The organism is Halomonas icarae (genome assembly GCF_009901955.1).
Taxonomy (GTDB): Bacteria; Pseudomonadota; Gammaproteobacteria; order Pseudomonadales; family Halomonadaceae; genus Halomonas; species Halomonas icarae.
In genome coordinates, this window is record NZ_WUTS01000001.1 from 2490723 (window position 1) to 2605368 (window position 114646).

At 63.2% G+C, this 114646-nt stretch carries 108 protein-coding genes and 1 tRNA gene (2 of these 109 only partly in view); 42 read left to right on the forward strand and 67 right to left on the reverse strand.

Going from position 1 to position 114646, the window contains the following annotated elements:
- Positions 1 to 210 carry the 3' end of an HlyD family secretion protein gene (locus GRB80_RS11275; protein WP_132042245.1) on the forward strand. The gene continues 825 nt to the left of window position 1, outside the view, so only the last 210 of its 1035 coding nucleotides appear in the window; its start codon lies beyond the left edge, outside the window; it ends in the stop codon at positions 208 to 210.
- Between the two features lie 9 nt (positions 211 to 219).
- A complete protein-coding gene (locus tag GRB80_RS11280; protein ID WP_161423644.1) occupies positions 220 to 1275 on the forward strand; it encodes an FUSC family protein in 1056 nt (351 codons plus the stop codon).
- A gap of 101 nt (positions 1276 to 1376) precedes the next feature.
- On the opposite strand, the gene GRB80_RS11285 is transcribed toward GRB80_RS11280, so the two are convergent.
- From GRB80_RS11285 to GRB80_RS11295, 3 genes are all read right to left on the reverse strand, one after another.
- On the reverse strand, positions 1377 to 2186 hold the full coding sequence (locus tag GRB80_RS11285) for a DODA-type extradiol aromatic ring-opening family dioxygenase (protein WP_161423645.1): 810 nt from the start codon (positions 2184 to 2186) through the stop codon (positions 1377 to 1379).
- Positions 2187 to 2238: 52 nt separating this feature from the next.
- Entirely contained in the window at positions 2239 to 3186 is a 948-nt protein-coding gene (locus tag GRB80_RS11290) for a glutathione S-transferase family protein (protein WP_132042234.1), read from the reverse strand.
- Between the two features lie 78 nt (positions 3187 to 3264).
- Positions 3265 to 3747: a DoxX family protein gene (locus GRB80_RS11295; RefSeq protein ID WP_161423646.1), complete on the reverse strand. Its 483-nt coding sequence runs from the start codon at positions 3745 to 3747 to the stop codon at positions 3265 to 3267.
- 166 nt (positions 3748 to 3913) lie between these two features.
- On the opposite strand from GRB80_RS11295, the gene GRB80_RS11300 reads away from it, so the two are divergent.
- On the forward strand, positions 3914 to 4837 hold the full coding sequence (locus tag GRB80_RS11300) for a LysR family transcriptional regulator (protein WP_132042236.1): 924 nt from the start codon (positions 3914 to 3916) through the stop codon (positions 4835 to 4837).
- 296 nt (positions 4838 to 5133) lie between these two features.
- On the opposite strand, the gene GRB80_RS11305 is transcribed toward GRB80_RS11300, so the two are convergent.
- Positions 5134 to 5210 (reverse strand) — tRNA-Arg (locus GRB80_RS11305).
- 251 nt (positions 5211 to 5461) lie between these two features.
- On the opposite strand from GRB80_RS11305, the gene GRB80_RS11310 reads away from it, so the two are divergent.
- The gene (locus GRB80_RS11310; RefSeq protein ID WP_309663557.1) at positions 5462 to 6325 is read left to right on the forward strand and encodes a c-type cytochrome; all 864 of its coding nucleotides are present in this window, start codon (positions 5462 to 5464) and stop codon (positions 6323 to 6325) included.
- Between the two features lie 99 nt (positions 6326 to 6424).
- Here the strand turns inward: GRB80_RS11310 and rep are convergent, their stop codons facing one another.
- The 4 genes from rep to pyrE form a co-directional block, all read right to left on the reverse strand.
- Complete coding sequence (gene rep / locus GRB80_RS11315; protein ID WP_161423647.1) at positions 6425 to 8488, reverse strand: DNA helicase Rep; 2064 nt, start codon at positions 8486 to 8488, stop codon at positions 6425 to 6427.
- The gene (trmL, locus tag GRB80_RS11320; RefSeq protein WP_161423648.1) at positions 8485 to 8976 is read right to left on the reverse strand and encodes a tRNA (uridine(34)/cytosine(34)/5-carboxymethylaminomethyluridine(34)-2'-O)-methyltransferase TrmL; all 492 of its coding nucleotides are present in this window, start codon (positions 8974 to 8976) and stop codon (positions 8485 to 8487) included. The genes rep and trmL overlap by 4 nt, the downstream gene beginning before the upstream one ends.
- 78 nt (positions 8977 to 9054) lie before the next feature.
- On the reverse strand, positions 9055 to 9609 hold the full coding sequence (locus GRB80_RS11325; protein WP_161423649.1) for a YfaZ family outer membrane protein: 555 nt from the start codon (positions 9607 to 9609) through the stop codon (positions 9055 to 9057).
- 57 nt (positions 9610 to 9666) lie between these two features.
- A complete protein-coding gene (gene pyrE / locus GRB80_RS11330) occupies positions 9667 to 10338 on the reverse strand; it encodes an orotate phosphoribosyltransferase (RefSeq protein ID WP_309663559.1) in 672 nt (223 codons plus the stop codon).
- A gap of 91 nt (positions 10339 to 10429) precedes the next feature.
- Between pyrE and GRB80_RS11335 the strand changes: the two genes are divergently transcribed.
- A complete protein-coding gene (locus tag GRB80_RS11335; protein WP_132044717.1) occupies positions 10430 to 11197 on the forward strand; it encodes an exodeoxyribonuclease III in 768 nt (255 codons plus the stop codon).
- A gap of 91 nt (positions 11198 to 11288) precedes the next feature.
- Here the strand turns inward: GRB80_RS11335 and rph are convergent, their stop codons facing one another.
- On the reverse strand, positions 11289 to 12026 hold the full coding sequence (gene rph, locus GRB80_RS11340) for a ribonuclease PH (protein WP_161423651.1): 738 nt from the start codon (positions 12024 to 12026) through the stop codon (positions 11289 to 11291).
- Between the two features lie 167 nt (positions 12027 to 12193).
- Between rph and GRB80_RS11345 the strand changes: the two genes are divergently transcribed.
- From GRB80_RS11345 to thpR, 7 genes are all read left to right on the forward strand, one after another.
- Positions 12194 to 13057 (forward strand): YicC/YloC family endoribonuclease, encoded by an 864-nt coding sequence (locus GRB80_RS11345; RefSeq protein WP_161423652.1) that lies wholly within the window; start codon positions 12194 to 12196, stop codon positions 13055 to 13057.
- 118 nt (positions 13058 to 13175) lie between these two features.
- Complete coding sequence (locus GRB80_RS11350; RefSeq protein WP_161423653.1) at positions 13176 to 14366, forward strand: MFS transporter; 1191 nt, start codon at positions 13176 to 13178, stop codon at positions 14364 to 14366.
- A gap of 97 nt (positions 14367 to 14463) precedes the next feature.
- Positions 14464 to 15078, forward strand: coding sequence for a guanylate kinase (gene gmk, locus GRB80_RS11355; RefSeq protein WP_161423654.1), 615 nt, complete (start codon positions 14464 to 14466; stop codon positions 15076 to 15078).
- A 317-nt stretch (positions 15079 to 15395) separates the two neighbouring features.
- Positions 15396 to 15653, forward strand: coding sequence for a DNA-directed RNA polymerase subunit omega (rpoZ, locus tag GRB80_RS11360; RefSeq protein ID WP_132044707.1), 258 nt, complete (start codon positions 15396 to 15398; stop codon positions 15651 to 15653).
- 66 nt (positions 15654 to 15719) lie between these two features.
- Positions 15720 to 17858 (forward strand): RelA/SpoT family protein, encoded by a 2139-nt coding sequence (locus GRB80_RS11365; protein WP_132044705.1) that lies wholly within the window; start codon positions 15720 to 15722, stop codon positions 17856 to 17858.
- An 85-nt stretch (positions 17859 to 17943) separates the two neighbouring features.
- Complete coding sequence (locus tag GRB80_RS11370) at positions 17944 to 18333, forward strand: RidA family protein (protein WP_161423655.1); 390 nt, start codon at positions 17944 to 17946, stop codon at positions 18331 to 18333.
- Between the two features lie 21 nt (positions 18334 to 18354).
- The gene (thpR, locus tag GRB80_RS11375) at positions 18355 to 18873 is read left to right on the forward strand and encodes an RNA 2',3'-cyclic phosphodiesterase (protein WP_161423656.1); all 519 of its coding nucleotides are present in this window, start codon (positions 18355 to 18357) and stop codon (positions 18871 to 18873) included.
- 21 nt (positions 18874 to 18894) lie between these two features.
- Here the strand turns inward: thpR and GRB80_RS11380 are convergent, their stop codons facing one another.
- On the reverse strand, positions 18895 to 19767 hold the full coding sequence (locus tag GRB80_RS11380; RefSeq protein WP_132044699.1) for an SDR family oxidoreductase: 873 nt from the start codon (positions 19765 to 19767) through the stop codon (positions 18895 to 18897).
- A gap of 67 nt (positions 19768 to 19834) precedes the next feature.
- On the opposite strand from GRB80_RS11380, the gene GRB80_RS11385 reads away from it, so the two are divergent.
- Both GRB80_RS11385 and recG read left to right on the forward strand, forming a co-directional pair.
- Positions 19835 to 20755 carry a hydrogen peroxide-inducible genes activator gene (locus GRB80_RS11385; RefSeq protein ID WP_132044697.1) on the forward strand — a complete coding sequence of 307 codons (921 nt, stop codon included), beginning with the start codon at positions 19835 to 19837 and terminating at the stop codon, positions 20753 to 20755.
- Positions 20752 to 22845 carry an ATP-dependent DNA helicase RecG gene (recG, locus tag GRB80_RS11390; RefSeq protein ID WP_161423657.1) on the forward strand — a complete coding sequence of 698 codons (2094 nt, stop codon included), beginning with the start codon at positions 20752 to 20754 and terminating at the stop codon, positions 22843 to 22845. The genes GRB80_RS11385 and recG overlap by 4 nt, the downstream gene beginning before the upstream one ends.
- A 99-nt stretch (positions 22846 to 22944) precedes the next feature.
- Here the strand turns inward: recG and yccS are convergent, their stop codons facing one another.
- The 4 genes from yccS to GRB80_RS11410 form a co-directional block, all read right to left on the reverse strand.
- On the reverse strand, positions 22945 to 25065 hold the full coding sequence (gene yccS, locus GRB80_RS11395) for a YccS family putative transporter (protein WP_161423658.1): 2121 nt from the start codon (positions 25063 to 25065) through the stop codon (positions 22945 to 22947).
- 11 nt (positions 25066 to 25076) lie between these two features.
- Positions 25077 to 25433 carry a hypothetical protein gene (locus GRB80_RS11400; protein ID WP_161423659.1) on the reverse strand — a complete coding sequence of 119 codons (357 nt, stop codon included), beginning with the start codon at positions 25431 to 25433 and terminating at the stop codon, positions 25077 to 25079.
- A gap of 131 nt (positions 25434 to 25564) precedes the next feature.
- On the reverse strand, positions 25565 to 25840 hold the full coding sequence (locus GRB80_RS11405; RefSeq protein WP_132044689.1) for an HU family DNA-binding protein: 276 nt from the start codon (positions 25838 to 25840) through the stop codon (positions 25565 to 25567).
- Between the two features lie 158 nt (positions 25841 to 25998).
- On the reverse strand, positions 25999 to 27159 hold the full coding sequence (locus tag GRB80_RS11410; protein WP_161423660.1) for an FAD-dependent oxidoreductase: 1161 nt from the start codon (positions 27157 to 27159) through the stop codon (positions 25999 to 26001).
- Positions 27160 to 27235: 76 nt separating this feature from the next.
- Between GRB80_RS11410 and GRB80_RS11415 the strand changes: the two genes are divergently transcribed.
- The 4 genes from GRB80_RS11415 (at position 27236) to phoR (ending at position 30794) form a co-directional block, all read left to right on the forward strand.
- Positions 27236 to 27784, forward strand: coding sequence for a chorismate--pyruvate lyase family protein (locus GRB80_RS11415; protein WP_309663561.1), 549 nt, complete (start codon positions 27236 to 27238; stop codon positions 27782 to 27784).
- Positions 27785 to 27816: 32 nt separating this feature from the next.
- On the forward strand, positions 27817 to 28707 hold the full coding sequence (gene ubiA / locus GRB80_RS11420; RefSeq protein WP_161423661.1) for a 4-hydroxybenzoate octaprenyltransferase: 891 nt from the start codon (positions 27817 to 27819) through the stop codon (positions 28705 to 28707).
- 91 nt (positions 28708 to 28798) lie between these two features.
- Positions 28799 to 29488 carry a phosphate regulon transcriptional regulator PhoB gene (gene phoB, locus GRB80_RS11425; protein ID WP_161423662.1) on the forward strand — a complete coding sequence of 230 codons (690 nt, stop codon included), beginning with the start codon at positions 28799 to 28801 and terminating at the stop codon, positions 29486 to 29488.
- 1 nt (position 29489) lies between these two features.
- Positions 29490 to 30794, forward strand: coding sequence for a phosphate regulon sensor histidine kinase PhoR (gene phoR / locus GRB80_RS11430; RefSeq protein ID WP_161423663.1), 1305 nt, complete (start codon positions 29490 to 29492; stop codon positions 30792 to 30794).
- Between the two features lie 7 nt (positions 30795 to 30801).
- Here the strand turns inward: phoR and cysZ are convergent, their stop codons facing one another.
- From cysZ to GRB80_RS11460, 6 genes are all read right to left on the reverse strand, one after another.
- Positions 30802 to 31539: a sulfate transporter CysZ gene (gene cysZ, locus GRB80_RS11435; RefSeq protein ID WP_161423664.1), complete on the reverse strand. Its 738-nt coding sequence runs from the start codon at positions 31537 to 31539 to the stop codon at positions 30802 to 30804.
- Between the two features lie 66 nt (positions 31540 to 31605).
- A complete protein-coding gene (gene phoU / locus GRB80_RS11440) occupies positions 31606 to 32334 on the reverse strand; it encodes a phosphate signaling complex protein PhoU (protein ID WP_161423665.1) in 729 nt (242 codons plus the stop codon).
- A 25-nt stretch (positions 32335 to 32359) separates the two neighbouring features.
- On the reverse strand, positions 32360 to 33160 hold the full coding sequence (gene pstB / locus GRB80_RS11445) for a phosphate ABC transporter ATP-binding protein PstB (protein WP_202597214.1): 801 nt from the start codon (positions 33158 to 33160) through the stop codon (positions 32360 to 32362).
- A 38-nt stretch (positions 33161 to 33198) separates the two neighbouring features.
- The gene (gene pstA, locus GRB80_RS11450) at positions 33199 to 34734 is read right to left on the reverse strand and encodes a phosphate ABC transporter permease PstA (RefSeq protein WP_161423666.1); all 1536 of its coding nucleotides are present in this window, start codon (positions 34732 to 34734) and stop codon (positions 33199 to 33201) included.
- Entirely contained in the window at positions 34731 to 35945 is a 1215-nt protein-coding gene (locus GRB80_RS11455) for an ABC transporter permease subunit (RefSeq protein WP_161423667.1), read from the reverse strand. The genes pstA and GRB80_RS11455 overlap by 4 nt, the downstream gene beginning before the upstream one ends.
- Positions 35946 to 36020: 75 nt before the next feature.
- Positions 36021 to 36980, reverse strand: a complete 960-nt coding sequence (locus tag GRB80_RS11460; protein WP_237561979.1) for a PstS family phosphate ABC transporter substrate-binding protein — start codon at positions 36978 to 36980, stop codon at positions 36021 to 36023.
- A gap of 218 nt (positions 36981 to 37198) precedes the next feature.
- Here GRB80_RS11460 and GRB80_RS11465 point away from each other — a divergent pair, with 218 nt between their 5' ends.
- Entirely contained in the window at positions 37199 to 37606 is a 408-nt protein-coding gene (locus GRB80_RS11465; RefSeq protein ID WP_161423668.1) for an acyl-CoA thioesterase, read from the forward strand.
- 146 nt (positions 37607 to 37752) lie between these two features.
- Here the strand turns inward: GRB80_RS11465 and GRB80_RS11470 are convergent, their stop codons facing one another.
- The 3 genes from GRB80_RS11470 to hexR form a co-directional block, all read right to left on the reverse strand.
- Positions 37753 to 38841 (reverse strand): TRAP transporter substrate-binding protein, encoded by a 1089-nt coding sequence (locus GRB80_RS11470; protein WP_161423669.1) that lies wholly within the window; start codon positions 38839 to 38841, stop codon positions 37753 to 37755.
- 146 nt (positions 38842 to 38987) lie between these two features.
- Positions 38988 to 41189: a DNA helicase II gene (uvrD, locus tag GRB80_RS11475; protein WP_161423670.1), complete on the reverse strand. Its 2202-nt coding sequence runs from the start codon at positions 41187 to 41189 to the stop codon at positions 38988 to 38990.
- Positions 41190 to 41396: 207 nt separating this feature from the next.
- On the reverse strand, positions 41397 to 42260 hold the full coding sequence (gene hexR / locus GRB80_RS11480; RefSeq protein ID WP_132044665.1) for a transcriptional regulator HexR: 864 nt from the start codon (positions 42258 to 42260) through the stop codon (positions 41397 to 41399).
- A gap of 228 nt (positions 42261 to 42488) precedes the next feature.
- On the opposite strand from hexR, the gene GRB80_RS11485 reads away from it, so the two are divergent.
- On the forward strand, positions 42489 to 42704 hold the full coding sequence (locus GRB80_RS11485) for a PA3496 family putative envelope integrity protein (protein WP_132044663.1): 216 nt from the start codon (positions 42489 to 42491) through the stop codon (positions 42702 to 42704).
- Positions 42705 to 42785: 81 nt separating this feature from the next.
- Here GRB80_RS11485 and GRB80_RS11490 read toward each other — a convergent pair whose 3' ends face one another.
- The 25 genes from GRB80_RS11490 to argC form a co-directional block, all read right to left on the reverse strand.
- Complete coding sequence (locus GRB80_RS11490; RefSeq protein WP_161423671.1) at positions 42786 to 44129, reverse strand: sodium-dependent transporter; 1344 nt, start codon at positions 44127 to 44129, stop codon at positions 42786 to 42788.
- 346 nt (positions 44130 to 44475) lie between these two features.
- On the reverse strand, positions 44476 to 45303 hold the full coding sequence (locus tag GRB80_RS11495; protein WP_161423672.1) for a DUF72 domain-containing protein: 828 nt from the start codon (positions 45301 to 45303) through the stop codon (positions 44476 to 44478).
- A gap of 41 nt (positions 45304 to 45344) precedes the next feature.
- Complete coding sequence (gene glmS, locus GRB80_RS11500; protein WP_161423673.1) at positions 45345 to 47180, reverse strand: glutamine--fructose-6-phosphate transaminase (isomerizing); 1836 nt, start codon at positions 47178 to 47180, stop codon at positions 45345 to 45347.
- 12 nt (positions 47181 to 47192) lie between these two features.
- Positions 47193 to 48557: a bifunctional UDP-N-acetylglucosamine diphosphorylase/glucosamine-1-phosphate N-acetyltransferase GlmU gene (gene glmU, locus GRB80_RS11505; protein ID WP_161423674.1), complete on the reverse strand. Its 1365-nt coding sequence runs from the start codon at positions 48555 to 48557 to the stop codon at positions 47193 to 47195.
- A 3-nt stretch (positions 48558 to 48560) separates the two neighbouring features.
- Positions 48561 to 49667, reverse strand: coding sequence for an FAD:protein FMN transferase (locus GRB80_RS11510; RefSeq protein WP_161423675.1), 1107 nt, complete (start codon positions 49665 to 49667; stop codon positions 48561 to 48563).
- Between the two features lie 22 nt (positions 49668 to 49689).
- A complete protein-coding gene (locus GRB80_RS11515; protein WP_161423676.1) occupies positions 49690 to 50487 on the reverse strand; it encodes an undecaprenyl-diphosphate phosphatase in 798 nt (265 codons plus the stop codon).
- A 104-nt stretch (positions 50488 to 50591) separates the two neighbouring features.
- Entirely contained in the window at positions 50592 to 51962 is a 1371-nt protein-coding gene (mgtE, locus tag GRB80_RS11520) for a magnesium transporter (RefSeq protein WP_161423677.1), read from the reverse strand.
- A 111-nt stretch (positions 51963 to 52073) separates the two neighbouring features.
- The gene (locus GRB80_RS11525) at positions 52074 to 52502 is read right to left on the reverse strand and encodes a F0F1 ATP synthase subunit epsilon (RefSeq protein ID WP_132043354.1); all 429 of its coding nucleotides are present in this window, start codon (positions 52500 to 52502) and stop codon (positions 52074 to 52076) included.
- A 25-nt stretch (positions 52503 to 52527) separates the two neighbouring features.
- Entirely contained in the window at positions 52528 to 53904 is a 1377-nt protein-coding gene (atpD, locus tag GRB80_RS11530; protein WP_161423678.1) for a F0F1 ATP synthase subunit beta, read from the reverse strand.
- Positions 53905 to 53970: 66 nt separating this feature from the next.
- The gene (gene atpG, locus GRB80_RS11535) at positions 53971 to 54852 is read right to left on the reverse strand and encodes a F0F1 ATP synthase subunit gamma (RefSeq protein ID WP_132043358.1); all 882 of its coding nucleotides are present in this window, start codon (positions 54850 to 54852) and stop codon (positions 53971 to 53973) included.
- A 71-nt stretch (positions 54853 to 54923) separates the two neighbouring features.
- Entirely contained in the window at positions 54924 to 56468 is a 1545-nt protein-coding gene (gene atpA, locus GRB80_RS11540; RefSeq protein WP_161423679.1) for a F0F1 ATP synthase subunit alpha, read from the reverse strand.
- Between the two features lie 16 nt (positions 56469 to 56484).
- Positions 56485 to 57021, reverse strand: coding sequence for a F0F1 ATP synthase subunit delta (locus tag GRB80_RS11545; RefSeq protein ID WP_132043362.1), 537 nt, complete (start codon positions 57019 to 57021; stop codon positions 56485 to 56487).
- 11 nt (positions 57022 to 57032) lie between these two features.
- The gene (locus GRB80_RS11550) at positions 57033 to 57503 is read right to left on the reverse strand and encodes a F0F1 ATP synthase subunit B (RefSeq protein ID WP_132043364.1); all 471 of its coding nucleotides are present in this window, start codon (positions 57501 to 57503) and stop codon (positions 57033 to 57035) included.
- A 76-nt stretch (positions 57504 to 57579) separates the two neighbouring features.
- A complete protein-coding gene (gene atpE, locus GRB80_RS11555; protein WP_023006402.1) occupies positions 57580 to 57807 on the reverse strand; it encodes a F0F1 ATP synthase subunit C in 228 nt (75 codons plus the stop codon).
- Between the two features lie 78 nt (positions 57808 to 57885).
- The gene (atpB, locus tag GRB80_RS11560; protein WP_161423680.1) at positions 57886 to 58713 is read right to left on the reverse strand and encodes a F0F1 ATP synthase subunit A; all 828 of its coding nucleotides are present in this window, start codon (positions 58711 to 58713) and stop codon (positions 57886 to 57888) included.
- A gap of 16 nt (positions 58714 to 58729) precedes the next feature.
- Positions 58730 to 59110: an ATP synthase subunit I gene (locus GRB80_RS11565; RefSeq protein ID WP_309663578.1), complete on the reverse strand. Its 381-nt coding sequence runs from the start codon at positions 59108 to 59110 to the stop codon at positions 58730 to 58732.
- Between the two features lie 189 nt (positions 59111 to 59299).
- Positions 59300 to 60217 carry a ParB/RepB/Spo0J family partition protein gene (locus tag GRB80_RS11570; RefSeq protein ID WP_161423681.1) on the reverse strand — a complete coding sequence of 306 codons (918 nt, stop codon included), beginning with the start codon at positions 60215 to 60217 and terminating at the stop codon, positions 59300 to 59302.
- A 36-nt stretch (positions 60218 to 60253) separates the two neighbouring features.
- Positions 60254 to 61024 (reverse strand): ParA family protein, encoded by a 771-nt coding sequence (locus GRB80_RS11575; RefSeq protein ID WP_132043372.1) that lies wholly within the window; start codon positions 61022 to 61024, stop codon positions 60254 to 60256.
- A gap of 46 nt (positions 61025 to 61070) precedes the next feature.
- Positions 61071 to 61706, reverse strand: a complete 636-nt coding sequence (rsmG, locus tag GRB80_RS11580) for a 16S rRNA (guanine(527)-N(7))-methyltransferase RsmG (protein WP_132043374.1) — start codon at positions 61704 to 61706, stop codon at positions 61071 to 61073.
- The gene (mnmG, locus tag GRB80_RS11585) at positions 61703 to 63607 is read right to left on the reverse strand and encodes a tRNA uridine-5-carboxymethylaminomethyl(34) synthesis enzyme MnmG (RefSeq protein WP_161423682.1); all 1905 of its coding nucleotides are present in this window, start codon (positions 63605 to 63607) and stop codon (positions 61703 to 61705) included. The genes rsmG and mnmG overlap by 4 nt, the downstream gene beginning before the upstream one ends.
- A 569-nt stretch (positions 63608 to 64176) precedes the next feature.
- Complete coding sequence (locus GRB80_RS11590) at positions 64177 to 64944, reverse strand: amino acid ABC transporter ATP-binding protein (protein ID WP_161423683.1); 768 nt, start codon at positions 64942 to 64944, stop codon at positions 64177 to 64179.
- A gap of 13 nt (positions 64945 to 64957) precedes the next feature.
- Positions 64958 to 65629: an amino acid ABC transporter permease gene (locus GRB80_RS11595; RefSeq protein WP_132043380.1), complete on the reverse strand. Its 672-nt coding sequence runs from the start codon at positions 65627 to 65629 to the stop codon at positions 64958 to 64960.
- A 109-nt stretch (positions 65630 to 65738) separates the two neighbouring features.
- Positions 65739 to 66527 carry a transporter substrate-binding domain-containing protein gene (locus tag GRB80_RS11600; protein WP_132043382.1) on the reverse strand — a complete coding sequence of 263 codons (789 nt, stop codon included), beginning with the start codon at positions 66525 to 66527 and terminating at the stop codon, positions 65739 to 65741.
- 112 nt (positions 66528 to 66639) lie between these two features.
- Positions 66640 to 66993 carry an iron-sulfur cluster insertion protein ErpA gene (gene erpA / locus GRB80_RS11605; protein WP_132043384.1) on the reverse strand — a complete coding sequence of 118 codons (354 nt, stop codon included), beginning with the start codon at positions 66991 to 66993 and terminating at the stop codon, positions 66640 to 66642.
- Positions 66994 to 67125: 132 nt separating this feature from the next.
- Complete coding sequence (gene argC / locus GRB80_RS11610) at positions 67126 to 68160, reverse strand: N-acetyl-gamma-glutamyl-phosphate reductase (RefSeq protein ID WP_132043386.1); 1035 nt, start codon at positions 68158 to 68160, stop codon at positions 67126 to 67128.
- A gap of 108 nt (positions 68161 to 68268) precedes the next feature.
- Between argC and GRB80_RS11615 the strand changes: the two genes are divergently transcribed.
- From GRB80_RS11615 to GRB80_RS11655, 9 genes are all read left to right on the forward strand, one after another.
- Complete coding sequence (locus tag GRB80_RS11615; RefSeq protein WP_161423684.1) at positions 68269 to 70128, forward strand: chloride channel protein; 1860 nt, start codon at positions 68269 to 68271, stop codon at positions 70126 to 70128.
- A 38-nt stretch (positions 70129 to 70166) separates the two neighbouring features.
- A complete protein-coding gene (gene hemJ, locus GRB80_RS11620) occupies positions 70167 to 70598 on the forward strand; it encodes a protoporphyrinogen oxidase HemJ (protein ID WP_161423685.1) in 432 nt (143 codons plus the stop codon).
- Positions 70598 to 71443: a bifunctional hydroxymethylpyrimidine kinase/phosphomethylpyrimidine kinase gene (gene thiD, locus GRB80_RS11625; protein ID WP_132043392.1), complete on the forward strand. Its 846-nt coding sequence runs from the start codon at positions 70598 to 70600 to the stop codon at positions 71441 to 71443. Before hemJ ends, thiD begins: the two co-directional genes overlap by 1 nt.
- Positions 71444 to 71568: 125 nt before the next feature.
- The gene (hemL, locus tag GRB80_RS11630; protein ID WP_132043394.1) at positions 71569 to 72861 is read left to right on the forward strand and encodes a glutamate-1-semialdehyde 2,1-aminomutase; all 1293 of its coding nucleotides are present in this window, start codon (positions 71569 to 71571) and stop codon (positions 72859 to 72861) included.
- Positions 72862 to 72910: 49 nt separating this feature from the next.
- Positions 72911 to 74170 carry a P-loop nucleotide/nucleoside kinase family protein gene (locus tag GRB80_RS11635; RefSeq protein WP_161423686.1) on the forward strand — a complete coding sequence of 420 codons (1260 nt, stop codon included), beginning with the start codon at positions 72911 to 72913 and terminating at the stop codon, positions 74168 to 74170.
- A 10-nt stretch (positions 74171 to 74180) separates the two neighbouring features.
- A complete protein-coding gene (gene rdgB, locus GRB80_RS11640; protein WP_161423687.1) occupies positions 74181 to 74795 on the forward strand; it encodes an RdgB/HAM1 family non-canonical purine NTP pyrophosphatase in 615 nt (204 codons plus the stop codon).
- Positions 74795 to 75976, forward strand: a complete 1182-nt coding sequence (gene hemW / locus GRB80_RS11645; protein ID WP_161423688.1) for a radical SAM family heme chaperone HemW — start codon at positions 74795 to 74797, stop codon at positions 75974 to 75976. Before rdgB ends, hemW begins: the two co-directional genes overlap by 1 nt.
- A 94-nt stretch (positions 75977 to 76070) precedes the next feature.
- Positions 76071 to 76748 (forward strand): YiaD family glycine zipper/OmpA-like lipoprotein, encoded by a 678-nt coding sequence (locus GRB80_RS11650; protein WP_132043402.1) that lies wholly within the window; start codon positions 76071 to 76073, stop codon positions 76746 to 76748.
- 91 nt (positions 76749 to 76839) lie between these two features.
- Positions 76840 to 77688, forward strand: a complete 849-nt coding sequence (locus GRB80_RS11655; protein ID WP_161423689.1) for a 23S rRNA (adenine(2030)-N(6))-methyltransferase RlmJ — start codon at positions 76840 to 76842, stop codon at positions 77686 to 77688.
- A gap of 20 nt (positions 77689 to 77708) precedes the next feature.
- On the opposite strand, the gene GRB80_RS11660 is transcribed toward GRB80_RS11655, so the two are convergent.
- From GRB80_RS11660 to GRB80_RS11690, 7 genes are all read right to left on the reverse strand, one after another.
- Entirely contained in the window at positions 77709 to 78854 is a 1146-nt protein-coding gene (locus GRB80_RS11660; protein ID WP_132043406.1) for an iron-containing alcohol dehydrogenase, read from the reverse strand.
- Between the two features lie 62 nt (positions 78855 to 78916).
- Positions 78917 to 80299, reverse strand: coding sequence for an aldehyde dehydrogenase family protein (locus GRB80_RS11665; RefSeq protein ID WP_132043408.1), 1383 nt, complete (start codon positions 80297 to 80299; stop codon positions 78917 to 78919).
- Positions 80300 to 80340: 41 nt separating this feature from the next.
- The gene (locus GRB80_RS11670; RefSeq protein ID WP_202597216.1) at positions 80341 to 81711 is read right to left on the reverse strand and encodes a glutamine synthetase family protein; all 1371 of its coding nucleotides are present in this window, start codon (positions 81709 to 81711) and stop codon (positions 80341 to 80343) included.
- A 93-nt stretch (positions 81712 to 81804) separates the two neighbouring features.
- Positions 81805 to 82857 carry a TRAP transporter substrate-binding protein gene (locus GRB80_RS11675; protein ID WP_132043410.1) on the reverse strand — a complete coding sequence of 351 codons (1053 nt, stop codon included), beginning with the start codon at positions 82855 to 82857 and terminating at the stop codon, positions 81805 to 81807.
- A gap of 145 nt (positions 82858 to 83002) precedes the next feature.
- Positions 83003 to 84325, reverse strand: a complete 1323-nt coding sequence (locus tag GRB80_RS11680; RefSeq protein ID WP_132043412.1) for a TRAP transporter large permease — start codon at positions 84323 to 84325, stop codon at positions 83003 to 83005.
- Positions 84325 to 84921 (reverse strand): TRAP transporter small permease subunit, encoded by a 597-nt coding sequence (locus GRB80_RS11685; protein WP_132043414.1) that lies wholly within the window; start codon positions 84919 to 84921, stop codon positions 84325 to 84327. Before GRB80_RS11685 ends, GRB80_RS11680 begins: the two co-directional genes overlap by 1 nt.
- Positions 84914 to 85642, reverse strand: a complete 729-nt coding sequence (locus tag GRB80_RS11690; RefSeq protein WP_374708669.1) for an N-formylglutamate amidohydrolase — start codon at positions 85640 to 85642, stop codon at positions 84914 to 84916. Before GRB80_RS11690 ends, GRB80_RS11685 begins: the two co-directional genes overlap by 8 nt.
- 202 nt (positions 85643 to 85844) lie before the next feature.
- Here GRB80_RS11690 and GRB80_RS11695 point away from each other — a divergent pair, with 202 nt between their 5' ends.
- Positions 85845 to 86711 (forward strand): MurR/RpiR family transcriptional regulator, encoded by an 867-nt coding sequence (locus tag GRB80_RS11695; protein ID WP_132043418.1) that lies wholly within the window; start codon positions 85845 to 85847, stop codon positions 86709 to 86711.
- A 133-nt stretch (positions 86712 to 86844) separates the two neighbouring features.
- Here the strand turns inward: GRB80_RS11695 and mnmE are convergent, their stop codons facing one another.
- The 4 genes from mnmE to rpmH all read right to left on the reverse strand — a co-directional run bounded on the left by mnmE (position 86845) and on the right by rpmH (position 90733).
- Entirely contained in the window at positions 86845 to 88212 is a 1368-nt protein-coding gene (gene mnmE, locus GRB80_RS11700) for a tRNA uridine-5-carboxymethylaminomethyl(34) synthesis GTPase MnmE (protein WP_132043420.1), read from the reverse strand.
- 102 nt (positions 88213 to 88314) lie between these two features.
- Positions 88315 to 90003 (reverse strand): membrane protein insertase YidC, encoded by a 1689-nt coding sequence (gene yidC / locus GRB80_RS11705; RefSeq protein ID WP_132043422.1) that lies wholly within the window; start codon positions 90001 to 90003, stop codon positions 88315 to 88317.
- A gap of 129 nt (positions 90004 to 90132) precedes the next feature.
- Complete coding sequence (gene rnpA, locus GRB80_RS11710; RefSeq protein WP_132043424.1) at positions 90133 to 90585, reverse strand: ribonuclease P protein component; 453 nt, start codon at positions 90583 to 90585, stop codon at positions 90133 to 90135.
- 13 nt (positions 90586 to 90598) lie between these two features.
- Positions 90599 to 90733, reverse strand: a complete 135-nt coding sequence (gene rpmH / locus GRB80_RS11715; protein ID WP_027960517.1) for a 50S ribosomal protein L34 — start codon at positions 90731 to 90733, stop codon at positions 90599 to 90601.
- Positions 90734 to 91311: 578 nt separating this feature from the next.
- On the opposite strand from rpmH, the gene dnaA reads away from it, so the two are divergent.
- The 4 genes from dnaA to gyrB all read left to right on the forward strand — a co-directional run bounded on the left by dnaA (position 91312) and on the right by gyrB (position 97588).
- Positions 91312 to 92781, forward strand: a complete 1470-nt coding sequence (gene dnaA, locus GRB80_RS11720) for a chromosomal replication initiator protein DnaA (RefSeq protein ID WP_161423690.1) — start codon at positions 91312 to 91314, stop codon at positions 92779 to 92781.
- A gap of 107 nt (positions 92782 to 92888) precedes the next feature.
- Positions 92889 to 93992 (forward strand): DNA polymerase III subunit beta, encoded by a 1104-nt coding sequence (gene dnaN, locus GRB80_RS11725; protein WP_132043430.1) that lies wholly within the window; start codon positions 92889 to 92891, stop codon positions 93990 to 93992.
- Positions 93993 to 94040: 48 nt separating this feature from the next.
- Positions 94041 to 95144 (forward strand): DNA replication/repair protein RecF, encoded by a 1104-nt coding sequence (gene recF, locus GRB80_RS11730; protein WP_161424331.1) that lies wholly within the window; start codon positions 94041 to 94043, stop codon positions 95142 to 95144.
- Positions 95145 to 95167: 23 nt separating this feature from the next.
- Positions 95168 to 97588, forward strand: a complete 2421-nt coding sequence (gene gyrB, locus GRB80_RS11735) for a DNA topoisomerase (ATP-hydrolyzing) subunit B (RefSeq protein ID WP_161424332.1) — start codon at positions 95168 to 95170, stop codon at positions 97586 to 97588.
- A gap of 142 nt (positions 97589 to 97730) precedes the next feature.
- Here gyrB and gmhB read toward each other — a convergent pair whose 3' ends face one another.
- From gmhB to glyQ, 3 genes are all read right to left on the reverse strand, one after another.
- Entirely contained in the window at positions 97731 to 98342 is a 612-nt protein-coding gene (gmhB, locus tag GRB80_RS11740) for a D-glycero-beta-D-manno-heptose 1,7-bisphosphate 7-phosphatase (protein ID WP_161423691.1), read from the reverse strand.
- Between the two features lie 249 nt (positions 98343 to 98591).
- Positions 98592 to 100658: a glycine--tRNA ligase subunit beta gene (glyS, locus tag GRB80_RS11745; protein WP_161423692.1), complete on the reverse strand. Its 2067-nt coding sequence runs from the start codon at positions 100656 to 100658 to the stop codon at positions 98592 to 98594.
- Between the two features lie 2 nt (positions 100659 to 100660).
- Positions 100661 to 101635, reverse strand: coding sequence for a glycine--tRNA ligase subunit alpha (glyQ, locus tag GRB80_RS11750; protein WP_161423693.1), 975 nt, complete (start codon positions 101633 to 101635; stop codon positions 100661 to 100663).
- 97 nt (positions 101636 to 101732) lie between these two features.
- Here glyQ and rfaD point away from each other — a divergent pair, with 97 nt between their 5' ends.
- Both rfaD and waaF read left to right on the forward strand, forming a co-directional pair.
- A complete protein-coding gene (gene rfaD / locus GRB80_RS11755) occupies positions 101733 to 102689 on the forward strand; it encodes an ADP-glyceromanno-heptose 6-epimerase (RefSeq protein ID WP_161423694.1) in 957 nt (318 codons plus the stop codon).
- Positions 102682 to 103737, forward strand: coding sequence for a lipopolysaccharide heptosyltransferase II (gene waaF / locus GRB80_RS11760; RefSeq protein ID WP_161423695.1), 1056 nt, complete (start codon positions 102682 to 102684; stop codon positions 103735 to 103737). Before rfaD ends, waaF begins: the two co-directional genes overlap by 8 nt.
- 7 nt (positions 103738 to 103744) lie before the next feature.
- Here the strand turns inward: waaF and GRB80_RS11765 are convergent, their stop codons facing one another.
- The 4 genes from GRB80_RS11765 to GRB80_RS11780 form a co-directional block, all read right to left on the reverse strand.
- Positions 103745 to 105424 carry a sulfatase-like hydrolase/transferase gene (locus GRB80_RS11765; protein ID WP_161423696.1) on the reverse strand — a complete coding sequence of 560 codons (1680 nt, stop codon included), beginning with the start codon at positions 105422 to 105424 and terminating at the stop codon, positions 103745 to 103747.
- Between the two features lie 168 nt (positions 105425 to 105592).
- On the reverse strand, positions 105593 to 105721 hold the full coding sequence (locus GRB80_RS16475) for a hypothetical protein (protein WP_272922909.1): 129 nt from the start codon (positions 105719 to 105721) through the stop codon (positions 105593 to 105595).
- 135 nt (positions 105722 to 105856) lie between these two features.
- Entirely contained in the window at positions 105857 to 106711 is an 855-nt protein-coding gene (locus GRB80_RS11775; protein ID WP_237561981.1) for a glycosyl transferase family 90, read from the reverse strand.
- 123 nt (positions 106712 to 106834) lie between these two features.
- Complete coding sequence (locus GRB80_RS11780) at positions 106835 to 107878, reverse strand: glycosyltransferase family 4 protein (protein WP_132043446.1); 1044 nt, start codon at positions 107876 to 107878, stop codon at positions 106835 to 106837.
- Between the two features lie 79 nt (positions 107879 to 107957).
- Here GRB80_RS11780 and GRB80_RS11785 point away from each other — a divergent pair, with 79 nt between their 5' ends.
- The 3 genes from GRB80_RS11785 to GRB80_RS11795 are packed head-to-tail and all read left to right on the forward strand — an operon-like array spanning position 107958 to position 110436.
- On the forward strand, positions 107958 to 108707 hold the full coding sequence (locus GRB80_RS11785; RefSeq protein ID WP_161423698.1) for a glycosyltransferase family 2 protein: 750 nt from the start codon (positions 107958 to 107960) through the stop codon (positions 108705 to 108707).
- Positions 108704 to 109861, forward strand: coding sequence for a glycosyltransferase family 4 protein (locus GRB80_RS11790; RefSeq protein ID WP_202597217.1), 1158 nt, complete (start codon positions 108704 to 108706; stop codon positions 109859 to 109861). The genes GRB80_RS11785 and GRB80_RS11790 overlap by 4 nt, the downstream gene beginning before the upstream one ends.
- Positions 109849 to 110436, forward strand: coding sequence for a YrbL family protein (locus GRB80_RS11795; RefSeq protein WP_161423699.1), 588 nt, complete (start codon positions 109849 to 109851; stop codon positions 110434 to 110436). The genes GRB80_RS11790 and GRB80_RS11795 overlap by 13 nt, the downstream gene beginning before the upstream one ends.
- On the opposite strand, the gene GRB80_RS11800 is transcribed toward GRB80_RS11795, so the two are convergent.
- Positions 110424 to 111155 (reverse strand): 3-deoxy-D-manno-octulosonic acid kinase, encoded by a 732-nt coding sequence (locus GRB80_RS11800; RefSeq protein WP_161423700.1) that lies wholly within the window; start codon positions 111153 to 111155, stop codon positions 110424 to 110426. The genes GRB80_RS11795 and GRB80_RS11800 overlap by 13 nt on opposite strands.
- Here GRB80_RS11800 and GRB80_RS11805 point away from each other — a divergent pair.
- The 3 genes in view from GRB80_RS11805 to waaA are tightly spaced (each overlapping or abutting the next) and all read left to right on the forward strand, a layout consistent with a single transcriptional unit that may run on beyond the window.
- A complete protein-coding gene (locus GRB80_RS11805; RefSeq protein WP_161423701.1) occupies positions 111154 to 112257 on the forward strand; it encodes a glycosyltransferase family 9 protein in 1104 nt (367 codons plus the stop codon). The genes GRB80_RS11800 and GRB80_RS11805 overlap by 2 nt on opposite strands.
- Positions 112247 to 113677, forward strand: coding sequence for a bifunctional D-glycero-beta-D-manno-heptose-7-phosphate kinase/D-glycero-beta-D-manno-heptose 1-phosphate adenylyltransferase HldE (gene hldE / locus GRB80_RS11810; protein WP_161423702.1), 1431 nt, complete (start codon positions 112247 to 112249; stop codon positions 113675 to 113677). Before GRB80_RS11805 ends, hldE begins: the two co-directional genes overlap by 11 nt.
- Positions 113677 to 114646, forward strand: partial view of a lipid IV(A) 3-deoxy-D-manno-octulosonic acid transferase gene (gene waaA / locus GRB80_RS11815; RefSeq protein WP_161423703.1) — the 5' portion only. The gene runs 308 nt beyond the window's last position; only the first 970 of its 1278 coding nucleotides appear in the window; its start codon is at positions 113677 to 113679; its stop codon lies off the right edge, out of view. Before hldE ends, waaA begins: the two co-directional genes overlap by 1 nt.

Below are 114646 nucleotides of genomic sequence, written 5' to 3' on the forward strand. Positions count from 1 at the left end.
GTCAACCAGCCGAGCGACCGCTGGTTCGAACCCCCGCGGCGTATCCCGGTGCGAATAGAGTTGGCGGACGGCATGGAGGAGTGGCCTCGTCAGACGCGGGTCGGCGGCAAGGTCGATGTGGTGGTCCTGGCCGGCGGTAGCCAAAACCCGATTGCCTGGATGGCGCGTGGCTTACAGCGACTCCAGTCCTGGACCAGTTACCTGCACTGAGGCATACGCATGTACATCGCCCCGCGTCCTGACGTCAACGACGACCCACTTTTCGCCGTGCGGCTGGCCACTGTCGGTGTGCTGTCCTATATCGCCGTACTGGTGATCAATCCGACCTTGCCGCCAATCATCGCCGCACTTTCCGTCGGCATGATTGGCGCACAGCGCAAGGCATTCAGCATGGGCAAGGCGATTGGCGGACCGCTCGCCATGATCGTGCTGACCTATGCCATGGCATGGCTCGTTCAGGCGCTTCACAGCATGCCGCTCGTCTATATCGGTGTGATGTGGCTGCTGTACTTCGCCGGCTTCCATGCCATCCTCAAGACCGGCGCACCGGCCGGAATGCTCATCGTCATCGTTACCGTATTGATGTCGGTGATGGGTATGCATGGGGCGGCAACGGTCGAGGCGATGCGTGTTGGTTTTCTGCAGGCTTCTCTGGTGGCGCTGGTCCTGGCACCACTGGTCTATCTGCTGTTTCCGCCCCGTACCACCGAACAGCACGTGGACCGCCCACAAGCGGGTGGCGGCAATGTGGGGGTGGGGGCAGCGATACGAGCCACCATACTGCTGGGCCTGAGCTTCTGGCTGTATGCCGTGATGCAGCCCTCGGACATGATGATGGCGGTTATCGCCGCGATGGTGCTGGTCTTCCCGACACGAAGGGCTGTGTTCTTCGAAGCCGCACAGCGTATCCGAGCCACGCTCTATGGCGGCGCGGTCGCATTGGGGGTGCTGGCACTGTTCACCATGTCGCCGCACCTGCCGATCTTGCTGTGTTTGATCTTTCTTGGCTGCCTGTGGTTGGCAAGTGGCATGTTGAGCGGACCCCACCCAAGCAATGTCTATCAGTACGCCATATCCGTCGCACTGTCGTTGATCGCCGGCGCACTCTCTACCCAGGACGCAGGCTATGCCACCTTCACGCGCATCGTGCTCACACTGACCGGCGCATTTACGGCTGCCTTCGCCGTTGCCCTTCTCGACGCCCTGACACGCTGGCAGAAGGAGCAGTCCGACTCTCCATCGATCGCATGCGCGCAGGCAACGCCACCCCATTGATCCGCTGGTATCCGTTAGCGAACTGGCTCTGAGGGTCGGGTACAGATACGCATAAGACCCTGCATCATTCCAATAGGGATCGATGCCTGCTCACACCTCTCTCATGAAGCCACTCGCCAGTAATACATTCCTGATCGCTTTCGAAGAATCGTGGCGTGGACATGATTATCGCAGGGCTTTTCCGCCAGTCCGACACACACATGCAACGGCAGCAGGTGCTCCTCCCGGGGGTGGCAGAATCGGGCATGGGGGGCGCGATCCCAGTGGATCAGACGCTCGGCTCGCTCCCCCTCCTCGATCTCCACACTGGCACAGGTCTCCTCGAGCCAGTCCTCGAAGGCCTGGTTGCGGGCCTGGATCTCCGGGGTGTCGGGGGCAAAGAAAGCGCCCATGTTATGGAAGGAGAACCCGGACCCGATCACCAGCAGGTCGTCGACGTCCAGCGCCTGCAGCGCCTTGCCGATGGCCAGGTGGGTCTCGGCATCCAGGCTGTCGACCAGCGACAGCTGCACGCAGGGGATATCCGCCGCCGGATACATCAGCTTGAGCGGGACGAACAGCCCGTGGTCGAAGCCCCGCTGATCATCGAGTCGCGCCGAGATCCCGGCCTGCTCCAATGCCTGATGGACCCGCCGCGCCAGTGCCGGCTCACCCGGGCAGGGATACGTGATCTCGTAGGACTCGGGCGGGAAGCCACCGTAATCGTAGATCAGCGGCGGCTTGGCGCCCGAGGTGATCGTCGGGACCGCTGCCTCCCAGTGGGCGCTGATGACCAGGATGGCGGAGGGCTTGCGCAGCCAGCCCGCGATCTCCGTGAGCCGCGCCACCATCTCACGGTGGTTGGGATCGCCCAGCAGTGGCATCGGGCCGCCACCATGGGAGATGAAGAGTACATCGGTCGTGGTGCTCATCGCGGTCACTCCTCCAGTCAGCTTTCAGCGGACGTGACGTCGTCGGTTGACGTCAGATCGTGCCGGGGCCTGCCGGCACGATCCCGGTGGGATTCAGGGCCTTGATGGAATAGTACCCCGCCTGGATATGGTCGAGGCGCACGGTATCGGCGATACCGTCGAGGGCCAGCATCCGGTGCATGTAGGCGTGCAGGCCCGGCATGGCGCGCAGGGTGTTGCGGTTGCACTTGAACAGACCATGGTAGGCGGCATCGAAGCGCACCAGGGTCACGAACAGGCGCACATCGGTTTCCGTCAGGCGATCGCCGAAGAGATAGGCGCGCCCATCGGCCAGCCGGGACTCCAGCTCATCCAGCGCGGCAAACACCTTGCCGTAGGCCTCTTCATAGGCATGCTGGCTGGAGGCGAAGCCGGCCTGATACACGCCGTTGTTCAGGTCCGTGTACAGATAGGCGTTCAGAGCATCGATCTCGACGGCGAGGTCGTGCGGATAGAAGTCCGGCCCCTGATCCTTGATGCCGGCGAAGGCGCTGTTGAGCATCCGCACGATATCGGCGGACTCGTTGCTGACGATGGTCCCGGTCTGCTTGTCCCAGAGCACCGGCACCGTGGCGCGACCGGAGACCTGCGGATCGGCGCGGGTGTAGAGCTCGTGCATGTAGCGCGCGCCGTTCAGCGTGTCCTCGTCGGCGCCGGGATAGCCGCCGAACTGCCAGCCCTGATCGGTCAGCCGGGGGTTGACGACCGTGACGTCGATAACTCCCTTCAACCCCTTCAGTTCGCGAACCATCAGCGTGCGCGAGGCCCAGGGACAGATATAGGCGACGTAGAGGTGGTAGCGCCCGGACTCTGCCTTGAAGCCTCCCTTACCGGTGGGACCCGGCGCCCCATCTGGTGTGATCCAGTGGCGAAACGATGAGGTCTGGCGAATGAACCGCCCCTGCTCATCCTGCGCCTGCACCGGCTGCCAGTTCTCCTGCCAGACACCGTTTACCAGCATGATCCTGTTCTCCTGTGGTATGGGCACGCCCCTGGGGGGCGCGCCTGTCAGTCACTGTCGGCGGCATGTGGCGCCCGCTTACTGGCCTGAGACCGAGCTCTGGCCGTCTCGTGCATTCTCTAAAGAGTTGAGCAGCATATTATCCAGCGCGAGGCGCCCACCGCCCTGAATCGCCAGGGCCGTCGTGGCGGCGAACAGGGTCAGGGCATACTCGTAGCCGTTGTTAGCCATGAACAGGCCGTTGCCGATATGCACGGCGAAGATCGCCACCAGCATGGTGAAGGCGGATACCAGCGCCGCGGGACGGGTCAGCAGGCCCAGCACCAGCGCCAGCCCGCCGAAGAACTCGGCGCCACCGGCCAGCAGCGCCATCAGGGTGCCCGGGGCGAGCCCGATGCTGGCCAGCCACTGGGCGGTGCCTTCCAGGCCGTAGCCGCCGAACCAGCCGAACAGCTTCTGCGCGCCGTGGGTGGCCAGGATCAGCCCGACCGGGACGCGCAGGACCAGGGCGGCCATGCCGCCGCGGGAGTGGAGCAGGGTCTTCACGAGTGGGTTATTCATGATCGTTACCTCGACGCTTTCTTGGGGGGAGAGTGTCCCGAGGGCGCTCCCCCCGGGTGATGACGCCACCCTACTATCACCAAAAAGAAAGACTAAGACGGCAATTGTTGCCTTATCATCAATGCTATGTTGATAATTTGACTTGCCACCTCGCCAGGAGTCCCCGATGGACCGACTCGATGCCATGCGCGCCTTCATCAGCGTGGTCAGTGAGGGCAGTTTTACCCGCGCCGCCGAGCGCCTGGAGATGTCGCCGCAGCTGGTGAGCAAGTACGTGGCCCAGCTCGAGAATCACCTGGGGGTGCGACTGCTGAACCGTACCACCCGCAAGCTCCACCTGACGGAGGCGGGCAGGCGCTATCACCCGCGGGCCCAGCAGCTTCTGGTCGACCTCGACGACGTGGAGCAGCAGCTCGGCGACCTGCAGACCCAGGCCCGGGGCCTGCTGCGGATCAGCGCGCCGGTCTCCTTCGCGACCCGCCACCTGGCGCCGCTGCTCGGCGACTTCCAGCGCGACCATCCCGGCGTCGACATCGACCTGCAGCTGAATGACCGCAAGGTCGACATCGTCGAGGAGGGCTTCGATATCGCGCTGCGCATCGGCCACCTGAAGAGCTCGTCGCTGATCGCCAAGCGGGTCGCGCCAGTACGCCTGGTGCTGTGTGCCTCGCCCGCGTACCTGGCACGGCACGGCACGCCCCGGCGACTGGAGGACCTCGAGCCGCATCGCTATCTGCGCTACAGCTACATGGAGCAGGAGGCCGGCGAGTCGATCTTCCGCTGGTTGCCAGGCCGTGGCCAGCATCCTAGCGGCGACCTGGTCAGCAGCGATTTAGTCAGCAACAACGGCGATGTGCTGGTCGAAGCGGCCGTGGCCGGTGCCGGCCTCGTCCTGCAGCCCACCTTTATCTCAGGTGCGGCGATCAAGGCTGGCAAGCTGCAGGTCATCCTGCCGGAGTACGAGCCCAAGCCGATGTCGCTCTATGTGGTGTATGCCCATCGCCAGTTGCTGGCGAGCAAGGTGCGCTGTTTCGTCGACTTCATGGAGGGCTACTTCGGAGATCCTCCCTTCTGGGACAAGTTCGACTGACGCGACATCAACCGCCGCCAAAGTGTCGCGCTTCGCTGTTAGCGACCATCATCAAGTTCTTGATTCAGCGAGTAGCGAAGGAGGAAGGTGTCGATGCTCTGGCTGATCAGGGGCTCTTCGCGACGGCAACTGTGCATGCCACTACTGATCATCGGGCTGAGTGTGGTTGCCTTCGGCACCAACTCACCGGAACTGGCGATGAGCCTCAAGGTGGACATTGAGGACCAGGTAGGAATCCGCTTGGGCACAAACAGAAAAAAGGGCCTGCAGCAGCGCTGCAGGCCCTTCGATATTCTTGGCGCGCCCGGCAGGATTCGAACCTGCGACCTTTGGCTTCGGAGGCCAACACTCTATCCAACTGAGCTACGGGCGCCTTGCTCGACGACATGGCGGCGAGCGGTCGACATCCTAACCGCCAGGCAGGCCACTGTCCAGCGCAAGGCGTCACGAACGCTTCCATCGCGCTCCGGCATGGAGGACGCTGCCATTTTCCTGGCGCCAGGGTTGCCGGTATACTGTCGGCAATGACTGCATGATGGCATCTCCTCGGCTGCGTTGCCGATACCGTTCCCGCCGGGCGCTGCCACGAACAACTTCCTAAAGGACCGTGAAGAGGTGGTGAGAGTGAAATCCAGCAAGCTGATCATGGGGTGTCTGCTCACCCTGGGCCTGACCGCCAGCGCCGGCACTGCCCTGGCGCAGGACGACGCTGAACGAGAGGCCATCGCCGAGCGCCTGAAGCCGGTGGGCGAGCTTTGTGTCCAGGGCGAAGACTGCGGTACGGCCAGTGCCAGTGCCGGCGGTGCCAGTAACAGTGCCTCCAGCGGCGGCGATATCGATGGCGCCAGCATCTACAACAGTGTCTGCATGGCTTGTCACGAGACGGGTGCTGCGGGCGCGCCGGTTCGCGGTGACGAGGCAGCGTGGGGCGACCGTGTAGAGAAGGGCTTCGCCACTCTGCTCGACCACGCCATCAATGGCTTCAATGCCATGCCGGCCCGCGGCGGCAACCCCAACCTCTCCGACGACGAGATGCAGGCCGCCGTGGCCCATCTGGTCGAGCCGGTAATGGATGTACCGCAGCTTGGCGGCGGTGACGAGGCGGCGACCGAAGCGCCGACAGAGGAGACTGCTGCACAGGAGGCACCCGCCGAAGAAGCGTCAGCCGATGACACCGCTACCGATGACGCCGCTGCTGATGACGCCGCAGCCGACAATACAGCCACCGACGTCGCCGCCACCGACCTGCCCGGCGCCGACAAGATCGGTACCTGTGTGGCCTGCCACGGCCAGGACGGTCACGGCACCGCGCCGATGTATCCAAACCTCGCGGGCCAGAATGTCGCCTATCTGGAAAATGCCCTGAAGGCCTATCGCGACGGTCAGCGCCAGGGTGGCATGTCGGCGGTCATGACTCCGATGGCGGCATCCCTGTCTGATGAGGACATCACGGACATCGCCAACTACTACAATCAGCAGCCACGCTAAGTCCCTGTCTAAGCCCCTGTGCCGACACCACTTTGGAGTGGCATGCTCCCGTCCGAATGGTGTCGGCCAGCAGGAACTTTCCGGCTACGCACTTCATGGCTAGTCGAGTAGCGAGCGCAGCCCGGCAATAGCACTCTGCCCCCGAGCCTGCTTCTTCTCCGGATCCTCGCGGTCCGGACGCCCCTCCCACTCCAGATCCGCCTCGGGCAGCTCGTCGAGGAAGCGACTGGGGGCGCAGTCCATCAGCTCTCCGTAGGTCTTGCGCTGTCGGGCCAAGGTCAGGGTCAGGGTACGCCGCGCCCGAGTGATGCCCACATAGGCCAGGCGCCGCTCCTCCTCCACCGTGCCCGCCTCGATGGCATTGCGGTGGGGCAGCAGCTCCTCCTCCAGCCCCATCAGATAGACATGCGGGAACTCGAGGCCCTTGGAGGCGTGCATGGTCAGCAGCTGAACACGGTCGGAATCATCCTCCTCGGCCTGCTGCTCGAGAATATCCCGCAGCACCAGCCGCGAGATGGCTGCCTCCACGCTGTCGGTTTCGGTCTCCTCGGAGGCCGTACTCTCCTCCGGGTCGGCCTCCATCGACTTCTCCAGCTGGTCGATCAGGATCCAGACATTGGCCATGCGCCGTTCGGCGATGGTCGGAGCGCTGGCGTTCTGATAGAGCCAGGCCTCGTAATCCATCTCGTGCAACATGTCGCGAATGGCGGCGATGGCATCGCCGCCATCCATGCGTCGCCGCACGCCGTCGATAAAGTGGGTAAATCGCCCCAGGCGTTCGACCGCCCTGACCGGCAGCTGCTCGGCCAGGCCGAGCTCATGGCAGGCGGCGAACAGGGCGATGCCTCGCTCATTGGCATAGTTGGCCAACTTCTCCAGGGTACCGGGCCCGATCTCGCGGCGCGGCACATTGACGATGCGCAGGAAGGCGTTGTCATCGGCCGGATTGATCAGCAGCCGCAGGTAGGCCATGGCATCCTTGATCTCGTTGCGCGAGAAGAAGGAGGTGCCCCCCGAGAGCTTGTAGGGAATCTGGTAGTGCTGCAGCTTGAGTTCCAGCAGCCGGGCCTGGAAGTTGCCGCGATAGAGCACGGCGAAATCCCGCCACTCGGCGCGCTCCTTGATGCGACGGGTGAGGATCTCGCTGGCCACGCGATCCGCCTCGGCCTCCTCGTGGCGGTTGACCACCACCCGGATCGGCGCGCCCTCGCCCATGTCCGACCACAGGGTCTTCTCGTAGACATGGGGATTGTTGCTGATCAGGGTGTTGGCCGCGCGCAGGATGGTGCCGGTGGAGCGATAGTTCTGCTCGAGCTTGATCACGTCCAGGCGCGGAAAGTCCTCGCCCAGGGTCACCAGGTTCTCGGGGCGCGCCCCACGCCAGGCGTAGATCGACTGATCATCGTCGCCCACCACGGTGAAGGTGGCGCGCTCGGCCATCAGCAGCTTGACCAGCTGGTACTGGCTGACGTTGGTGTCCTGATACTCATCCACCAGCATGTAGTGAATGCGCTTGCGCCAGCGTGCCAGGGCCTCGGGGTCGTCGCGCAGCAACACCACCGGTAGCAGGATCAGGTCGTCGAAGTCCACCGCGTTATAGGCCTTGAGGTGGCGGTTGTAAGCCTCATAGACCCGCGCAGCGAACAGCTCATCCTCATCGGCGGCATGCGAGAGCGCCTGGCCCGGCAGTATCAGGTCGTTCTTCCACTCGGAGATGCGGTGCTGCACGGCATTGATCTGATCGGCGTCGACCTGGGCATCCTTGTGCATCAGGTCGCGCAGCAGCGCCTTGGCATCCTCTGGGTCGAACAGCGAGAAGCCGGGACGATAGCCCAGCGCCTTGAGCTCGCGGCGGATGATATTGAGCCCCAGGGTATGGAAGGTGGAGACGGTCAACCCGTGCCCCTCCTTGCCCTTGAGCATTCCTCCCACCCGCTCCTTCATCTCCCGGGCGGCCTTGTTGGTGAAGGTCACCGCGGCAATGCGTCGGGCACTCATGCCGCACACCTGAATCAGGTAGGCGATCTTGGTGGTGATCACGCTGGTCTTGCCGGAACCGGCACCCGCCAGCACCAGGCAGGGGCCGTCGATATAGCGCACCGCCTCCTGTTGCCGGGGATTGAGGCCGGCGAGACGCTGCTGGATGGTTCTGGGGGCACTCAAGGGTCGAGCCTCGTGGTATCTATACTTGCCGCACCGCCGAAACCCAATTGCCGCCAGGCTTCATAGACCAGCACCGCACAGGCATTGGAGAGATTGAGACTACGGCTGTCGGGCCGCATGGGGATGCGCAGCCGCTGCGCCTCGGGCAGGGCATCGAGCATCTCCTGAGGCAAGCCACGGGTCTCGGGACCAAACACCAGGGCGTCACCGACCCGGTAGTCGGACTCATGGTAGCCACGCCGCCCACGCGTCGATACCGCAAAGACCCGCATCGGCTTGGCAGACTCAAGGTAGGCCTGCCAATCAGGATGCACGCCTACCGCTGCCCACTCATGATAATCGAGACCGGCGCGACGCAGGCGCTTGTCATCGAGTTCGAACCCCAGTGGCTCGATCAGATGCAGGCGAAAGCCGGTATTGGCGCACAGTCGGATCAGGTTTCCGGTATTGGGCGGAATCTCGGGCTGGAACAGAACGACATCAAGCATGGTGTATCCGCTGTGAGGTGCGGTGGAATGCAGGCGGGCCCCATGATGGGGCCCGCAATCCTCGCCGCAGAAAGACCGTCAGAAGCGCAGGCGTACGCCGACCTGAGCGCCGCGATCCAGGGTACGGCTGCCACTGTCGTCGTCGAAGTCGGCATCCAGCTGACGCAGCCCAAGATAGCCATCCACATTGGGAGTAAAGGCGTAGCGGGCACGTAGACCGACCTCATAGCCCGTGTCCAGCTCGCTGGTCGTCACGACATCGGGTGTATAGAAGCCGTAACCGCCCAGCGAAACCGCAGGCAGATTGGGCAGATAGACGTAACCATAGCCACCGAGCCCCAGGCCGCCACCATCACCGGACCTGGCATCGTAGTGCGTCCAGCGGGCACCGATGCCCACTTCACGCTGCGAGGTGTGCTGGGTCCCCATCAACTGGGCGTGATAGATGGTGGCGTCCTGGCGATAGTCACTGTCGAGCACGCCCCCGCCGAGCCGAATGCCTTCCACAATCTCACCGGCCGCCTCGAACTGAACCGCGTCGGCGCCCAGGTTCAGGTCGAGCTCGCTGGCGCCAGCACTGCCCACGCATCCCAGCAGCATCAGGCCGACCAGTCGCCAAGAATTCGATGTCATCGGGAACCCTCATCTTATACGGACCGCAAAAACTGTACACACTATGTACAGCATAGCTTAATCTGCCGACACTCCATAGCGAGCACGATAGTCGCGGATGGCATCAGCGTGGCCACGCAGCGTCTCGCCACTCTGTTCTTCAAGATAGGCCAGCACCATGTCCAGCGTCACGATACTGATCACCGGCATGCCGTAGCGAGCTTCGACCTCCTGAATCGCACTCTTCTCGCCCTGGCCGCGCTCCTGACGGTCCAGGGCGATTACCACACCAGCGGCGTTGGCACCGGCCTGCTCGATCAGCGCCATCACCTCGCCGATGGCGGTGCCGGCAGTGATCACATCGTCGATGATCAGGACACGCCCCGTGAGCTCGGCGCCAACGATACTGCCGCCCTCGCCGTGGGCCTTGGCCTCCTTGCGATTGAAGGCGTAAGGCAGGTCGCGGTCATGGTGATCGGCCAGCGCCACGGCGGCGGTGGCGGCCAGTGGAATGCCCTTATAGGCGGGACCGAAAAGCACATCGAACCGCGGGGCACGCTCGGCGATCGCGTGGGCATAGAAGCGCCCCAGGCGGGCCAGGGCGGCACCGCTGCGGAAAAGACCGGCGTTGAAGAAGTAGGGACTGACACGACCGGACTTGAGGGTGAACTCGCCGAAGCGCAACACGCCCTGCTCGATGGCAAATTCGATGAACTCACGCTGGTAGGGCTGCAGCTGCTGATCCGCCACGGGGCCTCCTATCACATTTATTGGCCTTGGCCATTTACCCATACGTCGAAACGTCGGGTATCATACACGCGCGACGGAAAAGGGACCACGTATGAAAATAGCAACCATCAACGTCAACGGCATCCGCGAAGCGGTCGGTCGCGGGTTTCTCGACTGGCTGGCCAACCAGGACGCCGATGTCGTCTGCGTTCAGAACCTCAAGGCCAAGAGCTTCGAGCTGGATGACAGCATCCTCTATCCGGAAGGCTACGAGGGCTACTTCCTCGACGCCGAGCAGGACGGCTTCTCCGGGGTCGGGCTCTACTGCCGCAAGATTCCGAAGGCGATCATGTACGGACTGGGCTTTCCCCAGTGCGACCATGAGGCACGCTTCCTGCAGGCTGACTATGACCGTTTCAGCATCGCCAGTTTTTTGATGCCCGACGGCAGCGACCCGGCCGCCAAGCAGACCTTCATGGCACAGTACCAGGAGTACCTGAGCAAGATGGCTCGCAAGCGCCGCGAGTACATCATCTGTGGCACCTGGCACATCGCCCACAAGACCATCGACCTGGAGAACTGGGCCGATAACCAGAGTACGCCCGGCTTTACCCCCGAGGAGCGTGCCTGGATGGATCAGGTGTTCGGCCCCACCGGGTTCATCGACACCTTCCGTGAGATCAACCGTGACGCCGGCGAGTACACCTGGTGGCCCAAGCCCGACCAGGAGGTGCCGCGCTCTCGCCAGGAGGGCTGGCGTATCGACTATCAGGTGGTGGGACCCAACTTCCGCCGCCATGTGGTCGACGCCTGGATCGACTACGACGCTACCTTCTCGGAGTACGCGCCGCTGATCGTCGAGTACGACCTGCCGCTCTAGGCGCCTTCCCCCGTCGCCGTTCCGGTCTGTCGGAACGCAGAGTGCCGGCCAGTGATGGCCGGCACTCTGCATTAGCAGGAGGCTTGCAGGATCAGCGCGGAATGCCCAGCGACTCACGCTGGTGATCGAACAGCTGCACGCCGGCATTCTCGGCCAGCTCGAGCATGGCGTTGAGTTCGGCGCGACTGAAGCTGTCCTTTTCGGCGGTGCCCTGTACCTCAATCAGGCTACCCCCTTCGGTCATCACCACATTCATGTCGGTATCGGCACCGCTATCCTCGGGGTAGTCGAGGTCCACCACCGGCACGCCCTTGAAAATGCCCACCGACACCGAACTGACCAGCTGCTTGAAGGGGTCTCCCTTGATCAGCTTGTTGCGTTGCAGGTGACGAATCGCATCGACCAGCGCCACGCAGCCCCCGGTGATGGAAGCGGTACGCGTGCCGCCATCGGCCTGGATCACGTCGCAGTCCACGGTGATGGTGAATTCGCCCAGCTTCTTGAGGTTGACCGCCGCACGCAGCGAACGGCCGATCAGCCGCTGGATCTCCAGGGTGCGGCCGCCCTGCTTGCCGCGGGTCGCCTCGCGTCCACCGCGGGTATGGGTGGCCCGGGGCAGCATGCCGTACTCGGCGGTGACCCAGCCCTGGCCCTTGCCGCGCAGCCAGCGCGGCACGCCAGGCTCGACGCTGGCGTTGCACAGCACCTTGGTATCGCCGAACTCCACCAGCACCGAGCCCTCGGCATGACGGGTGTAGTCGCGGGTCAGGCGGATCTCGCGGGGCTGCTCGGGCGCGCGCCCGCTGGGGCGTCGAAAGTCGTTGGCCATGATACCTCGTGATCGATAGGGGTTGAGAAGACGTTGAGTTGTTTCGGCTGGCCGACATTCTACACGCTTGGCCCGACGCTGCCGGCGAATCGGTTACACTGCGGCCTGTTCTCGAGGCATGACCCGCCTCACCCTTAATCTCACACCAGTCACCCCGGGAGCCCACCATGGTGCACAGCATGACCGCCTTCGCCCGTCAGGAGCACACCGCCGCCTGGGGCAGCCTGCAGCTCGAACTGCGTTCGGTAAACCAGCGCTATCTCGAACCCCACTTCCGCCTGCCGGAGAGTCTTCGTGACCTGGAGCCCGCCTTCCGCGATGCGCTGCGTACCCGCCTGGCGCGAGGCAAGGTCGAGGTCAGCCTGCGTTTCGAGGCCGCCGGTGACGGCGCCGGACTCGCCGTCAATACGGCACGGCTCGTCGAGCTCGAGCGCGCCCTGAGTGAGGTGCGCCAGATGGTGACGGAAGCCACCCCGCCCGACGCCCTGACCCTGCTCGACTATCCCGGCGTGCTGGAAAATCGCGGCCCCGATCCCGAAACGGTCAAGAGCGCCGCCCTGGCACTGTTCGAGCGCGCCCTCGACGACCTGCTCGCCGGCCGCGCCCGGGAGGGGGAGAAGCTCGCCGAGCTGATCCGCGATCGGCTCATCGGCATCGAGTCTCAGGTAGCCGAGGTGCGTGGCCTGATGCCAAAAATCCTCGAGCGCCAGCGTGCTCAGCTGCTCGAGCGCCTGGAGACGGTGATGGCCGAGCTCGACCCCCAGCGCCTGGAGGCGGAGCTCACCCTGCTGGCCCAGAAGGCCGACGTCGACGAGGAGCTCGACCGTCTGGCCACCCATGTCGCCGAGGTGAAGCGCCAGCTCGACCAGAAGGGCCCGGTGGGGCGACGTCTCGACTTCCTGATGCAGGAGCTCAACCGCGAGGCCAATACCCTGTCATCGAAGTCGGTGGTGGCCAGCACCACCCGCTGCGCCGTGGAGCTCAAGGTGTTGATCGAGCAGATTCGCGAGCAGATCCAGAATATCGAGTAGGCGAAGGTCCTTCGCCTCCTAATCGTTCTGCCCTATACTGGTACCTCCCTGACTTTCGTTTCTTTCGCGCGACCCCGGCCGTCTACCGGGGTCGCTCCGCTGCCGTCGTGGAGCCGTCATGTCCGTACCCTCTTCCTCCTCGGCGCGCCATCCGCGCCTGGCCGAGCTCGCGCTGGCCCTCGGCGGCTTCGGCATCGGTACCAGCGAATTCGTGATCATGGGCCTGATGGAGCGGGTGGCCGCCAACCTCGAAGTGGCCACCGCCGATGTCGGCTACGCCATCTCCGCCTATGCCCTGGGCGTGGTGGTGGGCGCGCCGCTGATCTCGGCACTGGCCGCACGCGTGCCTCGTCGCACGCTGCTGATCCTCCTGATGCTGGTATTCGCCCTGGGCAACGTGGCCAGCGCCCTGACCACCACCTTCTGGCCCTTCGTCGCCCTGCGCTTTGTCGCCGGACTGCCCCACGGTGCCTTCTTTGGCGTGGCCGCCCTGGTTGCGGCGGCGGCGGTACCCGTCGATCAACGCGCTCGCGCCATCGGCCGGGTGATGCTGGGGTTGAGCGTTGCCATCGTGATTGGCGCTCCCTTGGCCACCTGGGCCGGCCAGTGGCTGGGGTGGCGCTTCGCCTTCCACGCCGTGGGCGGTGTGGCCCTGGCCACCATGCTGATGATTTGGCTGTTCGTTCCGGTCCAGCCCGGCGATCGTAACGCGAGTCCACGCCGCGAACTCGGCGCCCTGGTCAGTCAGCGGGTCCTCGCTACCCTGGCCGTCGCCGCCATCGGCTTCGGCGGGATGTTCGCGGTATTCAGCTACGTGGTGCCGACCCTGCGCGATCAGGCGGGCATGCCCGAAGCCCTGGGCCCCTGGGTGCTGGCCATCTTCGGCATTGGCGGCATCATCGGCAACCTGGTCGGTGCCAGGCTTGCCGACCGCCACCCCGTCGGTGCAATCCCCTGCATCCTGCTGTGGAGCCTGACGATACAGCTGGGGTTCTATGTCGCCGCCAACCATCTGGTGACGGGGCTGCTGTTCGTTGGCCTGGTGGGGACCGGCATCGCCCTGGGGCCGGCGCTGCAGTCGCGGCTGATGGATGTGGCCGGTGAGGCGCAGACCATGGCGGCCTCCATGAATCATGCCGCCTTCAACGGCGCCAACGCCCTCGGGGCCTGGCTGGGCGGCATCACCGTCAAGACCGGCGCCGCCTGGTCGGCCACCGGGCTGGTGGGTGCCGGCCTGGCGTTGGGCGGCCTGATGATCTTCGTCCTGGGGCGCCAGCTGGAGCGGCGGCGTCCCGCCCCCTCCGGCTAGTCGGATGCAGGCCTCACATGGGTATGCGATACTTCGCCCCCTTCCACTATCGGCCTCATCCCGGTCCCCGGACCACCTATCCAACCCGGAGATGCGCATGTCGCAAGGTACGCTGTTCGTTGTTTCCGCTCCTTCCGGCGCTGGCAAGACCAGCCTGGTGCGCGAACTGGTCGAAAGTCTCGACGGCATCCAGGTATCGATCTCACACACCACACGGGCCCGGCGCGAAGGCGAGGTGGATGGAGTCAACTACCACTTCGTCGAGGTGACCGAGTTCGAGGCGATGATCGAGCGTGGCGAGTTCTTCGAATACGCCCGGGTGTTCGACAACTACTACGGCACCTCGCGGCCCGCGGTACAGGCGGCATTGGCCGCAGGCCAGGACGTGATCCTGGAGATCGACTGGCAAGGTGCCCGCCAGGTCCGCCAGCAGCTCCCCGATGCGGTATCGGTATTTATCCTGCCTCCCTCACGGGAAGAGCTGGAGCGTCGACTCTCCGGACGGGGCACCGATGAACACGCGGTGATCGAACGGCGCATGCGTGACGCGGTGAGCGAGATGTCTCATCACGACGAGTACGACTACCTGGTGATCAATGACGACTTCACCACTGCCCTGGCCGAACTGCGCGCCCTGGTGGTGTCTCATCGCCTGACCCGCCAGCGCGCCGGCGCCACCCATGCCCCCCTGCTGCAGGCGCTTCTTGCCTGAATGCCGCGTGCGTGGCTATCGCAGTTATCAGGTTGATAGTGAAAGACGCCGGGGACAGGTCGGAGAGGGGGTCCGAGGACCAAGGATGGCCGAGGTAGCTTACAAGGAAGTACTCGTAGCGCCCCCTCGAAGGCCTGTCGCCGGAACAGTCTTGAGCGCTGCAGCCATCTGCAATAGCCCTGGGGCCGCGTCTGTGGCGCTTGTCAGCGCTGCCGGGCGTCGAGTAACCTATTGGGTCTACCCATAGCGGACACCCGTCCACGCGCCCACCGCGTGTTTGATGTCGGGGGTCCCGTCAGCTCTTCAGGAAGGCACCCATGGCGCGAGTCACAGTCGAAGATTGTCTGGAAAACGTCGAAAACCGCTTTAAGCTGGTGATGATCTCCACCCACCGCGCCCGCCAGCTGGCCCGCGGCTCCCGCGACGCCCAGCTGCCGTGGGACAACGACAAGCCTACCGTCATGGCCCTGCGCGAGATCGCCGCCGGCCTGGTCGACTCCAGCGTGCTCGACGAGCCCATCGAGGCCCTGGTGCGTCCGCCCCAGCCACAGTACGGTAGCTTCACCGAGGAGTGATCCCCCGACGGTGCCAAGGCGCCGTCCTCCCCTTTCGGACACTCACCCAGGAGTCAGGCGCGACGCATGTTCACCATCGATGACCTGGCCGATCGTCTCGGCGGCTATCTTCCCCAGAGCGAGATCCAACAGGTCAAGCGCGCCTTCTACTATGCCGAGCAGGCCCACGATGGCCAGCGTCGACGCTCCGGCGAAGCCTACGTTACCCACCCGCTGGCGGTCGCCAACATCCTCGCCAACATGCATATGGATCATCAGAGCCTGATGGCGGCCATGCTGCATGATGTGATCGAGGATACCGGCGTCGACAAGGAGGCCCTGGCCCAGCAGTTCGGTGCCCCGGTTGCCGAACTGGTGGATGGCGTCTCCAAGCTGACCCAGATCGCCTTCGAAGACAAGGCGGTGGCCCAGGCGGAGAACTTCCAGAAGATGGTGCTGGCGATGTCCCGGGATATCCGGGTGATCATCGTCAAGCTCGCCGACCGCCTGCACAACATGCGAACCCTCGGTGCCCTGCGTCCCGAGAAGAAACGGCGCATCGCCCGCGAGACCCTGGAGATCTACGCTCGTATCGCCAACCGACTGGGCATCAACACCATCCGCGTGGAACTCGAGGATCTCTCCTTTCACGCCCTGCACCCGATGCGCGCCGAGCGCATCAAGCGCGCCGTCTCCAGCGCCCGGGGACACCGCCGTTCGGCGATTCGCCAGATACAGAGTACCCTTCAGCAGAGCCTCGACGATGGGGGGCTGCCCAGCACGGTGGTCGGACGTCAGAAGCACCTGCTGTCGATCTATCGCAAGATGCGCGATCAGCGCAAGTCGTTCAACGAGATCATGGACGTCTTCGGCTTCCGCATCCTCACCGAGGATGTCGACAGCTGTTACCGCATCCTCGGCTTGGTGCACAACCTCTACAAGCCGGTGCCCGGGCGCTTCAAGGACTATATCGCCATCCCCAAGGCCAACGGCTACCAGAGCCTGCATACCACCCTGTTCGGCGCCGGCGGGATGCCCATCGAGGTGCAGATTCGCACCCGCGAGATGGAGGCCATGGCCAACAACGGTGTCGCCGCCCACTGGCTCTACAAGGCGGGTCAAACCGACCATCCCATCGCCGAAGGCAGTCATGCTCGGGCACGGTCCTGGATCAAGGGGCTGCTCGAGATGCAGCGCCACGCCGGAGATTCGCTGGAGTTTATCGAGCACGTCAAGAACGACCTGTTCCCCGACGATATCTACGTGTTCACGCCCAAGGGCGATATCATGGAGCTCCCACAGGGCGCCACGGTGATCGACTTTGCCTACAGCGTGCACACCGATATCGGCAACAGCACGATTGCCTGTCGCATCGATCGTCACCTGGCCCCGCTCTCGACCCGCTTGGAGAGCGGCCAGACTCTGGAGATCATCACGGCCCCCGGGGCGCGCCCCAACCTCAGCTGGCTCAACTTCGTGATTACCGCCAAGGCTCGTTCGGCAATTCGTCACGCCCTGAAGCACCAGCAGCACACCGAGGCGGTACAGCTTGGCCGCCGCCTGCTCAACAAGGCCCTCGGCGAGTTCGAAACCAGCCTGGAAGAACTGCCCGAAGGCCTGCTGCCTGGTCTGCGGGGAGAGCTGGGGCTGAAGAATGAGGACGCCTTGCTGGAGTCGATCGGTCTTGGCTCGCGAGTGGCCCATGTCATCGCGCGACGCCTGATGGACCTTCAACATGGCGCGTCAACCCTTCACGATAGTGCTCAGCGCACACGCCAGCATGGGCCTATCTTGATCAGCGGCGCCGAGGGCATGATCATCAAGTTCGCTCGCTGCTGCCATCCGCTGCCCGGCGATCCGGTGATGGGTCACATTTCAGTCGGCAAGGGCATCGTGGTGCACCGCGTCGAGTGTCGAAACCTGGCCGAGCTCAAGACCGACCCAGAGAAGCTCTTTCCCCTGGAGTGGGACGAGACCATCGATGAGGATTTTCCGGTGGCACTGCGTCTCGAGGTGCAGAACCATCGCGGGCTGGTCGCCGAACTCGCCGGGATCGTCACCGATGCGGATGCCAATGTTGAACGCATTGGCATCGAGGAGCGCGACGCCCGCCTGGCCACGCTCAACCTGACCCTGGCGGTGCGTGACCGTATCCACCTGGCGCGCATCATCAAGCGACTACGTAACCTTTCACACGTCGAGCGCATCAGCCGTCTCGGCAACTGAACCCTTCCCAAACGGCCCGGTTGCGTCCCCAGGGGCGAGCGGGCCATTTTTGATCGACAACAATCCATCCATGAAGGAGTACAGCATGAGCAACAAGGCCGTGATCAACACCGAGAAAGCTCCCGCCGCTATCGGCCCCTACTCCCAGGCCATCAAGGCCGGCAACACCGTCTACCTCTCCGGTCAGATCCCCCTCGATCCGGCGACCATGGAGCTGGTCTCCGACGACTTCGAGGCTCAGGCCCGCCAGGTCTTCACCAATCTGCGCGCCGTCTGCGAGGAGGCCGCCGGCTCCCTCCAGGATATCGTCAAGCTCAACCTCTACCTGGTCGACCTGGGGCAGTTTGCGGTCGTCAACGCCATGATGGAGGAGTTCTTCGAGAAGCCCTATCCGGCGCGCGCCGCCATCGGCGTCAAGGCGCTGCCCAAGGGCGCGCAGTTCGAGGCGGAAGGGGTGATGATCCTCGGCGACTGATCACTTTCCAGGACGATCCATTTGCGTCTATTTCTGGCTCTTGAGCCGCCCGACGATCTGCGCGAGCGGCTCGCTACGCTGGCTGATCTGGCCCAGACACACTGTGGCGGTCGGCGGGTGCCGGACGCGAGCCTGCACCTGACGCTGGCGTTTCTCGGCGAGGTCGACGAGGCCCGCCTTCCGGCGCTTGTCGAGTGGGTGAGTGGCCAGACCCCGATAGGGGGCGTCTGGCAACTGGATCGCTGGGGCAGCTTCCGGCGGCCTGGCATCGTATGGGTCGGGGGAAGAACGCCCGATCCGGCGCTCGGCGCGCTGCAGGCGGGCCTCTGGGACGGTCTGCAAGCCCTGGGACTGGGCGTACGCCCGGCGCGCTTCGTCCCCCACGTTACCCTGCTGCGACGAGCCGCGTGGACGGCCATCGAATCCCTCGAGGCGCAGACGCCGGTCGCGCTCGACTGGCGGTGGCAACGCCTGACGCTGCTGCGCTCCTACACCGAGCAGGATGGGGCGCGCTACGAGGCCCTGGCCCACTCGGCCTGAGAGAGCCGAAAGGGCCCGCCCTCAGGCCTTCTCGGGCAGGAAACCTCCCTCCCTGAGCACCTGAGCATAGCCCTCGCGGAAGCTGGGATACTGAAACGTATAGCCACTCTCCAGTAGCCGGGTGTTGCTGCAGCGCTTGCTGGCACGGCGACGCAGAGGCGACTGGATGGTCTCGGTAGCCTCCACCTTGAGCTGTTTCGCCAGCCAGGCCATGACATCGTGGAGGGGAGCCGGTTCACTGTCGGTCGCCAGATAAAGTTCATCGACGGCTTCGCCGGCGAGTACCCGACCGACCAGGTGTGCCAGCACACCGGCACAGTCATCGCGATGAATACGATTGGTATACATGGCGGGGCTCGCCGGAGCGATGCGCCCCTCGCTGACCTGGCGAATCAGACGGTCGCGGCCAGGCCCATAGATCCCCGAGAAACGCACCACCGTGCCGGGCAGGTCGTGCGCGAGGAGTGCCCGCTCGGCCTCGCACATCAGCTGGCCGGAGAAACCGGTGGGCTCAGTGGGGCTGGTCTCATCCACGCTCTCGCCATCGCGCTGGGCGTAGACGCTGGTGGAAGAGATAAAGAAAACATGCCGCGGCACCTTCTCGCGTGCACCGAACTCCGCCAGGGTGGCCCGTAGCCCCTCGGGGTAGGCGGCACGATAGGCGGCCTCCTCGAAGCGGTCGGCGCTGGCTACATAGACCAGGATATCCGCGTCCGGCAGGCCAGCCAGGCTGGCGGGATCGGCGAGGTCGGCGGACGCCGCCTCCAGGCCCGCCTCCTTCAGCGATTCGACTCGGCGGCGTACGCCAATCGCGTGCAGACCTTGCGCCTGCAGGCGCTGGCCCAGTGCCGTGCCGATGTCCCCGCAGCCCAGAATCAATGTCGTTGTCTTCACCTTTGCCTCGCCCCCTGATAGAAAGGTCCTATTGGAAATCCACAAGGATGCCCGCTAGGCAACCCTCATGACTCTAACAGAACTCCGCTATATCGTGACACTGGCCCAGGAGCGCCACTTTGGTCGTGCCGCCGAGCGCTGTTTCGTCTCCCAACCGACCCTGTCGGTGGCGGTGAAGAAGCTCGAAGAGGAGCTCGGCATCCCGCTCTTCGAGCGCTCCAAGTCCACGGTGCAGGTCACACCGCTCGGCGAGAGGATCGTCGAACAGGCCCAGCGGGTGCTGGAACAGACCAGCGTGATCAAGGAGCTCGCCACCGCAGGCCGCGACCAGCTGGCAAGCCCGTTGCGCATCGGCGCCATCTACACCATCGGCCCCTACCTCCTTCCTCATCTGGTACCGGAGCTTGCCCGCAGCGCCCCCCAGATGCCGCTGTATATCGAGGAGGGCTTCACCGGTAGCCTGCGCCGCAAGCTGCGCAGCGGGGAGCTGGATGCCATCATCGTGGCACTGCCCTTTACCGAGACCGATGTACTGACCAAGGCACTCTATGAAGAGGAGTTCGAGGTGCTGGTCCCGGCGGACCACGCCTGGGCCCGCCGGGACAGCGTGCACAAGGAGGAGCTACTTAATGAGCGCCTGCTGCTGCTCGGCGAGGGCCACTGCTTCCGTGACCAGATTCTCGAGGCCTGCCCGGCCATCAGCCAGAAGCTCGCAAGCCCCAGCAATACGCTGACCGCCGAGGGGGGGTCGCTGGAAACCATTCGCCATATGGTCGCTTCCAAGCTTGGCATCACGGTGCTGCCCCACTCGGCCATTGGTACCGTCCACTATGAGAGCGGCCTGCTCGAGAGCATACCGTTCGCGGCCCCTGCCCCGGGGCGAACCGTCGCCATCGCCTGGCGCGCCAGCTTCCCCAGGCCCAGGGCGATCGACGCCATCACCGAGGCCGTCGCTCGCTGCCGCCAGGCCGACACCGCCAAGACATGAGCGCCGAAAACTCGCCCCTCGACGCACCCGTCACTTCGCTCAAGGGAGTCGGCGAGGCGCTGGCTCTGAAGCTGTCCCGACTGCGCATCGACAGCGTGGCCGACCTGCTCTTCCACCTGCCGCTGCGCTATCAGGACCGCACCCACATAACCCCCATCGGCACCCTGCGCGCCGGCCATGAAGCGGTGGTCGAGGGCGAGGTGATTGCCGCCGAGGTCGTGCGGGGCCGGCGCCGCAGCCTGCTGGTGCGCCTGCGCGACGGTAGCGGCCTGCTCAGCCTGCGCTTCTTCCACTTCTCGCCGGCGCAGCAGCAGCAGTTCCAGCCCGGTAGCCGGGTGCGCGGCTTCGGTGAGGCGCGTGCCGGTGCCACCGGACTCGAGCTCTACCACCCCGAGTATCGCCTGCTCAAGGCCGATGCGCCGCCGGTGGAAGACCACCTCACCCCGATCTACCCCACTACCGAGGGGTTGCACCAGACCCGCCTGCGCGCCTTGATCGAGCAGGCCCTGGAGCGGCTCGATGACGCACCCGAGGCGCTGCCCGACTGGATCACCGCGGATCTGCGCCAACGCTTCCGGCTGCCCGAGCTGCATCGCTGTCTGCATGTGCTGCACCAGCCACCGCCGGAGATCGACCCCGAACAGCTGGCCGGCGGCCACCACCCGGCAACTCGTCGGTTGGCACTGGAGGAGCTGCTCGCTCACCGCCTCAGCCTGCAGACGGTGCGCCTGCGCATCCAGGAGGATGGTGCCCCCCCCCTGCCCTCGGGCCGTGGGCTGCAGGCCCGCTTCCTGACTCAGCTGCCCTTTTCTCTGACCGCTGCCCAGCGCCGCGTGCTCGACGAGATCGGTTCCGACCTGGCCCGGGAAGTGCCCATGCTGCGGCTGGTGCAGGGCGATGTGGGTTCCGGCAAGACCGTGGTGGCCGCCATGGCGGCCCTGGCCGCCATCGCCGGAGGGTGTCAGGCGGCGATGATGGCACCCACCGAGATCCTGGCAGAGCAGCACTATCGCGCCTTTCGGGCCTGGTTTACCCCACTGGGCATCGACGTCGCCTGGCTGGCCGGCAAGCTCAAGGGCAAGGCACGCCTCGACACCAAGGCGGCGATCCAGGACGGCCGCGCCCAGATGGTGGTGGGCACCCATGCGCTGTTCCAGGGCGATGTGCACTTTCAGCGCCTGGGCCTGGCGATCGTCGACGAGCAGCACCGCTTCGGCGTCCATCAGCGCCTGGCGCTGCGTGAGAAGGGCGAGGCTGGTGGCCTTACCCCACATCAGCTGGTCATGACCGCCACGCCGATCCCGCGCACCCTGGCGATGAGTGCCTATGCCGACCTGGATGCCTCGGTGATCGACGAGCTGCCCCCGGGCCGTACTCCGGTCAGAACCGTGGCGATGCCCGATGAGCGACGTCCCGAGGTCGTCGAGCGCATTCGTCATGCCTGCGCCGAAGGGCGTCAGGCCTACTGGGTCTGCACCCTGATCGAGGAGTCGGAGGTACTGGAGTGCCAGGCCGCCGAGGCGACCCGGGACGAGCTGGTGGAGGCGCTGCCGGAACTCGCCATCGGCCTGGTACACGGCCGCATGAAGGCCTCCGAGAAGGCTACGGTGATGGAAGCCTTCAAGGCCGGGGAGCTGGATCTACTGGTCGCCACTACGGTAATCGAGGTGGGGGTCGATGTACCCAACGCCAGCCTGATGATCATCGAGAACCCCGAGCGCCTGGGCCTCTCACAGCTGCACCAGCTGCGTGGCCGAGTCGGCCGCGGTGCCACCCAGAGCTTCTGCGTGCTGCTCTACCATCCGCCGCTGTCGGCCCACTCCAAGGAGCGTCTGGCGGTAATGCGCGAGACCAGCGACGGCTTTCGCATCGCCGAGAAGGATCTGGAGCTGCGCGGTCCCGGCGAGGTGCTGGGCACCCGCCAGACGGGGCTGGCCCAGATGAAGATCGCCGACCTGGAGCGCGACGCCGACCTCCTCGACCGAGTCGCGCCGCTGGCCGAGGCGCTGATGGCCAGCCACCCCGAGGCCAGCCAGCCGCTGATCCGGCGCTGGCTGGGTGAGGAGGCTGGGCGCTACGGGCAGGTGTAACGCCGTAAGCCAGCATGTCGACCCCCAAGCCTAGCGGCAAGGGGGTTTCTTAAAACTTATAGCTTACAGCTTACCGGCCTCGGCGAAGCGGAGCTCTTACTACCGCTCCGCGAAAAGCGCGGCTCCCGCTTCCCGCAACGGTGTCAGCTGTCGAGCGATCAGCATCAGCTGCGCGCCCAGCAAGGAGCCCGGTTCCCCTTTGGCTGCCTCGAGTGCCTCCCCCGGGGGGATCGGCTCGCGCCGCTCCAGCGCCAGGGCCAGCCCATCCAGCTCGGTGAGAATCGCCTCGGCCAGGGCACTCTCCGCCGGGGTGACTCCCTGGCTCTCGCCGCGATGGGCACCCAGGGCGGACAGGTAGTTGAGCAGGGTATGGGCATGCAGCTGGAAAGGCACTCCCCGCTCGGCATCACGTCGAAAGGGGCCCGGCTCCTGCTGCATATTGGCCAACATGGCGGCGAGCTCCGCATCGGCGTTATGCGCATTACGCCGCGCCAGTCGATAGGTCAGGTCGTCACGCTTGCCCTCGGCGTACTGCGCCACCAGTGCCGCCAGGTAGTCCCGTTCCGAGGCCACGGCGGCGGCGGCCTGGCGATGCAGTCGTCTGCCCTGCCAGTCGGGAAGTATGGTCAGAACCGCCAGCCCGGCAATACCCGCGCCCAGCAGGGTATCCACCAGACGGGGCCAGATCAGCCCGAAGCCGTCGCCCACCTGATTGAAACAGCTCAGCACCATCAGAGTGATGGCCGCCGTGGCCAGGGTGTAGTGACGACCGCGCAGGGCAAAGAAGGCGACCCCGGCGACTACCGCGATTCCCGCCTGGAGCGCCGGCGCCGGAAACAGCGTGATCAGCGCCCACCCCGCCACCAGCCCCAGCACCGTTCCCAGGATGCGCTGCCACAGAAAGCGCCGGGTGGCCCCGAAGCTGGGGCGACAGACAAACAGACTGGTCAACAGTATCCAGTAGCCCTGGGTGGGATGGATCAGATGCAACAGGCCGAAGCCGGCTACCAGGGTGGTAGCTAACCGTACGGCGTGACGAAAGACCGGTGAGCCTGGGGTCAGCTGCGCCTGCAGGCGCTCGATGACCTCCCCCAGACCCTGAGGAGTGCGGTCGTGGAGCACCTTGTCACCGCTCCCCCCGAGCTCCGGGTGACGGGCCCTGGCCAGGGCTCGTGCCAGGGTCGCCAGGTTATCGGCCACGGCCTCCAGGGCGGGCAGCAGCGCCTTGCGCTCGTCGGTCAGCTCCCCGCGCAGATGTACCAGGGAGGCGTCGAGATCGACCAGCGCCTGCTCGCTCGGGGCCAGATCGAAGCTGCGCTTGAGCAGCAGCCCCCGGGCCAGGGTCCGGCACGCCTCGCCCTGTCGGGAGAGTACCCGCTGCATTCGAAACAGCACATCGTGATGAAAGAATGCCTCGGCCAGCTCGGCATAGGGGGAGTGGGAGGAGCTGGCCCGCTCATGGATCTCCTGGGCGATCATGTAGAGCCCCAGATAACGGGCCAGGCGCGGCGATTCGCGCTGCCCCTCCAGGCGACGGAAGAGGCGCTCCTTGGCGTCGTTGAGGGCCGCCACCACAACGCCATTCTGATGCGCCAGGGCCAGGCGCCGGCTCTCCACATCCAGTTCGCGCAAGGGCTCGAACAGCGCCGCCTTGAGGCCGAGGTAACGGGCCAGCTCACGGTAGAGCCGTGCCAGGGCAAGCTGCAGCGGCTGACGCGAGAAGAACGCACACCAAACGACCGAGATCACTCCATACCAGGCGGCACCGACCACCAGCAACGACGGTTCCCGCCACAATTCATCCAGCACCGGGCTGCCGCGTTGCTCGAGGCTGATCAGGGTGTAGATGGCCAGGATCAGGGTGGCGTTGGCGATGGTGGCGTAGCGCTGACCGACGGCGCCGAACATGGTCATGCCGAAGGCGGCCACACCCAGGCTCATGACGAGGAGCCAGGGATGGACGAAGAGCAGCTCCATCGCCAGCGAGGCCAGCGCGAAGCAGACCAGGGTGACCAGCAGGGCGGCCAGCCGCCCGGGCCAGTCGTCATCGGTCTCGGCCAGGGCACAGGCGATGGCCCCCAGGAACAGCGGAATCAGGCTGGCCATATCGCCGCGCCACCAGCACAACAGGGTGATGCCACCCAGGGCAATAAACACCCGCAGGCTGTAGGCGGCGGGCTCTAGGGTCCAGAAGCGCCGCAGGACCAGTGACGGAGACATGGTGAGAGGTGTCAGAGGTGGCGCAGCAACTTCTGCAGGCGCTGCAGGTCGTTGGCATCACCCACCAGGCGCACACGGCCCTCCATCATGCCGTCGAGAAAGACCTGCTGGCTCGGCTTGCGCAGCACCTCAAGCGCGGTGGTGGAATCCTCGAAGCGCAGCTCCAGGTCGAGATCCACCGGCAGGCCGCGACCATGCTCGATACCACGAGGCGACATGCGGTAGTGGCGAGCAATGGCGAGATCCTCGGTGGCCACCCCCCAGTCGAGATGGCCCATCTCGTTGAGGAGCTCGCGGAAGCGCGCCTTGCGACGCAAGGCGCGCTTGAGTAGCCAACCCAGCACCCAGAGCATCAGTTTCAGCTTCATATCATCACCACCGGATCCCTGGAAAATATGGGGGAAAACGCCTGGCACCAGAAAGGAGCCAGGCGTTCGGGGGCACTTTCCCGGAGTTGCACTTCCTGGAGTTGCACTTCCTGGAGTTGTTTATCCTGGAATTACTTGGCCACGGCGTCCTTGAGGCCCTTGCCCGGCTTGAAGGCCACGGTCTTGCTGGCCGGAATGTTCAACGGCTGACCGGTTTGGGGGTTCTTGCCGGTGCGCGCGGCACGCTCGCGCACGACAAAGGTACCGAAGCCGATCAGGGTGACATCCTGCCCCTGGGAGACACTCCCGGTGATCTCGTCGAGAATGACATTGAGCACCTGGCTCGCCTTGTCCTTGGATAGATCGGCACGTTCGGCTATCGCCGCTGCGAGTTCTGGCTTACGCATACAACCCTCCTGGTATTGACACTGGATCCCGACACCTCGGTCGGGAGGTCTATTGTCATGGCAGACGACGCTCGCCGTTCACCTGGCTGTCTCACCGGGCGAAAAGCGAGCGGCGTCGAAAGACAGACTAGGGCAGCCCTGGGGCTACTAACGCCGACCTAGCCTAGCAACGCCGGCGCAGCCCGCGCCAGCTCGACTTTCCGACGCACGCAGCTTCCTGTCAACGCAAATCCGATCAAACGTCCGTCCTCGGCCTCGGCCAGTGCGGTCAAGTCCCAAGCGTTACCCTCGATGCGCCAACGTGCCGGAGGATACGGGGGCGGCAGCGATACCACCGGCAGCAACGGCGTCTTGACCAGCACCGGCCAGGGGCCATAACGCACCGACGTAGGCGTGCCGGCAAGCGTCTTCGCCAACGCCTTGGCGCCGGCCTGCAGCGGCTGCACATACATGGCATTGACACCCTCAACGCAGGCCACATCCCCCAGGGCAAACACACCCGGCGCCGATGTCGCCATCTGGCGATCGGTCTGAATCCCCGCGGGGCTGACCTCGAGCCCCGCCCTCTCGGCCAGGGCCGTGCGGGGCCGCAGCCCCGTCGCCAGCAGCACCAGATCGGCCACCACCGACCCACCTCTGTCGAGATCAACGATGACATCGCTGCCCTGGTCCCCCAGCCCGGCGACGCCGGTGCTTAAGGACAGTCCCATGCCCGACTCTCGAAACGCCTCACCCAGCACCCGGCCCAGCGGCTCGGGGAGCAGCCGCGGCAGTGGTGCGGCTTCCGGCGCGATCAGGGTCACCCGGTGGCCGCCCGCCAGCAGGTCGTTGGCGAACTCGCAACCCACCAGGCCGGCACCGATGATGGCCACTCGGGCAGGGCGACCGAGGGCGCCTATCGCGGCGTGGAAGGCCCGATAATCATCCAGGTCGTTGACCGTCATCACTCGACCGGCCAGGGATTTTGGAATTTCGAAGGGCGTCATGGGCGACGCTCCGGTCGCCAGCACCAGCTCGCCGTAGGCCAGCCGCTCCTCACCGATATGCAGGGTGCGGGAGTCGGTATCGATGGCGTCAACGCGAGTCTGGGTGCGCACCACTGCATTCAGCGACTCTGCCACCGCCAGGGCATCACGAGCCGCCAGCCGCTCGGGTGGCAGCCCCTTGGTGAAGCCGGTGGAGAGCAGCGGCTTGGAGTAGTCATCACCGCTGTCGGCAGTGATCAGGGTCACCGACCGCTCCTTGTCCAGGGCACGCAGCTGGCGCAGCAGGCCAAGGCCCGCCATGCCGCTACCGAGAATGGTCAGGGGGGCACTCATGGGTCTCCTCGTCGAGGATGGGTGGTGGTTGTGCATGGTACACTACCCGTCCCCATGGATGGACAGAGAGTCCGCGGTGTCCGATTCCCGATCCCACGCCAAGCATGGCCCCGTGCGCTGGTTACCCCTGGCCGCCATCCGCCCCGCCATGAGTCCGGCCTGGCGACGGTGGGTAGGCTCGCGGGACTCCTTGACCCTGCGCCTCACCGAAGCGGGTCGTCCGCGCCCCTTTCGGGTCCACCTGATCGACCAGCGCACCGATGCGCTGCGGCGCGACGAGGCACAGGCGTTGGGCCTGCCCACGGGCCGCCAGGCCTGGCAGCGCGAGGTCGCCCTATGCCTGGGCGAAACGCCCTGGGTAGTGGCACGCTCTGTGGCCCCGCTCGAAGGCCTGCCCGCCCACGACCTGGCGCATCTCGGCGAGCGCTCTCTGGGCAGCTGGCTGTTCCGCCAGCCCGACCTCGAGCGCGGCGAGATCGAGGTCACCCGTGACCCGGCAGGCTTCCATGAGGCACACGGGCCCTGGGGGCGCCGTTCGGTATTTCACCACGGCGGTTTCCGCGTGCTGGTGCAGGAGTGGTTCCTCGACGCCATGGCGGATGACCTCGGCCTGCCTTCGCGCTAGGCTTTGCTGTTCCCACCCGCCACGAGGTAGAGATGGATCGCTCTTTGATGCGCCCCACGGGCCTGGCCCGACTCCCCGACTTCCTGCGCCTGACACGTCTCGATCGTCCCATCGGCACCTGGCTACTGATGTGGCCTACCCTGTGGGCGCTGTGGACCGCCGCCGAGGGATTGCCCAGCCGTCGCCTGCTGCTGATCTTCATCGCCGGCGTCTATCTGATGCGTGCCGCCGGCTGCGTGATCAATGACTACGCCGATCGCCATGTGGACGGCTACGTCAAGCGCACCCTCGACCGCCCCCTGGCCACCGGGCGGATCAGCGAGGGAGAGGCCCAGGCGCTGTTTCTGATGCTGGTGGCGGGCGCCTTCGTGCTGGTGCTGTTCACCAACCTGTTCACGGTGCTGCTCTCCATCGGTGGAGTGATACTGGCCTTCATCTACCCCTTCATGAAGCGCTACACCCATCTGCCGCAGCTGTTTCTGGGAGCGGCATTCTCCTGGGCGATCCCCATGGCATACGGCGCGGTGCTGGGCCATGTGCCCGTCGAGGCGTGGCTGCTGTTCGCCGCCAACGTGATGTGGACCATCGCCTACGACACCCAGTACGCCATGGTCGATCGCGACGACGACCTGAAGGTCGGCATCAAGTCCACCGCGGTGCTGTTCGGCAGTGCCGACCGCTTCATGATCGGCCTGCTGCAGATCGTCACGCTGCTGCTGCTGGCCTGGGCCGGCACACGGCTCGCCCTGGGCGGCTTCTTCTGGCTGGGACTGCTCGCCATGGCGGCCACCTTCGTCTGGCAGCACTGGCTGATCCGCGAGCGCGAGCGCGAGTCCTGCTTCCGGGCCTTCCTCAACAACTACTGGTCGGGTCTGCTGGTGTTCGCGGGCATCGCCCTGAGCCTGTGGCCAGGCGTCCAGTAGCTGGGCCTCCGGTGCGGGCCGGCCTGTCACGTCAGTGTCATAATATCGTGATCTACTCGACATCGACCCGTCATTGACCCGAGGCTTCAGGATGACCGCCAAGACCGTACTGATCGTCGATGATGAAGCGCCTATCCGCGAGATGATCGCCATGGCGCTGGAGATGGCCAACTATCGCGTGCTCGAGGCGGACAACGCCCAGACCGCCCATGCCATGATCGTCGACCACCAGCCCGACCTCCTGCTGCTCGACTGGATGATGCCCGGCACCAGCGGCATCGAGCTGGCAAGGCGCCTCAAGCGCGACGAGACCACCGCCGAACTGCCGATCATCATGCTTACCGCCAAGGGCGAGGAGGACAACAAGATCCAGGGGCTCGAGGCCGGCGCCGATGACTATATCACCAAGCCTTTCTCCCCTCGGGAGCTGGTGGCGCGTCTCAAGGCCGTGCTGCGCCGGGCAACGCCCCATGGTGTCGAGGAGGCGGTGGAGGTGGATGGCCTGCGGCTCGATCCGGTCAGCCATCGGGTCAGCGCCGACGGGCAGGAACTGGGCGTGGGTCCTACCGAGTATCGCCTGCTGCAGTTCTTCATGACCCATCAGGAACGCGCCTACACCCGCAGCCAGCTGCTCGATCAGGTGTGGGGCGGCAATGTCTACGTGGAGGAGCGCACCGTCGACGTGCATATCCGTCGCCTGCGCAAGGCGCTAGGCGAGCGTCACCAGCACCTGGTACAGACGGTGCGTGGCACCGGCTACCGGTTCTCCGCCAAGGGCTGACGTGAGGCTCTGGAAGCACGAGCTAGGGCGCCTGCTTCTACTCGCCGGCCTCGGTCTGGCGGTCGGCTGGCCGCTGGGCGAGCAGTGGGCCGGCCTGGCCCTGGGGCTTGCACTGAGCCTTGTCTACCACCTCTATCAGCTGCGTCGTCTTCACCACTGGCTGACCCATGACAGCCAGGCCGAGCCGCCCTCGGCAGCCGGGCTATGGGGTGACCTGATGGACCGCCTCTACCGCTACCAGAAGGTCCAGCGTATCGCCCAGGAGCGGTTGCGCAGTACCCTGGGGCGAATTCAGGAGTCCTCCGAGGCCATGCGCGACAGTGTGGTCATGCTCGACCGCCACGGCGACATGGAGTGGTGGAACAGCGCGGCGTCACGGCTGCTGGGGCTGCAAGCGTCTCATGATCGTGGCCACCATATCACCAACCTGCTGCGCGACCCGCGCTTCGTCGAATACTTCCATGCTCGCGACTACCGCGACCCCCTGACCCTGCCCTCCCCCATCGACGAGCGGACCGTCCTGGAGTTTCAGATCACCCTCTATGGCGATGGCGAGCGGCTGCTGATGGCACGCGACATCACTCGCCTGCATCGCCTCGAGGAGATGCGCCGCGACTTCGTAGCCAATGTCTCCCATGAGCTGCGCACCCCTCTCACCGTGCTGGCCGGCTACCTGGAGACCTACGCCAGCTTCGCCGACCAGCTGCCCCCACGATTCGCCAGGGGGCTCGGCCAGATGCAGGAGCAGACCACCCGCATGCAGAACCTGGTCCAGGACCTGTTGCTGCTCTCGCGGCTGGAGATCGACCGCAGCGGAAGCGACCATGCCCCGCTGGACATGGTCAGATTGCTGGAGAGCGTAAAGCGGGATGCCGAGGCACTATCCGGCGGTCGCCACACCATCCGGGTAGAGCTCAAGGAGCCTCGCGCCCTGGTGGGCAGTGAACAGGAGATTCGCAGCGCCCTCTCCAACCTGGCCTTCAACGCCGTGCGCTACACCCCCGAAGGCAGCCATATCACCCTGAGCTGGCGCCCCGGGCCCGACCATGGCGCCTACCTGGAGGTGGTCGACGACGGCGAAGGCATCGACCCGGTGCATGTACCGCGCCTTACCGAGCGCTTCTATCGGGTCGACAAGGGGCGCAGCACGGCGACCGGCGGAACCGGCCTCGGCCTGGCCATCGTCAAGCACGTGCTGCTGCGCCACGACGCCCGCCTGGAGATCGACTCACGGCCGCGCCAGGGCACCACCTTTCACTGCTGCTTCCCCGCCACCCGGTTGGAGGGAGAAACGAGTGCGACCTGACGCAACCTCAGCGACGGGTCGGCAGGTCGGCGGGCAGGTCACGATAGTGGCCGTCCCACATCAGCACCGCGGCGGCCACCGCCCCGGGTAGCAGGAAGAGGTTGGCCAGCGGGATCCAGGTGATCAGGGTCACCCCGCCCCCATAGGTCATGGTCGGCCACCAGCGCGCCCTGAGGCGACGTCGCATCTCGGCGAAGCTGACCTTGTTGTTGTCCATGGGGTAGTCGAGATAGGTGATCGCCATCATCCACGCCGAGAATAGTGCCCAGAGCAGCGGGGCCACCAGATTGACCACGGGAATCCAGCTGAGCACGAACAGCGCCGCCATGCGCGGCAGAATATAGACCAGCTTGACCAGCTCGCGGCACAGGGCATCCAGTGCGGTTCTCGTCAGGCCCCGGTCATCCAGCGGCTGCCGGCCGGTGGCCTCGATCTCCACCCTTTCGGCCAGAAAGCCGTAGAAGGGCGCGGCGACAAGGTGGGTCACCAGGGTAAAGGTGAAGAACACCACCAGCACCAGGCTGACCACGAACAGCGGCCAGATCAACCACTCCAGCCAGGCGAGCCAGCCCGGTACCAGGCTCATCCAGTGGTCCAGCCAGCTGCCGAAATTGGCCAGCACGAACCACAGCATGGCGACGTAGACCAGCAGGTTCACGGCGATAGGGGCAAACACATAGCGGCGCAGGCCGGCACCGTAGACCAGGCGGGTACCACGGGACAGGGCCGTGAAGGCATCAAGCATTTCAGCGTCTCTTGCAGCGGTCGAGATCAAGGGGCTGCGTTATTGACGACGAAACACCGGCGATGGTCAACCCCTGCGGACAATGGCCTCGGCATTCAGGTCATCTGGCGCGGTATGGCGGATATCCATGCCGTTGACCAGATAGACCACATACTCGGCGAGGTTGTTGGCATGGTCGCCGATGCGCTCCAGGGCACGCAGGATCCACATCAGACTGAGCACCGACGAGATCGAGCGTGCATCCTCCATCATGAAGGTCATCAGCGAGCGCATGGCGCTCTGGTACTCGCTGTCGACCTGCTCATCCTCGTGGACCAGCTTGAGCGCCAGCTCGGTATCGAGCCTGGCAAAGGAGGTCAGCGCATCGCGCACCATGCGTCGCACATGCTCACTGATCATGCGTACCTCCACGAAGCCGCGGCTGCCGTTATCGCCCTCGATCAACTCACAGGAGTTGCGGGCTATCTTGCTCGCCTCGTCGCCGATGCGCTCCAGATCGGAGGCGGCGCGGATCACCGCCAGCACCAGACGCAGGTCGGACGCGGTGGGCTGTCGTCGCGCCAGGACCTGAGTGCACTCCGCATCGATCCTGATCTGCATATCGTTGACCGTGCGATCATTGTCGACCACCCGACGGCCCAGTGCGGAATCCCCCTCGAGCAGGGCCGCCACGGCATCCTGGACCTGTTTCTCGACCAGCCCCCCCATCGCCATCAGCTGGGTCTTGAGCTCCTCGAGCTCCTGATTGAACTGACGGGAAATGTGCTGGCTGTGGATATCGCTGCTGATGTCCATGGGACTCTCCTTGGGGCCGGACCCTTCAGGTCATGCGCCCGGTGATGTAGTTCTCGGTGCGCGCGAGGCGCGGATGGGTGAACAGCGTCTGGGTGGGACCGTACTCCACCAGCTCGCCCTGCTCGAGAAAGGCGGTGAAATCGGAGACCCGTGCCGCCTGCTGCATGTTGTGGGTGACCAGCACCAGGCTGAGGCGCGACTTCAGATTGCCGATCAGCTCCTCGATCTTCAGCGTCGAGATGGGATCCAGGGCAGAGGCCGGTTCGTCGAGCAGCAGCACCTCGGGCTGAACCGCCAGGGTACGGGCGATCACCAGGCGCTGCTGCTGGCCCCCCGAAAGCGCCCAGGCCGAGGTCCGTAGGCGATCCTTCACCTCCTCCCAGAGTGCCGCGGAGCGCAGTGCCCACTCGACGCTATCGTCCATCTGACGCCTGCGCAGCTCCCCCTGCAGGCGCAGACCGAAGGCCACGTTGTCATAGATCGACATCGGGAAGGGGTTGGGCGCCTGGAAGACCATGCCAACCCGGCGCCGCAACTCCGCTACCTCCACTTCGGGGGCGTGGATATCCTGCCCTTCGAGACGAATCTCGCCGCACCGCACCACCTCCTCGTTGAGATCGTGGAGTCGGTTGAAGGCACGCAGCAGGGTCGACTTGCCGCACCCGGATGGGCCGATAAAGGCCGTCACCCGCTGGCGCGGCACGCGCAGGGTGAGATCGCGTAGCGCCGGCTTGTCGCCATACGCAAGGCTCAACCCGTTGATCTCCAGGCAGCTTTCGGAGGCGGCGAAGTCGATGATCGGCCCTCTTGCGGCGGATGACGACATGAAAACGGACACCAGACAGATTCTCCTCGGGGCCACCGCTAGACGCGCGACGGCACCTCATGACGCAGCCTCAGATGATGGCGCAGAAATATTGCAGTCAGGTTAAGCAGCAGGATCACCAGCACCAACAGCAGTGCCGTGGCGAAGGCCAGCGGCATGGCGGCCTGGACATCATCGCCATGGAGGGCGGTATCGTAGATATGGTAGCCAAGATGCATGAACTTGCGTTCAAGATGCAGAAAGGGGAAGTCGCCGTCCACCGGCACCCGGGAGGCCAGCTTGGCGACCCCCACCAGCATCAGGGGCGCCACCTCGCCGGCGGCCCTGGCCACGGCCAGGATCATGCCGGTCAGCATGGCGGGCAGCGTCATCGGCAGCACCACTCGGGTCAGCATCTCCATCCGGGTGGCACCCAGTGCCAGGGCTCCCTCCCGCTGATGGTCGGGCACCCGCGCCAGCCCCTCCTCGGTGGCCACGATCACCACCGGCAGGGTCAGCAGTGCCAGGGTCAGGGAGGCCCACAGCAGGCCGCCGGTGCCGAAGGTAGGGGATGGCAGTCGTTCGCTGAAGAACCACTCGTCCAGGCTCCCGCCGATGCCATGGACGAACAGCCCCAGCCCGAACACCCCGAAGACGATGGAGGGAACCCCCGCCAGGTTACGCACGCCGATGCGCACGATGCGAGTCAGCGCTCCCTGATGGGCCACCTCATTGAGATAGATGGCGGCCAGCACGCCGAAGGGGGTCACCACCAGCGACATCAGCAGCACCATCAACATGGTACCGAAGATCGCCGGCCACACCCCTCCGGCGCTGTTGGCGGCGCGTGGCCCCTCGGAGAGAAAGCGCCACACGCCCTCTCCCCAGGCAACCACTCTGTCGAGCAGCGTCATGGCGTTGGGCCGCCAGGCACGTAGTACCTTCTCCAGAGGCTGCTCGACGCGCCGCCCGTCGGCGCTCTCCACTATCAGGGTAGCGCCGCCCATGGTCGCCTGAAGCTCACGGATTCGCCCATTGGCCGCGGCCAGCGCCGCACGAACCTCGTCGCTGTCGACGGTCTCGAGGCGTCGAACCAGAGGCATCACCACCTCGTCACGCAGACGGTCGCGCTCGTCGCGCAGCCTCTCCAGGGCCCTCAGTCGCGCCTGCAGGGCGGGCCAGGCGGCCTCGCCGACATGGCTCTCTCCCTCCCCTTCGAGCGCCACCAACCGACCGACAAGATCGCCCCAGCGGCTGCGCTCCATCATCACCAGCTCGGCTGGGTAGTCGATCCTGGCGATCTCCCCCAGCTCGACCCAGCGCCAGCGGCCACCCTCCAGATCCCGGTTGGCGGTGAAGTAGAGGCGCTCACGCCTCGTGTCGCCGGGGATCGCCTCCTCACGCACCGCGATGCCGGCGAAGGGCGAGCCGGCGTGAGGCGTCACCACGGCCACCTCGGCGGGCCAGAAATGGCCCAGCCCACGCGTGGCCAGCAGCAACAGCAGAGCCAGCAGCATCAGCAGCGACAGCGCCACACTGCCGGCGGCCAGCCAGGGCCAAGGGCCTTCACCATGGCGGCGCCACGTCCTTCTCATGCTCCCCCCTCCCGGCGCTGATAGCGGCGCCGCAGGCGAGTACGCATCACCTCGGCCAGGGTATTGACCAGAAAGGTAAAGAGAAACAAGACCAGCGCGGCCAGGAACAGCAGCCGGTAGTGGGTACCGCCGACGGCGGCCTCAGACAGCTCGATGGCGATGGTCGCCGACAGCGAGCGTAGCCCCTCCAAGGGGTTCATGGTCATCAGGGCGGTGTTGCCGCTGGCCATCAGCACGATCATGGTCTCGCCCACCGCCCGGCCGGCGCCGATCATCACCGCGCTCAGGATGCCCGGTGAGGCCGCGGGCAGCACCACCCGCCAGAGCGTCTGCCAGCGGGTGGCACCCAGTGCCTGGGCACCCTCGGCGAGGCTGTCGGGCACCCCGTTCAAGGCATCCTCGGCCAGTGCATAGATGCCGGGGATCACGGCAAAGCCCATGGCCACACCGACGATCATGGCATTGCGCGCCGCATAGTCCAGGCCCAGGGTGGCGGCGAGCCAGCCACGCAGATCTCCCCCCAGCAGCGCGGCCTCGAGCCAGGGCGCCAGCCACAGGGTGATGGCTCCCACCATCAGCAGCCAGGGCATCAGCCACACTCCCGCCCAGCCAAGGGTCAGCCGCCTCCCCAGTGGCGCCGGCAACAACCCCCTCACTCCTCCTGCCAGCAGCACCCCGAGAGGCAGGGTCATCACCAGCAGCAAGGTGGCGGTTAAGTGCCGCTCTACCCAGGGCGCCAGCAGCAGGCCGGCGACGAAACCGACCACCACCCCGGGCATGGCCTCCATCAGCTCCAGGGTAGGCTTCAGCCGGGCCCGCAGGCGACGCGGCATGTAGAGCGCCGAATGCACCGCGGCGCCCAGCGCCAGGGGCACCGCAAACAGCAGCGCCCACAGCGCGGCCTTGAGCGTGCCCCAGGCAAGCGGCAGCATGCCGTAATGCGCCGGACTGGCCTCCCCCAGGGGCTCAGGCCGCCAGCGATGCCGGGGTTCGACGGCCCCCTCCACCGGCTGAGGGCGCCACAGCTCATCGGTATCCAGGGCATCCGCCCCCAGAAACAGCGGTATCACCTCCAGCGCCAGAAACACCCCGATGGCCAGTACCGATACCAGCACGCCGATGCCCCCCGCGGTGATCAGCAGGGTCGCCAGGCGGTCGCGAAGGCGGCGACGACGCAGGTGCAGGGAGGGATGCGGGCGAGGGTCGATCATGGCCACTCATCAGGCGCGGAAGACAGGAGCAGGAACACCACTTTACGACAGAACGATGACAGTCGCGTGACAGCGCTACTCGGCCATCGGCAGCGAAGCCAGCCAGTCGCGCTGCTGCATCAGCCGCTCCTCGGTCAGGGTGACGAAGCCCAGCTCCTCGACCACCGCCTGGCCCTGCGGGGAGAACACCAGTTCGAGGAAAGCATGCTCCGGGGCCGTCAGCGCGCTGCCGGGGGGCAGGTTCAGGTAGAGATAGAGGTAACGCCACAGCGGGTAGTCGCCGCGGCGTACTGCTCGAGGCGTGGGTGAGACGACCCGGCCCTGGGGGTCATGGAGCTGAAGCGCCCTGACGCCGGCGGTCAGATGATTGAGGCCCACGAAGCCGATGGACGATGGCTCGGCGGCCACCGCCGCCGCCACCGCCGCCGAGCCGGGGTGCTCGTTGAGGCGTACCCGGAAATCGCCACCACACAGGGCACGCCTGCGAAACAGATCATGCGTCCCCGAGGCGACGTTGCGTCCATGCAGCACGATACGATCCCCCGGCAGCATGCCCCCCAGCTGGGACCAGCGTTCAACCCCGTGTTCGGCACCACAGCGACGCGACTCCGAAAAGATGGCATCCAGCTCCCGACGGCCGAGGCTCTCCAGTGGATTATGGCGATGCACGATGACCACCAGGGCATCGCGAGCCACCTTCAGCTCCACAGGAGGATAGCCGTGGCGGGCGATGAAGGCTTGGCGTTCCAGATCATTCATGGGTCGCGACATCGCGCCCAGGCGCGCGGTGCCAGCGGTCAGCGCGGCCGGAGCGCTTGATGAGCCACTGGCCTGAAGCTGCAGGCGCACCCCTGGATGGCGCTCGACCAGCCGATCCCCCCAATGCAGCATGGGGCCCGCCAGGGTATCCGACCCCACCGCACTCAGCGGTCCGATAATCTCATCCGCCGCCAAGCGTGGCGCCAACAAGGCCAGCAGCATGCCGAGCAGCAGAGCCATCCAGCACTGCCCCCATCGCTCATCGAGCGAGACCATGCAATCTCCTCTTTCTCTGACGTCTTATGCTCATGCTATCCCACCGTTCAGGGTCGACTGTGGAGTCGCACCCCGCAGCCCGTCGAACAATCTGTGCAGCACCTTCTCGCTACCATCTCCCTGCCACCGGTCATGCGGGGCTGGAGGGCAAGCGAGACCGGGTTTACCATGGGACCGGTCTCACCCCCCCAATAACAAGCCAGGATGATGACACCTCCATGACAGACCTCGATGACAGCCCGCGTCCACGGGGAGAGCTGACTCTCAAGCTGCTGGCCAGCCGCCAGGACACCAATCTCCACGGCGATATCGCCGGTGGCTGGCTGGTCGCCCATATGGATCAGGCCGCCGAGCTGGCCGCAGACCGGGAAGCCAACGGTCGCACTGCTACCGTGGCGATCGAATCAATGGACTTCCTGTGTCCTGTGCGGGTTGGCTCCACGGTCAATATCTTCACCCGCCTGGTGGAGATCGGCCATAGCTCCATTCGCATCGATGTCGAGGTATGGATACGCCAGCCCCACGAGCGCAACCCCGACGAGCTTCACAAGGTGACCGAGGCTCGCTTCGTGATGGTGGCCATGGATGACAATGGCCGCATCCGCGCGGTGCGTCGCGAGACCTGAGCCCTGACACCAATGCAAGGCGGGGGCACCATCGGCGCCCCCGCTCCCTTCTCTAACCCCTGGCAGATAATCGCCGATTCACGTCAGTTCAGTGGCATCCGCCAGAGGCCATGGCCTATCGGGCCCTCTCGCCAGGCATCATACCCTCAGGACTGCACCGCCTCACGTGCCTTGAGATAGGCGAACTCGCCGGCATCGTTGGACGCCCGTACCAGCTTCTGGAAGGCGACATAGGAGTCGTGAACCTTCTTCGAGTCCGGGTCACTCTCGACCTGTTCGACGATCACCTCCTGGGAGGCTTCATAGAGCGCCTTCATCACATCCTCGGGGAAGATACGCAGCTTGACACCATGCTCGTTGACCAGGGTATCCATAGCCTGGGCATTGCGGAAGGTGAACTCGCTGATCATCGCCAGATTGGACGCCCGAGCCGCCTCGGTCACCACCGCCTTGAGGTCGTCGGGCAGGGCATTCCAGGCATCCAGGTTAACGGTACCCTCGAGAATCGCACTGGGTTCGTTCCAGGCCGAGGTGTAGTAGTAGTCGGCTACCTGGTGAAGGCCGAAGGCCAGATCATTGTAGGGGCTGACCCAGTCGGCGGCATCCAGCACACCGGTCTGCATGGAGGTGAAGATCTCCGAGCCCGGCATGGTAACGGTGGTGACACCGATACGGTTCATTGCCTCGCCGGCCAGGCCCGGTAGACGCAGCTTGAGCCCCTGCAGATCCTCCAGGGAGTTGATCTCCTTCTTGAACCAGCCACCAGGCTGGGTGGTGGTATTACCCACCGGAAAGGGCTTGAGGTTGTGCTTGGCGTAGATCTCGTCCCACAGTTCCTGGCCACCGCCGTAATAGAGCCAGGCGTTGGTCTCCTGGGTCGTCATGCCGAAGGGCACGGCGGTAAAGAACTGTGATGCCGCGACCTTGCCACGCCAGTAGTAGGCCGCGGAGTGTCCCATCTCGGCGGTGCCGGCAGCCACGGCATCGAACACTTCAAGCGCCGGCACCAGCTCACCGGCACCATGCACGCGAATGCGCATGCGCCCGCCCGAGAGCGTTTCGACGCGCTTGGCAAACTCGTTGGCACCGGTGCCCAGGGCCGGGAAGTTCTTGGGCCAGGAGGTGACCATGTTCCATGTGATGGTCTCCTGGGCCTTGGCGGTGGAGACGAAGGGGGCAGCGACCACACCGGCGGCGCCGGCACCCAGGGTGGTCAAGAACTTGCGACGTTGCATGCAGGCATCACTCCGTACGGATTATTATGCGAGTGCCGCGCCTGTCGCGCGGCTGTGTCCGCCTGGCAGTATGCTCCAGACGTGAACACACTCACAAGCCATAAGCCTGCAGTGAACGTCAACGGAAAGTCATGCGCTCTTGAGGGTCACAGCGGCGTCAGTTTGGCGAAGCCCAACACCAGCCACTTGTCCCCCTCTCCAGCGAAGCTGACCTGTACCCGCGCCCGGGGACCCTCGCCCTCGGCATTGAGAATCACCCCTTCCCCGAATACCGGATGACTGACTCGCTGCCCGAGGGAGAGCGAGGGCAGGTCATCGCCGCCGTTGACCCCGCTCTGGCGAAGCCCGGTGGGCCGCGAGGCAGTGACCGGCCGCGACACCTGGCCGCGCAGTCGCACCTCCTCAAGATACTCCTCGGGAATCTCGCGCAGGAAGCGCGAGGCGCGCTGGAAGGTCTCCTTGCCATGCAGCCGGCGAATCTCGGCATGGGTCAGATAGAGCTTGCGCATGGCGCGGGTCAGGCCCACATAACAGAGGCGGCGCTCCTCCTCCAGGCGGCCTGGCTCCTCCGCCGACATGCGGTGGGGAAAGAGCCCCTCCTCCACTCCGGCGATGAACACCACCGGGAACTCGAGACCCTTGGCAGAGTGCAGGGTCATCAGCTGAACGCTATCCTCGAACTCGTCGGCCTCATGCTCGCCGGCGTTGAGCGCCGCCTCGGAGAGGAAGGCCTCCAGCGCCGTGGCACCCTCGCCGGCCTCCGGTGCATCGAAGGCGTCACCCTGGGTGAAGGCCCTGGCCGCGGTGACCAGCTCCTCGAGGTTCTCGACCCGCGCCTGCCCCTTCTCTCCCCTTTCATTGCGATGGTGCTCGAGCAACCCGGTACGCGCGATCACATGGTCGATGATCTCGTGGAGCGCCAGGCCGGCGCCATCGTTGTCCAGAGTGTCGATCAGATCGGCGAAGGCCTGCAGGGCAGTGCCGGCACGCCCCTTGAGGGCGCCGTCGACCAGGCCATCATGGAGCGCCTGCCATAGCGAGACGCTCCCCTCGCGAGCACGCTGGCGCAGCAGTTCCACGGTACGTGTGCCGATGCCTCGGGCCGGCACATTGATCACCCTCTCCAGGGAGGCATCATCATCGCGGTTGAGCAGCAGTCGCAGGTAGGCCAGGGCGTTCTTGATTTCCAGACGCTCGTAGAACCGATGACCGCCATAGATACGATAGGGGACTCCCTGGCGAATCAGGGTCTCTTCAATCACCCGCGACTGGGCATTGGAGCGGTAGAGAATGGCGATCTCACGGCGATTGACACCCTCCTCGACCCGCTCGCGCAGCGTGTCGACGATAAAGCGCGCCTCGTCCAGATCATTGAAGCCGCTGTAGACCGAGATCGGCTCGCCGCGCTCGCCGGCGGTCCATAGCGTCTTGCCCATGCGCTCGGCATTGTGACTGATCAGGGCGTTGGCGGCCTCGAGGATGGCACTGGTGGAGCGGTAGTTCTGCTCCAAGCGCACCGTCTTGGTCTGCGGAAACTCACGCTCGAAGCGGCGAATATTCTCCACACGGGCGCCACGCCAGCCGTAGATCGATTGATCATCGTCACCCACCACGGTCATCGGTGTGGTCATGCCGGTCAGCAGCTTGAGCCAGGCGTATTGCAGGGTATTGGTATCCTGGAACTCATCCACCAGCACATGGGCGAAGCGCTGCTGGTAGTGGGCCAGTAGCGCCGGATTGTCACGCAGCAGCTCCAGGCTACGCAGCAGCAGCTCGCCGAAGTCCACCAGGCCGCCACGCTCGCAGGTCAGCTGATAGCGATCAAAGAGCTCGACCATCTGGCCCAGGTAGGCATCGCCATGCACATTGACCTGATGGGGGCGTAGCCCCTCCTCCTTGCAGCCGGAGATGAACGACTGCACCTGACGGGGCGGGAAGCGCTCGTCATCGATGTCGTTCTCCCTGATCAGTCGCTTGATCAGACGCAGCTGGTCATCGCTATCGATGATCTGGAAATGCTGGGGCAGGCGAGCATCCTGCCAGTGGGTGCGCAGCAGACGATGGGCGATGGAGTGGAAGGTGCCGACCCAGACATGGCGCAGTGACGTGCCTACCAGCGCCTCCAGGCGCGTGCGCATCTCGCGGGCCGCCTTGTTGGTAAAGGTCACGGCCAGCACCGCATAGGGAGAGAGCCCCTCGGCCTGAATCAGCCAGGCGATGCGTTGCACCAGCACCCGGGTCTTGCCGGAGCCGGCCCCGGCCAGCACCAGCATATTGCCCTGGGGGGCGCTGACCGCCTCGCGCTGGGCGGCATTCAGGTGGTCGAGGATCGCCGTGACGTCGTCCATGGGAAGGCATCGCTGCTCGGAAAATGGGCGAACAGCTTAGCATAGCCGCAAGGGGCAAGGGGCAAGGGGCAAGGGGCAAGGGGCAAGGGGCAAGGGGCAAGGGGCAAGGGGCAAGGGGCAAGGGGCAAGTCAGTCTTCGTCCCGGGCTGCAAGCCACAAGGGGGTTCCTTGTAGCTCGCGCCTTGAAGCTTGTCGCTGGCCGCAGGCCTAGGGCTTGCCGTCCTGCTCCGGAAAACGCAGCGGTGTCAGGCTCTTCTTCACTTCACGAAGCTGCTCGGCGAGCTTGGGACCGCGGGTCTTGGCCACGCCCACGGCCAGTACATCGACCAGCACCAGATGGGCGATGCGCGAACTCATGGGTGTGTAGATCTCGGTGTCCTCATGAACGTCGATATAGAGCGGCAGGGTCACCTCCTCGGCCAGCGGCGAACCATCGGGGCACAGCCCGATCACCGTGGCACCGGCCTCCCGTGCCAGACGCACGCTGGCCACTAGCGCCCGGGTGCGGCCGGTCTGGGAGATTGCCACCACCACGTCACCCTCGTTGAGGGTCACCGCCGACATGTTCTGCATATGCGGGTCGGCATAGGCGGCGGTGGAGATCTGCAGGCGGAAGAACTTGTGCTGGGCATCGAAGGCCACCGCGCCGGAGGCCCCGAAGCCGTAGAACTCGACCCGATTGGCCATGGCCAGGGCATTGATCGCCTTGCTCAGCGCCTCGTTGTCGAGGCGGTCGCGCACCGACAGCAGGGTGCCCACGGTGGAGTCGAAGATGCTGTGAGAAAACTCCGCCACCGAATCACTGTCGTTCATCGAGAACTGGGCGAACTGACTGCCGGTCGCCAGCATCTGCGCCAACTTGAGCTTGAAGTCCTGGAAGCCATTGCAGCCCAGCGCCCGACAGAAGCGCACCACCGTCGGTTCGCTGACCTTGGCTTCGGTCGCCAGGTCGACGATGCGCATATGGATCACTTCCTCGGGGTTGCGCAGCACAAAGCGCGCCACCTTCTGCTCGGAGCGGCGGAAGTGCTCCATGCGGCGTCTCATCTCATCGAACAGGGCACGACTCACACGGAACTCCTTGGCTGGCCACCGCAATGCGATGACGAACGATCATGGTATCTGACTCATGGTATCCAACGACAGTATGCCCCAAGGCGGAGCCATATGTGCAGTGTGCCTCCGCTCGGGGAGCGTTGAGGCAGCGTCATAAGAAAAAGACTCACGCCGTCATCATTCTGTCAAGTGATGTATAGTAATAAATGCAGTGTCGCGTAGCGTCCAAGGAGAGAGTCGATCATGCACAAGACCGAACGGTTAACCTCCCTGAAGAGTGAACTTCTCGACATCTTCATGAGCATGGAAGTCCATGAGCACGAAGAGCGGACCCGCACCGCCGCCCAGCGTCACCTGCGCGCCCGGCGTGGCATCGAGCTCCACAGCGAGTTCAAGCAGCTGGCTCGGGAGATCGCCGAGTTGCCAGAAGCCGAGCTCACCGAAGACGCCATGCACTGACGTCACACCACGATATGCAACGAGCCCCGCCAGGGCGGGGCTCGTCAGGGCTTGAAGCCGGTACCGTGATGGTCGGCGAGCCTAGACCAGGCCGTAGACGAACACCACGACCACCCCGATCGGTGCCACCACACGAGACACCACCTGCCACACCTGGGCCTGACCGGCCGAGAGCCCCAGCTCGTTGATCACACTGTCACGGTCGAGACGCCAGGCCACGAACAGGATCGCGCCCAGGCCGGTCAGCGGCAACATGAACTTGCTGGTAAGGGTGTCCAGGAAGTCGAAGACGTTCAGCCCCAGGATCAGGAACTCGTCCCAGACGTTGAACGACATCAGCGCCGCAATACCCAGCACCCAGACCGCCACACCGGCCACCAGGGTGGCCGCGACACGAGACAGCTTCGTACGCTCCTCGAGCAGTTCCACCGTGGGCTCCAGCAGCGAGATCGCCGAGGTCAGGGCGGCGAAGGTCAGCAGCAGGAAGAACGCCAGGCCAAGGAGGGTACCCCATGCCATGTTGCCGAAGGCCAGCGGCAGGGTGACGAAGATCAGCCCCGGCCCCTCGCCCGGGCTCAGGCCGTTGGCGAAGACGATGGGGAAGATCGCCATGCCGGCCAGCAGCGCGATGGCGGTATCCAGAATGATCACCGTGCGTGCCGTGCTGATCAGGCTGACGTCCTCACCCAGATAGGAGCCATAGGCCAGCATGATGCCCATGCCCAGCGACAGGGTGAAGAAGGCCTGTCCCATGGCGGCCAGCACTACCTCACCGTTGATCGCACTCCAGTCGGGGCTGAACATGAAGGCCATGGCCTCACCGAAGTGACCGGTGGTCATGCCATAGATCACCAGCACCACCATCAGGATAACCAGTGCCGGCATCAGGGTCTTGACGGCACCTTCCAGGCCCTTGGTCACGCCGCGAGCCACGATAAAGATCACCAGCGCCATGAAGGCGGTATGCCACAGGGTCAAGGCGGTGGCGTTACCCAGCAGACCACTGAAGATGGCGCCGACGCCCTCGGAGTCCATGCCCGTGAACTTTCCGGTGACCGAACCCAGGGTATAGAAGAGCGACCAGCCGCCGATCACGCTGTAGAAGGAAAGAATCAGGAAGGCACCCAGAACGCCACTGACCCCGACCAGTGCCCAGGCTGGCAGACGACCGCTCTGACGCGCCAGGTCGAGCATCGAGTTGATCGGGTTCTTCTGGCCACGGCGGCCGATCAGCCATTCGGCGACCAGGATCGGCAGACCGACCAGGGCCACGCAGGCCAGATAGATGAGCACGAAGGCCGCGCCCCCGCTATCCCCTACCATATAGGAGAAGCGCCAGATATTGCCCAGCCCCACCGCCGAACCGGTGGCTGCCAGGATAAAGGCCATCTTCGATGACCACTGTGCATGGGAGAGTTTGGACATGTTTCACCCTGTATGTACGTGTCGCCAGCGGCCGATCCGGCGCGTTGGCGGCTTGTGCTTGTCATTGCCACGTCCAGAGCGTCATGGATTACATGACACCGTCCAGAGCATGACAGGATCCGGGCAGGATCACTGCCGTTGCGCTTTACGGTCGTCGGCGGGTGGCCGTTGACCGAGTAGCACGGGAGCGCAGGACCATCGCAAGATCGACGCAGGTTCGGCGCCATATCCAGTCAGAATCCGGGGTATGAGCGCTCCGGCCCATAAAACTATCCGATCAAACACTCGATGGCCAGCGTCTTCTGTGGTTTGGCACTCGCTCTTTAGGCGCAGGTGGGAGCAAGCATCAAGTCCCGAACAGGCTAGCCTGGGCCTCGCCGGGGAAGGCCGGCAAGGGGGGCAGGGCCAATCGCTCTGCCAGGCGATCGTGGAGGCGTCGCGCCAGCTGGGGCGCCTGCCGGTTATCCGGTGTATGCACCATCAGATAAGGGGTTTTCCCCTGTTTTATCCACAGGGAAAGGCGCTCTATCCAGGCTGCAAAGTAATGTTCATTGATGGCCGCGTCATGGTGGCCGATATAGCGCACCAGGGGGCGGCTTCCCGTGGAAAGCACGTGTAATGGACGTTTCGGCTTCTCGCGCTGCGCCTGCTGCACGCCGGGATGCTCACCGGCGGGGGTGGCGAAGAGGGGGCGCACATCGAGCATCACCCGATCCACACCTTGAGTTATCAACATCCTATTGAAATGTCGCTCGACACTCCCCTTGTGGAAAAAATCAGTGTGACGCACCTCTACCGCACAGGGAATGTCACTCGGCCAGCGTGCGAGAAGCGCCTCGAGACGAGGCAGTTCATCGCCACCGAAATCCCGGGGAAGTTGGATCATCAGCGGGCCCAGACGATCGTGCAGCGGTTCGAGAGCCGTGAGGAAGACATCGAGTTCGGCCTCGATATCCACCAGACGACGCTCATGGGTCAGGGCAGCAGGCAGCTTGAAGCAGAAACGAAAGCCCGGGGGTGCCTGACGGGCCCAGGCCGCCACCGTCTCGGGGCGTGGCGCGCCGCTGTAGAAGGTAGTGTTGCCCTCCACGCAGGTGAAGGCCCGGGCATACTCCTCGAGGCCGCCGCCATGAGGAGGATAGAGTCCGCCGCGCCAGTCGGGATTGGCCCACATGGGCAGCCCTATATGGAGCGGCGGTTCGGCACGTGGGGCCGTCACTCCACCGTCACGCTCTTGGCCAGGTTACGCGGCTGATCCACATCGGTGCCCTTGAGCACCGCCACATGGTAGCTGAGCAGCTGCAGCGGCAAGGTATAGACGATCGGCGCCAGCGCTTCATGCACCCGGGGCAGGCGCAGCACTCGAATACCCTCGGAGGCCTCGAGTCCCACCCCCTCGTCGGCAAACACGAACAGCTCACCGCCGCGCGCGCGCACCTCCTGCAGGTTGGACTTGAGCTTGTCGAGCAGCTCATCGTTGGGCGCCACGGAGATCACCGGCATCTCGCTGTCGACCAGTGCCAGCGGTCCATGCTTGAGCTCGCCCGCCGGGTAGGCCTCGGCGTGGATATAGGAGATTTCCTTGAGCTTGAGCGCGCCCTCCAGGGCGATCGGGAAGTGAGCCCCACGCCCCAGGAAGAGAGCATGCTGCTTCTCGGCGAAAGCCATGGAGAGCGCCTCGATGGCCGGGTCCAGCGCCAGCACACGCTCCACCAGCCGCGGCAAGCCGCGCAGCGCCGCGACCACCTCGGCCTGCACGGCCTCGTCGAGGCCCTTGACGCGCCCCAGCGCCAGCGTCAGCAACAGCAGGGCGGTAAGCTGCGTCGTGAAGGCCTTGGTGGAAGCCACGCCGATCTCGGGCCCGGCATGGGTCATCAGGGAAAGATCCGACTCGCGCACCAGGGAGCTGCCCGGCACGTTGCAGATCGCCAGGCTGGCCAGATAATCGCCCGCCTTGGCGAAGCGCAGCGCCGCCAGGGTATCGGCGGTCTCCCCGGACTGGGACAGAGTCACAAACAGGGTCCCTTCGGGAACCACGACCCGGCGATAGCGATACTCCGAGGCGACCTCCACCTGCACCGGAACGCCGGCATAGCGCTCCAGCCAGTAGCGCGCCACCATGCCCGCATGATAGCTGGTGCCACAGGCAACGATATGGATCTGCCTGACCTGCCCGAAGAGCGCCTCGGCCTCGGGACCAAAACTCTCCACCAGCGCCGAACGTTCGCCGAGACGCCCCTCCAGGGTCGCGCCGATCACCGCCGTCTGCTCATGGATCTCCTTGAGCATGAAGTGACGGTACTCGCCCTTGCTGGCCGCGCCATCGCCATGCTCGAAGGTTGTTACCTCACGCTCCACCGCCGCGCCGTCGGCATCGAAGATCTCGATGCGGCCACCGGCGGAGAGGCGAACCACATCCCCCTCCTCCAGGTAGATGAAACGGTCGGTAACCTGCAGCAGGGCCAGCGGATCGGAGCCGAGGAAGGCCTCGCCGATGCCCACTCCAACCACCAGTGGGCTGCCCTTGCGGGCCCCGATGATCACGCCGGGTTCATCGGCGTGGATCACTCCCAGCGCATAGGCCCCATCCAGTCGAGCGAGAATGCCGCGTACCGCGGTGAGGAGATCACCCGCCTGGCGGCTCTCGCACTCCAGCAGATGCGCCACCACCTCGGTGTCGGTCTCGGAAGTGAAGTGGTAGCCCTCGGCCTCGAGCTCACGACGCAAGGCTTCGTGGTTCTCGATGATGCCATTGTGCACCACCGCCAGGCGCTCGCCGGACTGGTGGGGGTGGGCATTCACCTCGCTGGGTCGACCATGGGTCGCCCAGCGAGTATGGGCGATCCCGCTGCGACCGGCCAACGGCTCAGCGTGCAGACGCTCCTCCAGGGCCGCCACCTTGCCCATCGCCCGGCACCGCTGCAGTCTGCCGTCGGGGTCAAGCACCGCCATGCCCGCAGAGTCATAGCCACGATATTCCAGGCGCTTGAGGCCCTCCAGAAGAATCCCTTCCACGTTACGCTCGGCAACGGCTCCGACGATTCCACACATCGCTCTCTCTCCTTAGTCATCCTGCTTGCGGGGCCGGGGCCAGTCCGCCTTGGTTATCTGGCGGGCACGCGTCACCGCCAGGGAGTTATCGGGCACATCCTTGGCCACGGTGGAGCCGGCCCCCACGGTGGCACCCCGCCCGATGCTTACCGGCGCTACCAGGGCACTGTTGGAGCCGATGAAGGCCTCGTCATCGATCTCGGTATGGTGCTTGTTGGCACCATCATAGTTGCAGGTGATGGTGCCCGCACCGACGTTGACACCGCGCCCCAATCGGGCATCGCCCACATAGCTCAGATGGTTGATCTTGCTGCCCTCACCCACCTCGACGTTTTTGGTCTCGACGAAGTTTCCGATCTTGGCCCCTACCGCCAGGCGCGAGCCGGGCCGCAGGCGCGCGAAGGGGCCGATGGTGGCGTGTCCGGCAATCACCGTCCCTTCGATGACGCTATGAGGCTCGATCACGCTCTCGGCACCGATATGGCTGTCGCGAATCACGCAGTGGGGCCCGATGCGAACGCCCTCGCCCAGTTCCACCTCGCCCTCGAAGACACAGCCGACGTCGATTTCCACGTCATGACCACAGCGCAGGGTGCCACGCACGTCGAGACGCGACGGGTCGGCGAGCGCCACACCCTCGGTCATCAGTCTTTCGGCGATGGCCTGCTGATGGGCCCGCTCGAGACGCGCCATCTGCAGGCGATTGTTGACGCCCTCCACCTCGACCGGGTCGCCCGGCTGAGCGGTGACCACCCTGACGCCCTCGGCGGCGGCCATGGCGATGATGTCGGTGAGGTAGTACTCGCCCTGGGCATTGTCGGCGGAGAGTCGCGGCAGCCAGCGGCGCAGCTGGCTGGCGGTCATCGCCATGATGCCGGTATTGCACTCTCGCACCGCACGCTCGCTTTCGCTGGCGTCCTTGTGTTCGACAATGGCCACCGCCAGCCCCTCGGCATTGCGCAGGATGCGTCCATAGCCGCTGGGATCATCGAGGGTCACGGTGAGCAGACCCAGGTGATCGTCGTCGACACCCTCCAGCAGTCGTTCGAGGGTCGTGCGGTGGATGAGGGGAACATCACCATAGAGCACCAGTACCTTGCCATTGCCGAGCCCATCCAGCGCCTGGGCAACGGCATGGCCGGTGCCCTTCTGTTCGGCCTGCAGGGCGAAGTGCACACGACAGTCGGCCAGGGCCTCACGCACCTTCTCGGCGCCATGGCCCACCACCACATGGGTGCGCTCGGCGTTGAGTCCCGCGGCGGTATCGATCACGTGGCGGACCATGGCCTTGCCGGCCAGACGATGCAGCACCTTGGGCAGGGTCGAGCGCATCCGGGTACCCTGCCCGGCGGCCAGTATCACGACATCAAGCGTCATCCTTCACTCCTGATCCTGTTGTTCATGTTGCCGGGAGGCGTCGCTGTCCGCGACCTCGAGACCAAGCTCATCGATCCGCGCTTTGCCGAACTGCTCGACGAAGGCGGGGGTGATCCGGCTCGTCCAGCCCTCCTCCTCGCGTAATATCATCAGCGCACTCAGCTGGTGCTCACGGGCCAGAGCCATACCCGCTTCTTCGCCCAGTACCATCAGCGCAGTGGCCCAGGCATCCGCCCAGGCGTTGGACGGGTGAAAGACGCTCACCGACGCCAGGCGATGGGTGATCGGGCGTCCGCTGCGTGGATCCAGGGTGTGGGAATAGCGCCGCCCCTCTTCCTCGAAGTAGTTGCGGTAGTCGCCGGAAGTCGCCACCGAGACATCGTGCAACGGCAGCATATATTGCGCCTCCTGGCGATCTTCCAGAGGCGCCTCGATACCGATGCGCCAGGGCTCCTTCTCGCCGTCTCGGTAGCCGTTGGCAAGCAGGTCACCACCGAGGTTCACCAGATAGTGCTCGACCCCCTCGGCGTCGAGAAAGGCGGCTACGCGATCGGTGGCGTGGCCCTTGGCGATCCCACCCAGATCGACGGTCACCTCGCGCGTGCGCCTTGCCTCACGCTGCTGGGCGTCAAGCTCCAGCGCGTCGGTGCCGATCTGTGCCAGGCGCCTGGCCAGCTCGGCGTCGGCGGGGATCTCCTTGGGGCGAGCCTCGGCACCGAAGCTCCACAGGTTGACCAGCCCGCCGATGGTCATGTCGAAGGCGCCACCACTCTCCTCGGCCACGGTCCGGCCGATGGCCAGCACCTCGTAAAGCGCATCGGAGAGCGGCTGCCACTTCCCGGTCGGTGCCTGGTTGAAGGCCATCAGTTCGGAGTCATCGCGGTAGAGCGACATGCTGGCATCCACCGCCTCGAGTTCGGCGAGAATCCCCTCTTCCAGGGCGCTGGCCTCACCGCGGGTCAGGGGGTCGACGATGGTCACCTGGTAGAAGCTGCCGAAGATGGCGCCCTCGAGGCGTACCGGCGAATCGAGCGGCCGGTCGCGCTCGGAACAGCTCGCCAGCGCAAGCAGCAGCAATAACATGGGCATCAACAGCAGATGTCGAAGCATGCTGGACTCCTCACAGGGGGTGTTACCAGAATAGCCATAACAGCCAGGCTCCGAGCAGCAGCCGGTAGATCACGAAGGGCTGCATGCCGACACGCTTGATAAAGGCCAGGAAGTAGTGGATGCAGAGATAGGCGCTGATAGCCGAGAGCAGCCCCCCCACCACCAGGGTAACCCACTCCACCTCCGCGGCATCGCGGACAAGTGCCAAGACTTCCATCCCGCCGGCCATCACGATCACCGGGATCGACATCAGGAACGAGAAGCGCGCCGCGGCCTCACGATTCATGCCCAGCAACAGTGCTGCGGTGATGGTGATGCCCGAACGCGAGGTACCGGGAATCAACGCCAGCGCCTGGGCCAGACCGATCAGCAGAGCATCGCGCAGGGTCAGCTGATACTCGTCGCGACGGCCACGATGGCGCAGATCCGCATAGGCCAACAGCAGGCCGAAGGCAATCAGGCCGAAGGCGATGATCAGCGGCGAGCGCATCCGCTCCGCGATATCATCATGGAAGATCAGCCCTGCCAGCCCCACGGGTATCGTCGCCAGCACCACCCACCAGGCCAGGCGGGCATCGGCATCCATGCCGCGCCCCACCAGCGAACCCGACCAGCTCAACGTCATCTTCACGAGTTCCTGACGAAAGTAGAACACCACCGCCGCCAGGCTGCCGATATGCAGCGCCACATCGAAGGCCAGCCCCTGATCACCCCAGTCAGTGAGGACGGGTACCAGGATCAAGTGAGCGGAGCTGGAGACCGGCAGAAATTCGGTGAGTCCCTGTACGATCGCGAGTACGACGACCTGAAGCCAATCCATGGTAATTTCCTGTTAGATGTAGCCCGCGCCCAAGGGCGCCATGCCGTGCAAAGGATACACTCGCATGGCCGAACTGTCCGCCCCGCTTGCCATCGGGTCAGGGCTCATGTGCCGAGGATCGTCGTGGCGATACCGAAGTAGATCAGCACACCGGAGGCATCGATCAGCGTGGTCACCAGAGGTGCCGAGGCGGTGGCCGGATCCCAACCCAGATGGTCGAGCAGGAAGGGCAGGCACATGCCCAGCACGCTGCCAAACAGCACGATGGTAACCATGCTCATGGCCACCACCAGAGCCAGTGCCTCACCGCCACGCATGACCCCAATGGGTGCCACTGCCAGGGCCATGGTCAGCCCTAGCGAGCCCGCCACCAGCATCTCACGCCCCATCAGCTTGCCCCAGTCCTTGATGCCCACCTCACCGGTAGCCATGCCGCGCACCATCAGGGTGGCAGCCTGGGCGCCGGCGTTGCCACCACTACCGATCAACAGCGGCAGGAAGAACACCAGCGCCACCTGAGCGGCGATGGTCTCCTCGAAGTAGGCGATCCCCGCTCCAGAGAAGAGGTTGGCGAATACCAGCAACACCAGCCAGGTAACGCGCTTGCGATACAGGCTCCATAACGGTACCCGGCTGACGCCATCCTCCAGGGTGCCGATCGACATCCCCTTGTGGATATCCTCGGTAGCCTCGGACTCGACCACGTCCAGGGCATCGTCATGGGTGACGATACCTACCAGTCGCGCATCGCCATCCACCACCGGCAGCGCCAGCAGATCGTAGCGGGCAACGATACGCGCCACCTCCTCCTGGACCTCGTCGACCGGCGCATGGATAACGTCGCGGATCATCAGCGAGTCGATCTGGCCTCCAGGTGGCGCCACCATCAGCTGACGCAACGACAGGGTGCCGGCCAGTCGCCCATGGCTATCGACGATATAGAGCTGATAGACCGTCTCGGCATCGGGCGCGGTCTGGCGGACCCGCATCATCGCCTGGGAGACCGTCATGCCGCTGGGAATGGCCACGTAGTCGGTGGTCATGATCGCCCCGGCGGTGCCCTCCTCATAGCTGGCCAGACGCTTGAGCTCCTGGCGCTCGCGGCGTGCCATCCGACGCAACAGCCTTTGGCGATAATCCTCATCGAGCAGGTTGAAGAGATCGGCACGCTCGTCGGAGCCCATCTCCTCGAGGATCATCAGCAGATCCTCATCGCCTAGCGCTTCGGCGAGGGTCCGCTGAGTGTTATCGGGCAGATGTCCGAGCACGCTGGCGCGCCGCTCCAGAGGCAGATGTTCCATCAAGGCAAGGGTACGTGAGGAACCCTCATCATCCGCCAGGATGGCCCCGAAAATTTCGGCGATATCCGCCGAGCGTAGCTCGGACAGCAGCGCATCGATGCGCGCCCCCTCCTCCTCGGCAAGCGCCTGACAGAGCGTGATCCGTTGAGTGTTGAGGTTGTCAGTGAGAGACATGGCTTACTCCTCGGCGCCCAGAGTCCGGACACCGGGGTGATAGAGACAAGAACGCCCCCGACTCGACGCTAATGTCGAGCCGGGGGCGCAAGACTCACGCTGGGGCCAAGATCAGCCCTTGCCGGCCTTCTTGCGTAGCTGCTGGATCGTGCGCAGCTGGGCCACGGCTTCGGCCAGTTCTGCCGATGCGCGGGTATAATCCAGCTCGGCGGACTTGTCGTTGAGGTTCTTCAGCGCCTGCTGTCGAGCCTCTTCCGCCGCTGCTTCATCGAGGTCATGGGCACGGGTGGCCGAATCGGCCAGGATGGTCACCACGTCCGGCTGGACTTCCAGGAAGCCTCCCGATACATAGTAATTCTCTTCCTGACCGCCATCATGAAGCACGCGCACCGGTCCCGGCTTGAGCTCGGTCAGCAGTGGAGCGTGACCGGGCAGGATGCCCAGTTCGCCCATGCGACCGTTGGCGATGATCCGCTCGATCTGGCCGGAGAAGATCCCTTCCTCGGCGCTGACGATCTCGCACTTGAAGCTTTTCGTCATGACGACGTCTCCCAGGTAGACGGGATTACTTCATCTGGTTGGCTTTCTCGACGGCCTCGTCGATGGTGCCGACCATATAGAAGGCCTGCTCCGGCAGCTCGTCGTACTCACCGTCGAGGATGCCCTGGAAGCCGCGGATGGTGTCCTTGAGGGACACGTACTTGCCGGGCGAACCGGTGAACACCTCGGCGACGAAGAACGGCTGCGACAGGAAGCGCTGGATCTTACGCGCGCGAGACACGGCCAGCTTGTCCTCGTCGGACAGCTCGTCCATGCCCAGGATCGCGATGATGTCCTTGAGCTCCTTGTAGCGCTGCAGCACGTTCTGCACGCCGCGAGCGACGCCGTAGTGCTCCTCGCCCACCACCAGCGGGTCGAGCTGACGGGAGGTGGAGTCCAGCGGGTCGATGGCCGGGTAGATACCCAGCTCGGCGATCGAACGCGCCAGTACCACGGTGGCGTCCAGGTGCGAGAAGGTGGTCGCCGGCGACGGGTCGGTCAGGTCATCCGCGGGCACGTAGACGGCCTGTACGGAGGTGATCGAGCCGGTCTTGGTGGAGGTAATGCGCTCCTGGAGCACACCCATCTCCTCGGCCAGGGTCGGCTGGTAACCCACCGCGGAGGGCATCCGGCCCAGCAGAGCGGAAACCTCGGTACCGGCCAGGGTATAGCGGTAGATGTTGTCGACGAACAGCAGCACGTCACGGCCTTCATCGCGGAACTTCTCGGCGATGGTCAGACCGGTCAGGGCCACGCGCAGGCGGTTCCCGGGCGGCTCGTTCATCTGACCGTAGACCAGCGATACCTTGTCGATAACGTTGGATTCGGTCATCTCGTGATAGAAGTCGTTACCCTCACGGGTACGCTCACCGACACCGGCAAAGACCGAGTAACCGCTGTGCTCGGTGGCGATGTTGCGGATCAGCTCCATCATGTTGACGGTCTTGCCCACACCAGCGCCGCCGAACAGGCCGACCTTGCCGCCCTTGGCGAACGGGCAGACCAGGTCGATGACCTTGATGCCGGTCTCGAGCAGCTCGCTGGAAGCCGCCTGATCGGCGTAGCCCGGTGCACTGCGGTGAATCGGCATGCGCTCCTGCTCGCCGATCTCGCCCGCCTCGTCGATGGGCTCGCCGAGCACGTTCATGATGCGACCCAGCGTCTCCTTGCCCACCGGCACGGAGATGGCCGCACCGGTGTTGGTGACGTCCATGCCCCGCTTGAGCCCCTCGGTGGAGCCCATGGCGATGGTACGCACCACGCCATCACCCAGCTGCTGCTGGGTCTCGAGCACGGTCTCGACATTCGAGACCTTCAGCGCGTCGTAGACCTTGGGAACATTGTCCCGCGGAAACTCTACGTCAATCACCGCGCCGATGATTTGTACGATACGTCCGCTCATCTTGGTTCCTCTCAAATACCTGAAAATGAAACCTGCATGCCGGGAGGGCCATGGCCTCCCTGGCGCTTATACGGCCGCGGCACCACCGACGATCTCGGAGATTTCCTGGGTAATGGCCGCCTGACGGGCCTTGTTGTACACCAGCTCCAGGTCGTCGATCAGATTGCCCGCGTTATCGGTGGCACTCTTCATGGCGATCATTCGGGCGGCCTGCTCACAGGCTCCGTTCTCGACCACCGCCTGGTAGACCTGCGACTCGACGAATCGCACCAACAGGCTATCCAGCAGCGCCTTGGCATCCGGCTCATACAGGTAGTCCCAGCTACCGGGACGCTTGTCTTCTTCGTCGTTCGAATCCGAGCCCATATCGGGTGACAGGGGCAACAGCTGACGGACCACCGGCTTCTGGGTCATGGTGTTGACGAACTCGTTGTACACCACGCACAGGCGATCCAGCCGACCCTCGTCATAGGCATCCAGCATCACCTTGACACTGCCGATCAGATCCTCGACCTCGGGCGCTTCACCCAGGCCGCTCTTCGCCGCAACGAGGTTGCCCCCATAACTTCTGAAGAAACTGCCTGCCTTGCTGCCCAGGGCACAGAAATCCAGCTCGGCCCCCTGGTCATGCCACGCCTTGGCGTCCTTGGTCACGGCCTTGAACAGGTTGATATTCAAGCCGCCACACAGGCCGCGGTCGGTGGACACCACGATGTAACCGACGCGCTCAACCTCACGTTCGACCATCCAGGGGTGGCGGTATTCGGGGTTGGCATCGGCGACATGCGCGACCACGTTGCGTATCTGACGCGCATAGGGCTGGCTGGACTTCATCAGGTCCTGAGCCTTGCGCATCTTCGACGCCGCGACCATTTCCATGGCGCTGGTGATCTTCTGCGTGTTCTTGATGCTCCCGATCTGGGTGCGTATCTCTTTTGCAGCTGCCATAGCGATCTACTCCGTTCGTGGCACTCAGTAAGCTCCAGGGCCCACCCCGCGCACGGGATGGGCCAACGGGGTTACCAGCTCTGAGTGGCCTTGAACTTCTCGAGACCCTCTTTCAGTCCGTCCTGGATCTCGCTGTTGTAGTCGCCGGTCTGGTTGATCTTCTCGAGCAGTTCGGCGTATTCGGCCTTCATGAAGTCGCGCAGGGCACGTTCGAAGTCCAGCACCTTGTTGACCTCGACCTCCTCCAGATGACCCTCGTTGGCGGCATACAGGGAGAGCGCCATCTCGGCCACGGACATCGGCGAGTACTGGTTCTGCTTCATCAGCTCGGTGACACGCTGACCGTGCTCCAGCTGCTTGCGGGTCGCCTCGTCCAGATCGGAAGCGAACTGGGCGAAGGCCGCCAGCTCACGGTACTGGGCCAGAGCCAAACGCACGCTGCCGCCGAGCTTCTTGATGATCTTGGTCTGGGCGGAGCCACCGACACGGGAGACCGAGAGGCCGGCGTTGATGGCCGGACGAATGCCCGAGTTGAACAGGTCGGTCTCGAGGAAGATCTGACCGTCGGTGATCGAGATCACGTTGGTCGGAACGAAGGCCGAGACGTCGCCACCCTGGGTCTCGATGATCGGCAGTGCCGTCAGTGAGCCGGTCTTGCCCTTCACCTCACCGTTGGTGAACTTCTCGACGTAGTCGGCGTTCACGCGTGCCGCACGCTCGAGCAGGCGGGAGTGGAGGTAGAAGACGTCACCCGGATAAGCCTCACGGCCCGGCGGACGACGCAGCAGCAGGGAGACCTGACGATAGGCCACGGCCTGCTTGGAGAGGTCGTCGTAGACGATCAGGGCATCTTCACCGCGATCGCGGAAGTACTCGCCCATGGTGCAGCCGGAGTAGGCCGCGAGGAACTGCATCGGGGCCGGATCGGCGGCGCCGGCGGCGACCACGATGGTGTGCTCCATCGCGCCATGCTCTTCGAGCTTGCGCACCACGTTGGCGATAGTCGACTGCTTCTGACCGATGGCCACATAGACACAGGTGACCCCGGTGCCTTTCTGGTTGATGATGGCATCGATGGCGATCGCCGACTTGCCGATCTGGCGGTCACCGATGATCAGCTCACGCTGGCCGCGGCCGATCGGCACCATGGCGTCGATGGACTTGAAGCCGGTCTGGATTGGCTCGTCAACGGACTGACGGGTGATGACGCCGGGGGCGACCTTCTCCACCGCGTCGGTCAGCTTGGCGTTGAGTTCGCCCTTGCCGTCGATGGGATTGCCCAGGGCGTCGACCACGCGCCCGCACAGCTCGGGGCCTACCGGCACCTCGAGGATACGCCCGGTGCACTGGGCGGTCATGCCCTCTTCGAGCTGCAGGTAGTCGCCCAGCACCACGGCGCCCACGGAGTCACGCTCGAGGTTGAGCACCATGCCGTAGATGCTGCCGGGAAATTCGATCATTTCACCGAACATCGCGTCTTCAAGGCCGTGCACTTTCACGATGCCGTCGGAAACGCTGACGATGGTGCCCTGGTTGCGGGCTTCGGATGCGACATCCAGCTTTTCGATACGCTGCTTGATGATGTCGCTGATCTCGGAAGGATTCAGTTGCTGCATGCCATGTCCCTCAGACTCAGGCGGTAAGGGCTTCGGAAAGGCGGCTCAATCGACCACGCACCGACCCGTCGATGACGGTATCGCCGGCACGCAGGATGACACCACCGAGAAGCTCGGGATCCACCTGAGTGGTAATGGAGATTTCGCGATTCAGGCGCTTCTTGAGCGCGCCGGAGAGCTTGTCCTGCTGGGCCTTGGTGAGCTTGTAGGCCGACACCACGGTGACGTCGACGCGCTTCTCGTGATCGGCGAGCAGCGTCTCGAACTGTTCGCGGATAGCGGCCAGGGCCGGCAGGCGTCCCTTCTCACCCAGAGTGTTGAGGAAGCGGCCAGCCGCCTCATCGAGGTCGACCTCCGCCAGCTCGACCACCAGGGCTACCTTGCGCTCTGCATCGAGCTTGGGGCTGGCGAGAAGCTTGAGCGCCTCACGGCTCGTCACCACCATGGCCAGCTTGCTCAGCCAGTCGGACCAGGTATCCAGCGTCTGGTGATCGCGTGCGTACTCGAACGCCGCCTTGGCATAGGGCCTGGCGACGGTAGACAGTTCCGCCATGGATCACCTCCTCACAGTTCGGCAGCAAGCTTGTCGAGCAGCTTGCGATGGGCCTTTTCGTCGATGGAGGCTTCCAGGACACGCTCGGCACCGGTGACCGCCAGGCTGGACACCTGGGCACGCAGCTCATCCTTGGCGCGATTGACTTCCTGCTCGATCTCGGCACGAGCGGAGGCGATTATGCGCTCCCCCTCGACGCGGGCCTGCTCGCGAGCTTCCTCGACCATCTGGGAAGAGCGCTTGTTGGCCTGTTCGAGAATCTGTGAAGCCTGTTCCTTGCTTTCGCGCAGCGTCTGCTCGGCGCGCTCCTGGGCGAGTTCCAGGTCGCGCGACGCACGACTGGCCGCATCCAGGCCGTCAGCAATCTTCTTCTGGCGCTCATGAAGCGCATTGCTGATCGGTGGCCACACGTACTTTATGCAGAACCAGACAAAGATCGCGAAGGCGATCGTCTGCCCGATCAGCGTCATGTTGATATTCACGGGGCGGTACCTCTGACAGGTTCGTGTTGTCCGGAAACAAGCAAACCGAGCGCGCAGCGCTCGGTGCTGTCATGCATTAACCGGCAACGACGAAGATCAGATACATCGCGATACCCACGCCGATCATCGGCACGGCGTCGAGCAGGCCCGCCATCAGGAAGGTTTTGGTCTGCAGCTGGTCGCCCAGCTCCGGCTGACGAGCGGTAGACTCGAGCAGCTTGCCGCCCAGGATGGCGAAGCCGATGCCAGTACCCAGAGCGCCCAGGCCGATCATGAGGGAGGCAGCGATATAGACGAGTTCCATGGTAATGCTCCTGATTGAGAGTAGTTTAGGGTTAAGGGTTTAGGGTTGAAGGTTAAGGGTGTTGCAAGGGGTTCGACGTCAGTGGTGCTCGTGTGCCTGGCTCAGATAGACGACAGTCAGCACGGTAAAGATAAAGGCCTGCAGAGTGATGATCAGGATATGGAAGATGGCCCAGGGCACACTCAGGGTCCAGGACACCCAGAAGGGCAGCAACGCGATCAGGATGAAGATCACCTCACCGGCAAACATGTTGCCGAACAGACGCAAGCCAAGGCTCAGCGGCTTGACCAGTAGACCGATGATTTCCATCACCAGGTTGAAGGGAATCAATGACCAGTGATTGAAGGGGGTCAGCGACAGCTCCTTGGCGAAGCCGCCAGCCCCCTTGACCTTGATGCTGTAGAAGATGATCAGGGCGAAGACACCGATGGCCATGCCCAGAGTGGCATTGGGGTCGGTGGTCGGCACGAGCTTCATGTAATCGATGCCGAGGCGGGCAAACACTCCGGGCGCGAAGTCGATCGGGACCAGCTTAAGGGCGTTCATCAGGAAGATCCAGACGAACAGCGTCAGTGCCAGGGGCGCGATCACCGGGTTGCGGCCGTGGAAGGCGCCGCGCACGGTGAGTTCGATAAACTCGAAGACCACTTCCACCAGGTTCTGCAGCGGCCCGGGAACGCCGGTCGTCGCGGCCTTGCCGGCCTTGCGGAACAGCCAGATGAACAGCACCCCCATGGCGATGGACCAGCCCATGGTATCCAGGTGAATGGCCCAGAACCCCATCTCGCTGGCCTCCTCGGCACTGTGTGCCAGGGACCAACCATTTTCGGGGTGGTTGCCGAAGGTCAGGTTCTGGAGGTGGTGCTGTATATAGTTAGCCGCCGTGTTATCACTGCCTGCTGCCATGCGAAGATCACCTCGGTTAAGGGGTCGACCGCTCGCGCCTAAGCCATGCTGCCAGCCAGGGCATGAGATGGGTCGCCACGTATGCGCTGAAGAAAGAAATAGGGTTTGAGGGGGGCACTGCCACGAAGACCATTGCCAGCAGTGCCACCGTCAAACCGAACTTGCCCGCTTCCGCACGGTAAAGGTTCATCACGAACCGATGTGCCTGTCTCCCGCCTCGCGCCAGACTGCTTCGCCAGACGAAGAACACCTGGGGCAGCAGGCCGACCAGCGCCCCCGAGAGGGCCGACACCCCCACCTCGACGCCTCCCAGCAGGGTCAATGCGGCGACCAGGGCGAACATCACCAGGGCTTCGAGTCGCAGTAGACGCCAGCCCAGATTGTGCCGGCGAGTCACGGGATATCTCATCGTTTTCTCGCCGGATCCTTGGGTCGAGCCTGGCACAAGGCCAAAATCACCGCGGATTATAGGGAACCCCCTTCGGGGCTTCAACTGGAGCGGCAGGCTTTTCGCGTGTTTTCCGGCCACATTCCGACCAAAGGCGCAGGAATTGTCGACAACATGAGGCATATCATGCCTACTCGACTACCGGATGTGCTCCAGAATCCCGTCCAGTTCATCGAGGCTCGAGTAGCGGATGGTCACTCGGCCCTTGCCGCCGCGCCCATGCTGGATCTTCACCGGGGCTCCCAGGAGCTCGCCCAGTCGTGTCTCCAGCCGGGTGACATCGGGGCTGGGGGGGGGCGGCTCGGCCTTGCCGGGCTGCCCCTCGGCAAGCCGCTTCACCAACGCCTCGGTCGCGCGCACGGTCAGATCCTGATTGACCACCTCGTGGGCAGCCTTGCGCTGCTTGGCAGCAGGCAGGACCAGCAGGGCACGTGCATGGCCCATATCAAGATCGCCTCGCTCCAGCAGGGTCTGCACCTCGGGGTCGAGGGCCAGCAGCCGCAGCAGGTTGGTGACCTGGGTGCGGGACTTGCCCACCGCGTCGGCCACCTGCTGCTGGGTAAGCTCGAACTCCTCCAGCAGCCGCTTGAGCGCCAGCGCCTCCTCGACCGGGTTGAGGTTCTCGCGCTGGATGTTCTCGATCAGCGCCAGGGCCAGCGCGACCTCATCGCTTACCTCGCGTATTACCGCGGGAATGACATCGAGTTCGGCCAGCTGGGCGGCACGCCAGCGGCGCTCCCCAGCGATGATCTCGTAACGATCCTTGGCCACCGGGCGCACCACGATGGGCTGCATTACGCCCTGGGCTCGAATCGAGTCGGCCAGCTCCTCCAGCGCCTCGGGCTGAATATCGCGGCGTGGCTGATACTTGCCGCGGGAAAGCTGGCCTAGCGGCAGACGCTCGAGGCGCTCGGCCGGCTCCGGCTCGGTGGCAGGATTGCTCGACACCTCACCGTCATCGAGTTCCACCTCGGGCAGATCGAGGCTCTCGCGGCGGCGGGCATTACCACCAATCAGGGCATCCAGGCCGCGTCCCAGGGCGCGTTTACGCGTCATCGACTTTCCCTCATCACTGATGTTGCACAACAGGAGTTACAGCGACAGGCGCCGAATCAGTTCCTTGGCCAGCACCCGGTGGGCCTGGCTCCCCCGCGAGAAGCGCGCATACTTGGTCACCGGCAGGCCATGACTGGGCGCCTCGGCGACCCGCACATTGCGGGGAATGGTGGCCTTGAGCAGGGTCTCGCCGAAGTAGTCGCGCAGCTGCTTGGTGATGTCGCGGGTCAGGCTGTTACGGGCATCGAACATGGTACGCAGGATGCCGAAGATCTCGAGCCCGGGGTTCACGCTGTCCTTGATCTGCTCCACGGTGTCGAGCAGCGCGGAGAGCCCCTCCAGGGCGTAGAACTCGCACTGCAGCGGAATCAGCACCCCATGGGCCGCGGTCAGGCCATTGACGGTCAGCATGTTGAGCGACGGGGGACAGTCGATCAGCACCACGTCATACTCGTCTGCCACTGCCGACAGAGCGTTCTCCAGGCAGCGCTCGCGCCCCGCCTCTCGGTCCAGCAAGGCGACCTCTGCGGCGGTCAGGTCACCGTTGCCCGGCAGCAGGGCATAGCCCGCCTGGGGACAGTCGAGGATCACCCCGGTGGCATCACGCTCACCGAGCAGCACCTCGAGCACGCTACCATCCAGGTCATGCTTGTCGATGCCACTACCCATGGTCGCATGGCCCTGAGGGTCGAGATCGACCAGCAGCACACGGCGATCCAGGGCCGCCAGGCTGGCGGCGAGATTGACCGCTGTGGTGGTCTTGCCGACGCCACCTTTCTGGTTGGTCAGGGCGATGATCTTGGTCACGGGCAACTCCGTTGCGGGGAAACGCGGGTTGTCAGGGTGCCGGGGCTTATGTCCGGCGCTCTAGCACCACCAGCAGGCGAGTGCCGACATCAAAGGGCACCTCGAGGCGGTGGCGGGCCACCGGGGTGATCTCCACCGGCAGCTCGGCCAGCTCCTCGTCCACGGCGGGCCCCTTCATGGCCAGCCATTGGCCACCGGCCACCACTCGCTCACGGGTCAGCGCGACGAAATCGCCAAGACTGGCGAACGCTCGGGAGATCACCTGGTCATAGCGCTCCTCGAAGGCCTCTATCCGCGCCTGCTCCGGCGTTACATTCGTGAGCCCCAGCTCCATCGCCGCCTGACGCTGGAAGCGAACCTTCTTGCCGTTGCTGTCGAGCAGAGTCACCCGGAGTTCAGGCTTGAGGATCGCCAGCACCAGCCCGGGAAAGCCGGGCCCGGCGCCTACGTCCAGCAGCGTTCGCCCGCTCACGTAGGGCAGCACTGCGGCGCTGTCCAGAAGGTGGCGCGAGACCATCTCCTCGGCCGAGCGTATCGCGGTGAGGTTATAGGCGCGGTTCCACTTGTGCAACAGCCCGACCAGAGCGAGCAGCTGGCGACGCTGCTCCGGATCGACGCTGATCTCCAGCTGCTTGAGCCCCTCGTCGAGTCTCGCCTCCACCATGCCCTGTGACTCCGTCATGCGTTGGCCGCCTTGTGATCATCGAGGAGTCGTCGCTTCTTGAGGTGGATCAGCAGGATCGATATCGCCGCCGGTGTGATACCGGAGATCCGCGAGGCCTGGGCAAGCGTCTCGGGGCGCGCCTCCTCCAGCTTCTGACGAATCTCATGCGACAGCCCATCGACCCGGGTGTAGTCGAGATCAGCGGGCAACGGCGTTGCCTCGTGGCGCTTCAGCTTGGCGATCTCATCGCGCTGGCGGTCGATATATCCCTGGTACTTGGCCTGGATCTGCACCTGCTCGGCCACCGCCTCGTCGCTCACCGTCTGACCGTCGATGCCTGGAAGCCCCGCGACATCGCCATAGCCGAGTTCGGGACGCTTGAGCAGGTCCATCAGGCTGTACTCCCGGGTCAGCGCCTTGCCGGTCTTCTCGGTGATGATACCCGCCGCGGGACTGTCAGGCTGGACCCAGCTGGCCTTGAGCCGGGCGCTCTCACGCTCGATGGCCTCGCGCTTCTCGCTGAAGGCCGCCCAGCGTACGTCATCCACCAGTCCGAGCTTGCGGCCCATCTCGGTGAGGCGCAGGTCGGCGTTGTCTTCGCGAAGCAGCAAGCGGTACTCGGCGCGGGAGGTGAACATCCGGTAGGGCTCCCGGGTGCCGAGCGTGATCAGGTCGTCCACCAGCACGCCGAGATAGGCCTCATCGCGTCCGGGGCACCAGGTGTCGAGCCCCTGTGCACGGCGAGCGGCATTGAGACCCGCCAGCAGGCCCTGAGCACCGGCCTCCTCGTAGCCGGTGGTGCCATTGATCTGCCCGGCGAAGAATAGGTTGGAGATAAACCGGGTCTCCAGCGAATGCCTGAGGTCGCGCGGGTCGAAGAAGTCGTACTCGATGGCGTAGCCGGGCCGGGTGATATGGGCATTCTCGAGTCCCTTCATGGAGCGTACGACCTGTAGCTGCACATCGAAGGGCAACGAGGTCGAGATGCCATTGGGGTAGAGCTCATGGGTATCGAGCCCCTCGGGCTCGATAAAGACCTGATGGCTTGCCTTGTCGGCGAAACGGTGGACCTTGTCCTCGATGGAGGGACAGTAACGTGGACCGACCCCCTCGATCGTCCCGGAGTACATCGGCGAGCGATCGAGGTTGGCATGGATGATCTCGTGGCTGCGCTCGTTGGTATGGGCGATGTGACAGCTTACCTGCCGGGGGTGCTGGTCACGACTGCCCATGAACGACATTACCGGGGTGGGTGAATCGCCTGGTTGCTCCTCCAGCTGGGAGAAGTCCAGGCTACGCGCATCCAGGCGCGGCGGTGTGCCGGTCTTGAGACGATCGACCCGGAATGGCAAGGCACGCAGACGGTCGGTCAGGCGGTTCGAGGGCGGATCACCGGCACGGCCTCCATGAGTGCTGTCGAGCCCGATATGGATGACCCCACCGAGAAAGGTACCGGTGCACAGCACCACGGTTTCGCCGAGAAAGCGAATACCGGTCTCGGTGACCACGCCCCGTACCTGGTCATTTTCGACGATCAGATCACCGGCGGCCTGCTGGAACAGCGTCAGATTCGGCTGATTCTCCAGCAGGCTTCGAATGGCTGCCTTGTAGCGCACCCGGTCGGCCTGGGCGCGAGTCGCACGCACTGCAGGCCCCTTGCGGGCATTCAGCACGCGGAACTGGATGCCTCCCAGGTCGGTGGCCAGTGCCATGGCTCCACCCAGGGCATCGATCTCCTTGACCAGATGACTCTTGCCGATGCCCCCGATGGCGGGATTGCAGGACATCTGTCCGAGGGTCTCGATGTTGTGGGTCAGCAACAGGGTCCGAGAGCCCATGCGCGCGGCGGCCAGGGCGGCTTCGGTTCCCGCATGGCCGCCGCCGATGACGATGACGTCGAAGCGGTCGGGGTAATCCAAGGTGCACCTCATTGGCGCTATGGCGCCTGTCTTGCGAGCTAGGGATGAAATCAGCCCGCCAGTATAAACCTCCTGTGGGTAATCGTCAGGGTTTTCCACACCCGCGTCGGCAGAGAGGTCTTTCCTCCGCCCGCCTATTAATTAATATCAGTATATAAATAAAGAAGTTCTGTAATGGTTGTAACTACTGGTGTGGACAATATCTGTGGATAACCATTTCCTCCCCTTTTTGATTAGTGACTTGCGTTGTTGACCACTAAGAGGAGAAGAGGCTGACAGCCTGCGGACTCAGGGTCCGGAACCTGTGGATGAAAGGAGGACCTGTCCACAGTGGCAACCCTACACCGCTTGTCCACCGTCGGGTACCTGGCTTGTGCCCGTGGCTGTGAACAACCGCCGTAGTTATCCACGAACCCCTTGGGAGTGGGCCCTGTAGACGAAATGCAGGACATCAGAAGAAATTCTGTCCACAGTCAAAAAAATGGCCCAGCCGCGATGCGGCTGGGCCATTTTTCCTTTCCTCACGGGCAGGGTTCATGAACATGTCTCATGAATAGGACATGGCAATCTCAGTGCTTCAGTACCCGTGAGAGGAAGCTGCGGGTACGTTCATCGTGCGGGCTATCGAAGATCTTCTCGGGTGGCGCCACCTCGGCGATCTCGCCCTTATGGACATAGATGACTCGATCGGCAACTTCCCGAGCGAACCCCATCTCATGAGTGACGATGATCATGGTCATGCCTTCCCGGGCCAGCTCACGCATGGCGTCGAGCACCTCGCCGATCATCTCGGGGTCCAGTGCGGAGGTAGGCTCGTCGAAAAGCATCAGCCGTGGTTCCATGGCCAGCGCCCTGGCCAGGGCAACACGCTGTTGCTGGCCGCCGGAGAGCTGGGTCGGATACTTCTCGGACTGATCGGCGATCCCGACTCGCTGAAGCAGGCGTTCGGCGGTTTCCACCGCGTCCTCCTGGTTCCAGCCGCGCACCTTCATGGGGGCCAGGGTGACGTTGTCACGCACGCTCAGATGAGGGAAAAGGTTGAACTGCTGGAACACCATACCCACTTCGGTGCGGATCCTCTGCAGCGCCTTGCCACTCTTGCCGTAGGGGGTGAGCTCGTTGCCGTCCACATCGATATGGCCGCTCTGAAACTCCTCCAGGCCATTGATGCAGCGAATAAGAGTCGACTTTCCGGAGCCACTGGCGCCGATGATCACCACCACCTCTCCGGGCATGACCTCCAGGTCGATGTCCTTGAGAACGTGCAGGTTGCCGAAATGCTTGTTGACCTTCTCCATCCGTACGATGGCAGAGGTCGTCTTCTCTTTCTGGGTCATGTGTTGGGCTCCCTTATTGGCCGACCAGGCCGCGACGCTCGAGCTGGCGTAGCAGGATCGACAGGGTCCAGGTGATGGCCAGATAGAGCAGTGCCACCATCAGGTAGACCTCCATGGCGGTGAAGGTGGTGGCGATATAGATCTGGCCCTGTCGCACCAGCTCGCCGACCCCGATCACGGAGAACAGCGAGGTGTCCTTGATGCTGATGATCGCCTGGTTGCCCAGTGGCGGAATCATGCGCCGCAATGCCTGAGGCCAGATGACGTAGCGGAATGCCTGGGTACGTGATAGCCCCAAGGAGAGCGAGGCTTCGCGCTGGCCGCGTTCGATGGATTGCACGCCACCCCGAACCACCTCGGAGATGTAGGCGCCGGAGTTGACGGCGATCGCGGCGATGCCGGCGGTCAGGGCGTTGATCGGTTCACCGAGAATCTGCGGCAGGCCGTAGAAGATGAACAGTACCTGCACCAGGATCGGGGTGCCCCGAAACACTTCGATATAGAAGATGGCGGGCAGGCGCAGCCAGAAGATCGGGCTGATGCGCATAAGACCGAAGATGATGCCGATCACGAAGCCGATGGCGAGACCGCCGAAGGAGATCAACAGCGTCCAGGGTACGCCCGGCAACAGGTGGGGTATCGAGCTGAAGGCGGCCGCCCAGTCGAATTGAAAGGTCACGTCCACGAGAAGTTCTCCGGGAGTGTTAAACGACACGGGGCCGGGAGGTCATGCCGCCCGGCCCCGCGGATACTCGCGTCGCCCTTGGGCGACGATATCGGAAGGGGGAGCCGCCTCAGTCGTCGCTGGGCGCCTCGCCGAACCACTTGGAGTAGATCTCGTCGTAGGTGCCATCTTCCTTCATTGCAGCCAGCGCCTCGTTGACCGGTTCAACCCACTCGCTGCCCTTGTGGAAGACGATGCCGTACTGCTGTCCTTCGTAAAGTGGGCCGACTACCTTGGTACGCCCTTCGCCACGGGTCTGGGCGAAGTAGCCGACATTGGGTGCATCGTAGAAGGTGGCATCGACGTTGCGGCCGAGCAGCGCCATGTACATGTCGGAGGTGCCCGGATAGGGTGTGATCTCGGCGCTGTCGCCCAGCTTCTCCTGGAGGAAGTCGTAGCTGGTGGAGCCGATTTTGGTGGCCACGGTCAGGCCTTCGAGATCCTCGAGGCTCTCCACCTCGTCGTTATCGGCTCTCACCATGATGCGTAGGCCGGAGTCGTAGTAAGGATCGGAGAAGTCGACGATCTCGGAGCGCTCTTCGGTGATGGTCACACCGGCGATGGCGATCTCCTGGCTACCGGTCTGGATCGCCGGGATGATGCCGTTGAACTCCATGGTGGTCAGGTTGACCTCGAAGCCGGCGCGCTCGGCCACTTCATGGATGATATCCATGTCGAAGCCGACCATTTCGCCGGTCTCGGTATCCAGCATCTCGAAGGGGACGAAGCTGGGGTCGGTAACCACATTGACGGTGGCATCCTGGGCCAGGGCGGAGCCGGCCAGACCACTGCCCAGCGCCAGGGCGCTGGCCATAAGAGTCTGTTTCAGGAAGGGTGAAGCCGTAGTGCTATTCTTCATGGGGTTCCCCTGTTCTTGGGACTTTTCTATGGGACTCGCCGTGCCAACCTTGGCGAGATTCCGACAGAGCGTCAAGTTGGGGAATTTCACGCTCCACACCAGCGGTGCGGTGTTACACCATGAAGGAGGCGCCACAGCCACAGGTGGTACTGGCGTTGGGGTTCTGAACCAGAAAGCGAGCGCCGGCCAGTCCCTCCTCGTAGTCGACGGTGGAGCCCACCAGATACTGGTAGGAGAGAGGGTCGACCACCAGCGCCACATCACCGAACGCAATGACGGTATCGTCGTCGGCGATATCGTCGGCGAAGTCGAAGCCATACTGGAAGCCCGAGCAGCCGCCACCGGTAACATAGACGCGCAGCTTCAGCTCGCTGTTGCCCTGTTCCGCGATCAGCGCGCGCAGCCGGGCCCGTGCGCTGTCGGACAGCATCAGAGGCGTGGGGACGAAGGATTCGGCTTCGCTCATGGTGGACTCCAAGGGATGGAAGTGTGACCGGTCATTATCCGCAAACCCCAGTAAAAGGGTCAACTTTGTGTCGTAGGACCTCCTCTGCGACCTTCCCTTGGCGCCCTCAATGTCTGGTGGGAGGGCCCCGGATTAGGGCATCAGGGCGGGGGCAGCCAGGCCGGCGTTTTCGTCGAAGCCAAACATCAGGTTGAGGTTGTGGATCGCCTGACCCGAAGCGCCCTTGACGAGGTTGTCGATCACCGAGAGCACGACCACGGTATCGCCGTCGCCGGGGCGATGCACGGCGAGCCGGCACAGATTGACACCCTTGACGCTGCGGGTCTCCGGGTGGCTACCCGGCGGCATCACATCGACGAAGGGCTCATTGGCGAAGCGTTGTTCGAACAGCCCCTGTAGGTCGTCGTGACTGCCGGTGAGGCGGCCGTAGAGGGTGGCATGGATACCGCGAATCATCGGCGTCAGATGGGGCACGAAGGTCAAGCCTACCGCCCGGCCCGCAGCATCGCCCAGGCCCTGGCGGATCTCCGGCAGGTGGCGATGGCCACTGGCGCCGTAGGCCTTCATGGATTCGCTGGCCTCGGCCAGCAGCGAAGGCACCTTGGCGCCGCGACCGGCACCGGTGACGCCGGACTTGCAGTCGGCAATGATACGCTCGGCATCGATCAAGCCGGCCTCGAGCAGTGGCAGCAGGCCGAGCTGGACGGCGGTGGGATAGCAGCCGGGTACGGCGATCAGGCGTGCCTCACGAATCCTGTCGCGATTGACCTCGGGCAGGCCATACACCGACTCGTCGAGCAGTTCCGGGGCTCCATGGGGCTGGCCATACCACTCGGCCCACTCCGCGGCATCACGCAGGCGGAAGTCGGCGGAGAGATCGATGACGCGAGTGCCCTGCTCGAGCAGCTCACTGGCCAGGGCGTGGGCCACGCCATGGGGAGTGGCGAAGAATACGGCATCGCAGGCGCCGAGACGCTTCGCATCGGGTTCGCTGAAGGTCAGGTTGTCATAGTGACCACGCAGATTGGGGTAAAGATCGGTGACGCATAGGCCCGCTTCGGAGCGTGAGGTGATCGCTTCGACTTCCACCTCGGGGTGCTGGGCCAGCAGCCTGAGCAGTTCGACGCCGGTGTAACCGGTGCCGCCAACGATTCCGACCTTGATCACGTAAGCCTCCTTGGATTGATGGGTGCCGGGCTGTCAACGCCCCGCTGGGATATGATACACAGGTGAAAGACCGGAAGGTTGTCACTCAGTCGTAAAGGAAACCACGACGTGCCGCGTTTGCCACGCTTCGATGTCGGCCAAGGACTGGAGCGCTTTCGCCACCAGCTTGCCAATGTGGATGCACTGCCGCAACTCTGCGTTCTGGGTGTTGTGGCGGGAGTGCTGACCGGCGTCCTGATGGTGGGGTTTCGCAGCCTGCTGGAACTGGGTGGACTGTGGCTGTTCCCCGCCGATAGTCCCGAGGCTTTCGAGCCTATTACACCGGCGCTGCGCAGTCTTATGCCACTGGGAGCGGCGCTGCTGATCGGGTTGTGGATGAGGTCGACTCCTCAGGCTGGTCGCCAGGTGGGGGTCATTCACGTGATCGACCGTCTGACCTATCATCAGGGACGTTTTCCGCTGCGTAATTGGCTGACCCAATGGGTGGTAGGCCTGATCTCTGTGCTGGGGGGGCTTTCCGCCGGCCGAGAGGGACCGGCCATTCATCTCGGAGCCGCTGCCTCTAGCGGCCTTGGACAGCGTCTGCGGCTACCCCACAACAGCCTGCGCGTGCTGGTTGCCTGTGGCACGGCGGCCGGTATCGCCGCCTCCTTCAACACCCCGATCGCCGGGGTCATCTTCGCCATGGAAGTAGTCATGATGGAGTACACCATCATCGGCTTCATGCCGGTGATCCTGGCCTCCACCATGGGGGCGGTCGTGGCACAGATGGTCTATGGCCCGGATCCCGCCATCTTCGTGCCCGATCTTCATCTCAACTCGTTGCTCGACCTGCCGTGGATCATCGTCAGTGGCCTTGTGATCGGTTTGCTTGCCGGTCTGTTCGTGAGGGTGTCGCGGCTGGGTGAGCGCCTGGAGCCTCTGCCCATGGCACTGCGCTTCCTGATGGCAGGTGGTGCCGTAGCTGTTGTGGCCTGGTGGTATCCCCAGGTGCAGGGCATGGGCTACGACACCCTGCAGGCCACGCTCAGCGGTTCGGTGGCGGTGGATGTGCTGATCGCTGTAGCGGTCGGCAAGCTGTTGCTGACCGCCGGCACCGTGGCCTGCGGAATCCCGGTCAGCATCATCGGGCCGGTATTGGTGATCGGTGGTGCCGCCGGTGCGCTATGTGGCATGGCGGGCCACTGGCTGCTGCCCATCGAGGCATCCGATCCGGCGCTGTTCGCCATGCTGGGCATGGCGGCGATGATGGGGGCGGTTCTTCAGGCACCGCTGGCGGCATTGATGGCGCTGCTCGAGCTCACTCACAACCCCAATATCATCCTTCCCGGCATGCTAGCGGTGGTGATCTCCTGCCTGACCGCACGACAGCTCTGCCGCTGTGGTGGTTTCTTCCTCAGCGTGAAGCGTCAGGGGCTGCACCCCCTGCAGCAACCCTTGATGCAGGCGCTCTCGCGGGTCTCGGTACCGGCGGTGATGGATCGTCGGCTGGAGCGTACCCAGCGCATGGTGACCCAGGCGAAGGCGCGAGCGCTGCTGACGTCCGAGCCAGTGTGGATCCTGATCGAGCGTTCCAGCGACGAGAAGCCGATACTGGCGCTCAAGGCAGCGGATCTGGCTCGCTGGCTCACTGTCCAGGAAGAGGCCGTCCTGGAGGAGAAGGAGAGCGAAGAGTCATCCGTTGAAGGCGAGGTGCCCAATGATCGACAGGGTCGGAAGGAAACTCCGAAAGAAAGAAGCAGGGACAAAGGTGATCCACCCATGATCGACCTGCTGGAGATACCCGGCGAGCGCCTGGAGCTCGCCCCAATCGGATTGCAGGCCACGCTCTCCGAGGCGTTCAACAAGCTCAACGACTCGATGCTCGATGCGCTCTATGTCGAGCATGGTCATCGGCCGAAGCAGAAGCGCATTTCCGGTATCATCACCCGCGGAGACATCGAACGCTTCTATCGCGTCGGTGGCTGACGTCTCCCATCATCTCATCGGTCCCGCAAGGAAATCCCATGTATCTGTGGTTCAAGGCCCTGCATCTTATCGCCATGGTGACCTGGTTTGCCGCCATGTTCTATCTACCCCGGCTCTACGTCTATCACGCCATGGCGCGTGACCGGGGGGAGCAGCAGGCAATCGATCACTTCCTGGTCATGGAGCGCAAGCTCTATCGCGGCATCATGACCCCCTCGATGATTGCCGTGCTGCTCTTCGGTGGCCTCATGCTGGTGCTCAATCCTGGCTGGCTGACTCAGGGGTGGATCCATGCCAAGCTGCTGCTAGTGGCACTGCTGGTCGGCTATCACCATGTCTGTTTGATCTATCTGAAGCAGTTTGCCGAGGCACGTTGCCGACGTGGCCATGTCTTCTTTCGCTGGTTCAACGAGTTGCCGGTGATCGCTCTGCTGATCATCATCTTCCTGGCCGTGATCAAGCCATTCTGATGGCAGACGACGTGACATACGAACCCCATCTTCCGGTGGTGCTGGTACTGGCGGGCCATGACCCGACTGGCGGCGCTGGTCTGGTAGCCGACGCCGAGGCAGTGGCTGCTGGTGGCGGCTGGGCGCTTACCGTCCCTACGGCCTTGACCGTCCAGTCCTGTACGGATGTCTCCAGGGTGCTGCCTGCCGACCCCGGTGTCATGCGAGCCAGTGTCGCTGCCCTCGATGAGTTCGAGGTGGCGGCGATCAAGCTCGGTCTGGTGGCCGATCTGGCAACTCTGGATGCCGTCAACGATATCCTCGAGCGTTTCCCCGGGGTGCCGGTAGTGGCCGATCCGGTGCTCCGCGCCGGCGGGGGAAGAGAGTTATCCACAATCGAGCTGATCGACGCGTACCGGGAACGGCTGCTGCCGCGGGTGGATATCCTGACCCCCAACCGGGGTGAGCTGACGAGGCTTTCGCCGCAACTGTGCGAGGACACGGAGCGAGCCGTGGCGCTGATGCGTCTCGGCTGTCAGGCGGTACTGGTGACCGGAACCGATGACCCTGAACCCGGCGCACCCGCGGATCGGGTGACACACACACTGCACGCCATTGACCAGAGTCGTCAGTGGAGCTGGCCGCGGCTGGCGGGGCAGTTTCATGGCTCCGGCTGCACCATGGCGGCTTTCCTGGCCGCACGCCTGGCCCTTGGGGAGTCGCTGGTGGCGGCGTGTGAACAGGCCCAGGCCTTCACCTGGGACGCCCTCTCGCACGGTTGGCGACCCGGCTCGGGCCAGGCACTGCCGCGTCGCCTCTGGCACTTGCCGGTGGCGACGCATCGCGGATCATTCGCTTCTCCCTGATGGAGGGATGGTGTTTGGCGGCCGAAGCATCGAGAATGGGGGAATTGAAGACGTTTGCCCCCTTTTCACTCCCTGTGAATAGCTTATCCAGAGAATTATCCACAGCACCGAGGACAGAATACGACATGACAACCTCCGCTCAGCTTTTCGCTCAGGCCTGCCGACATATTCCCGGTGGCGTCAACTCGCCGGTGCGTGCCTTCAAGGGACTGCATCGTCCGCCGGTGTTCATGGAGCGCGCCCAAGGAGCTTACCTGTTCGATGTGGAGGGCCAGCGTTATGTGGATTATGTGGGTTCCTGGGGCCCGATGATTACCGGCCATGCCGATCCCGATGTGCTGGGCGCGGTGCGCAGCCGCCTCGACAACGGCCTCTCGTTCGGGACCCCCACCGCCATCGAGACCACCATGGCGGATCTAATCTGCGAGATGATCCCCTCCATCGAGATGGTCCGCATGGTTAACTCCGGTACCGAGGCCACCATGTCGGCGATCCGTCTAGCGCGTGGCGTCACCGGGCGTGACAAGATCGTCAAGTTTGAGGGCAACTACCACGGTCACTCCGACTCCCTGTTGGTCAAGGCAGGCTCGGGAGCACTGACCCACGGCGAGCCCAGCTCTCCCGGGGTTCCCGCATCCCTGGCCGAGCACACCATCACCCTGGCCTATAATGATGTCGAGGCAGTGGAGCAGTGCTTCGAGGAGATCGGCGATCAGGTGGCCTGCATCATCGTCGAGCCAGTGGCCGGCAATATGAACTGCATTCCCCCGCAACCCGGCTTCCTGGAGTGCCTGCGTCGAGTCTGCAATGCTCACGATAGCGTGCTGATCTTCGACGAGGTGATGACCGGGTTCCGTGTGGCCATGGGCGGGGCCCAGGCGCACTATGGCGTGCGCCCCGACCTGACTTGCCTCGGTAAGATCGTTGGCGGTGGTATGCCCGTGGGCGCCTTTGGGGGGAATGAAACCCTCATGTCCAATATTTCGCCGTTGGGCCCCATCTATCAGGCGGGCACGCTATCCGGTAACCCGCTGGCCATGGCGGCGGGCATCGCGCTTCTCGGCAAGTTGCGTGAGCCCGGCTTCCATGATGCTCTGTCACAACGGGTCGACACCCTTTGCCACGGCTTGCAGGAGCGTGCCGATGCGGCAGGCGTGGAGATGATCACCCAGAGTGCCGGGGGCATGTTCGGCCTCTTCTTCACCGGCCAGAGCCGGGTCGACAACTTTGCCCAGGCCACCGCCTGTGATGCCGACGCCTTCCGTCGCTTCTTTTCGGCGATGCTCGACGAGGGTGTCTATCTCGCGCCGTCGGCCTACGAGGCGGGCTTCATGTCCAGCGCCCATACACCGGAGGATATTCAGTTCACCCTGGATGCCGCCGAGAAGGCCTTCGTGGCTATGCAACGTCAAGACTGAGCAACGTCAGGACTGACGCACTATCGAATCCACCACCGGGAGAATCACCATGCGTCATACCTTGGACGCCAACAAGGCCGGCAGTGGCGAAAGTCTTGAGCTGGAATCGCTTATCGATGCCCTGGTGGCCCATCATCGCGATGCGATACCCCACGCTGCTGTGGCGCAGGATGCCGGTCGGCCATTGACGCTGGCCATGAAGGCCGAGCTGGCGGAGATCCGCGGGGCCCTGTGGGATGAAGGGGAGCGTGAGCGGCTCGACCAGCTGGGCGAGTGGCTGGAGCAGGACCTGGTGCGGCTGACGCCCATCCTCGAGGCGCGTGCCAATCGGCAGGTACCGAGTTGGGCGCTGCACCATCCCGAAAGCCGACTGTGTCACGGCGGACGCCCGCTGCTGGTCAATGCCATCGGTCGTGACCTGGAGGTGCCGGGGGCGGATCTCGTCGACGATCCGGCAAGCGACCTGGCGGCGCTGCTAGTGGGCCTGGAGGGGCGCGAGACTCCGGAGTTGACGCGGTTGGCGCTGGATCGCTATCTGCGCCAATCAGGAGACTATGAACTCGCCCGTCTGCTTTCGCTGTTCGGAACCTGTCATGCGTTGACCGCGGCTAGACGTGCCCTGCGGCGTCGACTCGCGGATGGGGTCGATACGGAAAACTCCGCTCTGCTGGCCGAGAGCATGGCAGAGTGCCGTCGCTACCTGGCGCTTGCCGAGCGGATTGCGGAGTTTCGCTTTCCACCACTGGTGATCGCCGTGGGCGTCTCGGGCAGTGGCAAGAGCCGCTTTACGCGTGGGCTGGTGACTGGCCTCGGTGCGATTCGTGTCAGTTCAGAGGCTGAGCGTCAGCGTCTTGCACAGCTTGAAGAGAGTTCAAACCATCCACAGGACGATTCCGTTCAGAGGGGTGTGGATATCTTCGGTGAGGCAGCCACGGCAGCGACCTATCGACGGCTTGCCGCCTGTGCCGGCTATCTGCTCGATGCCGGTATTCCCGCCTGTGTGGATGCCACCTGCCTGACCCGCGCCCAGCGCGATCAGTTGCGTCAGCAGGCCGAGGCCCGTGGCCTCCCCTGCCTGCTGGTCAGCTTCGAGGCCGATGATGCCACCCTGCGGCGGCGCATCGAGAAACGAGCCACGCGCCAGGGTGTCCCCGTCGAGGAGAGCCTGGCGGTATTGGTGCGGCAGCAGCAGCGGTTCGAGTCGTTCGGCGACGAGGAGCGTCTGCATCTGGTCCATCTCGATACCACCGCGGACAATGCCGCCGATACCCTACTGGGGTTGATCGAGGAGCACGTGAAGCTTGCCTGAGAGAAATGTCATGATCACTCCCGCTCGCCTGGTGCTTGCCAGTGGCAATGCCGGCAAGCTGCGCGAGTTCGCCCAGCTGCTGGGGCCGCTGGGCTGCCAGGTATTCCCACAGTCGGACTTTGCCGTCTCCGAGGTGGAGGAGAGCGGCCTGACCTTCGTCGAAAACGCTCTATTGAAGGCGCGTGAGGCCAGTCGTGTCAGTGGCCTGCCGGCGCTGGCCGATGATTCGGGCCTCGAGGTCGATGCCCTAGAGGGGGCGCCCGGTATCTACTCGGCTCGCTATGCCGGCGAACCGAAGAGCGATGCGCGCAACAATGCGAAGCTGCTCGAGGCGCTGGCCGAGGTTCCCGAAGGAGCCCGCGATGCACGCTACTGGTGTGTGCTCGTGTACCTTCGCCATCCCGAGGACCCGGTGCCGTTGATCGTGCAGCGCAGCTGGGAGGGGCAGATCCTCGCCCATCGCCGTGGCGAGGGGGGCTTCGGTTATGATCCACTGTTCTGGCTACCCGATCAGGGCATGAGTGCCGCCGAGCTGTCGGCGGCGGAGAAGAATCGCTTGAGTCACCGCGGGCGGGCGCTGCAGGCACTGGTCGAGCCATTCCGTCGAGTCGGCGGGAGCCTCTGATGGCATTACTGCCCCCGATGCTTCCGCACTTGGCACTCTATGTGCACGTACCCTGGTGTGTGCGCAAGTGCCCTTATTGCGACTTCAACTCGCATGGCGTCGGCCGCGATGCCGGACTGCCCGAGGAAGCCTATCTCGACGCCCTGCTCGCCGACCTGGACGCCGACTTGCCGCTGGCGGGGGGGCGCGAGCTGGTCAGCCTCTTTATCGGCGGTGGTACGCCGAGTCTGCTCTCTGCGGATTTCTATCGTCGCCTGCTGGCGGGAGTAGCCGAGCGGCTGCCCTTGGCCCGCGATATCGAGATCACCCTCGAGGCCAATCCCGGCACCCTGGAGCGGGGTCGCTTCGCGGGCTACCGCGCGGCGGGTATCAATCGTCTGTCGCTAGGAATACAGAGCTTCCAGGCAGCGCAGCTCGAGGCGCTGGGCCGCATCCACAGCGGTGATGACGCCGAGGCCGCCTTCGTCGAAGCCCGCGAGGCCGGTTTCGACAACCTCAATATCGATCTGATGCATGGGTTGCCGGGCCAGACCCCCGAACAGGCGCTGCAGGATCTTGAGCGTGCCCAGGCGCTGGGACCCGAGCATCTCTCCTGGTATCAGCTCACCCTGGAACCCAATACGGAGTTCTACCGCTATCCGCCGGCTCTGCCCGAGGAGGAAGCACTCTGGGAGATCCAGGATCGAGGCCATGAGCGTCTCGAGGCTTCGGGTTACCATCGATATGAGATATCGGCCTATGCGAGACAAGGGTATCGATCGCGGCATAATCTCAACTACTGGCGGTTCGGTGACTATCTAGGCATCGGCGCCGGCGCCCATGGCAAGTTGAGCACACCCGGCGAGGAGGATGGTCTGCATATCGAACGCCGCTGGAAGAGTCGTCAGCCTGACTCCTATCTGCGCCGGCGCCACGATCCGCGTGGTTTCGTTGCCGATGCGCATCGCGTCAGCGAGGCCGATCTACCGCTGGAGTTCGCCATGAATGTCCTGCGACTCCCCGAGGGGGTGCCGATGACGCTGTGGCGTGATTCCACCGGTTTGCCAGAAAACTTGCTGGCCGAGCGTCTTGTGACCGCTCGTGAAAAAGGAATGTTGGTGGAAGCGGCCCATAGGCTTCAAGCTTCGCCTCGAGGTCTACTATTCTTGAATGAATTGCTGGCATCGATCGACGAGCAATGACGATGCCGCCTGTGAAAAGGCTCATCGCAACCTTCGCCATTAACGGCCCCCATGGATGATAGATCGGGCCCTTTGAACCAAGGAGATATTCACGATGACCAAGCCATTTCGCCTTGTTGCTCCGTTGGCTGCCGCTGTTCTACTGGCGGGCTGTGCCACCACGGACCCCTATAGCGGCCAGACCAACCGCAATCAGACGGGAACCGGTGCCGCCATTGGCGCGGTGGTGGGCGCCGCCGCTGGTGCACTCAGCGGTGATGGCAGCACCAGCCGTCGCGACCGAGCTCTTATAGGTGCCGCCGTGGGCGCCGCAGCGGGTGCCGGTGTCGGCGCCTACATGGATCGTCAGGAGCAGCAGCTTCGTCAGAGCACCCAGGGCACCGGCATCGGCGTCGACCGTCGCGGTGACGATATCGTCCTGAATATGCCCAGTGAGGTGACATTTGGATTCGATTCCAGCGACCTGACGTCCAATGCGCGCAATGCCCTCAATGATGTGGCCAGGGTGCTGACTCAGTATGACGATACCCGCGTCAATATCGGGGGGCATACCGACAGTACCGGAGACGCCGGCTACAACCAGCGCCTCTCCGAGCGTCGTGCCCAGGCCGTGGGCAACTATCTCGCTCAGGCAGGTGTGGCGGGTAGTCGCCTGAACATGGCCGGCTACGGCGAGAACCAGCCGGTGGCCAACAACAACACCGAGCAGGGTCGTGCCCAGAACCGTCGTGTCGAAATCACCCTCTCTCCCATTCAGAGCCGCTTCGAGTAAGCGCTATCTCACAGCAAGCGGTAACCTGTCGGGCTCGTCACACATGTGACGAGCCCTTTCTCTTTCTGACCGATTCGCGGATCCTTCTCCCATGCTCTCCTATCAGCACGCCTATCATGCCGGCAACTTTGCCGACGTTCATAAACATCTGACGCTGCATGGGGTTATCAATCATCTATTACGTAAAGAATCATCTATTACGTATATTGATACTCATGCCGGCCGAGGCCTCTATCCTCTGGCCGCGGAGGAGACAGCTCGGCTGCATGAGTACCGTCTGGGGGTTCTGCCCCTATGGGAGTCCCGTAGATCGCTTTCGACGAATGGACTTCTGCATGGCTGGCTGGCGGCCCTGGCCGAGGTACAGTCGGATCCGTCACGGTTGAGCCACTACCCAGGATCGCCCTGGTGGATGAGCCGGTGCCTGCGCTCCCAGGATCGTCAGTTGCTCTTCGAGCTGCATCCAGGGGAGCATGAGCATCTGACGGAACAGACGCTGGACGGCGCCGTCCGTAAGATCCATGGCGATGGCTTGAAAGGATTGGTGCAGCGTTTGCCGGTGAAGACGCCGCGTCTCTGTGTGCTGATCGACCCCAGCTACGAGCGCAAGCAGGAGTATGTCGAAGTGGCCGATACGCTGTCGACGACCCTGCGTAAGGCGCGGCATGCCGTGATAATGGTGTGGTATCCGCTATTGCCGGCGGGACGCCACCACGAGCTGCTTGAGGCGATCAAGGCACATGGGCTACGCAAGGTGTGGCGCAGCGAGTTTATGCTGCATGCTTCCAAGGAAGGGATCGGCGGCATGTATGGCAGCGGCATGTTGATAACCAATCCGCCCTGGGGGCTTGATAAGCACCTGGCCGAGGCCATGGCGAGAGTAGCGCCCCTGCTATCGCGAGAGGCCCGCTACCAGGCCGACTGGTGGGTGGGCGAGTAGCGGGCAGAGAGGCGAAGGGATCACAGGCAGCGCCTGAACAGTGCCTCGAGATTGTCTTGGGTCAGCGTGATGGGGTTACCTCCGCAGCTGGGATCTTGCAGGGCCATGGCGACCAACTCGTCGATGCGATCCTCGGTAACTCCTATCTCGGAGAGGGTGCGGGGAATGCCCAGCTGGTCGTTGAGTGTCTGTACAAAGGTACGGAAGCCATCGAAACCGCCCTCGATGCCCAGATAGGCAGCGGCCATGTCGAAGCGCTCGCGGATCGCCTCGGCGTTGAGATCGAGTACTGCCGGCATGCAGATGGCATTGGTGGTGCCATGATGGCTGTTGAACAGGGCCCCGATGGGATGACTCATCGCATGGATGGCCCCCAGGCCTTTCTGAAAGGCGGTGGAGCCCATCATCGCCGCACTCATCATCTGACCGCGGGCCTCGATATCGCCGCCATCGGCATAGGCTCGCGGCAGATATTCCTTGACCAGACGCATGCCCTCAAGGGCGATACCCTGACTCATGGGATGGTAGTGGGGACTCGAGAACGCCTCGACACAGTGGGCAAAGGCGTCCAGGCCGGTACCGGCAGTGATCGGCTTCGGCATGCCGACGGTGAGTTCGGGGTCGCAGATCACCACCGAGGGCAGCACCTTGGGGTGGAAGATGATCTTCTTTTCGTGACTTCGGGAGTTGGTGATCACGCTGGCTCGACCTACCTCGGAGCCAGTTCCGGCAGTGGTAGGCACTGCGACGATGGGGGCGATCGCCTCGGCGTCGGCACGGGTCCACCAGTCAGCGATGTCTTCGAAGTCCCACACTGGACGCGTTTGACCGGCCATGAAGGCCACCATCTTGCCAAGATCGAGTCCCGAGCCTCCTCCGAAGGCAATCACACCGTCGTGCTTGCCTACCCGGTACGCCTCCACTCCGGCCGCCAGGTTGATGTCGTTGGGGTTGGGGTCGACCTCGGCGAAGAGCGCACGACCGAGGCCGGCCGCCTCGAGGATATCCAGCGTGGCTTGGGTGATGGGCAGGGTGGCCAATCCCTTGTCGGTCACCAGCAGAGGGCGGCGGATGCCGGCCTGGGCGCAGGCCTCGGGTAGCTCGCTAATTCGCCCCGCGCCAAAGCGGATGGCGGTGGGATAGGACCAGTTTCCCGTCAGTGTCATGGTGTCTTCTCCTCGGATGTTAACAGTACCCCGTTCGGGGCGCGTTTGATGCCTGGTATCGGTTAGTCCGATGGAGCCTTGAGGTAGTAGGACTTGGGGCGGGTCAGATTGTGGTAGCCAATGACCGACAGCGAGCCGCCGCGGCCGGTATCCTTGCAACCGGTCCAGCACAGTGCAGGATCGAGATAATCGGCGCGGTTCATGAACACGGTACCGGTCTGGAGCCTATCGCCGATATGTTCGGCGCGAGCAAGGTCGGCGGTCCAAAGGCTGGCGGTCAGGCCAAAGGGGCTGTCATTCATCAGCCGAATTGCTTCGGCATCATCGGCAACGGGCATGATGCCCACCACCGGGCCGAAGCTCTCGTCGCGCATCACTCGCATGCCATGGTTCACCCCGGTCAGGATCTGCGGTGTCAGATAGGCACCGCCATCGTCCTGGGGTTTTGTGGTGATATGTGCCGTGGCGCCGGCGGCGACCGCCTCGTCGATCTGAGCACGTACTTCGGCGGCGAAGCGCACATGGGCCATGGGGCCGATATCAGTGGTCTCTTCCAACGGGTTGCCGAGCCGGTAGTCCTCGACGAGTGCCACGGCTTTCTCGACAAAGGCGTCGAAGAGACTTTCGTGCACGTAGATGCGCTCGATGCCGCAGCAGCATTGGCCGGAATTGAACATCGCGGCGTCGATCAGGGTGGCAACGGCGGCATCGAGATCGGCGTCCTCCATCACATAGCCTGGATCCTTGCCGCCCAGCTCCAGGGCCATGCCGGTGAAGGTGCCCGCGGCTGCTTGTTCCAGGGTGCGGCCGGCGTTCACCGAGCCGGTGAAGTTCACGAACTCGAAGGCACGTTCGGCAATCAGCGTCGAAGTGGTGGCGTGATCGAGGAAGACGTTCTGGAACACCGCTTCGGGGACCCCCGCTGCGTGGAACGCCTGAGCCATGCGCTCGCCGACCAGCAGGGTCTGAGTGGCATGCTTGAGAAGCACGCTGTTGCCGGCGATCAGCGCCGGGGCCACGCTGTTGATGGCGGTCATATAGGGATAGTTCCAGGGCGCGACCACCAGCACCACGCCGTGAGGAACACGCTTGATGTAGCGCTTGAGGCCGGCGTCGTCGCTAATCATGATATCGGCCAGTGCCTGCTGGGCGATCTTGGCCATGTGTCGGCCACGCTCCTCGAAGCCGCCGAACTCGCCTCCGTAGCGCACCGGCCGCCCCATCATATGGGCCAGCTCGGGAACGATAACGTCGTTCATCTCACCCACCGCGGCGATGCCGGCCAGGACGCGGTCGATACGCTCCTGCAGCGGGCGGGCGGCCCACTCGAGCTGGGCTTTGCGCGCCTGTTGTGCCACCTGACGCGCGGCGTCGGGTGACAGCGTCAGGCGTTCGGCAAAGACCGTGCCGTCGATCGGTGAGATGCATTGCAGTGTCTGGCCCATTATCCTCTCCGGTAGGCTGAAATCGTTGAACATTGCCTTGCTCAGGCGCGCTCGAAGCCGCGTGCCACCTCAAACTGGGTCACCACCTGGTCGAACGCTTCCAGCTCGACCTCGGCGGCACGCACGTAGTGGTCCACCACGCTGTCGCCCAGCGCCTCGCGCAGCATCGTGGAGCCGGCGAGAGCGTCTCTGGCATCGCGCAGGTTCTGTGGAATCAAGCCACTGTCGCCGCTGTAGGTGTCGCCCTTGGCCGGCGGCGGTAGCTCCAGCTCCTCGGTGATTCCGCGAATGCCGGCGGCCAGCTGGGCCGCCATGGCCAGGTAGGGGTTCAGGTCGGAGCCACCGATACGGTTCTCCACCCTTACCGCCTCGGTACCCGCTGCACAGAGGCGGAGGCCGGCGGTACGGTTGTCCACCGACCACACCGTGCGCGTCGGGGCGAAGGAGCCCTTCTGGAAGCGCTTGTAGCTGTTGACGTAGGGCGCCAGAAAGTAGGTGGTATCGGCGGCGTAGCGCAGCAGACCGGCCAGGTAGTGCTTCATCAGTGGCGACATTCCCAGTTTGTCATCCTCATCGAAGAAGGCGGACGATCCATCTCGAAACAGCGACTGATGAATATGGCTGGAGCTGCCCGAATGGGCGTGGTGCCACTTGGGCAGAAAGGTCACCGCACGGCCCTGCTGCCAGGCGATCTCCTTGATCGCATGCTTGGCGATGGTGTGATAGTCGGCGGTATCGAGTGCCGGCGCGTAGCGAATATTGAGCTCTTCCTGGCCGCGGCCGGCTTCCCCCTTGGTCCCTTCGATGGGGATCCCGGCGGCGTGGAGGTGATTGCGCACGGGGCGCATCACATGCTCTTCCTTGGTGGTCTGGAAGATATGGTAGTCCTCGTTGTAGCCACTGATCGGCTGCAGGTCGCGGAAGTCCCCCTGCCGGATCTCGTCGAAGCTCTGTTCGAACAGGAAGAACTCCAGCTCGGTGGCCATCATCGCGCTCAGACCCAGCTCACTCAGACGTGCCAGCTGACGCTTCAGCATCGCGCGCGGGGAGTGGGCTACGGGTTCATGGGTGTGGTGATCCAGCACGTCACACAGCACCAGCACCGTGCCCTCGAGCCAGGGTAGCGGACGCAGCGTGCTCAGGTCGGGCCGCATGATGTAGTCGCCGTACCCGGCCTGCCAGGACGTGCTGGCATAGCCATCCGGGGTTTCCATTTCCAGGTCGGTGGCCAGCAGATAGTTGCAGCAGTGGGTCTCTCGCCAGCCTCCGTCGATGAAGTGGTGCGCATGCAGCCGCTTGCCCATCAACCGGCCCTGCATGTCGACGAAACACGCCAGCACCGTGTCTACCTCACCGTTTCTGACCTGATCCGCTAGGGCTTCCAGGGCATCCAGCGTCACTGCACTGTTCATTTCCAAGGCTCCTTATGGGGTCGCCGTGCCGCGCCCCGAGGATGTTGGGGCGCGGTAAGGCTCGGGGTCCGGCGTAGCCGGGATCGTGATGTCTCAGGCGTCGGTGTAGCGGTAAGGTCGGCCGGCCTTGCGCATGTCGGCGTTGTACTGCTTGAAGATCTCGACCACCTTGGCCTTGGTTTCCGACTGGGCGGCGATTTCGTCCCAGAATGCGTGGGCGGCGTTCTCCACCTGATCCCACTCGGCGTCGGGAATGGAAGTGAGTTCGAGCTTGTCACCATGTACCCGCAGCTTGGCCTCGCCGCCCCAGTACCAGTGCTGACGGTAATAGTGGGACTGCTCGCAGCAGACCTCGAACAGCAGTCGAAGATCCTCGGGCAGCGCGTTCCAGCGCTCCATGTTGACGAAGAAGTGGCCGATCCAGGCCCCCGAGATGTTGTTGGTCAGGAAGTAATTGGTGACGTCGGCCCAGCCGACCGTATAGTCCTCGGTGATACCCGACCAGGCGATGCCGTCCAGCTCCCCGGTCTGTACCGCCACCTCGATATCCTCCCAGGGCAGGGTCACCGGCACCACGCCGAACTGTGACAGGAAGCGCCCGGCGGTGGGGAAGGTGAAGATACGCTTGCCCTCGAGGTCCTTGAGGCTGCGAATCGGATCCTTGGTGACGAAATGGCAGGGATCCCAGGCGCCGGCACTGACGTGCTTGACGCCGACCTTGGCGTACTCCTCCTCCCAGATCTCCTTGAGTCCGTACTGGTTGAACAGCACCGGTACATCCAGGCTATAGCGCGAGCCGAAGGGGAAGTAGCCGCCGAACACGGTCACCTCGGTGGGCGAAGCCATGGAGTCGTCGTCCGACTGTACCGCGTCGATGGTGCCACGCTGCAGGGCACGGAACAGCTCGCCGGTAGGCACCAGCTGATCGGCATAGAACAGCTCGATCTGCATGCGGTCCCCGGCGATGCGGTTGAACAGGTCGATGGCCGGTTTGGCGACGTGCTCAGCCAGCGCGGCGCCGGCATAGGTCTGCATGCGCCACTTGATGGTGGGTTCGTCCTGGGACTGCGCCATGACGCGGCTGGCCAGTGGCGCCATGGCGGCACCGGCGGCGGCGGTAATCAGAAACTTGCGTCTTGTTGTCATTGTCTCGCTCTCCTGCTATCTCATAACACTGTTGATAACACTCGTCTTTTCCTTGTTTTCTACGTGATTGAGCGCTCCTCCCTGAGTGCTTCCTGATGGCGATGACCCTCGGTACTAACGCCAAATCGGATGGTCATCGATTGGTTTATTGACCATAGACATAGCCGGGCAGCCACAGGGCGATCTGTGGGAACAGCATCACCAGGCTCAGGGCCACCGTCATCACGAACACGAAAGGGATGATCGAACGGTAGATATCGCGAAGACCGATCTCGGGTGGAGCCATGGCGCGCATCAGGAACAGGTTGTAGCCAAACGGCGGCGTCATGTAGGCGATCTGGGTGGTGATGGTGTAAAGCACCCCATACCAGATCAGGTCGAAGCCCAGGGCATCGACCAGCGGCACATAGAGCGGCGCCACGATCACCAGCATGGCGGTATCGTCGAGGAAGGTTCCCATCACGATGAAGCTGAGCTGCATCAGGATCAGGATCAGCCATGGTGATAGTCCCAGCTTCTCCGTGAAGAGGCTCTCGATCGCCTTGACCGCGCCCAGCCCATCGAAGATGGCGCCGAAGGCCAGGGCGGCGAGGATGATCCACATGAACATGCAGGAGATCGCCAGGGTCTGGCGCACCGACACCTCGAATACCCGGCGTGTCATGCGCCCCTTTAGTATGGCCGCCAGCAAGGCCGCCGTGGCACCCACCGCGGAGCTCTCGACCAGCGAGGTCCAGCCCTTGACGAAGGGCACCATCATCACCGCGAAGATCACCAGCGGCAGCACGCCCGCGCGCAGCAGGCGCAGCTTTTCCGCCATGGGGACATCGCGCTCCTCGGCGGGCAGTACCGGTCCCAGCTCGGGCTGCAGGCGACAGCGAAAATAGATGTAGAGGATAAACAGCGTCGCCATCATCAGCCCCGGCAGCACCCCGGCCAGCCATAGCTGGCCCACCGGCTGACGAGCGATCATCGCGTAGAGCACCAGCACCACGGAGGGGGGCACGAGAATCCCCAGGCTCGAGCCTGCCTGGATAACACCCGTGACCATGATCTTGTCGTAGCCACGCCGCAGCAGTTCGGGCAGGGCGATAGTGGCGCCGATGGCCATGCCCGCCACCGAAAGCCCGTTCATGGCCGAGATCAGCACCATCAGGCCGATGGTTCCGATGGCCAGCCCTCCTCTGACTGGCCCCATCCAGACATGAAACATCCGGTACAGGTCGTCGGCGATGCGGCTCTCGGAGAGCACATAGCCCATGAAGACGAACATCGGCAGGGTCAGCAGCGGATACCACTTCATCAGCTTCATGGCGGAGGAGAAGGGAATATCCACTCCCCCGGTGCCCCAGAGGAGTACACCGGCCAGGGCGCCGACGAAACCGATGGCACCGAATACCCGCTGTCCGGTCATCAGCATCAGCATCATCGAGCTGAACATGACAATGGCGATCATCTCGTACGACATCAGATATCCACTCCGCGAAGCCGGCCGATATCCCGGAAAAGTTCGGCAAGGGATTGAAGAATCATCAGAAAAATACCGATGCATAACAGGGTCTTGATCGGCCAGAGCCACGGCCGCCAGGCGGTGGGGCTGCGCTCCAGGAAGCCGACCATGTCTCCCGCTGCCGAGGGCCCCTGGGTCAGGAAGGTCCATCCCAGGTTGAACAGGAAGGCGAAGGGTTCGCTGCCGAAGTAACCCAGCGAGTAGGCCGTCGATACCAGTCCGCCGTACAGCAACACTCCCAGGTAGAAGAGCAGGAAGAACACCGTGAAGGCATCGACCCAGGCTTTGGTTCGGAGGCTCCAGTCGCCATAAAACAGATCCATGCGCACATTCGACCCGAGCTGGATCGAGTAGGGGCCGCCCAACACGAAGTACGCCACCATGACGAACTGGGCGGTCTCGAGCGTCCACATCGAGGGGGTCAGAAACACCTTGGAGGTCGACGACCACAGCAGCACGCCGATCAGCACGAAGATCAGGTACATGGCGCTCCGACCGATGGCACGGTTGAGGGCATCGATGGTGCGGATATAGCTGCGGATCAGGCTAGGCATGGTGGGATCCTTTCGGACCGGGGCGGGTCAACCCCAGCTCTGCCAGAGCCGGTTCAATCAACTGCAGCAGCTCGCCGGCCATTATCTGGATGGCGTCGGGGGTAGACAGCAGGTCGTTGCGGATCTCGAGCATCACGTTGGGTAGCCCATGGCCGATGCCATGCAACTTCAGCGAGTGGGTCACGCCGTCTTCGGGCCCGTAGGGTGCGTTTCTCTCTATCTTGCGGTGCGCCAGGTGTGATGCCTGGGTCAGCATGGCATCGGCCAGACGGCTGTCCGCGTCGTGGAGTACGCCGATCTCCACCGCCCTTGGCCGGCCGTGATAGTCGGGGGTGAAACTGTGCACGGTGACCAGCGCGGTGGGGTGTTGCCGCTCGGTGCGAGCCTCGATGACCTGGGTCACGCTGCGACAGAAGGGACGGTAGACGGACTCGATACGGGCTTGGCGCTGGTCCGGCGTCAACTGATGATTGCCCGGGACCTCGATGATCTCGGAGCGTTCGGGCATGGCGCTGGCTGCCTCAGGGGGGCGATTGCAGTCATACACCAGCCGCGAAACACGGCTGGCCACCAGGGGCGCATCTAGCGCCTGCGAGAGCCGCAGGGCCAGCTCACGAGCCCCTGGGTCCCATGCCGCATGGCTGTAGCGGTGTCGGGGGTCCAGACCCAGCTCGTGATAGGACGAGGGGATATGATGCGATGCGTGTTCGCACAAAAGCACCACCGGCCCCATGCCGGCAGGGTTGTGCAGCTCTACACTCGGGGATGCCTCAGTTGTTGACATTGTTGTTATTGGCATTGTTGTTATTGACATCGTGTTTCCTCCACGTTCTTGTAAAGATATAGACGGGAGTTAATATGAATGTCAAGATTTATTCAGACGCGCCTCTTGCCCCCTATGGCGCACCATAGACAGGTGATGCTTGACGACTCCTAAACCTACCGTGCGTGAGCTTATTCGCCAGCACTATTCGGCACTTACCCAGTCCGAACGCAAGTTGGCCAACACCCTGCTGGAGAACTATCCGGCGGCGGGGCTCGCCTCGATCACCAGCGTAGCTAGTGCGGCAGGGGTCTCCTCGCCGACCGTGGCACGGATGGTGAAGAAGCTTGGTTTCAAGGGATATCCGCAGTTTCATCAGGCGCTGCTTGATGAACTTGAAGCCCGCGGTGTGGGGCCGACACAGCGGCGCAACAGCTGGCTTGCCGAGGCACCCGAGACGCACCTGTTGAACCGACTGACCCACGCGGTTCGCCATAATCTCGAGCAGACCTTCGCCCATATAGAGTTGGAACGGTTCGATCAGGCGATTCACCGGATGGCCGACACCGAACATCAGCTTTTTATCGTCGGTGGTCGCATCACTCATGCGCTGGCCGACTACGCCTTTACCCATCTGCAGGCAGTGCGCCCACGAGTCACTCATCTAAGTGACTCCTCGGGCACCTGGCCGCATTACGTGCTCGACATGCAGCCAGGGGATACCCTGCTGATCTTCGATATTCGCCGTTACGAGACCAACCTGCTGCGTCTTGCCGAGCTGGTCGGCCAACGTGGCGTGGCCATCGTGCTATGTACCGACCAGTGGGGGTCACCGATCTCAAGCGTGGCGGATGTAACCTTCAACTGCTGGGTGGAGATTCCATCCGGATGGGACTCTAGCGTCTCCACCCTGATGCTGCTTGAGACAATGATCGCCGCGGTTCAAGAGCAGCGCTGGCCGGAGGTCCGTGATCGTTACGAGCGACTGGACGAGCTGTTCGACAAGACGCACTTCTTTCGCAAGTGAACGCTACTGGTCGATACAGAAGCTGCCGAAGCTCTCGCATGCTGATCTACTTGCCGATACAGAAGCTGCCGAAGATCTCGCCGAGCGGGGTTGTATGAGTGGCGCTGACAGCGCCGTGGCTCGGTGTACTGGTCTACTTGCCAATACAGAAGCTGCCGAAGATCTCGCCGAGTAGATCATCGGCGCTGAACTCACCGGTGATCTGGCCCAGTGCCTGCTGGGCATCACGCAGGTCCTCGGCGAGCAGCTCGCCTGCACCGTGGCCGGTGAGCTGAGCTTCTCCGTTCTCGAGTGCCTGTTCGGCGCGATCCAAGGCATCGAGGTGGCGCCGGCGGGCCGAAAAGCGCCCCTCTGCCGTGGCGTTGAAGCCCATTACCTCCTTGAGATGCGCCTTCAGGTTATCCACACCCTCCGTGGTCTTCGCCGAGAGCTTCACGATGGGAGTGGGTGTGGACAAGTCGAGTCCCGGGCGCTCTTCGCTGGCGTCGATCTTGTTGCGTACCAGGGTCAGCCGCGAAGGGTCGGGTAGCCGGGCCACGAACTCCGGCCAGATTGCCATCGGGTCGGTGGCGTCGGTGGCTGCGGCATCGACCAGTAGCAGTACCCGGTCGGCCTTCTCGATCTCTTCCCAGGCGCGAGCCACACCGATCTGTTCCACGGCGTCCGGCGTGTCGCGCAGGCCGGCGGTGTCGATCACATGCAGCGGCATGCCGTCGATATGGATATGCTCGCGCAACACGTCCCGAGTGGTGCCGGCAATATCGGTGACGATGGCCGTCTCCTGTTCGGTCAGGGCATTGAGCAGGCTCGACTTGCCCGCATTGGGCCGACCGGCAATCACCACGTTCATGCCCTCACGCATCAGCGCGCCCTGGCCGGCGGCGGCACGAACCATTGCCAGCTCTGCCTTTACCTCGGCGAGCATCGCCGCCACCCGGCCGTCACCCAGGAAGTCGATCTCCTCTTCGGGGAAATCGATGGCCGCCTCCACATAGATGCGCAGCTCGATCAGACGCTCCACCAGGCCTTCGACTCGTCTCGAGAAGTCTCCCTGCAGGGAGCGCAGGGCATTTTCCGCCGCGGCCTGGGAGCTGGCATCGATCAGGTCGGCGATCGCCTCGGCCTGGGCGAGGTCCAGCTTGTCGTTGAGGAAGGCGCGTTCGGAGAACTCACCCGGACGGGCGGGGCGGGCCCCCAGCTCGAGGCAGCGGCCGAGCAGCAGATCCATGATCACCGGACCACCATGCCCCTGGAGCTCGAGGACGTCCTCCCCGGTGAAGGAGTGTGGCCCGGGGAAGAAGAGCGCGATGCCTTCATCAATCACGCCGCCGCTGCCTTGAAAGGGTCCATAGTGCGCGTGACGAGGTGCGGGGTAGTGGCCCACCACCGCCTCGGCGATCGTTGCACAGAGCGGGCCTGAGACCCGAATGATGCCGACGCCGCCGCGTCCCGGCGGAGTGGCCAGTGCGGCGATGGTGTCCTGGTCGTGAAGCGGGGCCATGGGGGTCTCCTATGCGTGGTGCAGGCATTGTCGTCGCGCCTCCGCAGAAACGCCAGACCCCCGCATGGGCGGGGGTCCGGGGAGTGGCTCGGGAATGAGCGGTTACTTGGTCTTCATGCCCTTGCCGACGCTGGGGTCGTTCTCGATCTTACGAGTGATCACGTACTGCTGGGCGATGGAGATGATGTTGTTCACCACCCAGTAGATCACCAGACCGGCCGGGAACCACAGGAAGAAGAAGGTGAAGACGATGGGCAGCATGCGCATGATCTTCGCCTGCATGGGGTCCGGCGGCGTCGGGTTGAGCATCTGCTGCACGAACATGGAGGCACCCATCAGGATTGGCAGGATGAACAGCGGATCCTTCACCGAGAGATCCTGAATCCAGAACATGAAGGGGGCGTGACGCAATTCCACGGACTCCAGCAGCATCCAGTAGAGTGCGATGAATACCGGCATCTGCACCAGGATCGGCAGACAGCCCCCCAGAGGATTGATCTTCTCCTTCTGATAGAACTTCATCATCTCCTGGGACATCTTCTGGCGGTCGTCGCCATACTGCTCCTTGAGACGCTGCATTTCCGGGCCCAGCTTGCGCATGCGGGCCATGGACTTGTAAGCCTTGGCGGAGAGCGGCCACAGGGCAGTCTTGACCAGGATGGTCAGCAGCACGATGGACCAGCCCCAGTTGCCGATCACGTCATGAATCTTGTCGAGCAGCCAGAACAGCGGATTGGCGATAAACCACAGCCAGCCGAAGTCGACGGTCAGCTTGAGGTTGGGTGCCACCGCTTCCATATAATCCTGCACCTTGGGGCCCACATACAGAGTAGCGCCCAGGCGTGCCTCACCATCGGCTGCCAGCTCCGTCACGGGCCCGGCAAAGGCGGCCACGTTGCGCCCCCGGGAGTCGGTGGTGGCGTAGAAGAGATTCTGCTGGTTCTGCGGCGGTGCCCATGCACTCACGAAGTAGTGCTGGATAATTGCTACCCATCCGCCCTCGGCCTCGCGGTTCTCGAACTTGCCCTCCTGAATCTCATCGAAGTCGACCTTCAGGTAACGATCCTCGGGCGTGGAGTAGGCCGCACCGAGATAGGAGCGCATTCCCATCTTCGGGCCAGAGGAGGGATCACTGCTGTTGTCTCGGGCCAGTTGCCCGATGAAGCGGGCAGAGACAGGCGACTCGGTATGGTTGGCCAGAAAGTACTCGACATCTACCGCATAGCTGTTGCGTTCAAAGATAAAGCGCTTGATGACCTCGATACCGTTGACCTCACCATTGAGGTCTACCTCGAGGCGGTTGTCCCCCTCGGCCAGGCGATACTCGGTCTGCTCGGGGGCATAGGCGATGCGCCCGGACTGGCCATCTAACTGAAGCCCGGAACGTGCCACGTAGCTGCGCGTCTCGCCATCAGAAAGCATCACGTAGGAGCGATCCGAGTCGAGGCTCAACGTATGCTGGGGCAGGGCCGCATAGACGATGTCGCCGCCCTGGGGGTCGATACGCAGATCCAGCACGTCGGTCATCACGGCAACCAGGTCTCGGCTGGACGCTGTCGCGTTCTCGCCAGGCATCGCCTCCGTCATGCGATCGCCACTGTTCGCCGTGGGAGCCGCCAGGCCTTCATCAGTATTCTCGACTTGGGAGCCGTTGTTTGCGGACTGGCTGCTGGTGAAGGAGGGAGCCTGCGGCTCAGCGGCCATCTGGCCGTAGTCCTGATTCCACTGTACGACGATCAGATAGGCGAGCACCGCCAGTGGAATCAGCAATAGGAGTCGTTTTACGTCCATGAGGGTTCTGCCCAGTGGGTAGTGAACTTGCCAGGGGCGGAAGGCGATTCAGCCGCCCGAGATAGACAAAAGCCTGCCAGGGGCAGGCTGTATTCCGAACACGGACTTTCTAGGGTAGCCCCGGCAGCGTCAAGTCCTGTCTTGCGAAGGAGTGCGCTCATGATCCCGCGAGCTCCGATCCGATGAGGGTGGCTCGATGTTCGGTGGTAGCTGTGTTGCGAACGATTTCTTGGCGTCGCGAGTCAGCCTTTTCCACATTCCGAACAGCTGCCGGTGCAGGGTCTCATTGTCCAGTTCACCGACTCCGCGTCGTGACAATATCACGATGTCGACGGCAGGTAGCCGATGTTGCTGAAATCGGATCGATTCGCGTACCAGCCGTTTGACACGATTACGGTCCACGGCGCGGCGCATGCTCTTCTTGCTGATCACAAGGCCGATACGGGGGTGTCCCAGATCGTTGGGCGAGGCGAGTGCCATCAGCCCTTTGCCATGTACTTTAAAGGCAGCGTTCTCGAAGACCTGACGGTAGTCCCCTGCCGTCAGCAGGCGCAGACGGCGGGGAAACGTTTGACAGGGCACGCAGGGTCCGTGATCAGGCGCTCAGGCGCTTGCGGCCCTTGGCGCGACGACGCGCCAGGACGGCACGACCGTTCTTGGTGGCCATCCGGGCACGGAAACCATGCATGCGCTTGCGCTTCAGGACACTGGGCTGAAAGGTGCGTTTCATAACTCGTTATTCCCACGTGGTTTTCAGGACGATTCGTCGTTTTCGAGGCGCCTGGATTCCCGCTGGGAACCCGGACGTATTCGGCTCAAGACCGGAAATTGTAGTGTTTTCCCCCGAGCGGTGCAATTTTTCCGTGTGCTTGTTGCACTTCTCGGCAAGGTAGGGGTGATGGCGATGGCACCGGGAGGTGTGAGATTTCGGCAGCCAGAGGGAGATTCAGGTACCTAGCAGGCTTGCGCCGTATCAATATCAATAATGTTCATATCTTGTAATGCCTTGTTATTAATGCTGGGGAAGTTGTTTGTGGATAACTGGTTTTATATCAATTACGACAACTAGTTGGGATGCTATAAAATATGTGGATAGTGATGGGAAAAACGGTGCCCTTCACGCGGGAATCCTGTGGATGAAAATGGGCCTTCTCCACAACACTGGATTGCCCACAACTCAATACAGAAGGCGTCATCACACCATACGCCTGTTTTCCACAGGGTGTGTCAAGGTGCCTCGGGGTGTGGATAACCGAGTGTTGTGGCGATACAATGCCCGGCCGTTTTACGACAAGGTGGTGACGTCGCGTGTCGCTGGCTCTCTGGCAACAGTGTCTGGATACCCTGCAGGATGAGTTGAGCTCGCAGCAGTTCAACACCTGGATTCGCCCGCTTCAGGCAGAGGAGGGCGAAGGGGGAGAGCTATGCCTGCTGGCCCCCAATCGCTTCGTGCGCGACTGGGTCAGCGACAAGTTTGCCAAGCGGATCACCGAATTGCTGCGCGAGCTCTCCCCCGCGCGGCCACCCAAGGTAGTCCTGAGCGTGGGAAGCCGGCGTGCCGCACCTCGGCCACAACCGCGGGAGCTCGGCACTCCCGTATCGGCGATGCCACGGCAGCCGGCAGCTCCTGCGGTCCATACGCGACCCCGGGGTGAGGTGGCCGACGAGGCCGAGATTCAGGCATCCCGAGACGAAGCGCCATCGGCCCGACGACCAGGAGGGGAGCGTCAGGTCCAGGTAGAGGGGAGTCTCAAGCACACCAGTGGCCTCAATCCCAACTTCACCTTCGAGACCTTTGTCGAGGGCAAGTCGAATCAGTTGGCTCGGGCCGCCTCGCGCCAGGTGTCGGAGAATCCCGGTGGGGCCTATAACCCGCTGTTTCTCTATGGGGGCGTGGGCCTGGGCAAGACTCACCTGATGCATGCCGTAGGCAATGCCCTGGCGGGCCGCCGCGAGAATGCGCGAGTCGTCTATCTGCACTCCGAGCGCTTCGTGGCCGATATGGTCAAGGCGCTGCAGCTCAACGCCATCAATGATTTCAAGCGTTTCTACCGTAGCGTCGACGCTCTGCTGATCGATGATATTCAGTTCTTCGCCGGCAAGGAGCGTTCTCAGGAGGAGTTCTTCCATACCTTCAACGCCCTGCTCGAGGGCGGTCAGCAGATGATCCTTACCTCCGATCGCTACCCCAAGGAGATCAGTGGTGTGGAGGAGCGCCTCAAGTCCCGCTTCGGCTGGGGACTGACGGTCGCGATCGAACCTCCGGAGCTCGAGACACGAGTCGCCATCCTGATGAAGAAGGCCGATCAAGCCAGGGTCGACCTGCCGCACGATGCCGCCTTCTTTATCGCCCAGAAGATCCGCTCCAACGTGCGCGAACTGGAGGGGGCGCTCAAGAAGGTAATCGCCGACTCCCACTTCATGGGCAAGCCGATCACCCAGGACTTTATCCGCGAATCGCTGAAGGACCTGTTGGCCCTTCAGGACAAGCAGGTGGGGGTCGACAATATCCAGCGTACCGTGGCCGAGTACTACAAGATCAAGCTCGCCGACCTGCTTTCCAAGCGCCGCTCTCGCTCGGTGGCACGCCCTCGACAGGTGGCCATGGCCCTGGCCAAGGAGTTGACCAATCATAGCCTGCCTGAAATCGGTGATGCCTTCGGAGGGCGTGATCACACCACGGTGCTGCACGCCTGCCGCAAGGTGAAGCAGCTTCAGGAGGAGAGCTCCGACATCCGTGAGGATTACAAGAACCTCATGCGACTGCTGACCAGCTGATCGCTCCGCCCTCCGAGATACTGCCGGCTTGTGGTTTAATGGTCGTCATGCCATCTGGCCGGGCCCCTGCCGGCTGCAACCCTTTCAGGACAAGACGTGGAGCCGACATGAAATTTTCCATCTCCCGCGAAGCGCTGCTGCGACCGTTGACGCTGGTGGCAGGCGTGGTCGAACGCCGCCAGACCCTGCCGGTACTTTCCAACGTATTGATTCAGGTAGGGCAGGACGAGGTCGCTCTGACCGGCACCGACCTGGAGGTAGAGTTGATCGGTCGCACCGTGGCTAGCCGGGTGGATGAGCCTGGTGGCGTTACCGTGCCAGCCCGAAAGCTGATGGATATCTGCAAGTCGCTCCCCGACCAGGCCGAGATCCAGCTCTCCCTGGAGGATGGGCGCGCCGTATTGCGCAGTGGTCGATCGCGCTTCACCCTCTCTACCTTGCCGGTCGCCGAATTCCCGAGCATCGAGGACAGTCAGGGTAGCACCGAGTTGAGTCTGCCGCGGGGAATGCTCAAGCACCTGATCGACGCTACCTCCTTCGCCATGGCACAGCAGGATGTGCGCTACTATCTCAATGGCATGCTCCTCGAGATGCGTGACAACCTGATCCGCGCGGTGGCTACTGACGGCCACCGCCTGGCGGTCTGTTCGCGTCCGGCGGAGCTTCATGTGGAGTCGCCTCAGAAGTTGATCGTACCGCGCAAGGGTATTCTGGAGCTGGTGCGCCTGCTCGATGATGGCGAGGATCCGGTCAGCCTGACCCTGGGAGCCAGCCATATTCGGGCCCACACGGGAGACTTCACCTTCACCTCCAAGCTGGTTGACGGCAAGTTCCCCGACTATGAGCGAGTGGTTCCCCGCGGTGGGGACAAGGTGTTCATCGCCGAGCGTGCCGAGATGCGGCAGGTGCTGTCACGCACCGCGATTCTCTCCAACGAGAAGTATCGAGGAGTGCGACTTCACCTCGAGGAGGGCAATCTCAAGGTGATGGCCAATAACCCCGAGCAGGAAGAAGCCGAGGAGAACATCGCGATCGAATACAGCGGCGACTCTCTCGAAATTGGCTTCAATGTCGGCTATCTGGTCGATGTACTCAATGCCATCGACGACGAGCGCATCCAGATGACGCTGGCAGACTCCAACAGCAGTGCGCTGATGGAGGAGCCGGGCGGTGGGGACGCTCTCTACGTCGTCATGCCGATGCGCCTGTGACCTATCCAGTGCGGCCCGATCGGGCCGCCATGTTCTCCCCTTATGTCTATGCCCCTTGATCATCTCGTCTTCCATGGCCTGAGAAATCTTCAACCTATTGATTTTAAGCCGAATAATCAGGTCAATCTGATTGCTGGCGAGAACGGGAGTGGCAAGACCAGCCTGCTGGAAGGCATTCATGTTCTGGGTATGGGGCGCTCGTTCCGTACCCGTAACATGCGACATGTCATTGCCCATGACGGTGATGAACTGATGGTCCATGGTCGTATTGCCGGTTCCCCCCCTGTGCCATTCGGCGTAAGGCGCCGTCGCAATGAGGATGAACTTGAAGTTCGTCTTGCAGGAGAGCGTGTCAGTAGGCTATCTCGACTGGTGGAGACCCTTCCCCTTCAGCTGATCAACCCCGATGCCTTCCGGCTTCTAGAGGGCTCTCCGGCTGGCCGGCGAGAGTTTCTTGATTGGGGAGTGTTTCACGTGAAACATGACTTCCTGGAGGCCTGGCAGCGCGCGCGGCGGGCGCTGAAACATCGGAACGCCCTGCTCAGACATGGTAGAATGGACCCCGACTCTCTGGCGGCCTGGGAGCTGGAGCTGGTGCACTGGAGCGAGCGGGTCGATGAGATGCGCTCTGCCTGGATCACGGCCTTTCTCCCGGTCTTCGAGGAAACCCTGAACGGACTGTTGCCGCTGAAGGATCTTCAGCTGCGCTACTCTCGCGGCTGGGATCGACGAAAATCGCTGGATGAGCTGTTGAGACAGGGCCGCGATGTCGACCGACAGATGGGATTTACTCAGCAGGGGCCTCAGCGAGCCGACCTGGCGATCCGCCTGGGGAAGCGGCCCGCAGTGGAGGTCCTGTCAAGGGGCCAGCAGAAGCTGGTGGTCAGTGCCCTGAAGCTTGCTCAGGGGCGATTGCTGGAAGCCAGTACGGGACGCCGCTGCGTCTACCTGATTGACGACCTTCCAGCGGAACTGGACGACACGCATCGGCGACTGTTCTGCCGCTGGCTGGAAAACATGCGCTGCCAGGTGTTCATCACCACCATCGATCACGATGCCCTGGCGGATCTGTGGCAGGCCGAGACCCCGGTCGAGATGTTTCACGTGAAACGCTCGGCGTCCGGGAGCGGTACGTTGCTGCCACTGGAGTGACAGATTTCATGACGGAGCAGTCAATGAGCGAACAGGCCTACGACTCATCGAGTATCAAGGTTCTCAAGGGGCTCGATGCCGTACGCAAGCGTCCCGGCATGTATATCGGCGATACCGATGATGGCACCGGGCTCCACCATATGGTGTTCGAGCTGGTGGACAACTCCATCGACGAGGCGCTGGCCGGATACTGCAGCGAGATTCGTGTCGTTATTCATCCCGATGAGTCGGTGACGGTGAGCGATAACGGCCGTGGAATCCCGACGGATATTCACGAGGAAGAGGGAGTTTCTGCCGCCGAAGTGATCATGACGGTACTGCATGCCGGCGGCAAGTTCGATGACAACTCCTACAAGGTTTCCGGTGGTTTGCATGGCGTCGGCATCTCGGTAGTCAATGCGCTGTCTGAGGAGCTTCGCCTGACGGTGTGGCGTGCCGGCAACGTCCATGAGCAGCTCTATCGCCACGGCGTGCCCCAGGCGCCACTGTCGGTGGTGGGCAAAACGGAAAACTCCGGTACACGCGTGCACTTTCGTCCCTCGGCAGAGACCTTCGGCAATATCGAATTTCACTTCGATATCCTGGCCAAGCGTCTGCGTGAGCTCTCCTTCCTCAATTCCGGGGTGGCCATTCGCCTGATCGATGAGCGCTCCGGTAAGGAGGAGTTGTTCCACTATGAAGGCGGCCTCAAGGCCTTTGTCGATCACCTCAACACCAACAAAACGGTCCTCAATCCTGTTTTCCACTTCAATACCGAGCGTGATGACGGTGTCGGGGTAGAGGTGGCGATGCAGTGGAGTGACTCCTTCAACGAGAACATCTTCTGCTACACCAACAATATCCCGCAACGGGATGGTGGCGCACACCTGGCAGGCTTCCGCGCGGCACTGACGCGGACCCTCAATGGCTATATTGAGTCGGAAGGGCTGCTCAAGAAGACGAAGATCAGTACCGCCGGTGATGATGCGAGGGAAGGGCTGACGGCGATCATCTCGGTGAAGGTGCCGGACCCCAAGTTCTCCTCCCAGACCAAGGATAAGCTGGTCTCCTCGGAGGTCAAGACGGCGGTAGAGCAGGAGATGGCGCGCCTGCTTGGCGAGTATCTGATCGAGAAGCCCAATGAAGCCAAGGCGATCGTCAACAAGATGCTTGATGCCGCGCGTGCCCGTGAAGCGGCACGCAAGGCGCGGGACATGACGCGGCGCAAGGGGGCCTTGGATATCGCCGGTTTGCCAGGCAAGCTGGCCGACTGTCAGGAGAAGGACCCCAGTCTGTCGGAACTGTTTCTGGTAGAGGGTGACTCCGCCGGTGGCAGTGCAAAGCAGGGCCGTGATCGCCGTACCCAAGCTATCCTGCCGCTAAAGGGCAAGATCCTCAACGTCGAGAAGGCGCGCTTCGACAAGATGCTCTCGTCGGCAGAGGTCGGCACCCTGATCACCGCTCTGGGCTGTGGTATCGGTCGCGAGGAGTTCAACCCCGACAAGCTGCGCTATCACTCGATCATCATCATGACCGATGCCGATGTGGATGGCTCGCATATTCGTACCCTGCTGCTGACCTTCTTCTTCCGGCAGATGTCGCAGCTGATTGAGCGAGGCCATGTGTTTATTGCCCAGCCTCCGCTCTACAAGGTGAAGCGTGGCAAGCAGGAGCTCTATCTGAAAGATGAGCAGGCGATGACCGACTACCTGACCACCACGGCTCTGGATGGCGCTCGCCTCTATGTCAATGCCGATGCGCCAGGTATCAGTGGGGCCCAGCTCGAGTCACTGGTCGACCAGTATCGTGATGTCATGCGCCGCATCGAGCGTCTATCGAGAGTCTACCCGGACGAGGTGCTGCGCAAGATAGTGCATGCCCCGGCTCTCGACGGTGAGGTGAGCCTGCGTGATCGAGTCACCATGCAGAACTGGATCGAGGGGCTGCAAACCGAGATGGACGCGCAGCTCGCCTATGAAGGTGGACCGCGTTACAGCTTCCATCTCGAGGATGACAGTGAGCGAGGCCTCTACCTTCCGACGGTGACGATTGCCGCCCATGGCGTGACGACCGACTATGTGTGGGGAATCGATTTCTTTACCAGCGCCGACTATCGCGCCATGACGAGCCTCGGCGAGACCCTGAGCGGGCTTCTGGAGGAGGGCGCCTATGTGGCGCGCGGGGAGCGCAAGCGCACCGTATCGAGCTTCTACGCTGCTCTGGAGTGGCTGATGAATGAAGCTCAGCGTGGCCTCTCCATCCAGCGCTACAAGGGGCTGGGTGAGATGAATCCAGAGCAGCTTTGGGAGACCACCATGAATCCCGAGACGCGCCGTATGCTGCGCGTCTCCATCGAGGATGCCGTGGGCGCCGACATGATGTTCAATACCTTGATGGGTGATGAGGTGGAGCCGCGTAGGGACTTTATCGAGCGCTTCGCCCTGGTGGCCAATCTCGATGTCTGATTGCATGTTTCACGTGAAACACTACCCATCGCCCTGATGCCCGTCATCAGGCCTCTTGGAAAGGCCCGTCATCGATAGCGATGACGGGCCTTTTCATCTCTGTACCTCAATGAGTGGGAAGGCTGAGCCGGGCTCTTGCACCTCACGCTTTATTTCCATCCTCGCTCTCACTCCCACGTCCACTGTCACCCCCATCTCCTAGCAGCCAGCCGACGAAGTCGGCCAGGCTGTCGAAGATCAGCGTATCGTTATTCGAAGCGGCCAGCTCGGGATGTTGCTCAAGGGTGCGCTGACCCTTGCCGGTGCGAACCAGGACGGGACGACAGCCCTTGGGGGCTCCGGCCTGAAGGTCGCGCAGGCTGTCTCCCACCATCCAGCTTCCTGCCAGGCCACTCAGCTGCAGGGCATCGCGAATCTGCTCCAGTAGCCCGGACAGCGGCTTGCGGCAGCGGCAGTGGTCATCGGGACCGTGAGGGCACCACGCGATATGGGCAATCTCGCCACCGGCCTCGTTTACCCGGCGGCAAAGCTCCTCATGCATCTCTGCCAGGGTTTCCTCGGTGTAGTAACCACGAGCAATGCCCGACTGATTGGTTGCCACGGCTACCGTCCAGCCGGCCTGGCTCAGGCGCGCGATAGCTCCGATGGCGCTGGGGTAGGGAATCCACTCCGCCAAGGATTTCACATAGTCATCAGAATCCTGGTTGATCACGCCATCTCGGTCGAGGATCACCAGGCGATCGTTGGTATGCACGGCACCGTTTCCTTTTCGCAGGGTTGGTTGGTGGTTGCACGCAGTGTTTCACGTGAAACATGGCCTGCCAAGGAGCAAGGAGCAAGGGGTGGCTGGCTATATGTGTGGCGTTGCGTGACTGGAACGGCAATGTTTCACGTGAAACCTCACCATGAATGGCAGCCCATGTTCCATGTGAAACACCAGGGTGGCCAGATACAAGAAGGCCGGCAGTTGTAGCTGCCGGCCTCGATGGTGCTACGGGAGCGGTTACTGCTGGAGCTGCGCGATATCGGCAACCTCGAGGAACAGTGCCCGCAGGCTGGCCAGCAGGGCGAGCCGGTTGCTGCGTACCCCCTCATCATCGGCCATGACCATCACTTCATCGAAGAAGGTATCAACCGGTTCACGCAGGCCGGCCAGGACATCCAGTGCCTCCTGATAGCGCGCCTCGTTGAGCAGTGGTGTGACCTTGTCTCGGTGACTGACTACCGCGTCGTGGAGCCTCTTCTCGGCAGTTTCCTGCAGCAGCGTGGCATCCACGGTGCTGCTCACCTCATTGGCCTGTTTGGCAAGGATATTGGAGACACGCTTGTTGGCAGCGGCGAGGGCGGCGGCCTCGTCGCGACCGGTGAACGCCTCTACCGCGCGCAGGCGGCGAGCGAAATCCAGCGGACGAGTCACGGGGCGTGCACGCACCGCCAGGTAAGCCTCGGTTGAGATGCCCTCACCCTGACCCCAGGCGCGGAAGCGGTCGAGCATGTAGGCAAGCACCTCATCCACAAGGTTCTCGGCGTATGGCAGCTCCTGGTGCTGGGCCGCGGCCAGCTCGAGCAGCTCACGGAGGTCGAGTTGCAGTTCCCCCTTGACCATGATGTTGAGCACACCGATGGCGGCGCGACGCAGCGCAAAGGGATCCTTGGTACCGGTGGGGCGGGCGCCGATGCCGAAGATGCCGGTCAGGGTGTCGAGGCGGTCGGCCAGGGCCAGGGCCTGGCCGGTCCGACTCTGCGGAGTGGCATCGCTCGCGAATCGGGGGAGGTACTGCTCCTCCATGGCCTGGGCCACCTCGGCCGGCTCACCATCCTGAGCGGCGTAGTAGCGACCCATGGTGCCCTGGAGCTCGGGAAACTCGAGCACCATCTCGGTCACCAGGTCACACTTGGCAAGTTCGGCGGCGCGGCGTGCATGGCTGACCTCACCGCCTAGCTGGCCCGCGATAAAGGCGGCCACGGCGGCGGTACGGTGAGCCTTGTCGGCGAGGGTGCCGAGCTGCTTCTGGAATACAACGCCCGAGAGCTCGTCGATTCGAGAGGCCAGGGTGCGCCTGCGGTCGGTATCGTAGAAGAAGGCGGCATCGGCAAGACGGGGGCGAATGACCTTCTCGTTGCCCTCGATGACGCGGTCGGGCTCACTGCTGTCGATGTTGGAAACGGTGATAAACAGCGGCTTCAGCTGGCCTTCGCTATCGAGCAGGTGGAAGTACTTCTGGTTCGCCTTCATCGAGGAGATCAGACACTCGGCCGGTACCTCCAGGAAGCGCTCGTCGAAGCTGCCAGTGAGTGCCACGGGCCACTCCACCAGACCGCTGACTTCCACCAGCAGCGCCTCATCGATGACTGCGGTGGCCTCCTGCACCTCCGCTTCCGAAAGCACCTGCTCACGGATACGCTCGCGCCGTAGCTCGCGGTCGGCCAGAACCCACGCCTGCTCCAGGGTGGCGAGATAGTCATCGGCATGGGCCAGCTCGATGGGGTCGGGAGCATGGAAGCGATGGCCACGCGTTGTGCGGCCGGCCTTGAGGCCCAGTGCCTCGGCATCGATGATCTCGTTGCCATAGAGCACGACCAGCCAGTGTGCCGGTCGGGAAAATTCCACCCGTGAGGCACCCCAGCGCATGTTCTTGGGTACCGGCAGGGCGGCGACGGCTTTCTTGAGGATGGCCGGCAGCAGGGCAGCGATACTCTCCCCCTGCTGTTGTTCGCGATACCCCAGCCAGGTGCCCTTGTCGGTTTCCAGGTGAATCAGTTCATCCACGCTGACGCCGCAGGAGCGAGCGAAGCCTTCGGCGGCCTTGGAGGGCTGGCCATCCTTGAAGGCAGCGGCCAGTGCCGGACCACGCTTCTCCACCACACGGTCGGGCTGTTTGCCGGCCAGGGACTCGATCTGGACCGCCAGACGACGCGGCGTGGCGTACGCACGTACTTCGCCATGCTCGACATCGGCATCACTCAGGCCGCGGCGCAGCCCTTCGGCCAGGGCGTCGGAGAGGGCGTCGATGGCGTTCGGAGGAAGTTCTTCGACGCCCAGTTCAACCAGTAGGGTGTTGGCAGCCATGCTCAAGCGTCTCCCTGTTCAAGCAGTTCGCGGCGCAGTGCCTCGGGAGCCAGCGGGAAGCCGGCGGCCTTGCGCGAATCGAAATAGGCGTGGGCCACGTCACGGGCCATGGTGCGTACGCGCAGGATGTAGCGCTGGCGTTCGGTCACCGAGATGGCGTGGCGGGCATCGAGCAGGTTGAAGGTGTGCGAGGCCTTGAGCACCTGTTCATAGGCAGGCAGCGGCAGATTGGCCTCGAGTAGCCTTGTGCAGTCCCGCTCGTGCTGGTCGAAGGCACCGAACAGATAATCGACGTCGGCGTGTTCGAAGTTATAGGCGGACTGCTCACGCTCGTTCTGCAGGTAGACATCGCCGTAGCTGACCCTGGAACCATCCGGGGCAGTGGTCCACACCAGATCGTAGACGCTGTCCACGTCCTGCAGATACATGGCGATACGCTCGAGGCCGTAGGTCAGCTCGCCGGTCACGGGAAAGCACTCGATGCCACCGGCCTGCTGGAAGTAGGTGAACTGAGTCACCTCCATGCCGTTGAGCCACACTTCCCAGCCCAGGCCCCAGGCACCCAGGGTGGGGGACTCCCAGTTGTCCTCGACGAAACGGATGTCGTGAACCAGGGGGTCGAGACCCAGGTGCTTGAGAGAGCCGAGATAGAGTTCCTGGAACTCGGCGGGGGAGGGCTTCATCACCACCTGAAACTGGTAGTAGTGTTGCAGGCGGTTGGGATTCTCGCCATAGCGGCCGTCGGTCGGACGACGGGAGGGCTGCACATAGGCGGCGTTCCAGGTCTCGGGCCCGATGGAGCGCAGGAAGGTCGCCGGATGGAAGGTGCCGGCACCGACCTCCATGTCCAGCGGCTGCAGCACCACGCAGCCCTGATCGGCCCAGTACTGCTGCAGGGCCAGGATCAGACCCTGAAAGGTTGAGACGTCTGGCGCCGGCCCGGAGGACGAGGTCGACGTTGGTGTCGCGAGTGTCATTGGAAAAGCACCGTTGGCCATGAATTCACAGGGCGTCAAGTATACAATCACCGGAAGATCGGTTATAGGCGCACGCCCCGAACAGAGGAATCTCTCCATGATCGTAGTGACAGGCGGGGCCGGCTTCATCGGCTCGAATCTGGTCAAGGCACTCAATCAGCGTGGCCATCAGGATGTGATGGTGGTCGACGACCTGAGCGACGGCACCAAGTTCGTCAATCTGGCCGATTGCAGCCTGGGTGACTATCTGGACAAGGATGACTTCCGCCAGCGGGTAGAGGCCGAGTTGCGCGGAGAGCCTGCCAGGCTGCCGGAGATTGAGGCGATCTTTCATGAGGGGGCCTGCTCCGATACCACAGAGTGGGATGGCCGCTTCATGCTCGATAACAACTTCGAGTACTCCAAGGTGCTGCTGCACTTCTGTCAACAGCGGGGGATTCCCTTCCTCTATGCCTCCTCGGCGGCCACCTACGGCGGCAGCGAGGTGTTTCAGGAGGCGCCGGAGCACGAGAAGCCGCTCAACGTCTATGGCTACTCCAAGCTGCTTTTTGACCAGTATGTGCGTATCCACCGGGACTCGTTCCGCAGCCAGGTGGTGGGTTTCCGCTACTTCAACGTCTATGGTCCCCGAGAGCAGCACAAGGGCAAGATGGCCAGCGTGGCCTATCACCACCATACCCAGATCAGCGCCGGCCAGGACGTCAAGCTGTTCGGCGCCTGGGACGGCTTCGATGCCGGCATGCAGAGCCGCGACTTCGTCTACGTCGGGGATGTGGTGGACGTGAACCTGTGGTTCCTCGACAACCCCGAGGCGTCCGGCATCTTCAACCTGGGCACCGGCCGTGCCGAACCCTTCAAGGCGATCGGTGAAGCGGTGATCGATTACTATGGCCATGGGGCCATCGAGTACATCGACTTTCCCGATGAGCTGAAGGGACGCTATCAGAGCTATACCCGGGCCGATATTTCGCGGCTGCGCGAGGCTGGATACGATCGCGAATTCCGCACCGTGGCCGAGGGGGTACGCGAGTACCTGGAGTGGCTGAATGGCTGAATCGGCTTCGTGGGGGGAGACAAGCGGCGAGCGTATCCTGGTGGTCGGCCCCTCCTGGGTCGGCGACATGGTGATGGCCCAGAGCCTGTTGATGACGCTGCGTGACCGTCACCCTGGGTGCACTCTTGCGGTGATCGCGCCGGGCTGGTCGTTGCCGATCCTCGAGCGCATGCCCGAGGTGGATGAGGCGATCGCCCTGGACGTGGCTCATGGCCAGTTCGGCTGGTCCGTACGCCGTGAGGTGGCTCGCGGGCTGCGGGGTCGTTTCGATCGAGCCATCGTGCTGCCGCGCTCCTGGAAGTCGGCGCTGGTGCCTTTCCTGGCGGGTATTCCACGACGCATCGGCTTCCATGGTGAGCAGCGCTTTGGTCTGCTCACCGAGCGTCGGCGTCTTGACAAGAGCGTGCTCGATCAGACAGTGAAGCGCTTCGTCTCCCTGGGGCTGTCCGCCGAGGAGACGGCCATGGGCAACTTCGCCATACCTCAGCCTCGGCTGATGGTGGACGCGGATAATCAGGCCGCCCTGCGCGAGCGCCTGGGGCTTTCCGCGTCACCGGCCATCGGCATGATGCCGGGTGCCGAATACGGCCCCGCCAAGCAGTGGCCGCTGGAGCACTTCCGCAGCCTGGCCGAGGCGCTGATAGCGGAGGGGTTCGAGGTGCGAGTGCTGGGAGGGCCCAAGGATGTCGAGGCGGGTGAGGCGATCGTCGATGGGCTGATGGGTGCCCATAATCTGTGCGGCAAGACACGCCTCGCCGACGCCGTGGACCTGCTGGCCGACTGCGAGCAGGTGGTCACCAATGACTCGGGGCTGATGCATGTGGCGGCGGCGGTGGGCACTCGCGTCCAGGCGCTCTACGGCTCCTCGTCGCCGGCCTATACGCCGCCGCTGACCGATAACGCCGAGATCCACTATCTGGCCGTTGAGTGCTCGCCCTGCTTCGAGCGTACCTGCCCACTGGGTCATACGCGCTGCCTGGTGGAGATGGCCCCCGAGCGAGTGCACCGGGCGATTCACGCGTGGCGGACCATCATCGCAAGGAGCTGATGCGCGGTTAGTCCTTGCCGGAGTTTGCTTCATCAGCAGTATTGCCGAGCGCATCCAGAATCTGCCGGGAAGCAGCCTGGCTGCTTCCCTGCTGTCTTCCCTCGGGTATCAGGCCTTCCCATAAGCGCTGCTGCAGGGCGGTCTCTTCGTGCATGCGGGCCGCCAGGTCGGTCAGGCCATGCTGCTCCACCAGGGTCGGCTGCGCGGAGAGCAGGGAGACACCCAGCCCAGCCCGGTGGCGCTCGATGGTATAGCCCATCGCCTCCAGGATGGTGGGGAAAAGATCGATAGTGGCGGCCTCGCGATGGGTCCGCTGGCCGGCCTCGATACCTTGGCCCAGCAGCATGAAGGTGTTGTCACGCTCGCCGGCGACCAGTTGCTCCCAGGCCGACACGCGCATCGTCAGGTGGTCGCTGGCGATCACCACCAGGGTGTTTTCCAGCAGCCCCTCGTTGTCGAGTCGGTCGATCAGGTCGAAGGCGAGCCAGGCCGAACACTCCACGGAGTAGAGGATATCCTCGCCGTCGAACTCGCCCTGACGCTTCCGACAGGCCCGGGCTGGATAGCCTCTGGGCGCATGGGCGGTGAGGCTGAGGTTGACCACTCCCCAGGGGCCGGCATCTTCCGCCTCCAGGCGACGAATCTCGCTGGCGGTGAACTCATACACGCTGTCATCAAATAGCCCCCAGTCGTTGACATAATCGGGTTCCGCGAGGCGAGGCTCGAGGCTGGCCCGACCCATCACCCTGTCGAAGCCATGATCCTCGTAGAAGATCCCCTTGCCGGCGAACTCGGTACTGGCGCCGCCCAGGAAGCTGAGACGGTAGCCCTGTTCATCAAGCAGGTCTCCCAGGCATCGAATGCCGGGAACCACGCGGCCGAGAGGCTCGAATTGGTTGTCGTGGAGCAGGCCCGCGGGCATCAGCGGTGTGCCACACTGGCTGGCGATCATGCCGGCCATGGTCCAGCCGGTGTTCTCCAGCTGGCGTATTCCTTCGAAGACATGACCGCGTCGGCCCAGGGCATCGAGGAAGGCATAGGCATCCCCGAAGCGCTGGCGGTCGGCATAGGTGCGCTCCATGCTTTCCAGATAGAGCAGCAGCAGGTTGGGAGGACTTTCCGGCGCCTGCTGAATCGTTGGGGTCACATAGCGACGATCCAGCCAGGCGCCGTCATCGGTGACGATGGCCGCACTGCGTTGCCCCATGCTATAGAAGAGCGGGTTGCTGGCGATAAGTACCAGTGCCAGCAGGCGGTCGATGAGGCGCCAGCGGTGGTCACGGCGCACCAGCCAGGTATAGGCAGCGAGCAGGGCCAGCATTGCCAGAGTATAGAGCACCGCCGCCAGTATGCGGCTGCTGCCGCCGTGCTCGGCGATCCCGGCCTGGAGGTGGAAGAAGATCGCTCCGATCTCGACGATGCCGAAGCTCTCGGCCAGGTAGACGTAGACGCCCCACAGGCAGAGGGGCACCAGCGACCAGGGCCAGACTCGTCGGGGCGGGCGTCGCGTGGCTGGCTTTCCCCAACGCAGCAGCCAGCCAAGGCCCAGCCAGAGGCCTGTGATGGGGATCACGCTCCACAGCGGCAGCACGGCCACGGTAGCGATGGCATAGCCAAGGCAAGCCCCGATGACGAGCAGGGACCACCAGCGGGGATGTTTGAGCCTGTTCGGGTTTGCGAGTTGCATGAGTCTCTTCGATAGGGATTGGGTGGCGGCCTTTCAGCTGCATCCACGGGCTCTGTCAGGAAGATTGGTGGAGCGCGTAGGCCTTCATGTACTTCCAGAATACGCCATTGGCGTTAGAGTTGACGATGGCATGAATGCTCCCGCCGTGATGCAAGCCGCTTTTCGGGTTCATGTGGAATTGGCCAGATCCAGCATACGCCCGACAGGACTACCAACTAGATAAATCATCGCGATGAAGTTAGCCTCGTTTCGGTAGCCGCGTGCGCGTAAATGGACCGCTTGGAACAGGCCGTCCATGCCACACCTCCTATCGTTGTGGAGGTCATATTCTGGCCTAGCTCATGGGGGGCGTATTCCACATCTGTTGTCGAAGACCCCAATTTCTTTTCTGTACTGCATTGAATATCGTGCTCTTTTTTCGAATTCCTTGCCCTATACGGACTGTTGAGTTTGTATTAGATATCGTTCAAAAACTTGTAGAGAAGCAAGCATTTCTTGCTGAGGGTGAAAAAAATCTGAAATATATCGGTTGGCATTTTTAATGATTGCTTCGGCTTCTTTAGGATGGGATAGGTAGTAGTCGATTTTTTCCTCTAGATCAGAGAAATCGTCACTTACTTCCACATAATGGTAGCCAGGAATTAATGTGCCTTCCATAAACCAGGTTTCATATATAGGGCGCCTCATGAAGCATAATGAATTGGATGCCATTATCCACTTCAAGTTAGTGGCAACGTCGTTTCCTTCGATGCTAAAGATAAATTTATGTTTAAGTTGCTGTTCGATTGTCATGAACGGCTTTCGATATGCGGCCGTTACGTTTTTATCATCTGTAGCGCCAACATCGCAGCGTGGCAAGTTATGACACTTTTCCAGAAAATGTTGCCGATGGGGCTGATGTGCCGCACCCCGCCATACCAGAGTGTCCTTCTTAGCACCGTAGTCATAGGTATCCTTAACTTTGTAGAAGTGGCGAACGCTGTCAAGTTTAAGGAGTACCGAGTTACAATTTTCACCGCGAATGGGACGGCTCTTTACGAATGTAGGTACATCAGGGACGAAGGTCTTGTCACCAAAGCGATAGTGATACATTGCGTTAGTTGGAAAATACTTTGCTACATTATAAAAGTCGATATGATAGGTAGATTTTTTTAAACTTAGAGAAAAGTCTTGATTATTAACTGCGTTATTAGAGAGTGTCGTTGGGGTGTCAATCTTATTGTAGTAAGTTACCCTTGATATAATCGCTTCTTGGTTAGTTATAGGTAGAGCATCAAACGTGGCCATCAGCGCATCGCGCCGATGCCGAAATAAGCTTCTGGGTGGTAGGGCAGCCAGCAGGCCACAGGTATAAAACATTAATTTGTGCGCCCGGTAGGCATTTTTTCCGCTTACCATGAAAGATAGGCCCTAAGCAGTATGGGATGAGGAAAGTGGAGAATAAAGTGCCATGTAGGCGTTGGCCATGGCCTCCGGTGTGTACATGTCCAGGCCCTGAGTGGCTTTTTTCACAAGCGACTGGCGTAGCGTCGTGTCTCGTAGCTTGATTAGATGATCGGCTAGTGTTTTACCGTCACCTGGGGGAAACAAGAGTCCCGTTTCTTCGTGGTGAACAATGTCTGGGATGCCGCCCGTCTGGCTAGCTACCACTGGCACTTCTGCCCGCATGGCGTCCAGCAATACTGATCCTAGCCCTTCGTTACGAGAAGGAAAGGCAAAAATATCCAATGCCGGAAGGTAGTTGCCAATGTCGGACTTGAAGCCGGCCCAGATTACATTGTCCAGTTTGGCGCTTTCTTGCTTTAGTTTGACCTCATCCTCACCTTGGCCAAAAAACACGAACAGCATGTCCGGCTGTGAGTGCTGTAGTCGTCGAGCGGCGTCGATCAGGACACGCTGCCCCTTGTGTCGATCCACCAGGGCGCCAGCGTGGCCAACCAGGAATCGACCGGGATAGCGTGCACGGAAAGCGCGCGCTATGTCGGGATCCGAGACTAGTGGAGTAAAGGCGCTGGGAATTCGTGCCACCGGATGCGGGCTTAGCGGCTGGATATTCTCGGCAATAATCCGAGATAACGCTACGCAGCGATGCGCTTCACGGTAAAAAACTCTGTTGCTGAGTTTGTCTTTGACTGGCGTATCCACACGACGGGTAATCAGGTAGGGAGTGCCAAACAGTCGATGGTGTAGCCAGGCCCAATGTACAGCCTTGGCGTCATGAGCATGGATCAATGTGGTGCGCTCGGCTTGCCAGTGTCCGGCCAACTGGTGGCGAGCACTGACAAATCGCAGACCGTGGGTTGTGGCCAGCTCTGCGCGCAGAGGCGAATCGGGCCGGCACACTAGCGTCTGGGATGATATCTCTGCCTTGTTGGCCAGTGCCTGGATCAGCAGCACCGTTTGCCGCTCGCCGCCGCGAAACCCCCGGGCCAGGTTGGCATGGATGATGTGCAAAGCCGCCTCGTAGAAAGTTTGTGGGTATAATGACGACTATAGTAGCATCCGATGTCTATTCTGGCAGGGTGGTTTTCATATGCTCTCTGAGCTAAGCGCCGTGATCATCACGCGCAATGCATCGGCAACCCTGGGCCGCACCCTGGACTCGCTTGAAGCCCTGGGGGAGGTGGTAGTTTACGACAATGGCTCTATCGATGGGACTCTCGAAATTGCTCGTCGCTACGCCAACGTATCGCTTCACCAAGGCGACTTTCTTGGCTTTGGCCCGACCAAGCGCCATGCCGTGTCGCTCGCTCGCAATGAGTGGATTGTCTCGTTGGACGCCGACGAGGCGCCCACCAGCCGCTGGCTTGAGGCGCTGGACGGCTGGCTGCCCACCGCTGATGCGGACCAGGTGGTCGAGGTGCGGCGTGAAAACTGGCTATTGGGTAAGCCCGTGCACTATTCGGGTTGGGGTAATGACTGGCTGGTACGTGTCTTTCATCGCCAGCGACATAACTTCAATGATGCCATGGTGCACGAGTCAGTGAAGGTTGCTAAATCCACTTCGGTCGTTCGTTTAGACGGTTGCCTTGAGCATCTGGCTGTCACCGAACTTGGCCAGTTTTTGGATAAGATAAATCGTTATTCGGATATTCGTGCTAAATCGGACGCGTTGCAGGTATATCCTGTAGCGGTGATTTTATTAAAGTCCATGTTTGCTTTCTTGCGCACCTATCTTTTGAAGCGAGGTTTTCTCGATGGCTGGCGTGGTTTGGTGATCGCCGTGGCTAATGCAAACGGTGTGTTCTGGAAATATATGAAGCGTCGTGTTCGAGATATATGAACGCGCCGACCCATGAGGCCGTGCCAGTGAAAATAGCCCTAGTACATATGCGCCACGCTGCCTCCGGCGGTACTGAGCGCTTTCTCAATGAGCTGTCACGCTACCTGGCAGAGCGTGGTGAAGACGTTACAATCATCTGCCGCTCCCATGTGGCACCTGCACATCCGGCCATTCGGTTTGTTCGCCTGCGCCCGTTCAGTATCGGAAAAGCCCAGCGTATGTGGCGCTTTGCTGAGGCGGTAGAACGTCACGTTAAGACAGCCGACTATGACCTGGTCTACGGACTGGGAAAGACTTGGACTCATGACCTGCTGCGCATCGGTGGTGGCACTGTCCATCACCATCTTGCCTCGAAGCCGAAGCGTCAGTGGCGGTGGAAGGATAGGGTGGCTGCGCGAATTGAGGCCCGGGCCATGGCGCCTGGCGCCTTTTATCATGTGGTATCAAATTCTCGGCAAAGCGATCATGAGATTGCCGAAGCGTACAATGTACCTGCTGAGCGACGTTCCGTAATTCATAACTTTGTCGACACTCATCGTTTTGACCGCACACGGCTCAGTGATGATGTTGGTGCTCTTTCCCGGGAATTAGGATTGGATGATCAAGTTCCTGTTTTTCTGTTTTTGGGCACCGGTTATCGTCGTAAGGGGCTGGAGCCAACGCTGGAAGCCTTCTCTCGGCTCGACCAGGAAGCCATCTTGCTGGTGGTTGGGCGTGACTCTCGGCAGGCTCGGTATCAGGAGCTCTCCCAGCGTCTCGGCATAGCAGATAAATGCCGTTTCCTGGGTGAGCAGCCTTCACCCGAACGATATTTTTCCCTCGCCGACTGCTACGTGCTGCCTGCGTATTATGAGCCATTTGGCTTTACCGTACTTGAGGCACTTTCCTGTGGTGCACCAGTTATAACTACCAAAAAGTGTGGCGCTAAAGAAGTGGTAACGTCAGAGGTGGCAACGGTCATCGATCGCCCAGATGACATTGGGGCACTCACCGACGCTATGTCTCATTGGACCAGGCATAAAGGTGATGCTGAGCTGAAAAGTCGCTGCCGAAAGTTGGCATTGTCCCTCGATATAGAAGAAATCATGGCCCAGAACTACCGATGCATTCTTGACGTATGCCAGCAAAAAAAGGCGGCTAAATGCCAGATGTAAGGAATTGGAAAATCATCGGCCGAGGAGATGAGCGCATCTGCTATCTGCACCCAAATAATCCAGCTCGCTGCATCAAACTCAGCAGGATAGAAAAGGCCAAGCAGACTCATCGAGAACTTCGATATTTCCGGCTCTTGAAGCGTAGGAAAGTTCCCTTCACATACATTCCTGAGTTCTTCGGGATAGTGAAGGATGATGAAGTGATTGGAATCGAGCAGCAGCTAGTGCTGGATGAGAGTGCCGAGGTACCACCCAGCGTGGCAGGCTATCTGACCAAACAGCTGACACCGGAGCAAGCCCGCCGCTTCTGGGCCGGTCTCGATGCGCTTAAGTGCTATTTGCTGGCTTACAATGTAGTGCCCTGTGATCTGGTGATGAGTAACCTGCTAGTGATCGAGCGGTCAAATACCACTGACGTTATGTTGATTGACGGTCTCGGCGCTTCGGAACTCATCCCTTTGCCAGAGTATGTGCCTTGGCTTGGTCGACGCAAGATTCAGCGTAAGTGGGCCAGATTCATGGCTAAAACGGTTAAGCCGCACTTTTCAGCCACTCAGGGGTGTCAGGCACTGTAACCTTCGGTATACCCTTCGGAGACCTGTTTGACAGCATTTCTTGCTGTTACACAATTGGTCAATTTGTCTAGTGAGCGCTCCAGCCGCTCGAGGTTTCTGCCCTTCCAGTCACCATCCCGGCGCAGCCGGCAACGATCCAGGTCGATCAGCCACACCTTGCCGCTGTTATCCACCAGCAGGTTGCGGGCATTGAGGTCGACATGGTCGAGGCCTGTATCGTGGAAACGGCGGATGGTGACACCGACCCGTTGCAGCAGCTCGTCATCGGCTTCACCATTTTCCAGCAGGTTGGCCAGGGCGCGGGCGCCGGGAATGCGCACGGTGAGTAGCGCGGCCTCATAGGTCAGACCATGGCGGGTGACGCTGGCGGCGACCGGTCGCGGAACCGGCAGGTCACGGGCAAGCAGGTCGGCGGTGAGACGCATTTCGCGAAAGGCGCGGGTGCGCTCCAGGCCGGTCCATAGATAACGGGCATCACTGAAGCGTGCGACCATGCCGCCGCGGCGGTAGGGGCGCAGTACCCACTCTTCTCCGGTGCCGGCATCCAGAAAAAGGCTGGCCCCGCGACCCGGGGCCTGGCCGGTGACCCGGCCTTGCGCCAGCCACCAGTCGGGATCGAAGGTTGCCGGGCCGATTTGAGGCACCTGGTCGGCGTCACATAGACTGTCCTTATCATATAGAATGTAGGACTTTCCCGTTCTCAATGTTGCCAAGCGCATGAAGCATCCTCTGCCCGCCCAACCCCGCCATATCGGCGTGCTGCGACTCTCCGCCCTGGGTGATGTCTGTAATCTGGTACCGACGGTTCGCGCCCTGCAGCGCCAGTGGCCCGAGGCGCGCATCACCTGGATCGTCGGCAAGGCCGAGCACAGTCTACTGGCGGGCCTCTCCGGGGTCGAGTTCGTGGTCTATGACAAGGCCAGCGGCCTGGCCGGCATGCGCGCCCTGTGGCGCGAGCTGTCTGGTACCCGCTTCGATGTGCTGCTGCATATGCAGCAGGCCCTGCGAGCCAGCGTGTTGTCACTTGGACTCAAGGCCGACGTGCGAGTGGGCTACGACAAGGCCCGCGCCAAGGATGCGCAACACTGGTTCACCCACCGTCAGCTTGCGCCTCACCCACGCGCCCATGTGCTCGAGTCCTTTCTCGACTTCGCCCGGCTGATGGGGATCGAGGAGCCGAGTCTCGAGTGGAATCTGGCGATACCCCCGGCGGCCCATGACGAGGCGCGCTCGCTTACCGGCGATACCCGTTATCTGTTGATGAGCCCATGCGCCAACCCGCGACTGCGCAACTTCCGCAACTGGTCCGCCGAGGGGTATGCCGCCGTGGTCCAGCACGCCTGGGAACAGCATGGCCTGCGCACCGTACTGACTGGGGGGGGCAGCACTCAGGAGCGGGAGGTAGGGGAGCGTATTCAGGCCCTCTGCCCGGCCGAGGCAATGATTGATGCCATCGGCAACACCTCACTCAAGGGGCTGCTGGCGCTGATCGATGCCGCCGAAGCCGTCATCGCTCCGGACTCAGGCCCCGTGCATATGGCCAACGCGCTGAATACGCCGACGGTGGGGCTCTATGCCACCACCAATCCCGATCGAGCCGCGCCTTACCGCTGGCGTGATTTCGTGGTCAATCGCTACCCTCAGGCGGTGCGCACCTACCTGCACAAGGAGGTCGAGGATCTACCTTGGGGCCAGCGAGTGCGGCATCCCGATGCCATGTCGCTGATTCGCGCCGATGATGTGATCGAGCGCCTCGAGGCGGCCCTGCAGTATGCCGCCGACCACTCCACGCAAAGGACGCTTGCCGACGATGAGACTTGATCTGACCGCCCTGGAGCACTCCCGTCTACTGGTGGTGGGGGATGTCATGCTCGACCGCTACTGGTACGGCGGTACCTCGCGTATCTCACCCGAGGCGCCGGTGCCGGTGGTGCGCGTCGAGGAGAGCGAGGACCGCCCCGGGGGCGCCGCCAACGTGGCACTCAATATCTCCTCCCTGGGTGCCCATGCCGCGCTCTCCGGCCTGGTGGGTGATGACGACAACGCCGACCGCCTGATGAGCCGCCTGGAAGATGCCGGAGTGAGGACTCACTTCCAGCGCAGCCCGGGTGTGCCAACGATCACCAAGCTTCGCGTGATGAGCCGCAACCAGCAGCTGATCCGCCTCGACTTCGAGGAGGGGCTGGGGGAGACGGACACCGCCGGGTTGCTGGAGCGGGTGAAGGCGGCGCTGCCGGACAATGACCTGGTGATCCTCTCCGACTACGGCAAGGGAACGCTCAGCCGCGTCGAGGAGCTGATCCGCCTGGTGCGGGCCAGTGGCAAGCGGGTGCTGGTGGATCCCAAGGGGCGTGATTTCTCGCGCTACCGTGGCGCCAGTGTGATAACTCCGAATCTGGCGGAGTTCGAGGCGGTGGTGGGGCACTGCCGCGACGATGCCGAATTGGCCGAGCGGGGCGAGGCCCTGCGTGCCAAGCTCGAACTGGAGGCGCTGCTGATCACTCGCAGCGAGAAGGGGATCACCCTGATCCGTGAGGGGCACGAGCCGCTTCACCTGCCCACTCGGGCGCGAGAGGTTTATGACGTCACCGGTGCCGGCGATACCGTGATCGGCGTGCTGGGTCTCGCCCTGGCGGCCGGGCATGGCTTCCCCGAGGCGATGACCCTGGCCAATCTGGCCGCCGGTCTGGTGGTGGCAAAGCCGGGAACCGCGACCCTCTCCATCGCCGAGCTCTACACCGCTCTGCATGGCGACAAGCTGGCCGAGTTCGGAGTGATCGAGGAGCCGACGCTGATCGACGCGGTGCGTGCCGCCCAGGCGCGTGGCGAAAGGGTCGTGATGACCAACGGCTGCTTCGACATCCTTCATGCCGGCCATGTGGCCTATCTGGAGCAGGCCCGCCGGCTCGGTGATCGACTGGTCGTGGCGGTCAACGATGATGCCTCCATCGCGCGTCTCAAGGGTCCCAAGAGGCCCATCAACCCACTGGCGCGTCGCATGCAGGTGCTCGCCGGCCTGGGTGCCGTGGACTGGGTCGTCTCCTTTGGCGAGGAGACTCCACAGCGGTTGATCGAGGCGGTACTGCCCGACGTGCTGGTCAAGGGTGGCGACTACCGCCCCGACCAGATCGCCGGCGGCCAGGCCGTGCGTGACGCCGGAGGTGAGGTGCGAGTGCTGGGCTTCGAGGATGGCGTCTCCACCACGGCGATGATCTCCACCATCCTCGACCGCGAGAGCTGATGGGCTGGCCCCGGCAGGCCTACTCCGCGGCGCTGCATCTGGCGGCTCCCCTGCTATGGCGGCGTCTGCGCCGTGAGCATGGACTCACTGACCCCCGGTCGTTGCGGCTGGGGCGCATTCCAGAGACGCCTTCCGACACGCGCATGCTGTGGCTGCACTGCGCCTCGGTGGGGGAGGTGCAGGCGGCCAGGCCGTTGATCGAGAAGCTTCTCTCACGCTATCCCGGCCATTCCCTGACCGTGACTACCATGACCGCCACCGGTGCCGAGCGCGTCCGTGCGCTGGCCGAGGGGCGGCAGGATGGTCGGCTGAGTCATCACTTCGTGCCCCTGGACTTCCCGCGCGCCGCGTCGCGCTTCGTCGAGCGCCTGCGGCCCGAGTTGGCGCTTTTCTTCGAGACCGAGCTGTGGCCTAACCTGCTTCACGCCTGCCGCCATCGCGAGATACCGGTGGCGGTGGTCAATGGCCGACTCTCTGCACGCGCCCTGGAAGGCTATCGGCGGCTGCGTCCGTTGATGCGTGAGGCGCTGGGCTGTGTCGACTGGCTGGCCGCCAAGTCCAGTGAAGACGCCGCACGCTTTGCCGAGCTCGGCATGGCGCCGCGGCGTACCACCGTGGTGGGCTCGCTGAAGTTCGATGTCGGCCTTGAGAGTGGTGATCGACAGGTAAGTGAGCGCTTGCGTCAGCTGCTGGGGCGGCCCCGGGTCTGGGTGGCTGGCTCTACCCACGCGGGCGAGGAGTCGCGTCTGCTGGCCGCTCACGCTCTGCTGCGGGAGCACACTCCCGAGGCCCTGCTGGTGCTGGTGCCGCGCCATCCACAGCGCTTCGATGAGGTGGCGAGCCTGTGCGAGTCCCACGGGGAGGTGCCGGCTCGGCGCTCTCGAAGCGAATGGCCCGGGCAGGCTACCTCGGTCTATCTGGCCGACACCATGGGGGAGCTCTCCGCGCTCTATGGCGCGGCGGACCTGG

Bases quoted from the DNA above. Each gene is read 5' to 3' on its own strand.
- GRB80_RS11635 (WP_161423686.1), top strand. From the start codon at position 72,911: ATGCGTCATACCTTGGACGCCAACAAGGCCGGCAGTGGCGAAAGTCTT.
- gyrB (WP_161424332.1), top strand. From the start codon at position 95,168: ATGAGCGAACAGGCCTACGACTCATCGAGTATCAAGGTTCTCAAGGGG.
- glmU (WP_161423674.1), bottom strand. From the start codon at position 48,557: ATGACGCTTGATGTCGTGATACTGGCCGCCGGGCAGGGTACCCGGATG.
- GRB80_RS11790 (WP_202597217.1), top strand. From the start codon at position 108,704: ATGAACGCGCCGACCCATGAGGCCGTGCCAGTGAAAATAGCCCTAGTA.
- recF (WP_161424331.1), top strand. From the start codon at position 94,041: ATGCCCCTTGATCATCTCGTCTTCCATGGCCTGAGAAATCTTCAACCT.
- GRB80_RS11465 (WP_161423668.1), top strand. From the start codon at position 37,199: ATGACAGACCTCGATGACAGCCCGCGTCCACGGGGAGAGCTGACTCTC.
- atpE (WP_023006402.1), bottom strand. From the start codon at position 57,807: ATGGAACTCGTCTATATCGCTGCCTCCCTCATGATCGGCCTGGGCGCT.
- GRB80_RS11800 (WP_161423700.1), bottom strand. From the start codon at position 111,155: ATGCGCTTGGCAACATTGAGAACGGGAAAGTCCTACATTCTATATGAT.
- yccS (WP_161423658.1), bottom strand. From the start codon at position 25,065: ATGTCTCCGTCACTGGTCCTGCGGCGCTTCTGGACCCTAGAGCCCGCC.
- hemW (WP_161423688.1), top strand. From the start codon at position 74,795: ATGGCATTACTGCCCCCGATGCTTCCGCACTTGGCACTCTATGTGCAC.
- GRB80_RS11470 (WP_161423669.1), bottom strand. From the start codon at position 38,841: ATGCAACGTCGCAAGTTCTTGACCACCCTGGGTGCCGGCGCCGCCGGT.
- GRB80_RS11335 (WP_132044717.1), top strand. From the start codon at position 10,430: ATGAAAATAGCAACCATCAACGTCAACGGCATCCGCGAAGCGGTCGGT.
- GRB80_RS11405 (WP_132044689.1), bottom strand. From the start codon at position 25,840: ATGCGTAAGCCAGAACTCGCAGCGGCGATAGCCGAACGTGCCGATCTA.
- GRB80_RS11295 (WP_161423646.1), bottom strand. From the start codon at position 3,747: ATGAATAACCCACTCGTGAAGACCCTGCTCCACTCCCGCGGCGGCATG.
- GRB80_RS11600 (WP_132043382.1), bottom strand. From the start codon at position 66,527: ATGAAGAATAGCACTACGGCTTCACCCTTCCTGAAACAGACTCTTATG.
- GRB80_RS11485 (WP_132044663.1), top strand. From the start codon at position 42,489: ATGCACAAGACCGAACGGTTAACCTCCCTGAAGAGTGAACTTCTCGAC.
- atpA (WP_161423679.1), bottom strand. From the start codon at position 56,468: ATGCAGCAACTGAATCCTTCCGAGATCAGCGACATCATCAAGCAGCGT.
- GRB80_RS11385 (WP_132044697.1), top strand. From the start codon at position 19,835: ATGACTCTAACAGAACTCCGCTATATCGTGACACTGGCCCAGGAGCGC.
- atpD (WP_161423678.1), bottom strand. From the start codon at position 53,904: ATGAGCGGACGTATCGTACAAATCATCGGCGCGGTGATTGACGTAGAG.
- rpoZ (WP_132044707.1), top strand. From the start codon at position 15,396: ATGGCGCGAGTCACAGTCGAAGATTGTCTGGAAAACGTCGAAAACCGC.
- GRB80_RS11805 (WP_161423701.1), top strand. From the start codon at position 111,154: ATGAAGCATCCTCTGCCCGCCCAACCCCGCCATATCGGCGTGCTGCGA.
- rpmH (WP_027960517.1), bottom strand. From the start codon at position 90,733: ATGAAACGCACCTTTCAGCCCAGTGTCCTGAAGCGCAAGCGCATGCAT.
- phoU (WP_161423665.1), bottom strand. From the start codon at position 32,334: ATGGACATCAGCAGCGATATCCACAGCCAGCACATTTCCCGTCAGTTC.
- GRB80_RS11400 (WP_161423659.1), bottom strand. From the start codon at position 25,433: ATGAAGCTGAAACTGATGCTCTGGGTGCTGGGTTGGCTACTCAAGCGC.
- rfaD (WP_161423694.1), top strand. From the start codon at position 101,733: ATGATCGTAGTGACAGGCGGGGCCGGCTTCATCGGCTCGAATCTGGTC.
- erpA (WP_132043384.1), bottom strand. From the start codon at position 66,993: ATGAGCGAAGCCGAATCCTTCGTCCCCACGCCTCTGATGCTGTCCGAC.
- GRB80_RS11495 (WP_161423672.1), bottom strand. From the start codon at position 45,303: ATGTGGGCCAATCCCGACTGGCGCGGCGGACTCTATCCTCCTCATGGC.
- mgtE (WP_161423677.1), bottom strand. From the start codon at position 51,962: ATGTCTCTCACTGACAACCTCAACACTCAACGGATCACGCTCTGTCAG.
- GRB80_RS11290 (WP_132042234.1), bottom strand. From the start codon at position 3,186: ATGCTGGTAAACGGTGTCTGGCAGGAGAACTGGCAGCCGGTGCAGGCG.
- GRB80_RS11490 (WP_161423671.1), bottom strand. From the start codon at position 44,129: ATGTCCAAACTCTCCCATGCACAGTGGTCATCGAAGATGGCCTTTATC.
- glyQ (WP_161423693.1), bottom strand. From the start codon at position 101,635: ATGACACTCGCGACACCAACGTCGACCTCGTCCTCCGGGCCGGCGCCA.
- GRB80_RS11345 (WP_161423652.1), top strand. From the start codon at position 12,194: ATGGTGCACAGCATGACCGCCTTCGCCCGTCAGGAGCACACCGCCGCC.
- GRB80_RS11650 (WP_132043402.1), top strand. From the start codon at position 76,071: ATGACCAAGCCATTTCGCCTTGTTGCTCCGTTGGCTGCCGCTGTTCTA.
- GRB80_RS11370 (WP_161423655.1), top strand. From the start codon at position 17,944: ATGAGCAACAAGGCCGTGATCAACACCGAGAAAGCTCCCGCCGCTATC.
- GRB80_RS11280 (WP_161423644.1), top strand. From the start codon at position 220: ATGTACATCGCCCCGCGTCCTGACGTCAACGACGACCCACTTTTCGCC.
- GRB80_RS11655 (WP_161423689.1), top strand. From the start codon at position 76,840: ATGCTCTCCTATCAGCACGCCTATCATGCCGGCAACTTTGCCGACGTT.
- GRB80_RS11545 (WP_132043362.1), bottom strand. From the start codon at position 57,021: ATGGCGGAACTGTCTACCGTCGCCAGGCCCTATGCCAAGGCGGCGTTC.
- GRB80_RS11675 (WP_132043410.1), bottom strand. From the start codon at position 82,857: ATGACAACAAGACGCAAGTTTCTGATTACCGCCGCCGCCGGTGCCGCC.
- rdgB (WP_161423687.1), top strand. From the start codon at position 74,181: ATGATCACTCCCGCTCGCCTGGTGCTTGCCAGTGGCAATGCCGGCAAG.
- GRB80_RS11525 (WP_132043354.1), bottom strand. From the start codon at position 52,502: ATGACGAAAAGCTTCAAGTGCGAGATCGTCAGCGCCGAGGAAGGGATC.
- hemL (WP_132043394.1), top strand. From the start codon at position 71,569: ATGACAACCTCCGCTCAGCTTTTCGCTCAGGCCTGCCGACATATTCCC.
- waaF (WP_161423695.1), top strand. From the start codon at position 102,682: ATGGCTGAATCGGCTTCGTGGGGGGAGACAAGCGGCGAGCGTATCCTG.
- rph (WP_161423651.1), bottom strand. From the start codon at position 12,026: ATGGCCAACGACTTTCGACGCCCCAGCGGGCGCGCGCCCGAGCAGCCC.
- thiD (WP_132043392.1), top strand. From the start codon at position 70,598: ATGGCAGACGACGTGACATACGAACCCCATCTTCCGGTGGTGCTGGTA.
- GRB80_RS11660 (WP_132043406.1), bottom strand. From the start codon at position 78,854: ATGACACTGACGGGAAACTGGTCCTATCCCACCGCCATCCGCTTTGGC.
- GRB80_RS11515 (WP_161423676.1), bottom strand. From the start codon at position 50,487: ATGGATTGGCTTCAGGTCGTCGTACTCGCGATCGTACAGGGACTCACC.
- GRB80_RS11590 (WP_161423683.1), bottom strand. From the start codon at position 64,944: ATGACCCAGAAAGAGAAGACGACCTCTGCCATCGTACGGATGGAGAAG.
- pstB (WP_202597214.1), bottom strand. From the start codon at position 33,160: ATGTCGTCATCCGCCGCAAGAGGGCCGATCATCGACTTCGCCGCCTCC.
- phoB (WP_161423662.1), top strand. From the start codon at position 28,799: ATGACCGCCAAGACCGTACTGATCGTCGATGATGAAGCGCCTATCCGC.
- trmL (WP_161423648.1), bottom strand. From the start codon at position 8,976: ATGCTTGATGTCGTTCTGTTCCAGCCCGAGATTCCGCCCAATACCGGA.
- recG (WP_161423657.1), top strand. From the start codon at position 20,752: ATGAGCGCCGAAAACTCGCCCCTCGACGCACCCGTCACTTCGCTCAAG.
- atpG (WP_132043358.1), bottom strand. From the start codon at position 54,852: ATGGCAGCTGCAAAAGAGATACGCACCCAGATCGGGAGCATCAAGAAC.
- GRB80_RS11300 (WP_132042236.1), top strand. From the start codon at position 3,914: ATGGACCGACTCGATGCCATGCGCGCCTTCATCAGCGTGGTCAGTGAG.
- GRB80_RS11410 (WP_161423660.1), bottom strand. From the start codon at position 27,159: ATGAGTGCCCCCCTGACCATTCTCGGTAGCGGCATGGCGGGCCTTGGC.
- pstA (WP_161423666.1), bottom strand. From the start codon at position 34,734: ATGAGAAGGACGTGGCGCCGCCATGGTGAAGGCCCTTGGCCCTGGCTG.
- GRB80_RS11665 (WP_132043408.1), bottom strand. From the start codon at position 80,299: ATGGGCCAGACACTGCAATGCATCTCACCGATCGACGGCACGGTCTTT.
- GRB80_RS11795 (WP_161423699.1), top strand. From the start codon at position 109,849: ATGCCAGATGTAAGGAATTGGAAAATCATCGGCCGAGGAGATGAGCGC.
- atpB (WP_161423680.1), bottom strand. From the start codon at position 58,713: ATGGCAGCAGGCAGTGATAACACGGCGGCTAACTATATACAGCACCAC.
- GRB80_RS16475 (WP_272922909.1), bottom strand. From the start codon at position 105,721: ATGGACGGCCTGTTCCAAGCGGTCCATTTACGCGCACGCGGCTACCGA.
- GRB80_RS11685 (WP_132043414.1), bottom strand. From the start codon at position 84,921: ATGCCTAGCCTGATCCGCAGCTATATCCGCACCATCGATGCCCTCAAC.
- cysZ (WP_161423664.1), bottom strand. From the start codon at position 31,539: ATGCTTGATGCCTTCACGGCCCTGTCCCGTGGTACCCGCCTGGTCTAC.
- yidC (WP_132043422.1), bottom strand. From the start codon at position 90,003: ATGGACGTAAAACGACTCCTATTGCTGATTCCACTGGCGGTGCTCGCC.
- GRB80_RS11325 (WP_161423649.1), bottom strand. From the start codon at position 9,609: ATGACATCGAATTCTTGGCGACTGGTCGGCCTGATGCTGCTGGGATGC.
- mnmE (WP_132043420.1), bottom strand. From the start codon at position 88,212: ATGGCCCCGCTTCACGACCAGGACACCATCGCCGCACTGGCCACTCCG.
- GRB80_RS11765 (WP_161423696.1), bottom strand. From the start codon at position 105,424: ATGCAACTCGCAAACCCGAACAGGCTCAAACATCCCCGCTGGTGGTCC.
- GRB80_RS11510 (WP_161423675.1), bottom strand. From the start codon at position 49,667: ATGCTTCGACATCTGCTGTTGATGCCCATGTTATTGCTGCTGCTTGCG.
- ubiA (WP_161423661.1), top strand. From the start codon at position 27,817: ATGGATCGCTCTTTGATGCGCCCCACGGGCCTGGCCCGACTCCCCGAC.
- rsmG (WP_132043374.1), bottom strand. From the start codon at position 61,706: ATGACGGAGTCACAGGGCATGGTGGAGGCGAGACTCGACGAGGGGCTC.
- GRB80_RS11365 (WP_132044705.1), top strand. From the start codon at position 15,720: ATGTTCACCATCGATGACCTGGCCGATCGTCTCGGCGGCTATCTTCCC.
- glmS (WP_161423673.1), bottom strand. From the start codon at position 47,180: ATGTGTGGAATCGTCGGAGCCGTTGCCGAGCGTAACGTGGAAGGGATT.
- GRB80_RS11285 (WP_161423645.1), bottom strand. From the start codon at position 2,186: ATGAGCACCACGACCGATGTACTCTTCATCTCCCATGGTGGCGGCCCG.
- dnaN (WP_132043430.1), top strand. From the start codon at position 92,889: ATGAAATTTTCCATCTCCCGCGAAGCGCTGCTGCGACCGTTGACGCTG.
- GRB80_RS11785 (WP_161423698.1), top strand. From the start codon at position 107,958: ATGCTCTCTGAGCTAAGCGCCGTGATCATCACGCGCAATGCATCGGCA.
- uvrD (WP_161423670.1), bottom strand. From the start codon at position 41,189: ATGGACGACGTCACGGCGATCCTCGACCACCTGAATGCCGCCCAGCGC.
- GRB80_RS11455 (WP_161423667.1), bottom strand. From the start codon at position 35,945: ATGATCGACCCTCGCCCGCATCCCTCCCTGCACCTGCGTCGTCGCCGC.
- hldE (WP_161423702.1), top strand. From the start codon at position 112,247: ATGAGACTTGATCTGACCGCCCTGGAGCACTCCCGTCTACTGGTGGTG.
- GRB80_RS11460 (WP_237561979.1), bottom strand. From the start codon at position 36,980: ATGGTCTCGCTCGATGAGCGATGGGGGCAGTGCTGGATGGCTCTGCTG.
- GRB80_RS11350 (WP_161423653.1), top strand. From the start codon at position 13,176: ATGTCCGTACCCTCTTCCTCCTCGGCGCGCCATCCGCGCCTGGCCGAG.
- GRB80_RS11670 (WP_202597216.1), bottom strand. From the start codon at position 81,711: ATGAACAGTGCAGTGACGCTGGATGCCCTGGAAGCCCTAGCGGATCAG.
- GRB80_RS11775 (WP_237561981.1), bottom strand. From the start codon at position 106,711: ATGGCCACGTTTGATGCTCTACCTATAACTAACCAAGAAGCGATTATA.
- GRB80_RS11680 (WP_132043412.1), bottom strand. From the start codon at position 84,325: ATGTCGTACGAGATGATCGCCATTGTCATGTTCAGCTCGATGATGCTG.
- glyS (WP_161423692.1), bottom strand. From the start codon at position 100,658: ATGGCTGCCAACACCCTACTGGTTGAACTGGGCGTCGAAGAACTTCCT.
- gmk (WP_161423654.1), top strand. From the start codon at position 14,464: ATGTCGCAAGGTACGCTGTTCGTTGTTTCCGCTCCTTCCGGCGCTGGC.
- hemJ (WP_161423685.1), top strand. From the start codon at position 70,167: ATGTATCTGTGGTTCAAGGCCCTGCATCTTATCGCCATGGTGACCTGG.
- GRB80_RS11570 (WP_161423681.1), bottom strand. From the start codon at position 60,217: ATGACGCGTAAACGCGCCCTGGGACGCGGCCTGGATGCCCTGATTGGT.